94 protein-coding genes and 5 pseudogenes (2 of these 99 running past the window's edge) are annotated in these 115,343 nt (G+C 69.9%); 23 read left to right on the forward strand and 76 right to left on the reverse strand.

Going from position 1 to position 115,343, the window contains the following annotated elements; all coding sequences use genetic code 11:
* The 14 genes from OG972_RS10805 to OG972_RS10870 all read right to left on the reverse strand — a co-directional run.
* Positions 1-5,377: the 5' portion of a non-ribosomal peptide synthetase gene (locus tag OG972_RS10805; protein ID WP_266980502.1), read on the reverse strand. Its footprint begins 5,354 nt before the window's first position; the window shows 5,377 of its 10,731 coding nt (coding positions 1-5,377); its start codon is at positions 5,375-5,377; its stop codon lies off the left edge, out of view.
* Positions 5,374-10,428, reverse strand: coding sequence for a non-ribosomal peptide synthetase (locus OG972_RS10810; protein ID WP_266980504.1), 5,055 nt, complete (start codon positions 10,426-10,428; stop codon positions 5,374-5,376). Before OG972_RS10810 ends, OG972_RS10805 begins: the two co-directional genes overlap by 4 nt.
* A 113-nt stretch (positions 10,429-10,541) precedes the next feature.
* A complete protein-coding gene (locus tag OG972_RS10815; protein ID WP_266980505.1) occupies positions 10,542-10,763 on the reverse strand; it encodes an MbtH family NRPS accessory protein in 222 nt (73 codons plus the stop codon).
* Positions 10,764-10,795: 32 nt separating this feature from the next.
* Positions 10,796-11,836 (reverse strand): 2,3-diaminopropionate biosynthesis protein SbnB, encoded by a 1,041-nt coding sequence (sbnB, locus tag OG972_RS10820; RefSeq protein WP_266980506.1) that lies wholly within the window; start codon positions 11,834-11,836, stop codon positions 10,796-10,798.
* The gene (gene sbnA, locus OG972_RS10825; protein WP_266990398.1) at positions 11,830-12,810 is read right to left on the reverse strand and encodes a 2,3-diaminopropionate biosynthesis protein SbnA; all 981 of its coding nucleotides are present in this window, start codon (positions 12,808-12,810) and stop codon (positions 11,830-11,832) included. Before sbnA ends, sbnB begins: the two co-directional genes overlap by 7 nt.
* Positions 12,811-12,911: 101 nt before the next feature.
* Entirely contained in the window at positions 12,912-14,342 is a 1,431-nt protein-coding gene (locus OG972_RS10830; RefSeq protein ID WP_266980508.1) for a condensation domain-containing protein, read from the reverse strand.
* A 140-nt stretch (positions 14,343-14,482) separates the two neighbouring features.
* A complete protein-coding gene (locus OG972_RS10835) occupies positions 14,483-16,627 on the reverse strand; it encodes an MMPL family transporter (protein ID WP_266980510.1) in 2,145 nt (714 codons plus the stop codon).
* A 71-nt stretch (positions 16,628-16,698) separates the two neighbouring features.
* Positions 16,699-17,922: an FAD-dependent oxidoreductase gene (locus OG972_RS10840; RefSeq protein WP_266980512.1), complete on the reverse strand. Its 1,224-nt coding sequence runs from the start codon at positions 17,920-17,922 to the stop codon at positions 16,699-16,701.
* 17 nt (positions 17,923-17,939) lie between these two features.
* Positions 17,940-18,257 carry an acyl carrier protein gene (locus tag OG972_RS10845; protein WP_266980514.1) on the reverse strand — a complete coding sequence of 106 codons (318 nt, stop codon included), beginning with the start codon at positions 18,255-18,257 and terminating at the stop codon, positions 17,940-17,942.
* The gene (locus OG972_RS10850; protein WP_266980516.1) at positions 18,254-19,996 is read right to left on the reverse strand and encodes a fatty acyl-AMP ligase; all 1,743 of its coding nucleotides are present in this window, start codon (positions 19,994-19,996) and stop codon (positions 18,254-18,256) included. Before OG972_RS10850 ends, OG972_RS10845 begins: the two co-directional genes overlap by 4 nt.
* A 138-nt stretch (positions 19,997-20,134) precedes the next feature.
* Positions 20,135-20,779, reverse strand: coding sequence for a response regulator transcription factor (locus OG972_RS10855; protein ID WP_266980518.1), 645 nt, complete (start codon positions 20,777-20,779; stop codon positions 20,135-20,137).
* The gene (locus tag OG972_RS10860; protein ID WP_266980520.1) at positions 20,743-22,032 is read right to left on the reverse strand and encodes a sensor histidine kinase; all 1,290 of its coding nucleotides are present in this window, start codon (positions 22,030-22,032) and stop codon (positions 20,743-20,745) included. Before OG972_RS10860 ends, OG972_RS10855 begins: the two co-directional genes overlap by 37 nt.
* 172 nt (positions 22,033-22,204) lie before the next feature.
* Entirely contained in the window at positions 22,205-23,209 is a 1,005-nt protein-coding gene (locus tag OG972_RS10865; RefSeq protein ID WP_266980522.1) for a methyltransferase, read from the reverse strand.
* Positions 23,209-24,582, reverse strand: coding sequence for a hypothetical protein (locus tag OG972_RS10870; RefSeq protein ID WP_266980524.1), 1,374 nt, complete (start codon positions 24,580-24,582; stop codon positions 23,209-23,211). Before OG972_RS10870 ends, OG972_RS10865 begins: the two co-directional genes overlap by 1 nt.
* Positions 24,583-24,747: 165 nt before the next feature.
* Between OG972_RS10870 and OG972_RS10875 the strand changes: the two genes are divergently transcribed.
* Entirely contained in the window at positions 24,748-25,512 is a 765-nt protein-coding gene (locus tag OG972_RS10875) for a thioesterase II family protein (protein ID WP_266980526.1), read from the forward strand.
* A 75-nt stretch (positions 25,513-25,587) separates the two neighbouring features.
* A complete protein-coding gene (locus OG972_RS10880) occupies positions 25,588-25,782 on the forward strand; it encodes a hypothetical protein (protein ID WP_266980528.1) in 195 nt (64 codons plus the stop codon).
* A gap of 163 nt (positions 25,783-25,945) precedes the next feature.
* On the opposite strand, the gene OG972_RS10885 is transcribed toward OG972_RS10880, so the two are convergent.
* The 7 genes from OG972_RS10885 to OG972_RS10915 form a co-directional block, all read right to left on the reverse strand.
* Positions 25,946-28,915 (reverse strand): BTAD domain-containing putative transcriptional regulator, encoded by a 2,970-nt coding sequence (locus OG972_RS10885; RefSeq protein ID WP_266990400.1) that lies wholly within the window; start codon positions 28,913-28,915, stop codon positions 25,946-25,948.
* Positions 28,916-29,293: 378 nt separating this feature from the next.
* Positions 29,294-29,437 (reverse strand): hypothetical protein, encoded by a 144-nt coding sequence (locus tag OG972_RS10890; protein ID WP_266980530.1) that lies wholly within the window; start codon positions 29,435-29,437, stop codon positions 29,294-29,296.
* A gap of 160 nt (positions 29,438-29,597) precedes the next feature.
* Entirely contained in the window at positions 29,598-30,803 is a 1,206-nt protein-coding gene (locus OG972_RS10895) for a cytochrome P450 (protein WP_266980532.1), read from the reverse strand.
* A gap of 31 nt (positions 30,804-30,834) precedes the next feature.
* Positions 30,835-32,208, reverse strand: coding sequence for an NAD(P)/FAD-dependent oxidoreductase (locus tag OG972_RS10900; protein WP_266980534.1), 1,374 nt, complete (start codon positions 32,206-32,208; stop codon positions 30,835-30,837).
* Positions 32,198-32,407 (reverse strand): ferredoxin, encoded by a 210-nt coding sequence (locus tag OG972_RS10905; RefSeq protein ID WP_266980536.1) that lies wholly within the window; start codon positions 32,405-32,407, stop codon positions 32,198-32,200. The genes OG972_RS10900 and OG972_RS10905 overlap by 11 nt, the downstream gene beginning before the upstream one ends.
* A gap of 542 nt (positions 32,408-32,949) precedes the next feature.
* Positions 32,950-34,158 (reverse strand): HupE/UreJ family protein, encoded by a 1,209-nt coding sequence (locus tag OG972_RS10910; protein ID WP_266980537.1) that lies wholly within the window; start codon positions 34,156-34,158, stop codon positions 32,950-32,952.
* A 118-nt stretch (positions 34,159-34,276) separates the two neighbouring features.
* Entirely contained in the window at positions 34,277-38,254 is a 3,978-nt protein-coding gene (locus OG972_RS10915) for a metallophosphoesterase (RefSeq protein WP_266980539.1), read from the reverse strand.
* 587 nt (positions 38,255-38,841) lie between these two features.
* On the opposite strand from OG972_RS10915, the gene mptB reads away from it, so the two are divergent.
* The gene (gene mptB, locus OG972_RS10920; protein ID WP_266980541.1) at positions 38,842-40,308 is read left to right on the forward strand and encodes a polyprenol phosphomannose-dependent alpha 1,6 mannosyltransferase MptB; all 1,467 of its coding nucleotides are present in this window, start codon (positions 38,842-38,844) and stop codon (positions 40,306-40,308) included.
* Between the two features lie 94 nt (positions 40,309-40,402).
* The gene (locus OG972_RS10925) at positions 40,403-41,716 is read left to right on the forward strand and encodes a glycosyltransferase 87 family protein (protein ID WP_266980543.1); all 1,314 of its coding nucleotides are present in this window, start codon (positions 40,403-40,405) and stop codon (positions 41,714-41,716) included.
* Between the two features lie 32 nt (positions 41,717-41,748).
* Here the strand turns inward: OG972_RS10925 and OG972_RS10930 are convergent, their stop codons facing one another.
* The 3 genes from OG972_RS10930 to OG972_RS10940 all read right to left on the reverse strand — a co-directional run bounded on the left by OG972_RS10930 (position 41,749) and on the right by OG972_RS10940 (position 45,546).
* Positions 41,749-43,077: an enolase C-terminal domain-like protein gene (locus tag OG972_RS10930; RefSeq protein ID WP_266980544.1), complete on the reverse strand. Its 1,329-nt coding sequence runs from the start codon at positions 43,075-43,077 to the stop codon at positions 41,749-41,751.
* Positions 43,078-43,129: 52 nt separating this feature from the next.
* On the reverse strand, positions 43,130-44,467 hold the full coding sequence (locus OG972_RS10935) for a gluconate:H+ symporter (protein WP_266980546.1): 1,338 nt from the start codon (positions 44,465-44,467) through the stop codon (positions 43,130-43,132).
* Between the two features lie 116 nt (positions 44,468-44,583).
* Positions 44,584-45,546 (reverse strand): 5-dehydro-4-deoxyglucarate dehydratase, encoded by a 963-nt coding sequence (locus OG972_RS10940; RefSeq protein WP_266980548.1) that lies wholly within the window; start codon positions 45,544-45,546, stop codon positions 44,584-44,586.
* 106 nt (positions 45,547-45,652) lie between these two features.
* On the opposite strand from OG972_RS10940, the gene OG972_RS10945 reads away from it, so the two are divergent.
* Together OG972_RS10945 and OG972_RS10950 are read left to right on the forward strand one after the other, a co-directional pair.
* Positions 45,653-46,441, forward strand: coding sequence for an IclR family transcriptional regulator (locus OG972_RS10945; protein ID WP_266980550.1), 789 nt, complete (start codon positions 45,653-45,655; stop codon positions 46,439-46,441).
* Positions 46,442-47,000: 559 nt separating this feature from the next.
* Positions 47,001-47,807: a thioesterase family protein gene (locus OG972_RS10950; RefSeq protein ID WP_266980552.1), complete on the forward strand. Its 807-nt coding sequence runs from the start codon at positions 47,001-47,003 to the stop codon at positions 47,805-47,807.
* Between the two features lie 56 nt (positions 47,808-47,863).
* On the opposite strand, the gene OG972_RS10955 is transcribed toward OG972_RS10950, so the two are convergent.
* From OG972_RS10955 to OG972_RS10985, 7 genes are all read right to left on the reverse strand, one after another.
* Entirely contained in the window at positions 47,864-47,995 is a 132-nt protein-coding gene (locus OG972_RS10955; protein WP_266980554.1) for a hypothetical protein, read from the reverse strand.
* Positions 47,996-48,174: 179 nt separating this feature from the next.
* Entirely contained in the window at positions 48,175-49,911 is a 1,737-nt protein-coding gene (locus OG972_RS10960; protein ID WP_266980556.1) for a CocE/NonD family hydrolase, read from the reverse strand.
* Positions 49,908-50,903, reverse strand: coding sequence for an MBL fold metallo-hydrolase (locus OG972_RS10965; protein WP_266980558.1), 996 nt, complete (start codon positions 50,901-50,903; stop codon positions 49,908-49,910). The genes OG972_RS10960 and OG972_RS10965 overlap by 4 nt, the downstream gene beginning before the upstream one ends.
* A gap of 36 nt (positions 50,904-50,939) precedes the next feature.
* Positions 50,940-51,863, reverse strand: coding sequence for an alpha/beta hydrolase (locus OG972_RS10970; protein ID WP_266980560.1), 924 nt, complete (start codon positions 51,861-51,863; stop codon positions 50,940-50,942).
* Between the two features lie 4 nt (positions 51,864-51,867).
* Complete coding sequence (locus OG972_RS10975; RefSeq protein ID WP_266980562.1) at positions 51,868-52,983, reverse strand: NAD(P)/FAD-dependent oxidoreductase; 1,116 nt, start codon at positions 52,981-52,983, stop codon at positions 51,868-51,870.
* A gap of 11 nt (positions 52,984-52,994) precedes the next feature.
* A complete protein-coding gene (locus tag OG972_RS10980; RefSeq protein ID WP_266980564.1) occupies positions 52,995-53,948 on the reverse strand; it encodes a phosphotriesterase in 954 nt (317 codons plus the stop codon).
* A 50-nt stretch (positions 53,949-53,998) separates the two neighbouring features.
* Positions 53,999-54,973, reverse strand: a complete 975-nt coding sequence (locus OG972_RS10985; protein WP_266980566.1) for a phosphotriesterase — start codon at positions 54,971-54,973, stop codon at positions 53,999-54,001.
* A gap of 219 nt (positions 54,974-55,192) precedes the next feature.
* Here OG972_RS10985 and OG972_RS10990 point away from each other — a divergent pair, with 219 nt between their 5' ends.
* Genes OG972_RS10990 through OG972_RS11005 form a run of 4 tightly spaced genes read left to right on the forward strand, consistent with a single transcriptional unit; the run spans position 55,193 to position 58,626 of the window.
* Positions 55,193-56,365, forward strand: coding sequence for a cytochrome P450 (locus OG972_RS10990; protein ID WP_266980568.1), 1,173 nt, complete (start codon positions 55,193-55,195; stop codon positions 56,363-56,365).
* Positions 56,362-56,550, forward strand: coding sequence for a ferredoxin (locus OG972_RS10995; protein WP_266980570.1), 189 nt, complete (start codon positions 56,362-56,364; stop codon positions 56,548-56,550). The genes OG972_RS10990 and OG972_RS10995 overlap by 4 nt, the downstream gene beginning before the upstream one ends.
* A complete protein-coding gene (locus OG972_RS11000) occupies positions 56,547-57,689 on the forward strand; it encodes an NAD(P)/FAD-dependent oxidoreductase (RefSeq protein ID WP_266980572.1) in 1,143 nt (380 codons plus the stop codon). The genes OG972_RS10995 and OG972_RS11000 overlap by 4 nt, the downstream gene beginning before the upstream one ends.
* A 10-nt stretch (positions 57,690-57,699) precedes the next feature.
* A complete protein-coding gene (locus OG972_RS11005; protein ID WP_266980573.1) occupies positions 57,700-58,626 on the forward strand; it encodes a LysR family transcriptional regulator in 927 nt (308 codons plus the stop codon).
* 43 nt (positions 58,627-58,669) lie between these two features.
* Here the strand turns inward: OG972_RS11005 and OG972_RS11010 are convergent, their stop codons facing one another.
* The 8 genes and pseudogenes from OG972_RS11010 to OG972_RS11045 form a co-directional block, all read right to left on the reverse strand.
* Positions 58,670-59,278 (reverse strand): TetR/AcrR family transcriptional regulator, encoded by a 609-nt coding sequence (locus OG972_RS11010; protein WP_266980575.1) that lies wholly within the window; start codon positions 59,276-59,278, stop codon positions 58,670-58,672.
* A gap of 98 nt (positions 59,279-59,376) precedes the next feature.
* Positions 59,377-60,048 carry a 3-oxoacid CoA-transferase subunit B gene (locus tag OG972_RS11015; protein WP_266980577.1) on the reverse strand — a complete coding sequence of 224 codons (672 nt, stop codon included), beginning with the start codon at positions 60,046-60,048 and terminating at the stop codon, positions 59,377-59,379.
* The gene (locus OG972_RS11020; RefSeq protein WP_266980579.1) at positions 60,048-60,740 is read right to left on the reverse strand and encodes a 3-oxoacid CoA-transferase subunit A; all 693 of its coding nucleotides are present in this window, start codon (positions 60,738-60,740) and stop codon (positions 60,048-60,050) included. The genes OG972_RS11015 and OG972_RS11020 overlap by 1 nt, the downstream gene beginning before the upstream one ends.
* Positions 60,740-60,874 (reverse strand): annotated as a pseudogene (locus OG972_RS11025) (3-oxoadipyl-CoA thiolase); the annotation flags it as partial. The gene OG972_RS11020 and the pseudogene OG972_RS11025, both read right to left, overlap by 1 nt.
* A 38-nt stretch (positions 60,875-60,912) precedes the next feature.
* On the reverse strand, positions 60,913-62,193 hold the full coding sequence (locus OG972_RS11030; RefSeq protein WP_323135864.1) for an FAD-dependent oxidoreductase: 1,281 nt from the start codon (positions 62,191-62,193) through the stop codon (positions 60,913-60,915).
* Between the two features lie 16 nt (positions 62,194-62,209).
* Positions 62,210-62,842 (reverse strand): maleylpyruvate isomerase family mycothiol-dependent enzyme, encoded by a 633-nt coding sequence (locus tag OG972_RS11035; protein ID WP_266980581.1) that lies wholly within the window; start codon positions 62,840-62,842, stop codon positions 62,210-62,212.
* On the reverse strand, positions 62,839-63,666 hold the full coding sequence (locus tag OG972_RS11040; protein WP_266980583.1) for a fumarylacetoacetate hydrolase family protein: 828 nt from the start codon (positions 63,664-63,666) through the stop codon (positions 62,839-62,841). The genes OG972_RS11035 and OG972_RS11040 overlap by 4 nt, the downstream gene beginning before the upstream one ends.
* Positions 63,667-63,668: 2 nt before the next feature.
* Positions 63,669-64,829, reverse strand: coding sequence for a cupin domain-containing protein (locus OG972_RS11045; protein ID WP_266980585.1), 1,161 nt, complete (start codon positions 64,827-64,829; stop codon positions 63,669-63,671).
* 71 nt (positions 64,830-64,900) lie between these two features.
* On the opposite strand from OG972_RS11045, the gene OG972_RS11050 reads away from it, so the two are divergent.
* The 3 genes from OG972_RS11050 to OG972_RS11060 all read left to right on the forward strand — a co-directional run bounded on the left by OG972_RS11050 (position 64,901) and on the right by OG972_RS11060 (position 68,321).
* Entirely contained in the window at positions 64,901-65,677 is a 777-nt protein-coding gene (locus OG972_RS11050) for an IclR family transcriptional regulator (RefSeq protein ID WP_266980586.1), read from the forward strand.
* A 227-nt stretch (positions 65,678-65,904) separates the two neighbouring features.
* Positions 65,905-67,542 (forward strand): MFS transporter, encoded by a 1,638-nt coding sequence (locus OG972_RS11055; protein ID WP_266980587.1) that lies wholly within the window; start codon positions 65,905-65,907, stop codon positions 67,540-67,542.
* Positions 67,543-67,814: 272 nt separating this feature from the next.
* Positions 67,815-68,321, forward strand: a complete 507-nt coding sequence (locus tag OG972_RS11060) for a hypothetical protein (RefSeq protein WP_266980589.1) — start codon at positions 67,815-67,817, stop codon at positions 68,319-68,321.
* 342 nt (positions 68,322-68,663) lie between these two features.
* On the opposite strand, the gene paaE is transcribed toward OG972_RS11060, so the two are convergent.
* The 11 genes from paaE to paaN form a co-directional block, all read right to left on the reverse strand.
* The gene (gene paaE / locus OG972_RS11065) at positions 68,664-69,779 is read right to left on the reverse strand and encodes a 1,2-phenylacetyl-CoA epoxidase subunit PaaE (protein ID WP_266980591.1); all 1,116 of its coding nucleotides are present in this window, start codon (positions 69,777-69,779) and stop codon (positions 68,664-68,666) included.
* Entirely contained in the window at positions 69,779-70,285 is a 507-nt protein-coding gene (gene paaD / locus OG972_RS11070) for a 1,2-phenylacetyl-CoA epoxidase subunit PaaD (RefSeq protein WP_266980593.1), read from the reverse strand. The genes paaE and paaD overlap by 1 nt, the downstream gene beginning before the upstream one ends.
* Positions 70,279-71,109: a 1,2-phenylacetyl-CoA epoxidase subunit PaaC gene (paaC, locus tag OG972_RS11075; protein WP_266980595.1), complete on the reverse strand. Its 831-nt coding sequence runs from the start codon at positions 71,107-71,109 to the stop codon at positions 70,279-70,281. The genes paaD and paaC overlap by 7 nt, the downstream gene beginning before the upstream one ends.
* 9 nt (positions 71,110-71,118) lie before the next feature.
* Positions 71,119-71,412, reverse strand: a complete 294-nt coding sequence (paaB, locus tag OG972_RS11080) for a 1,2-phenylacetyl-CoA epoxidase subunit PaaB (RefSeq protein WP_266980597.1) — start codon at positions 71,410-71,412, stop codon at positions 71,119-71,121.
* Positions 71,409-72,395 (reverse strand): 1,2-phenylacetyl-CoA epoxidase subunit PaaA, encoded by a 987-nt coding sequence (paaA, locus tag OG972_RS11085; RefSeq protein WP_266980599.1) that lies wholly within the window; start codon positions 72,393-72,395, stop codon positions 71,409-71,411. Before paaA ends, paaB begins: the two co-directional genes overlap by 4 nt.
* A gap of 82 nt (positions 72,396-72,477) precedes the next feature.
* Positions 72,478-72,717: a hypothetical protein gene (locus OG972_RS11090; protein ID WP_266980601.1), complete on the reverse strand. Its 240-nt coding sequence runs from the start codon at positions 72,715-72,717 to the stop codon at positions 72,478-72,480.
* A 58-nt stretch (positions 72,718-72,775) separates the two neighbouring features.
* Entirely contained in the window at positions 72,776-72,940 is a 165-nt protein-coding gene (locus tag OG972_RS11095; RefSeq protein WP_266990404.1) for an enoyl-CoA hydratase-related protein, read from the reverse strand.
* Positions 72,941-73,007: 67 nt separating this feature from the next.
* Complete coding sequence (locus tag OG972_RS11100) at positions 73,008-73,865, reverse strand: 3-hydroxyacyl-CoA dehydrogenase family protein (protein WP_266980603.1); 858 nt, start codon at positions 73,863-73,865, stop codon at positions 73,008-73,010.
* Positions 73,862-74,602, reverse strand: a complete 741-nt coding sequence (locus tag OG972_RS11105; protein ID WP_266990406.1) for an enoyl-CoA hydratase/isomerase family protein — start codon at positions 74,600-74,602, stop codon at positions 73,862-73,864. Before OG972_RS11105 ends, OG972_RS11100 begins: the two co-directional genes overlap by 4 nt.
* A gap of 5 nt (positions 74,603-74,607) precedes the next feature.
* Positions 74,608-75,831: a thiolase family protein gene (locus tag OG972_RS11110; protein ID WP_266980605.1), complete on the reverse strand. Its 1,224-nt coding sequence runs from the start codon at positions 75,829-75,831 to the stop codon at positions 74,608-74,610.
* Positions 75,831-77,540, reverse strand: coding sequence for a phenylacetic acid degradation protein PaaN (gene paaN / locus OG972_RS11115; protein ID WP_266980606.1), 1,710 nt, complete (start codon positions 77,538-77,540; stop codon positions 75,831-75,833). Before paaN ends, OG972_RS11110 begins: the two co-directional genes overlap by 1 nt.
* Before the next feature lie 137 nt (positions 77,541-77,677).
* Between paaN and paaI the strand changes: the two genes are divergently transcribed.
* The 3 genes from paaI to OG972_RS11130 are packed head-to-tail and all read left to right on the forward strand — an operon-like array spanning position 77,678 to position 80,019.
* Positions 77,678-78,067, forward strand: coding sequence for a hydroxyphenylacetyl-CoA thioesterase PaaI (gene paaI / locus OG972_RS11120; RefSeq protein WP_266990408.1), 390 nt, complete (start codon positions 77,678-77,680; stop codon positions 78,065-78,067).
* A complete protein-coding gene (gene paaK, locus OG972_RS11125) occupies positions 78,064-79,410 on the forward strand; it encodes a phenylacetate--CoA ligase PaaK (protein WP_266980608.1) in 1,347 nt (448 codons plus the stop codon). The genes paaI and paaK overlap by 4 nt, the downstream gene beginning before the upstream one ends.
* A gap of 39 nt (positions 79,411-79,449) precedes the next feature.
* The gene (locus OG972_RS11130; protein WP_266990410.1) at positions 79,450-80,019 is read left to right on the forward strand and encodes a TetR/AcrR family transcriptional regulator; all 570 of its coding nucleotides are present in this window, start codon (positions 79,450-79,452) and stop codon (positions 80,017-80,019) included.
* On the opposite strand, the pseudogene OG972_RS49570 reads toward OG972_RS11130, so the two are convergent.
* Together OG972_RS49570 and OG972_RS11135 are read right to left on the reverse strand one after the other, a co-directional pair.
* A pseudogene (locus OG972_RS49570) lies at positions 79,992-80,543 on the reverse strand (MFS transporter); the annotation flags it as partial. The gene OG972_RS11130 and the pseudogene OG972_RS49570 overlap by 28 nt on opposite strands.
* Before the next feature lie 863 nt (positions 80,544-81,406).
* Complete coding sequence (locus tag OG972_RS11135) at positions 81,407-82,630, reverse strand: MFS transporter (RefSeq protein ID WP_266980610.1); 1,224 nt, start codon at positions 82,628-82,630, stop codon at positions 81,407-81,409.
* 1,519 nt (positions 82,631-84,149) lie between these two features.
* Here OG972_RS11135 and OG972_RS11140 point away from each other — a divergent pair.
* Positions 84,150-85,388 (forward strand): PP2C family protein-serine/threonine phosphatase, encoded by a 1,239-nt coding sequence (locus tag OG972_RS11140; RefSeq protein WP_266980612.1) that lies wholly within the window; start codon positions 84,150-84,152, stop codon positions 85,386-85,388.
* A gap of 77 nt (positions 85,389-85,465) precedes the next feature.
* Here OG972_RS11140 and OG972_RS11145 read toward each other — a convergent pair whose 3' ends face one another.
* The 3 genes from OG972_RS11145 to OG972_RS11155 form a co-directional block, all read right to left on the reverse strand.
* On the reverse strand, positions 85,466-85,630 hold the full coding sequence (locus OG972_RS11145; protein ID WP_266980614.1) for a hypothetical protein: 165 nt from the start codon (positions 85,628-85,630) through the stop codon (positions 85,466-85,468).
* Between the two features lie 38 nt (positions 85,631-85,668).
* On the reverse strand, positions 85,669-86,025 hold the full coding sequence (locus tag OG972_RS11150; protein WP_266980616.1) for a PRC-barrel domain-containing protein: 357 nt from the start codon (positions 86,023-86,025) through the stop codon (positions 85,669-85,671).
* 230 nt (positions 86,026-86,255) lie between these two features.
* A complete protein-coding gene (locus tag OG972_RS11155; protein WP_266980618.1) occupies positions 86,256-87,041 on the reverse strand; it encodes a hemolysin III family protein in 786 nt (261 codons plus the stop codon).
* Positions 87,042-87,321: 280 nt separating this feature from the next.
* Here OG972_RS11155 and OG972_RS11160 point away from each other — a divergent pair, with 280 nt between their 5' ends.
* Positions 87,322-87,882: a hypothetical protein gene (locus OG972_RS11160; protein WP_266980620.1), complete on the forward strand. Its 561-nt coding sequence runs from the start codon at positions 87,322-87,324 to the stop codon at positions 87,880-87,882.
* Between the two features lie 273 nt (positions 87,883-88,155).
* Here the strand turns inward: OG972_RS11160 and OG972_RS11165 are convergent, their stop codons facing one another.
* Both OG972_RS11165 and OG972_RS11170 read right to left on the reverse strand, forming a co-directional pair.
* Positions 88,156-88,359 carry a cold-shock protein gene (locus tag OG972_RS11165; RefSeq protein WP_019072426.1) on the reverse strand — a complete coding sequence of 68 codons (204 nt, stop codon included), beginning with the start codon at positions 88,357-88,359 and terminating at the stop codon, positions 88,156-88,158.
* Positions 88,360-88,603: 244 nt separating this feature from the next.
* Positions 88,604-88,942 carry a MerR family transcriptional regulator gene (locus OG972_RS11170; RefSeq protein WP_266980622.1) on the reverse strand — a complete coding sequence of 113 codons (339 nt, stop codon included), beginning with the start codon at positions 88,940-88,942 and terminating at the stop codon, positions 88,604-88,606.
* 1,377 nt (positions 88,943-90,319) lie between these two features.
* Here OG972_RS11170 and OG972_RS11175 point away from each other — a divergent pair.
* Positions 90,320-90,734, forward strand: a pseudogene (locus OG972_RS11175) (ATP-binding protein).
* A 46-nt stretch (positions 90,735-90,780) separates the two neighbouring features.
* Positions 90,781-91,140, forward strand: a complete 360-nt coding sequence (locus OG972_RS11180) for a hypothetical protein (protein ID WP_266980624.1) — start codon at positions 90,781-90,783, stop codon at positions 91,138-91,140.
* Positions 91,141-91,242: 102 nt separating this feature from the next.
* On the opposite strand, the gene OG972_RS11185 is transcribed toward OG972_RS11180, so the two are convergent.
* The 6 genes and pseudogenes from OG972_RS11185 to OG972_RS11210 all read right to left on the reverse strand — a co-directional run bounded on the left by OG972_RS11185 (position 91,243) and on the right by OG972_RS11210 (position 95,330).
* Positions 91,243-91,551 (reverse strand): SCO5918 family protein, encoded by a 309-nt coding sequence (locus tag OG972_RS11185; protein WP_030980872.1) that lies wholly within the window; start codon positions 91,549-91,551, stop codon positions 91,243-91,245.
* Between the two features lie 50 nt (positions 91,552-91,601).
* The gene (locus OG972_RS11190) at positions 91,602-92,006 is read right to left on the reverse strand and encodes a CBS domain-containing protein (RefSeq protein WP_266980627.1); all 405 of its coding nucleotides are present in this window, start codon (positions 92,004-92,006) and stop codon (positions 91,602-91,604) included.
* Between the two features lie 46 nt (positions 92,007-92,052).
* Entirely contained in the window at positions 92,053-93,573 is a 1,521-nt protein-coding gene (locus tag OG972_RS11195) for a DEAD/DEAH box helicase (RefSeq protein WP_266980629.1), read from the reverse strand.
* Between the two features lie 326 nt (positions 93,574-93,899).
* Complete coding sequence (locus OG972_RS11200; RefSeq protein ID WP_030980875.1) at positions 93,900-94,103, reverse strand: cold-shock protein; 204 nt, start codon at positions 94,101-94,103, stop codon at positions 93,900-93,902.
* A 465-nt stretch (positions 94,104-94,568) separates the two neighbouring features.
* A pseudogene (locus OG972_RS11205) lies at positions 94,569-94,752 on the reverse strand (cold-shock protein); the annotation flags it as partial.
* A 239-nt stretch (positions 94,753-94,991) separates the two neighbouring features.
* The gene (locus tag OG972_RS11210) at positions 94,992-95,330 is read right to left on the reverse strand and encodes a MerR family transcriptional regulator (protein ID WP_266980630.1); all 339 of its coding nucleotides are present in this window, start codon (positions 95,328-95,330) and stop codon (positions 94,992-94,994) included.
* A gap of 814 nt (positions 95,331-96,144) precedes the next feature.
* Here OG972_RS11210 and OG972_RS11215 point away from each other — a divergent pair.
* Positions 96,145-96,372 (forward strand): annotated as a pseudogene (locus OG972_RS11215) (ATP-binding protein); the annotation flags it as partial.
* Between the two features lie 920 nt (positions 96,373-97,292).
* On the opposite strand, the gene OG972_RS11220 reads toward OG972_RS11215, so the two are convergent.
* The 5 genes from OG972_RS11220 to OG972_RS11240 all read right to left on the reverse strand — a co-directional run bounded on the left by OG972_RS11220 (position 97,293) and on the right by OG972_RS11240 (position 104,022).
* Positions 97,293-97,466: a hypothetical protein gene (locus OG972_RS11220; protein ID WP_266980632.1), complete on the reverse strand. Its 174-nt coding sequence runs from the start codon at positions 97,464-97,466 to the stop codon at positions 97,293-97,295.
* A 1,124-nt stretch (positions 97,467-98,590) separates the two neighbouring features.
* The gene (locus tag OG972_RS11225) at positions 98,591-99,949 is read right to left on the reverse strand and encodes a class I SAM-dependent RNA methyltransferase (RefSeq protein ID WP_266980634.1); all 1,359 of its coding nucleotides are present in this window, start codon (positions 99,947-99,949) and stop codon (positions 98,591-98,593) included.
* Positions 99,950-100,050: 101 nt separating this feature from the next.
* Positions 100,051-102,096, reverse strand: a complete 2,046-nt coding sequence (locus OG972_RS11230; protein WP_266980636.1) for an APC family permease — start codon at positions 102,094-102,096, stop codon at positions 100,051-100,053.
* A 120-nt stretch (positions 102,097-102,216) separates the two neighbouring features.
* On the reverse strand, positions 102,217-103,257 hold the full coding sequence (locus OG972_RS11235; RefSeq protein ID WP_266980638.1) for a 1-aminocyclopropane-1-carboxylate deaminase: 1,041 nt from the start codon (positions 103,255-103,257) through the stop codon (positions 102,217-102,219).
* Positions 103,258-103,329: 72 nt separating this feature from the next.
* Positions 103,330-104,022 (reverse strand): GntR family transcriptional regulator, encoded by a 693-nt coding sequence (locus tag OG972_RS11240; RefSeq protein WP_266980640.1) that lies wholly within the window; start codon positions 104,020-104,022, stop codon positions 103,330-103,332.
* Between the two features lie 315 nt (positions 104,023-104,337).
* On the opposite strand from OG972_RS11240, the gene OG972_RS11245 reads away from it, so the two are divergent.
* The gene (locus tag OG972_RS11245) at positions 104,338-105,006 is read left to right on the forward strand and encodes a TrkA family potassium uptake protein (RefSeq protein WP_026242838.1); all 669 of its coding nucleotides are present in this window, start codon (positions 104,338-104,340) and stop codon (positions 105,004-105,006) included.
* Positions 105,006-105,683 carry a TrkA family potassium uptake protein gene (locus OG972_RS11250; RefSeq protein ID WP_037701202.1) on the forward strand — a complete coding sequence of 226 codons (678 nt, stop codon included), beginning with the start codon at positions 105,006-105,008 and terminating at the stop codon, positions 105,681-105,683. The genes OG972_RS11245 and OG972_RS11250 overlap by 1 nt, the downstream gene beginning before the upstream one ends.
* An 85-nt stretch (positions 105,684-105,768) precedes the next feature.
* On the opposite strand, the gene OG972_RS11255 is transcribed toward OG972_RS11250, so the two are convergent.
* The 8 genes from OG972_RS11255 to kdpA all read right to left on the reverse strand — a co-directional run.
* Positions 105,769-106,530: a DUF3159 domain-containing protein gene (locus OG972_RS11255; RefSeq protein WP_266980643.1), complete on the reverse strand. Its 762-nt coding sequence runs from the start codon at positions 106,528-106,530 to the stop codon at positions 105,769-105,771.
* A 3-nt stretch (positions 106,531-106,533) separates the two neighbouring features.
* Entirely contained in the window at positions 106,534-106,941 is a 408-nt protein-coding gene (locus tag OG972_RS11260) for an OB-fold nucleic acid binding domain-containing protein (protein ID WP_266980645.1), read from the reverse strand.
* Positions 106,942-107,080: 139 nt separating this feature from the next.
* A complete protein-coding gene (locus OG972_RS11265) occupies positions 107,081-107,773 on the reverse strand; it encodes a response regulator (RefSeq protein ID WP_037701205.1) in 693 nt (230 codons plus the stop codon).
* 52 nt (positions 107,774-107,825) lie between these two features.
* Complete coding sequence (locus OG972_RS11270) at positions 107,826-110,369, reverse strand: sensor histidine kinase KdpD (protein WP_266980648.1); 2,544 nt, start codon at positions 110,367-110,369, stop codon at positions 107,826-107,828.
* A gap of 207 nt (positions 110,370-110,576) precedes the next feature.
* Positions 110,577-111,326, reverse strand: a complete 750-nt coding sequence (locus OG972_RS11275) for an ABC transporter ATP-binding protein (RefSeq protein WP_266980650.1) — start codon at positions 111,324-111,326, stop codon at positions 110,577-110,579.
* A gap of 155 nt (positions 111,327-111,481) precedes the next feature.
* Entirely contained in the window at positions 111,482-112,150 is a 669-nt protein-coding gene (locus tag OG972_RS11280) for a potassium-transporting ATPase subunit C (RefSeq protein ID WP_266990412.1), read from the reverse strand.
* Between the two features lie 16 nt (positions 112,151-112,166).
* Positions 112,167-114,263: a potassium-transporting ATPase subunit KdpB gene (kdpB, locus tag OG972_RS11285; protein ID WP_266990414.1), complete on the reverse strand. Its 2,097-nt coding sequence runs from the start codon at positions 114,261-114,263 to the stop codon at positions 112,167-112,169.
* A 44-nt stretch (positions 114,264-114,307) separates the two neighbouring features.
* Positions 114,308-115,343 carry the 3' portion of a potassium-transporting ATPase subunit KdpA gene (gene kdpA / locus OG972_RS11290; RefSeq protein ID WP_266980652.1) on the reverse strand. Its footprint extends 629 nt past the window's final position, so only the last 1,036 of its 1,665 coding nucleotides appear in the window; its start codon lies beyond the right edge, outside the window; the stop codon is at positions 114,308-114,310.

The raw sequence follows: 115,343 nt of genomic DNA on the forward strand, positions 1-115,343 counted from the left end.
CGACCGGGAAGTCCTGCGCCAGGATGTGCACCCGGCGGCCGGTGACCAGGGGCGCCCAGAGGTTGGGCACGACCAGGTCGAAGGCGACGGAGGAGAAGAGAGCGGCGCCTCCGGTGCCGCGTGCCGCCAGCGTGTCGGCGGCCCAGCCGATGTGGTTCGAAAGCCCCCGGTGGGTGATCTGCACGCCCTTGGGGACACCGGTGGAGCCCGAGGTGTAGATGACGTAGGCCAGCCGGTCGAGGTCTGCGGAGACCTCCGGCCGGGTGGCGGGGCGGCGGTCGATGGAGGCCGACGTCTCGGGCCGGTCCAGGACGACCTGGTGGCCCACGTAGGCATCGGCGAGCCCGTCGCCGTGGGCCGTCGCGGTCACCAGGAGGCGGGCACCCGCGGCGCCCAGCATCCTGGCGGTGCGGGCCGCGGGCTGGCCCGGGTCCAGCGGCAGATAGGCGGCGCCCGCCTTCCATACGGCGAGCAGGGAGACGATCAGCTCCGGGCCGCGGTCGAGGAGGACTCCGATCACGGACTCGGGGCCGGCTCCGAGCGCGCGCAGCTCATGGGCGAGCCGGTTGGCCCTGGCGTCGGTCTCGGCGTAGGTCAGCCGGTCCTCCCCGTAGGTGACGGCAGTCTCCTCGGGGGTGCGGACCGCCCAGGACTCGAAGAGCTCGGGGACCGTCGCGGCAGCGGTCACCGGGGCCGCGGTGGCGCTCCATTCCTCGACGAGCAGCTCCCGTTCGCCCTCGGGAAGGAAGGTGGCGCGTGCGTCCCCGTCGGTGTCGGCGACCATCGCTTCGAGCACCGCCCGGTACATCCCGGCGAGGCGGTCGGCATGCGCCCGCGTCATGACGTGGGTGTGCGACATCAGCACCACATGGCCGCCCACCGCCAGGGTGGCGAGGGCGAATTCGGTGAGTGAGTCGTCGATGCTCGCCCCGAAGTCCACGAGTTCGGTGTCCACCTGGTGGAAGTCCAGGTAGCTGAAGCGGACATCGAGCAGCCGGGCGCCGTCGCCCTTCTCGCGCTGGATGGCGGGCATCGGGAACCGCCGGTGCGGCCAGAGCTCGACCTCGCGGTCGAAGGTGCGGCGCACCAGGTCGCGCCAGGTGGTGGTGGCGGTGCGGTCGTAGCCGAACGGCAGGCTGTTGAGGTACATGCCGTAGACCCGGTCGGCGCCCTCCGCCTCGGGCCTGGCGTTGCAGACCAGGCCGGTGAAGAAGGTGGGCTCGTCGGTGAGCATGCTCATCACCTTGAGATGGGCGGCGTGCAGCACGCTCTTCAGTGAGACACCGACCTCGGCGGCCAGCGCGCGCAGACCGGCGTCGAGGTCCTGGTAGGGAATGCGCACCCGGTAGTTGTCCCGCGGTTTGTCCTGGTCACCGGCCCAGGCGGCCGGGAGGGAGAACGTCGCATGGCGATCGACGACATCGTGCCAGTAGGCGCGGTCGTCCGCGGAGGCGAGCGAGCGCTGCTCGGCGGCGATGAAGTCGGCGTACCGGACGGCGGGGGGCTCGACGGGCGCCGGCAGGTCGCCGTCGCGCAGGGTGCGGTAGGCCGCCAGCACCTCCATGAGCAGGGAGTGGAAGCTCCAGCCCTCCAGAATGGAGTGGCATTCGGTGAGTCCGAACCACCAGCTGCCGTCGTCGATCACATGGGCCGAGATCCGGATCATGGGGGCCTGCGTGGTGTCGAACACGGCGGCGCGCTCGCTCGCGGTGTACGCCTCCAGCTCCGCCTGCTGCCGTTCGGTGTCCAGGTTCCGCAGATCCCGTACCTCGACGGGGACATCGGCATGCTCGTGGACGAGCTGCATCGGTACGGAGTAACCGGAGACGGCGAAGGAGGTGCGCAGCATCTCGTGCCGGCTCGTGACCAGCGCCGCCGCCTCACGGAGAGCGTCGGCGTCGAAGGGCTGCTCGTCGCGGATCCGGAACAGCGTGATGTTGTGATAGCTGTGCTGCTCCTCGTCGGCCAGCATCTCCACCAGCATCCCGAGCTGCACCTGCGACATCGGATACGCATCCGACACCCCGACAGGCACCCGCTCCCGGTCCGCGGCCGACAACAGCGCGAACCGCTCCACCGGCCGCTCCCGCTCCACCACCCCACGACCACCCACCGACGCCGCCAGCTCGGCAACCGTACGGAACTCGAACACATCCCGCACCGACACATCCACACCCGCCGACCGCAGCGCACCCACCAGCACCACCGCACGGATCGAGTCCCCGCCGAGCTCGAAGAAGTTGTCGTGGACACCGATCCGGTCGCCGTCGAGGACCTGCGACCAGGCCGTGGCGATCTGCTCCTCGAGGGGGTTGCGGGGCGCGAGGTACTGCCCGCCGGTGTGGAGGCTGTGCTGCTCGGGTGCGGGCAGGGCGCGCCGGTCCAGCTTGCCGTTCGCGGTCAGCGGCAGGGCGTCCAGTACGACGAACGCGGCGGGGACCATGTAGGAGGGCAGGCGTTCCCCCAGGGCGGCCCTGAGCGCGCCGCCGTCGGGGGCGCGTCCGGCCTCCGGTACGACGTACGCGATCAGCCGTCGGCCCACGGCGTCGTCGTCGCGCACCACCACGGCGGCGTCGCGGACGCCGGGCTGGGCGGCCAGGGCGGCCTGGATCTCGCCGAGTTCGATGCGATAGCCGCGGATCTTCACCTGGTCGTCGATACGCCCCAGGAAGTCCAGGGTGCCGTCCGGGTTGCGCCGGGCGAGGTCGCCGCTGCGGTAGAGCCGCGCGCCGACCGGGCCGAACGGGTCGGGGACGAAACGCTCAGCAGTGAGCGCGGGGCGGCCGAGATAGCCCCGGGTGACGCCGGGACCTCCGACATGGATCTCGCCCGGCACTCCGGCCGGCACGACCTGCCCGTGACGGTCCAGGAGGTAGATGGTCAGGTCCTCCAGCGGGCGCCCGACCGGATTGCCGCCCGACGTCAGGTCGTGCTCGGTGATGCGGTGGTACGTGGAGTGGACCGTGGTCTCGGTGATGCCGTACATGTTGAGCAGCTGCGGTCGGTCGAGACCCAGCCGCTCCACCCACGGGACCAGCTCGGCGAACTCCAGCCGCTCCCCCGCGAAAACCACCGCCCTCAGGGCCAGTTGACCGATCCGCGGGTCGCCCGACCCTGCGGCGCCGACGAGCGACCGGAAGGCCGAAGGCGTCTGGTTGAGCACCGTGACCCGGTGCCGGACCAGCAGATCGAGGAAGTCGTCCGGCGACCGGGCGACGTCGAACGGCACCACCACCAGCCGCCCACCGTGAGCCAGCGCACCCCACAGCTCCCACACCGACACATCGAAGGCACAGGAGTGGAACAGCGGCCACACATCGTCCGCGCCGAACGCGTAGTGCCTGCGGGCGATGGCGTGCAGCCGCCACACCTGAGTGTGGCTCACGCACACACCCTTCGGGCGCCCGGTGGAGCCCGAGGTGTAGATGACGTAGGCCAGCGCGTCCGGGCCTGCCGCGCTGGGGGCGGGGTTCGCCTCGGACTCGGCCGCGATCGCGACCGCGCCGCGGTCGAGGACGACGATCCGCCCTGCGTACACGCTCGCAAGCCGCTCGGCGTACTCCGAGGTGGTGACGACGACCGGCGCCCCGGTGTCGCCGAGGACGAACCCCCACCGGTCGACCGGGTGCGAGGGGTCCAACGGCACGTAGGCAGCACCGGACTTCAGCACGCCGAGCAGGGCGGGGACGAGGTGGCTGCCGCGTCCGAGGCAGACGCCGACCAGATCCTCGGTGCCCACGCCGAGCGCCTTGAGGTGGTGGGCGAGCCGGTTGGCGCGGGCGTTGAGTTCCCCGTACGACAGTGCCTCGTCATCGGCGACGACGGCGACCGCGGCAGGGTTCTCGGCCGCCCGATCCTGGAAGACCTCGTGCATCGGCCGCGCGTCACCGGCCGGCCGCACCGCGGGCGGCGCCACGACGGCGCTCTCCCGCTCGCCGTGGAGCGACAGCCGGGTGACGGGGCTGTCCGGGGAGGCGACCAGGCCGTCGAGCAGGCGCAGGAAGGATGCGGCGAAGCCGTCCATCCACGGCTGGTCGAAGAGCGCGGTGGCGTACTCCAGCTGGCCGCGCAGGCTGCCGCCCGCTGTCTCCTCGATCTGCAGCGCGAGGTCGAACTTCGCGGTGAGCCAGGGGAGTTCGACGACCGAGGTCGCGATTCCGGGCAGGTCGAGCGCGCCGTCCGCCGCCTCGTGCAGGGTGAAGGCGATCTGGAACAGCGGGGTGCGGGAGGTGTCGCGGGCCGGGGCCAGCTCGTCGACCAGGCGCGCGAAGGGCACCTCCTGGTGGTCGAAGGCGCCGAGTACCGTGCTCCGCGCGGCGGCGATCAGCTCGGTGAACGCCGGTTCGCCCTGCCAGGTTCCGCGCATCACCAGGGAGTTGATCCCGTAGCCGATGACGTTCTGGAGTTCGGGGCGGGTGCGCTCGGAGACGACGGTGCCGACCGCGATGTCGTCGCGTCCGGTGTAGCGGGACAGCAGCGCCTGGAACGCGGCGAGCAGCGTCGTGTAGAGGGTGACGCCGTGCTCCTTGGACAGGGCGCGCAGCCCGGCAGCCAGCGGTTCCGGCAGCTCCAGCGGTACGGCAGCGCCCCGCCAGTCCCGCACCGGCGGCCTGGGGCGGGCAGTGGGGAGCTCGGCCGGCGTGCTGTCGGCGAGGAGACCGCGCCAGTAGCCGAGCCGGCGGTCGAGCTCGGGACCGGCGATACGGCTCCGCTGCCATGCGGCGAAGTCGGCGTACTGCACGGGCAGTGCGGGCAGCGGGGACGGGCGGCCGGCGGCGAACGCGCCGTAGAACGCCCCCAGTTCACGCTCGAACACCTGGATGGACCAGGCGTCGCAGGCGATGTGGTGGAACACCACGGCCAGCAGGTGATCGTCCTCTGCGAGCCGGATCAGCCGGGCGCGGACCGGCCACTGGCCCGCCAGATCGAAGGGCGCGGCGGCGGCTTCGGCCGCCAGGTCGGCGGCCTTCTGCTCGCGTGCGGCTGCGGGCAGCGCGCCGAGGTCCGTGACCGGGAGGTCCGGGGTGCCCGACGGGTCGACGACCTGGACGGGTTCGCCGTTCTCCAGGCGGTAGCGGGTGCGCAGGATCTCGTGCCGGGCGACGATCTCGGTGTACGCGGCGTGGAGGGCGCCGAGGTCGAGCGGTCCGCGCAGGCGGCGCAGGACCGGCACCAGGTACTCGGGGCTCTCCGGGTCGAGGCTGCTCAGGAACCAGAGCTGCTGCTGCCCGAAGGAGAGCGGCAGGGTGCCTTCGCGGTCGGCGCGCGGAATACCCGCGCGGGGAGCCGAGCGGCGCCCGGCGAGCCGCTGCCGTAGCAATTCCTCGCGGGCCGCCTCCACGGCGGTGGTGGACTTCTCGGTCTCTCCGGCGCTCATATCTCTCGTTCCTCCGCCAGCATCGGGTCCGTCAGCAGTGCGGCGTCGTCGAGCCGCGCGATGTCCGCTCTGAGCTGTGTCTCAACCTCGGCGGCCAGCTGGGCCACCGAGGGCATGTCGAAGACCTTGCGCACCGGCAGGTCGATGTCGAACTGCTCCTGGACCGCGGCCACCAGCCGCAGCGCGAGCAGGGAATTCCCGCCGAGCTCGAAGAAGTTGTCGTGGACCCCGATCCGCTCGGTGTGCAGGATCTGGGCCCAGATGTCGGTGACGGCCTCTTCGGCCTGGCTGCGGGGGGCCACAAAGTCCCCGCCCGTGTGGAGGCTCTGCTGCTCCGGTGCGGGCAGGGCGCGCCGGTCCAGCTTGCCGTTCGCGGTCAGCGGCAGGGCGTCCAGCACGACGAAGGCCGCGGGCACCATGTACGACGGCAACCTTTCGGCCAGGGCCGCCCGCAGCTCACCGCCGTCGGCGCAGGCGTCGGGTGCCATGACCACGTAGGCGACCAGCCGGCGGTCGCCCGGCCGGTCCTCCCGTACCACCACCGCCGCGTCGCGGACGGCCGGCCGATCGGCCAGGGCGGCCTGGATCTCGCCGAGTTCGATGCGATAGCCGCGGATCTTCACCTGGTCGTCGATACGCCCCAGGAAGTCCAGAGTGCCGTCCGGGTTGCGCCGGGCGAGGTCGCCGCTGCGGTAGAAGCGCGCGCCGGGCGGACCGAACGGGTCGGGCAGGAAACGCTCCGCGGTGAGTCCCGGCCGCCCCAGGTAGCCACGGGCGACGCCGGGTCCGCCGACATGGATCTCGCCGGTGACGCCGACGGGCACGGTCTGCCCGTGGCGGTCGAGCAGATGGATCCGCAGATCGGCGAGCGGGCGCCCGACCGGGTTGCCGCCCGCCGTCAGGTCGTCGTGGGTGATGCGGTGGTACGTCGAGTGGACCGTGGTCTCGGTGATGCCGTACATGTTGAGCAGCTGCGGTCGGTCGAGACCCAGCCGCTCCACCCACGGGACCAGCTCGGCGAACTCCAGCCGCTCCCCCGCGAAAACCACCGCCCTCAGGGCCAGTTGACCGATCCGCGGGTCGCCCGACCCTGCGGCGCCGACGAGCGACCGGAAGGCCGAAGGTGTCTGGTTGAGCACCGTGACCCGGTGCCGGACCAGCAGATCGAGGAAGTCGTCCGGCGACCGGGCGACGTCGAACGGCACCACCACCAGCCGCCCACCGTGAGCCAGCGCACCCCACAGCTCCCACACCGACACATCGAAGGCATAGGAGTGGAACAGCGGCCACACATCGTCCGCGCCGAACGCGTAGTGCCTGCGGGCGATGGCGTGCAGCCGCCACACCTGGGTGTGGCTCACGCACACACCCTTCGGGCGCCCGGTGGAGCCCGAGGTGTAGATGACGTACGCCGTCGAGTCCGGGCCGGCCGGCAGTGGCGCCGGGTTCGGCGGCTCCGCGTCCGCCTCACCCCGTTCCTGCGGCGCGTCCTCGTCGAGGACGATCAGGGTCCCGGAGTGGATCCGCCCCAGCCGTTCGGCGAACTCCGAGGTGGTGACCACGAGAGAGGCCGCCGTGTCACCGAGGATGAACTCCCAGCGATCCAGGGGATGCGCCGGGTCCAGCGGAACGTACGCGGCGCCCGACTTCAGTACGCCGAGCAGGGCGGGCACCAGCTCGGGGCCGCGCTCCAGGCACACGCCGACCAGGGCCTCGGGTCCGGCGCCCAGCGCCCTCAGGCGGTGGGCCAGCCGGTTCGCCCGCGCGTTCAGCTCGCCGTACGACAGCTCGGTGTCACCCGCGACGACGGCCACCGCGCCGGGGGTCGCCGCGGCCTGCTCCTCGAAGACCTCGTGCATCGTCCTGGCCTGCCCGGCGTCGTCCACGGCGGCGGGTGCGACGAGGGCGTGCTCGGCGGCGCCGAGCAGCGGAGCCTGCGCGATACGGCCGGACGGGGCGCTCGCCAGGGCGTCGAGAAGCCGTACGAAGCCGGCCGCGAGATTCTCCACCCAGCCCCGCTCGAAGAGCGCCGTGGCGTACTCGATCTGGCAGCGCGCCCCGCCGCCCGGCTCCAGGTGGACGAAGAGCGTGAGGTCCGTCTTGGCGGTCCGCCAGCTGTCGCCGAGGAGAGCCAGGTCGCTGTCGCTGAGAGCGGATCCGGTCTGGCCTTCGTCGAGCAGGTCGAAGGCGGCCTGGTAGAGCGGGGTGCGTGAGCGGTCACGGTCGCCGAAGGCGTCCACGAGGCGTTCGAAGGGGAGGTCCTGGTGGGCGAAGGCGGTCAGGACCGTGTCCCGTATCCGCTCCAGCGCCGCCGTGAACGTCGGGTCGCCGCCGAGATCGCAGCGGATCACGAGGTTGTTGAGGAAGCAGCCCGCGACCCCGGCGCTCTCGGGCCTGGTGCGGCCCGAGACCGGTGTGCCGACCGCGATGTCCTCGCTGCCCGTGTACCGGGAGAGGAGGGCGGAGAAGGCGGTGAGCAGGGTCATGAAGGGGGTGGCCCCGTGGTGCTGGCCGAGGGCGAGTGCCTGCTTCGTCACGCCGTGCGGGACATGGAAGCCGACCACCGAGCCGCTGATGTCGCGTTCGGCCGGCCGGGGGTGAGCCGTGGGGAGATCGAGGGGGGCGAGTCCGTCGAGGGCCTCGCGCCAGTGGGCGAGCTGTCGTGCGCTCTCCTCGTCGCCGGACTGCTCCCGCTGCCTCACGGCGAAATCCACGTACTGCAGGGGCAGTTCCGGAAGGTTCTCCGTCTCTGGCGTGAGGCAGAGCGCGCGGAGGTCGTTCTCCAGCAGGACCGACGACCAACCGTCCGAGGCGATGTGATGGATGGTCAGGACCAGCAGGTGCTCCTCTCCGGGAGTGCGGATCAGCCGGGCCCGCCAGACCGGTCCCTGCTCCAGGTCGAAGCCCTGGGCGAGCTGCGCCGTCAGGTGAGGGGCCGGGCCCTCGGGGCCCGCGTCCAGCACCTGGAAGTCCACTGCGCTGTGGACGTCGGCCAGTTGGCGGGGTTCACCGTGCTCGGTGACGTACCGCGTACGGAGGATCTCGTGCCGGTCCGCCAGGGCGCGCAGCGCCGAGCGGACGGCCTCCGGGGTGGTGGCGGCGGGCAGGCGCAGGAGGACGGGGGTGACCCATTCGGCGCTCGCCGGGTTCATCCGGTCCAGGAACCAGATGCGTTCCTGCGCGAAAGAGAGCGGGAGCGGCGCGTCCCGGCCGGCCGCCGTGACCGTGGCCGCGTCGTCGGTCGGGGCGCCGCGGTCGAGCAGCTGGGCCTGTTCGGCGACGGTGGTGGCAGTGAAGAGGTCGCGGAGTTCGATGCGGCGGCCGGTGGCAGCGGTGAGACGGCCGAGCAGCCGGGTCATGTGGAGCGAGGTGCCGCCGAGGCGGAAGAAGTCGTCGTGTGCGCCGACGGTGTCCGTGCCGGTGCCGAGCAGTTCGGCCCAGACGCGGGCGACGAGCCGCTCGTCGTCGGTGCGGGGCCCGACCGCCGCCGGCCCGTCGTCGACCGTGCCGGGGTCGGGCAGGGCGCTTCGGTCGACCTTTCCGCTGGCGTTGAGCGGGAAGGCGTCGACCGTCACGTAGACGGAGGGGATGAGGGCCTCGGTGAGGCTGCCCCGGAGGAAGGCCCGGAGTTCGGCGGCGGGCACGGGTTCGGCACGGGGGACGACGTGCGCGGCCAGGCGCGCGGTGCCGTCGGGGGCCTTGAACGGGGTGACGACCGCACCGCTGAGACCGGGGTGCGCGGCGAGCGCCGCTTCGGCCTCGCCGGGTTCGACACGGGTGCCGTTGATCTTGACCTGGTGGTCCACCCTGCCGACGTACTCCAGCACTCCGTCCGAGCGCCAGCGGGCCCGGTCGCCCGTGCGGTACAGCCGTTCGCCCGCCGCGCCGTAGGGGTCGGGGACGAAGCTCGCGGCGGTCGCCCCCGGGCGCCCCAGGTAGCCGCGGGCCACCCCGGGGCCCCCCGCGTACAGTTCGCCCGGCACTCCGACGGGCACCGGTGTCCCGGCCGTGTCGAGCACCAGGACGCGCATGGAGTCGATGGGGCGGCCGATGGGTACGGGGCCCTGCTCCCTGTCCGGGTGGACGGGGTGGGCAGTGACGTCGATGGAGCACTCGGTGGGGCCGTAGGTGTTCCAGATTCCGGTGCGGATGCGGTCGGGCAGCCGTCGGCAGAGGTCCGCGTGCAGGGGCTCTCCCGCGCAGAACAGCAGCCGCAGTTCCGTGCAGTGGGCCCAGCCGTCCTCGTCGGCGAGCAGCCGCAGCACGGAGGGCACCACCTGGAGGACGGTGATGCGCTGTTCGGCCACCGCCCGCAGCAGCAGCGCAGGGTCGCGTTCGGCGCCCTCGGGGGCCATGACGACGGTGCCGCCCGCCGTGAGCGGGGCGAAGATCTCCCAGCCCGCGGCGTCGAAGCTCATCGTGGTCTTCTGGAGGATCCGGTCGTCCGGGCCGATGCCGTGTCTGCGGACGGTCCAGCCGACGCGGTTCGCGATGCCCGCATGGTCGACGAGGACGCCCTTGGGGCGGCCGGTGGATCCCGAGGTGTAGATGACATACGCGGCTGCCGCCGGGGACACGGGTCCCGGCAGGGCGGTCGCGGGCTGCGCGGCGATGCGGTCCCGCTCCTCGTCCAGGCACAGGGCGGCGACGGGCAGGTCGCGGAGGGCGCCCCGGGCGGTGGTCCCGTCGGTGATGACGACACGCGCTGCCGTGTCGTCCAGGACCCATTCCAGGCGGGCGCGCGGATGCCCGGGATCCAGCGGTACGTACGCCGCGCCGGCCTTCCAGACGGCGAGGAGCGCCACCACGAGGCCGATGCCGCGCGGCAGGCAGACGGCGACGAGGTCCTCGGGGCCGATACCGCGGTCGCGCAGGGCATGTGCGAGACGGTTGGACCTCCGGTCGAGCTCGGCGTAACCGAGCCGGTCCCGACCGGAGAGCACGGCGAGGGCGTCGGGGGTCCTGGCCGCCTGCAGTTCGAATCGCGCGGGCAACAGCTCCGTACCGGAACGGTCGGTCTCTGACGTCCGCGGCCACATCTGGGATTCCACCCCTGCTCCTCTTCACCTCTGGGCCGGCGCAGCGGGCGAGGGGCCGCCGCATACCTGCCGCGGCCCCTCGCCGTCGCTCCCGTTCCCGCTCCTGCTGCCTGCCTGCGCCGGTGTCAGACGGCGCTGTGCTGCTCTTCCATGCGCCGGCGCAGGCTCAGCGGGCGCATGTCGGTCCAGACCTCCTCGATCCGGGCGAGGCACTCGGCACGGGTGCCGCGGGTCCCCTCCTGGTGCCAGCCGGCGGGGAGTTCCCGGTCGGCGAGCCAGATCGAGTACTGGAGTTCGTCGTTGTGGACGACGAGGTAGGTCCGGTCGTCGCTCTGCTCTTCGGCCATCGGTGGCCTCCTTCTCGTCTGCGGAATCGGGGTCAGCGGCCCGAGGCCTCGGGTACGGCTGCGGGTGCGGCTTCTGCTGCCGTGAGGAAGTCGTCGACGGCGACGCCGAGCTGCTGCTTCTGCGCCTCCTCGTACACCAGCTGGGCGACGGCGAGGTCGAGCACACCGAGGCCGAACGGCGAGACGATGACCGTGCGTTCGGGGTCGCGGCGGAACGACGTGGCGCCGCCGACCAGTTCCCCGATCGACGCGTCGATGAAGTCGCGGTTCCCGGAGAGCTGTTGGGCCAGATCCGGGGAGGTCCGCTCGCGGCAGACATGGTCGGCGTCGTCGACGACGTTCTGCGCGTCGAGGAGCGTTTCCGGACGGATGTCCCGCAGCGAGACGTTGAGGACCGTCGAGCCCGGGCGGAAGGCGTCCACCGGCAGATACGGTTCTGCGGAGGTGGTGGCCAGCGAGACGAGCGAGTGCGCGGCCAGCGCCTGCGCCTGCTCGCGGGCCACGGTCACGGTGATGCCCGGGGCCTTCTCCTCGGCCGTGCGGACGAAGGCGGCGGCCCGTACCGGGTCCTGGTCGTACACGGTCGCCTCGGTCAGCGAGGGCAGCCGGGTGCTGAGGAAGTGCAGGATCTCCGCGTTGATGACCCCACAGCCGATGAGCGTGACGCCGGTGGTGCCCGCGCCCTCGTCGGGCAGCAGCAGTCCGGCGGCGAGCGCCGCGCCGGCCGCGGTGCGCTTCGCCGAGATCAGCGAGGCCTCGATCACCGCCTGCGGGTGGCCGTTGAGCAGCGAGCTGAGCACGATCACCGCGCTGGCGCGGTCGACGCCCGTCCGGATGTTCCCGGGAAAGGACGCGATCCATTTCATTCCGGCGGAAGGGCTGTCGCCGCCGATGAATGCGGGCAGTCCGATGATGCGGTTGGCCGGTGCATCGGGAAAGCGGAGAAAGGTGGAGTGCGGTAGTGAGGTGCGTCCCTCGTCATGGAGCCGGTACGCGTTCGCCACCAGGTCGATCAGTTCGGCGGAGCGGCTTTCGAGAATGCCGCTCACCTCGCTCTTGCGGACAATCAGCATTCCTGTGCCACCTGGCCTTCCTTGTCCTTCCAGAGATGGGTGACGTCACCGAAGTTCTCGCGCACCCAGTTGTCGGAGTAGATCGTGTCGAGATAGCGGTCGCCGCCGTCGGGGAAGATCAGCACACAGGTGGCACCGTCCTCGATGGATGGGCTGAGCTTCTCCAGCGCGGCGACGGTCGCCCCGGAGGAGCCGCCGGCCAGGATCGATTCGCGCCGGGACAGCCGTCGGCAACCGGTCACGCACTCCAGGTCCGTGATGTGGACGATCTCGTCCGGAGTGCTGGTGTCCAGCAGGGCGGGACGCACGGAAGCGCCGTGGCCCGGGATCAGCCGGCGCTCGGTGGTGGTCGGCGGACCGAACAGCACACTGCCGACCGCGTCGACCGCGACGACCTTGGTGCCGAGGCCGTGCTCGCGGATGTACTCCCCGCAGCCTCGCAGCGTCCCGGTGGTGCTCGCCGCGCAGAACAGGTAGTCGACCCGGCCGTCGAGCGCCTGCGCGATCTCGCGCATCGTCGAGCGGTGGGCACGGGGGTTGAGCGGGTTGGCGTACTGGTTGGGCCAGAAGGAGTGCGGCAGCGCGGCCACGAGTTCCCGTACCCGGCGCAGCCGCATCGGCAGGAACTCGCCGGTGACCGGGTCGGCCTCGGTGACCACCTCGACCTCGGCGTGCAGCGCCTTCAGCACGGCGAGGTTCTGGTCGGTGGTCTTGGCGTCCACGACACAGACGAAGCGGAGGCCGAAGTAGCCGCAGACCTGGGCCAGCCCGATGGCCAGATTCCCGGAGCTGGACTCGACCACGACCGAACGGCCGGGCTGGAGCCCGCCGTTGCGGATCTCCTCCAGGAGCATGCTGATCGCCGAGCGGTCCTTGATGCTGCCGCCCGGGTTGAACCGCTCCATTTTGGCGAATACCCTGCCGCCGAATCCGGGGACGAGCCTTTCCAGTTCCACCAGCGGCGTATTACCTATCGTCGAGAGTATTCCCTTGAGATGTTCTTCTGCCACGATTTACCCTTCGCCACCGCGGATCGTCCGGCAGACAAATGATGAAGGCGTGCTCTATAGCCGCTCTATACAGTTCCTGACCCCATGGCCAGTAGCTCCGCGAGGTCGGCACGGTCCACCAGCGCGATGGCTTCTATTTCCGCTCCGGGATCGTCCGTGGCCCGATCGAGCAGCCGCGCGTAACGCTGGGCGAACCGCTCGACGGTGCCGGCGTCGAAGAGGTCGGTGTCATAGCTGAAGACCGCGTCGAGCGTGTCTCCGCTCTGCTCGATCCGCAGCATGAGGTCGAACTGCCCCTCCTGCTGCGGGACTCCGATCCGGGCGACGGTCAGCCCTTCGTACGGCCGGGCGTCCCCTTCGCCGTCGGCGCGTACGGGGCCGAGCCGCGGCTCCGTGCGGTCCGTGGCGATCAGGGTGACGGCGGTACGGAACGGCGGGGTGCGCCGGCCCGGCGCGGCGGCCAGCAGGGCGCCCGGATGTCCGGCGTGCGCCAGGCCCTGGACGAGCTGCCGCTGGGCGGCCAGGACCGCGTCGCGCATGCGGTCGCCGGGCCGGAAACTCCCGCGTACCGGCACGGTGTTGACGAAATACCCCACTGCGGCCTCGGTCCGGCGACCCGCTCCGAGGGCGCCGCGGGTGGACATCGGGCAGCCGACCAGGGCGTCCGGCTGTCCCGAGTGGCGGAACAGCGCGGCCTGGAAGACGCCGAGGAGAAAGGCGAACGGTGTGACGTCCAGTGAGCGTGCGGCCTTCGTCAGCCGCTCGACCGTGCTCGCGGGCAACGGGAGTTCATGAGTGGCCCCGCGGAACCCCTGGGTGGCGGGGCGCGGCCGGTCGGTCGGCAGCTCGGCGGGGAGCGCGCCGACGCGCACCTGGCGCCAGTACGCCGCTCCCCGGGCGCCCCGAGCCGAGGAGAGGAGCCGTCGTTCGGCCGCCACCTGCTCGGCATGGATGTCCGGGCCGGCGCCCCTCGATACGGGGTCCGGGGTGGAGCCGTCGGCGAACTCCCGGTGCAGGGTGAGGAGCTCACGCAGGATCAGGTGGTGCGAGGCGTAGTCGCTGACGATGTGGTGGGCGGCGATGACCAGCACCGCGTCCTGCGCGTCCCGCCGCAGCAGCGTGACGCGGAACGGCGGCTCCACGTCGATCCGGAAGGCCTCCTGGGCGCACTCCCGGACCAGCGCACGCAGGTGCGCGTCCGTGGCGCCCGGCAGCTCCCGGACGGTGAGGACGTCCTGGCCCGGGCTGTCGAGCACGGTGCGGTAGGGCTCCCCGCCCGCACCCTCGCCGTCCCCTTCCGCGAATACCGAACGCAGCAGGGGATGCCTGGCCGCGACGGTGCGAACGGCCGCGGAGAGCGCGTCGCGGTCCAGCGGCCCCCGCAGCCGTACCGGCAGCACGATGGTGTAGGCGGCGCTCTCGGGCGCCAGCCGGTGGGCCAGCCACAGCGCCTGCTGGCTCGCCGAGAGGGGCAGGGTCCGATCGGTCGGTGGCATGCTGCGGCTCCCGGTGGGTAGGGCGGCCGCCGCGCCGGTCGGACCGGAGAGCGCGAAGGGCCGGAAGGCTGAGCGGAACTGCCCGCCGGAGTCGTCCGGCTGAACAGGCCCCCACCTTCCGGCCCTTGGCTATATCCGGGCTATACGCCACCGCCTCGGCTGCCCGCGGGTACCGCGGCCGGCGTGGGCTGTTCGCCCGCCGCGGGCGGTACGGTGTCCGTGCCGACGGGGCGGCCCGGCCACCAGAAGGTACGGCCGACGTCCAGGGCCAGGGCCGGGACGAGGACGGACCGCACGAGGAAGGTGTCGATCAGGACACCGATGGCCACGACGATGCCGATCTCGATGAACGCCACCTGCGGGGCCGTGGTGAGAGCGGCGAACGTCGCCGCCAGCACCGCGCCCGCGCTGGTGATGACGCCGCCGGTGGAGGTGAGTCCGCTCAGTACGCCGGCACGGTGGCCGCGGTGACCGACCTCCTCGCGGATCCGGTGGATGAGGAAGATGTTGTAGTCGACGCCGAGTGCCACCAGGAACAGGAAGCCGATCAGCATGACCTGGATGTCCACCGCCGGGAATCCCAGGACGTGCTGGAACAGCTGCCAGCTGATGCCGAGGGCGGCGAAGTAGGACAGCACCACGGTCGCCATCAGCAGCAGGGGCGCGACCAGGGCCCGGAGCAGGACGACCAGGATGAGGAAGACCACAGCGAGCACCAGCGGGATCACCACCTTGCGGTCGTGGGCCTGCGCCTCGGTCTTCTCCTGTGCCATCGCGGTGGGGCCGCCGACCTGGGCGTCGGCGCCGGGGACGGCGTGCACGGCGGTGCGGATGCGGTCGACCGTACGGGCCGCCGCCGCACTGTCCGGGCTGTCCTTCAGTACGGCCCGGGTGCTGGCGAGAGTGCCGTCCGTGGACTTCTCCGGTACGGCAACCTCGGCAACCCCGTCGATGCCCTTCAGCGCGGCGGCGACCGCGGGTGCGGCCCCGGCCTTGCTGATCACCTCGGCGGGCCTGCTCTGGCCAGCCGGGTAGTGGTCGGCGAGGAGTTCCTGGCCGGCGATCGAGCCGGGCTTGCCGACGATGAGGTGCTCGTCGTCGAGACCGGTCTTCAGGCCGAGCGAGCCGAGGGCCAGCACGGTGAGGACCAGGGCGGAGCCGATCCACACCAGGCGCGGACGGCGGGAGATCCTGCCGCCGACACGGTCCCACAGGCGGTGGTTGGCGTTCTTCACGGCCACTCCGGCGCGCGGCACATTGGGCCAGAAAACCCAACGTCCGAGGATCACCAGAACCGCCGGGAAGAGCGTGGTCATCGCGGCGAGACCGCAGATGATGGCGATGGCCCCGGCAGGGCCGAGCGTGTAGTTGAATCCGACGTCCGCCTGCGTCAGGCAGAGCAGCCCGATGCTGACGGTCGCCGCGGACGCGGCGATCGCGGGGACGGCCCTGCGGACCGCGGTCTGCATGGCCTCGTGCCGGTCCTCGTGGACCCGCAGTTCCTCGCGGTAACGGGCCAGCAGCAGCATCGCGTAGTCGGTGCCGACACCGAACAGCAGTGCTGTCACGACGATCTCGTTGCCGCCGCCGACCGTGAGCCCGAAGCCCTTGGCGAGGAGGTACGAGACGGCCTGCGTGGTGAGGAACGCGACGCCGACGGTGAGCAGGGGCAGCAACCACAGGATGGCGCTGCGGTACGTGATCAGGAGCAGGGCGGCGACGACGAGGACCGTGATGAGGGTCAGCGCGCGGCCGGTCGACTCCCGTGCGTCGGCGGCGTCCAGCGAGTTGCCCGCCGGGCCGGTGAGTTTGGCTTCGAGGCCGTCCGGCCGGTCGGCGGTGGCCCGGTCCCGTACCTTCTCCGCGTTGTCCGCGAGTGCGGTGCTGTCCTCCTTGTCGAGGGGCACGAACGCGGTCAGCGCCTTGCCGTCGTCGGACGGCCTGGCCGGCCCGACCTCGCCGGCCGCGAAGCTCGCGAACTCCTTGATGTCGGAGGCGACCTTGGCCTTGTCCTCGGCGGTCAGCCCGCTGTCCCGTACGTAGACGACGATGCCGAGGGAGATCTTGCCGTCGGCGAACCGGTCGGCGAGCCCGGCGACATCGGTGGACTCGGCCCCTCGGGGCAGCTCGATGGTCAGCTCGTCCTTCTCGATGTCCGAGAGCTGTCCGGCGAGGGGCACGGACGCGACAACGATGATCAGCCAGGTGATCAGCGTCAGCCACTTGCCCTTCCTTCCTCCCGGTAATTTCAGGAGCCGGTCGGCCCAGCGGTGCGGTCGTGACATGGGGACTCCTCGTCCAGGGTGTGGGATGTGCGGGGCACGGGCGCGTGGTGCGTGGTGCGTAGGGGAGCGGTTCAGGCGGCGGACTGTTCGGCGAGCGCCGCCTCCGCGTCGTGGCGTTGGATCCAGGAGGTGTCGGCGACGAGCGCCTTCATCTCCTGGCCGGACTGTTTGCGGGCCTGCAGACCGGCCGGGCCGCCGCCCAGGCGCTGCGAGCCGCTGTCGCGGCTGCCCAGCTGGACCTGTGCGGTGTGGGCCAGGCGGACCGTCTCGTACCGCCGCAGTGCCGCGGCGATGTCCTGCGGACTCGGGGTCTCCCCCGCATCGGCGACGCAGGCCGCCAGGACGACGGCGTCCTCGATGGCCTGGCTGGCGCCCTGTCCGTGATGCGGAAGCATCGGGTGGGCCGCGTCACCGAGGAGCGTGGTGCGCGCGGTGCTCCAGCGGGTCAGCGGCTCGCGGTCGCACAGCGTCCAGTGGCCGGCCTCGTCCGCGGCGTCGACCAGTTCCTGCACGGTGGGGTCCCAGCCCTGGAACGCCTTGGCGACCAGGTCCAGCTCGGCCGGCCGGCTCCAGGACTCGCGCCGCTGCTCCTCGTCGCTCTCGGGGATCACGGCGACGAAGGACAGCTGCTGCCCCGCGCTCACCGGGGCGGTGAGCATGCGACCGCCGGGACCGGCCCACACGTACATGTCCTGGGCGTTGAGCCGGGGCAGCCGGTCCATGGGGACGAGCCCGCGCACCGCGCAGGTCCCGGTCGGCACCAGGAGGTCCTGTCCGCCGGAAACCGCCGCACGCATGAGGGAGTTGACGCCGTCGGCGCCGATCGCGAGATCCGCCCGTGCGGTGGATCCGTCGGCGAAGTGGAGTTCCACGCCGTCGAGGTCCTCGGCGTAGCCGGTGCACCGGCTGTCCAGGCGCAGGGAGTCCGCCGGGAGCCGGGCGGCGAGCAGGGCGTGCAGATCGGCGCGGTGCACGGTGTAGTGCGGGCCGCCGAACTCGGTCTCCCAGGCGTCACCCATCGGGCGTCGGGTGAGGACCTCTCCGTCGCTCCATCGCCGGACCTCGAGCGCCTCGGGGCGTACGGCCACCTGGTGAAGGGCGTCCGCGAGACCGAAGCGGTGGAGGATCCGACTGCCGTTGGGGGCCAGGTGGAGTCCGACACCCACCTCACGGAGGTCGGGGGCCTGTTCGTAAACAGTCACCCGGAATCCTCGGCGGGTCAGGGCCAGCGCGGCGGTCAGTCCGCCGATACCGGCGCCGACGATCGCGATCCTGGGGGCGATGTGCCGTGTCATCGAATCTCTCTGCTCTCTCAGGTACGACCGTTGGTGTCCGCGGTGGCCAGCTGGGCCCGGACGTGGCTGACAAGGGCGTCGACCGTGGGGTGCTCCCACACCAGGGCCGCGTCGAGCTCCAGACCGAAACGGTCCTCCAGATCGCCGCAGAGGGCGACGGCGTAGACGGAGTCGAGGCCCATCGAGATCAGTGAGGCGCCGGGCGGGATGACCGCCGGTGGCCTTTCGAGGTAGTCGGCGACGAGTTCGATGAGCCAGTCACGTGTCGCTTCGGCGTCGAAGTCCGCAGCGTTCACGTCGGCTTCGAAGTCCACCGGGTTCGGGTCGGTCGTCATGCCTGCCTCTCGGTGGCGTACAGCGGGGTGAGCTGGTCGGACAGGTACAGCTCCCGCATCAGTGAGCGCTGGATCTTTCCGCTGGTGGTGCGGCGGACCTGTCCGGGCCTGACCAGCACGACGTGCGGGGCCTTCACGCCGAGGCTGCGGCCCATGGTGTCCTTGACGTGCGCCGCGAGGCCGCTGAGCCGGCCGGGGTCGGTCTGCCCGGCCCGTATCTCCTGGACGACGACGATCTCCTCGCCCTGACCCGCCGGGCCCGGGATGGAGAAGGCGCTGCCGGTCCTGCCCTCGAAGGCCGGGTCGAGTGCGCCGACCTCGCGTTCGATGTCGTGCGGGTAGAGGTTGCGGCCCCGGATGATGAGCATTTCCTTGATCCGGCCGGTGATGAAGAGTTCCCCGTCGAGGAGCGCGCCGAGGTCCCCGGTGCGCAGAAAACCGCCCTCGTCATCGTTGGTGGTGGCGCGGAAGAGGCGTGCGGTGGCCTCGGGGCGCTGCCAGTAGCCCTGGGTGATGGAGGGGCCCCGCACCCACACCTCGCCGATGTAGCCGTCGGTGAGCTCGTCCAGCGAGCCGGGGTCCACGATCCGTACGTCCATGCCGGCGACCTGCCCGGACCCGGCCAGGGTCACGGAGTCCTCCTCCTCCCCGACCGGCACCATGCGGTGCTTCTCCAGGGCGGCCGGGTCGACCTGGCGCAGCACGGGTGCGCGGCCGGTCGGTGTTCCGGAGACCAGGAGGGTGGTCTCCGCCAGTCCGTAGGCGGGAGCGAAGGACTCGTAGCGGAATCCGGCGGGGGCGAAGCGGCGGGCGAAGCGCTCCATGGTGGCGGCGTCGACGGGCTCGGCGCCGTTGGCCGCGCACACCCAGCGGGAGAGGTCGAGTCCGGCGATCTGCTCGTCGGTCAGCCGCCGGACGCACAGGTCGTAGGCGAAGTTGGGGGCACAGCTGATCTGGACGTCGTACCGGTCGATCAACTGGAGCCACATCGAGGGCCGTTTGAGGAAGGAGGTGGCGGTCATCAGGACCGTGGTGGTGCCGAGGTAGAGCGGGGAGAGCACGGTCAGGATCAGGCCCATGTCGTGGAACATGGGGACCCAGCCGCAGAAGCGCATGTCCGCGTCCCAGCCGAGCGCGTCGGTGAGTTCCCCGATGTTGTGCGCGATGTTGGCGTGGCTGACGATCACTCCGCGCGGATCACTTGTCGATCCGGAGGTGTATTGCAGGAATGCCACGTCGTCGGGACCGACGCCCGGATCGGTCCAGTTCCCGGCCGGAGCGAGGTCGCCCTCGTCCGTCACGGCGTATTCCAGTGCGGGAGTTCCGGGCAGGTCCAGCCAGGCCTGGACGTCGGGCAGGCTGACGCTGTCGGTCAGCACCACGGATGCCGCGCAGTCGACGGCGATCCGAGCGGTCCGCTCGGCCTGGTGGGCGTGGCCGCCCGGCACCGGGACGACGACCGGGGCGAGCCCCGCGTACAGACAGGCGACGAAGGACTTCACCAGGTCGAGGCCCTGCGGGTGCAGCAGCAGGACGCGGTCGCCGGGGCGGCAACGGGACTGGAGCCAGGCCGCGGTGGAGCGGGCGGCACGGTCCAGGCCGGCGTAGTCCAGCCGCTCGGGCGCGTGGTCCTGGGCAGCCCCGCGGAAGAACAGCACGGCGTCCCGGTCGGGAAGCTCGTCGGCGTGGCGCCGCAGCCTGCCGACCATTCCTTCGAATTCTGGCGATCCGGCTCGCATGATTCTGACACTCCCTGTCGGACCGACCGGCCCATTCATTTGGTTTCTCTGATTTCTCTGATTTCCCCGAATGAGGTCATGACTCATCGGGCGCAGCATGCCCGCGGGGGCTATACGGCGCCTATACAGCGAGAGTTGTCAGGAATTCAGATAGGCGAGGACGGCGAGAACGCGGCGATTGTCGTCGTCGGACGGTACGAGGTCGAGTTTCGTGAAGACATTCGATGTGTGCTTGGTGACGACCTTCTCGCTGACACCGAGCCGCCCGGCGATGGCGGCGTTGGAGCGGCCCTCCGCCACCAGTCCGAGAACTTCCCGTTCCCGTGCGGTGAGCCGGCCCAGGGGGGCGTCGGAGGCGTTGCCCGCCAGGAGCTTCACCACCACATCGGGGTCCATCGCGCTGCCGCCCGCGGCCACCCGGCGTACGCAGTCGATGAACTGGCGGCTGTCGAAGACGCGGTCCTTGAGCAGATAGCCGACCCCGCCCGAACCGTCCGCCAGCAGCTCACGGGCGTAGAGCTGTTCCACGTACTGCGAGAGCACGAGCACCGGGAGGCCCGGGATCCGGCTGCGCGCCTCGATGGCGGCGCGCAGCCCCTCGTCGGTGAAGGTGGGCGGGAGCCGTACGTCGACGAGCGCGATGTCCGGCCGGTGTTCGATCAGGGCGTCCAGGAGGGCGGGTCCGGTGTCCACGGCGGCGGCGATCTCGAATCCATGGGCGGTCAGGAGGCGCACGAGCCCTTCCCTCAGGAGGAAGAGGTCTTCGGCGAGAACAATGCGCACGGGATCTCCATCGTCGCCATCGTCGGTCCGCCCTGAGGGCTGTTCACGGCAAGTATGCCGTCGAATGCGGCAATGCGGCTCTCAATTCCGCGCAGCCCCGTTCCCGCGGATGCCGCGGCGCCACCCACCCCGTCGTCGGTCATGCTGATGCGCAGGGCGTCCCGGTCGTGCCTGATGTCGATCCATACCCTTCCGGCCTTCGCGTGTTTCGCCACATTCGTGAGCAGTTCACTGACGGCGAAGTACGCGGCGGACTCGACGGGGGCGTCCAGCCGGCCGGGCAGGTCGACCACCACATCGACAGGGAGCGGACTGTCCAGAGCCAGGGCCCGCACGGCGTCTCCCAGACCCCGGTCGGAGAGGACCGGTGGATGGATTCCCCGTACGAGGTCGCGGAGTTCGCTCAGCGCCTTGGAGGACGAGTCCCTGGTCTCCATCAACAGGGCTCGCGCCGCCTCGGGGTTGGAGTCCAGGAGCTGTTCGACGGCATCGAGGTTCATGCCCATCGCGACGAGCCTGGCCTGCGCCCCGTCGTGGAGGTCGCGCTCGATCCTGCGGAGCTCCGCCGCCTGGCTGTCGACGACGGCACCCCGGGTGCGGGTCAAATGACCGACTCGTGCGGCAAGTTCGGCGCTCGAGCGGGGACCGAGGAGGGTGCGGGTGAAGCGGCCGTGGGCCGTGACCAGCTTGGGTCCTGCCCACAGTCCCAGCCCGATGAACACCATGCCGACGAGGGGCATCAGCCAGGTGCGCAGACCGGTCTCGCCGTGCACATGGATCAGTCCTGCGTAGTGGTCGTCGTATCCGGCGGACACGAGGTCGTCCCAGACGAACGGGAAGACCAGGCCCTCCAGTCCGTAGACGAGCAGCGCCGCCGGCATGAGGGCGAGGACGGTGCCGACGACGGGGTCGGCGATCGTCCACAGCATGTCCCGCCAGGTGGCGGGGTCGGAGAGGAGTTGCCTGCAGCGTCGCCACCGGCCGAAGAAGCCGGGCTCCCGCGGCGGCAGTTCACGGTACGGCTGCGCGATCCGGACCCCCGACCAGACGTGGGCCAGCCTCCGGGACCGGTTCGCCAGCTTCCTCACGGCGGCCACGACCAGCGGCAGGAGCAGGACGCCCACGCCGAGGCCGAGATAGACCAGGGAGATCACCATCAGGACGAACAGGGCGAGCTGAGGCACCTTCTGTGCCGCCAGGGCCAGTCCCCGCAGTGGCGGCTGCCAGAGCTTGGGCGGTGCGGGTGTCGTCATCCGGGCCTCCTCGGTTCGGAACCTCTTGGTCCCTGCAGGCATCAGTCTGTCCTGCGACCGCTCCGGGAACATTGGGCCTGTCCCCCCTCTTCCAGGGGGGACCTAGGTCCCCCCTGGATGAATGCCTGGTCAAAGGCCCTGCTCGAGGACCGGGCCGGGGGTGAGCCAGGCGTCAGCGAGGGACGGCTTCGATGAGCGCGGCCCTGGCTCCCCGGTGGATGTCGGCGGTGTCGAAACCGCCCCGGTCCAGCAGGGCACGCCACTCCGACTCGGTACGCTCCCGCCCGCCGAGCAGTACCAGCATGTGCAGGTCGAGCAGCGCGGCCGGATGCCGGGAGCCGTCGTCGGGCACGACCTGTTCCAGGATGAGGAGCCGGCCCTGTCCGCCCATGGCCCGGCGGCAGGACTCCAGGATCCGTATCGCGCTCTCGTCGTCCCAGTCGTGCAGGATCTGGGCCAGGACATAGACGTCGCCGCCTGCGGGTACCTCGTCGAAGAAGCTGCCGCCGACGCAGTCCGCGCGGCCGTCGAGTCCGGCGTCGGCCAGGGCCTGCCGTGCCTCGTCGAGGACGTGCGGGAGGTCGAAGACGACGCCCTTCAGCCGGTCGTTGCCGTGCAGCAGGTCGGTGAGCAGGGTGCCGTTGCCGCCGCCGACGTCGACGACGCTGCCGACCGCGCTCCAGTCCCATTCCAGGAGCGGCAGGAGGCGCAGGGTCACCAGCCCCGCCTGTCCCTCGTTGAAGGTGCGGGCGGCCTCGGGATGGGCGGCGAGCCACTCGAAGTACGGACTGCCGTAGACCTCGTCGAAGCCGGGCCGTCCGGTGCGCAGCGCGTGGGTCGCGGCTCCCCAGGCCTCGTACGCCTCGCCGGCCATCAGGCTGGAGAGATGGGAGAGGGAGCCGGGGGTGTCGGTACGGAGGAGGGCGCCCATGGGTGTCAGCCCGAAGGTGCCGGGCTGCTCCTCGTTCAGGATGCCCTCGGCCGCGAGGACGCGGAGGAACCGGTGCAGGGCGTCGGGGTCGGCGCCGGTCCCGGCGGCGAGTTCGGCGATGCGCTGCGGGCGGTCAACGAGCAGGTCGGGTATGCCGAGTTCGCAGACGGCGTGGATGGCCCGGGAGACGATGTACCCCATGATCTTCTGGCGCAGCTCATGGTTGTGGCGCTGTGCGTCGTCCATCAGTTGACTCCTTCTTCGGACGTGGTGTCCTCGGGGGCATCGGTTCCGGCCTCGTCGCGCAGGCGCGGGAAGAGCGGTACCTGCGCGGCGGTCTTCAGATAGGAGGCACCGCTCGTGCCACCCGTGCCGGGCACATCGCCGATGATTTTCAGCGTGAGCCCCCAGTGGTTGCGCTTCATCGCCCCCCACGCCTTGTCCAGCCGCTCCATGGCCTCGGCCACCTGTGCCGCGCGGTCGGCCGGCAGATTCGCGGCGCGCGAGGCGAACGTGGCGTCCAGGCCTGGTCCTTCGACGACCACGGCCGGGATCTTCTTGCCCGTCGGCATCGGCTGCCCGGGTACGCAGAAGGCCTCCACCTGTCGGTACCAGCGTGACTGGATGGCGCTCCTGCCGTCCGTGTAGGCGCGGATGATGGCGAACGAGTCGATCGGCATACCGGTCAGGACGCGGTACAGGATGGGCGTGGCCTCGATCCGGGCGGCCCCGTCGGCGAGCAGTTCGAGGACGGCCGGCACGTTCCCGAGCTCCAGCGCCGCTGCCGCCGCCTCCACGTCGCGGGCGACCTGCTGGTAGATGCCCTCGAAGATCTGGATGCTGCGGATGAACATCAGCTCGTCGTGCAGCCGGGTGGTGGGAATCAGCGTGAGCTCCACCGCCTTCCGGTAGAGCACGGGGAAGCTTTCGGCCGTCGACTGGGCGGCCTTGCTCGCGACGGCGGCCAGGGTGTCGGCGGCGCTCTGTCCGGTCAGCGCCGTACGCAGCTGCGCCAGGTCCTCCGACTCGGCCGCCGCGCGCGGAAGATAGTCCGCGATCCGGGTGAGCGTGCGGGCGGCGGCCCGGGTACGGGCATAGGCGCGCACGTCGTCGGGCGCGGTCGCCAGCGCCTCCGCCTCGATGGCCACGAGGTCGGCGACGGCCACCGCGGTGAAGCCGTCGATGGCCTCGGCCCGGCGTCCGGGACCGGCCTGCTCGACGAGCGAGTCGAAGACAGCGGTCCCGATGTACGAGTCGTAGTCGCCGTCCGTCCGGTCGTACGTCATCGGCAGCCAGTCCGCGAGCAGCCGCTCCTCCCCGTACGCCGGGGCGCTCGCGGTGAGCTTCTCACCGACGGTACGCAGCTCGGCGAGCAGGTCGTCGTCGGCGTGATTGCGCCCTACGGCCCGGTAGTGGGCGAGCACTTCGGCGTACGGAAACGCCTGCGTCGGAGCCTTCGACCACCGTGCGAGTGCATGGCGAGCGGCCTCCGCCGAGCGTTCGGCCGGCCTGGCCCGCTCGACGGCCAGGCTCACCCCGCCGACGCCGCTGTGTCCCGGCCAGACGGTCTCCCCGGGGGCTGTCTGACCACCGCTGCGATCTTCTGTTGTGGATCCCACGGATTACCCCATATTCCCTGGATGCGGACGGGCCGCCCGCAGCTGCTCATCAGTCGGGTCTCGGGGCGAAGCATTCCGGGCGTGGCTATATTTCTTCGATATGCAGGGGGTGACGGCCCGCGGCTCGAGGATTTCACTATGATTCGGCGCCGGAGGGGATTTCTAATGGGTATTACCGCGGAAAGAAGTGATGGCCTCTGGTTCCGGCGGCTGCGGGGCACGGCCGAACCGGCCCTGCGGCTGGCGTGCTTCCCGCACGCCGGGGGCACCGCGAGCATGTTCCGGGGCTGGCGGCGGCTGCTGCCACCGGACGTCGAGCTGCTCGCCGCCCGCTACCCGGGCCGGCAGGACCGGATCGCGGAACCGGTCATCGAGTCGATGGACGAACTCGCGGACCGGATCACCGGGGCGCTGCTCGGCCTCCTCGACCGTCCGCTCGCACTCTTCGGGCACAGCATGGGATCCGCGGTGGCGTACGCCGTCGCGGCCAAGCTGTCGGCGGAGCACGGGGTGAATCCCGCGCTCCTCATCGTCTCGGGCCGGCCGGCGCCGCACCGCGTGGAACCGACGACCGTGCACCATGAGGGGGACGAGGCGATCATCGAATCGCTCCGGCGGCTGGGCAGTACGCAACTGGACGTCTTCGACGACCCGGACCTCAGGGAGCTCCTGATGCCGGCCCTGAGAGCGGACTACCGGGTCCTGGAGACGGGCAGGCCGCACCACCCGGTGGCGCTCGGCACCCCGATCGTGGCCTGCGCGGGCATCAGCGATCCGCGATGCGGCCTCGACGGACTGAGATCCTGGGAGGAACTCACCACCTCGTCGTTCACCCATCGCGTTTTCCCTGGCGATCATTTCTATCTGGAACCGTACGAGGCGGACCTCGTCGACTATTTTTCCAAGCATTTGAGGGCGCTTCGAAATTGAACCGATATCGCTTCAAAAATAGGAGCCCCTAGCGTTACTCCTGTCGCACCCGCAAAGCCTGACGAGGAGTTGGAAATGCTCGCCACCAAGACGGTTCCCGCCACCATCGGAGCCCTGTGCACCGCCGCGCTCCTGCTGGCCGGCATGGCAGCCGCCGTGACCACGGGCCCGGCCGCACCGGACGGCTTCCGGTTCGCCGCCGAGCAGCCGTGGAGCGCCCCCGGCGAGGGAGGCGGCGCCACGACGCAGGACGAGCAGCCCTGGTCGTAACCGCTCGCACAAGCCCGCCGGCCCGGCCCGCGCCCCCGTCGCGGACCGGGCCGGCGTTCGTCCGCGCGCGGGCAGGCGGGTCCACACCCGCCCACACGGGCAGCACGGGCAGACGGGGCACAGGGGGCTCACATGCCGGGTTCCCTGTCCCGCGCCCTCCCCGTCAGTTGTCGAGCAGCCGGGCGAGTTCGGCGACCGGTACGGGGCTGCCGGGGCCCACGGTCCGTGCCGCGTCGCCGAGGCGGCCGACGCGGCGCTGCCAGGCGTCGGCGCCGAGGTCCGTGAAGACCGCCCGCGCCCGGCCGAGCATCCCCACGCCCTCCCCGTCCCCCCGCGCGACGAGGATGACGCCGAGATCCACCCTGATCCTGGCCTGCAGGAATCGGTCGGCCAGATCCTCGGCCACGCGCAGCGCGTCCTGGAGGCAGCTCTGCGCGTCGTCGAGCAGCTCCTGCCGCCACAGCGCCTCCCCGAGCCCCCGCAGCGCGAACACTTCGCCGACGGTGTCGCCTTCGACGCGGGACAGCCCCAGTGCGGTCCGGCAGTGCTCCGCCGCTCTGGCGGGTTCGCCGTTACGCATCTGGGCCTCGGCCAACCGGTAGGTGTTCTGCGCCTCACCCCTGAGGAATCCGGCCGCACGGCTCATCGAGACGGCCTCGGCGCTCAGGATGATGCCCTCACTCACCCGCCCAGACTCCAGTTCGATCTGCGCCATCAGGCCGAGGACGTAGCTCTCGGACATCAGATCACCGACCTTCTTGAAGCCGCGCAGCGCCTCCTCGGCATGGCGCAGGGCCGTCCCCAACTCGCCCCGGAACCGCCCGCACAGAGCCAGATTCCGTCGTACGAGCGCGAGCCCGTGCTCCTCGCCCTGTTCGTCGAAGAGCTTCTGCGCGGGGTTCAGCCAGGCCTCCGCCGCCGCGTACCTGCTCTGGTAGATCTCCAGGGAGCCGAGGGACTGGAGCATCGCCGCCTCACCGATGCGGTCGCCGGTGCGGCGGGCGGCCTCCAGGGCGTGCCTGGCGCAGGTGCGCCAGTCCTCCAGGTAGTTGTGGGTGGAGAACAGGGTGCTGCTGCTCATCGTCAGGTCCCAGGCCTGCGCGGAGCGGTCGGTGCGCGCCGCCTGCTCGACGACCGCGACGATCGCGGCACGCTCCGACTCGAACCAGGCCATCGGGTCGGCAAGCAGGTCGTCCACCATCTCCTCGGGCAGGGACAGGCGCGGCGCGGGCCCGTGGATGATGGTGTAGTCACCGCCGTGCGCCCGCCGGTGTGCGGCATCGGCAAGAGACAGCCAGGCACCGAAGGCCCGGTCGAGGGCGGCGTCGCGTTCCTCCTCGGTCTCCTCGGCCTGCGCGCACTCCCAGCCGAACAGCCGCAGCAGATCCTGGAAGCGGTAGCGGATGGCACCGTCCGTGTCCCCGGTGACGACCTCCAGCAGCTGGGCGTCGACGAGTTGCTCGATGAGTGTCTCGGCGGTCGCCTGATCGGTGTCGAGGACGGCGGCGCCCACCCATGAGGTGAAGTCGGGTACGGCGAGCAGGCCGAGGCGCCGGTACATCCGGGCGGCGGCCGGCGGCAGTGCTCGGTAGCTGAGCCGGAATCCGGCGCGTACCCCCTGGTCGCCCTGGCTGAGTTCATCCAGCCGCAGCCGCTGGTCGGAGAGCCGGTTGACGAGGGTCCGCACCGACCAGTGCGGCTTGGCGGCCAGCCGGGCGCCGGCGATGCGCAGGGCGAGCGGCAGCCGGTCGCAGAGCTGACTGAGGAGTTCGGCGCCTGCCGGGTCGGCGGCGATCCGCTCCTCGCCCGCGACCTTCCGGAGCAGCCGGATGGCCTCGTCCTGGTTCATGACGTTGAGCCCGATGCGGCGTACGGCGTAGTCGCCGGTCAGCCCGTCGAGCGCGTCCCGCCCGGTGATCAGCACACAGCATCGGCCGTTTCCCGGCATCAGCAGGCGGACCTGCTGATACGAGGCGGCGTTGTCGAGCACGATCAGGACCCGTCTGCTGCCCAGGACGCTGCGGTACAGGGCGGCGCGTTCGTTCGGGTCGGTCGGGACCTGCGGGCCGGGCACCCCGAGCGCCCGCAGAAAGCGGTCGAGGACGGCGCTGGCCGCCGTGGGGTCGTCATGCTCGTCGTACCCCCGCAGATCCGCGAAGAGCTGGCCGTCGGGGAACTGCTCGGCGACCTGGTGGGCCCAGTGCACGGCGAGTGCCGTCTTACCCACCCCGCTCACCCCGGAGATGGCACCCACGGCGAGGGGCGCGTGGCCCCGCCGCTCGTCGAGCAGCCCGTCGAGCAGGGCGAGCTGAGCCGCCCGCCCGGTGAAGGCCGCTCCCCCGGCGGGAAGCTGCGCAGGTAAGGAGACGGTCGGCGCGGCAATATGGCGCACGGTCAGCTCCGGTGCGTCCCGCAGCACTTGGTCGTGCAGCTCCTGGAGTGCGGGGCCCGGCTCGATCCCCAGCTCCTCGACGAGCAGCTGGCGTGCCTCGCGGAACACTTCGAGCGCTTCGGCCCGGCGCCCCGACCGGTAGTGGGCGAGGATCAGGTGGGCGCGCGCCTGCTCGCGCAGCGGGTGCTCCTTGACCAGCCCGGCGAGCTCCCCGATGAGCGAGCGGTGCTGGCCCAGTTGCAGACGTAGCCCGGCCAGCTCCTCGTACGCGTCGAGGCGGAGCTCATCGAGCGTCGCCGCACCCTCCTCGGCACCGTTGATGCCGTCGAGCGCGGGGCCGCGCCACAGGTTCAACGCACTCTCCAGCACGGCCCCGGCCTCCGCGGCCTGCCCACGCCGGATCAACTCCCGCCCCCGCCGCACCTCTTCCTCGAACTCCAGCGAGTCGACGACATGGTCGCCGGTCGCCAGGATGTAGCCGGGATGTGCCGTGACGATGAGATCGTCCACATTCGCCTCGGACTCGAACGTCTTGCGCAGCCCCGAGACACAGATCGCGATCTGGTTCCTCGACGTCGACGGTGGACTCCCCTGCCAGACCGCCTTGATGAGACTGTCCACCGAGACGACGCGGTCGGGCGACAGCAAGAGCATGGCCAGTACGGTCCGCTGCCGTGCTCCCCCCACCGAGATTGTGCGTTCGCCTGCGTTGACGACCAGTTGCCCCAGGATTCTGAACACCAACTGCTGCGACAAAAAACTCCCCCGTCCCCCGTCCCCACGGATCAGTCTGACTGCATGCAATCAGACTGGCCACAAAAGAAGACCAAAAAGATCACAGAATCGTCGCGACCATGGAGGTTGCGTGGGCAATCATGTCAACCGGGAAGGGGTCTGGCGATGCGAGAAGGGAACGGATCCGGACAGTTTTCATCGACCCGGGAGTAACTTCATCCGGCGGGCAACACCACGGCAAAGAGGCCGAAATCTGGAGCCGAAGATTCCGTTACGTCCGTACGCAGTTCCGGCCGCCGGACGTTTCCCGGGCGCCGGTCAGCTCCCGTACCGAGCTCGTCGCACCCGCGGCAAGCACCGCGTCGACCGGGCGCACATCGCGCGTCACGAGGCCACCGCCGTGGCCGCGTCGGACCGGGGCCGTCCGTGCTCGCGCATGCGGTCCTGGACGTAGATCTTGGAACGCTGGTCGCGGGCGAACACGGTGTCGAGCCGGGTGAGGGTGCCATCGCCGACGAAGGCGGTCAACCCACTGGTCCGTAGCTGTGAGAAGCGCGTGGATCGCGAGTCTGCAGCCACGTCACCGGTCCCTCCACCGCGGCATGGAACACGCCCTGCTGGTCCGACCAGCGGGATACGGGGCAGACCGCCACTCCTGCCTGCTGTCGTGTGCCGCCACGCAGCCGAGTCATAGGTGGACGGGCAGGTGGCGGGGTCCGCGGAGCATGGCGTTCTGCCGGTAGGGGGGCGGGTCCTGGGCCAGGCTTGCCGTGCTCAGGTGGGGGATCAACGCGCCGAGCGCGGCCTCGGCCTCAAGGCGGGCGAGGGGTGCGCCGTAGCACAGGTGGATGCCGCTGCCGAAGCCGAAGTGCTGGTTGTCCGGCCGGGTGGGATCGAACCGATCGGGGTCGTGGAACCGCCTCGGGTCGCGGTTGCCTGAGGCCAGCGCCAGTACGACGGAAGTTCCTTGGGAAATCGTGGTGCCGGCGATGTCGATGTCGGCGTGGGGGATCCTCTCGCGCATGTGGACCGGGGGCTCGTATCGCAGTAGTTCCTCCACCGCCCGCGGCAGCAGGCCGGGTTCGCGACGAAGGTGGTCCAGTTGCTCGGGTTGGCGCAGCAGTGTGAGGACTCCGTTGGTGATCAGATTGACCGTGGTCTCGTGCCCCGCGATGAACAACAGCACGGTGGTTTCCGCGAGTTCCTCCTGGCTGAGCCGCAGGGCCGGATCCGGCTCGTTGACGAAGGCGGAGAGCATGTCGTCGGTGGGCCGGTCGCGGCGCTGTTCAGCGAGGTTGACCAGGTACAGCCCCATCTCCTGCCGGGCCTGGCGGCCCGTCTGGTCCCGTTCCGTGGTGTCTTCCTCGGGCCCGATGTCGGCGGTCGCGACGATGGAGTCGGTCCATGCCTGGAACAGTGACTCGTCCTCGCGCGGGACGCCGAGCAGTCGGCAGATGACTGTGATGGGCAGGGGGTAGGCGAAGTCGTCGACGATGTCGATCTGCTTGCGGTCCCGGAGTTCCTCGATCAGTTCCCCGGTGATGCGGGTGATCTCGCCGCGCATGGCGTCGACCCGGCCAGGGCTGTGCGGTGGGCCGAACGGGCGCATGGCCAGGGTGCGCAGCCTGTGGTGCTCGGGGTCGTCGAGCCGCAGGAACGGCGGCTTCACCGTCTCACCGGACGGGTACGGGGACGGAGCGGTGCGGATGCGTGGATCGGCACTGATCCGAGGGTCGTGGAGCAGAGCGGCGATCTCGTGGTAGGTGCCGATCAGATAGCTGCCGTCGGCCTGCCGCACCACGGGACCGGCCTCGCGGAGTTCCGCGTACAGCGGGTAGGGGTTGGGGCGGTTCGCGTAGTCGGTGATCCGTGCCAGCAAGGTCTCGGAGTCCATGGTGGCTCCTCGTGGTTGGGCGGGACGTGGGTCAGCGGGGCGGCTGTACCACCGTCAGCCGGCGATCGGGCAGGTGACCGGTGAGCGCCACAGTGGGGCCGTGGGACAGCCCGCTCGGGTCCGGCACGTCGGACGGAATCGTGATGTCGGCCGCGATCGCACGGTCCGCCGAGCCGGGCGGGGGCGGGAACGGAGCAGCCGTCTCGATCAGGTGCTTGTAGTAGTCGAGCGACTTGGCCATGTCGACGGTGACGGCGGCGGTGACCCGTCCTTGGAAGCCGTAGACCACGGCCAGGCGGCGCGCCTCCAGAGAGCCTTGGGCGATGACCACGTGGTCGGAGTAGGTGGGCACGCCCACCGACTTGATGTTGAGCCCGAACTGGGTCGACCAGAACGTCGGTACGGCGAGGTGCGGGCGCCGCAGGGGCCCTGGACTGACCATGTTGTGGGCCGCCACCTCGGCCTGTGCGACCGCGTTGCCCCAGTGTTCCAGGGAGAGCATCTGGTACCCGAACAGCGGGTGCGGGAACCGGGAGACGTCGCCGGCCACGAAGACGTCGTCGGTGACGATCCCGTACATGTCGAAGGCCCGGCACCCGGCGTCGCAGGCGACTCCGCGCGGACCCGCTGCCAGCCCCGACTCCGCCAGCCACTCGACGTTGCGGACCGCCCCCAACGCCACGACGCACACATCCGCGTCGACACGGCTGCCGTCGGACAGGTCCGCACCGGTGAACCGGCCGTTCCCGTCCCCGCGCAGCGTAGTGACCGTCACGCCGCAGCGCAGGTCCACGCCGTGGTTGCGATGCATGACGGCCGCAAGTTTCGACAGAGTGCCGCCGAGCGCGCCCACCAAGGGTGCGGGGCCGCGTTCTGCGACCGTGACCTCGATCCCCCGCTCCCGGCAGGCCGAGGCGATCTCCGAACCGGTGAAGCCGGCGCCGATCACCAGCACCCGTTTCGGCCCGGCGGCCAGTCGCTCGGCCAGCCCCCCGGCCTCGTCGCGGGTGCGCAGGGTGAACACCCCGTCCAGGGATGCCTCCTCCGGGTTGGGCCAGGGCCGTGCCCGGGTCCCGGTGGCGATCAGCAGCCGGTCGAACGGCAGCGACTCGCCGTCGGCCAGCATCACCCGCTTCCCGAGAGGGTCCAGGCCGGTGGCACGTACTCCCAGCCGCCAGTCGGCGTCCGGATCCCGGCGCATCGGCAGCCCCGTGGTGTCCGCCGGCACCTTGCCCAGCAGCACCTGCTTGGACAGCGGTGGCCGGTCGTAGGGCGGACAGGACTCATCCCCCACCACGGTCAGTGAGCCGATGAAGCCCTCCTCGCGCAGCGTTTCCGCGGCCCTCAACCCGGCCAGCGACGCGCCGACGATGACGATGCGGCCGTCCCGCAGATCACCGGGCACCGGCGCTCACCTCCTCGCCGACGAGGATGGCCTGGACCGGGCACGCCGCCGCGGCCTGGCGCACGCGCTCGGCCTGGTCGTCCGGGGCGGCCGGGGCGTACAGCAACCCCTCGTCACCGTGCAGCTCGAACACCTCCGGCGCGAGGAAGACGCATTGCGCATAGCCCTGGCAGCGCGTGAGGTCCACAACGATCTGCATGGCTGGTCACTCCCTGAGTCGTACCGGCGTCCCCTTCCCTTTCTACGCCGGTATCGCACCGGACGCTCTTCACGACCGGACCGCCTACGCGGAAGTGGTCCGCACCACCGCCCCCGAGGGCGCCGCCACGTGGATGACGGTGCGGTCCGACCTCGATCGAGTCGATCAACGCCCGGCTGTCCGTCGATGTGGAGACCGGCGAGCGCGTGGACGTGCTGCCCGGCCGCATCGCGGAGACGCTCATGGCCTGGCTGCGCGATCATCCCGTAAGGGGATCGCCTGCCGGCTGGTCGAGCAGCCGCTCGACCCGTTGGGCCAGTGGCGTGACGTGGGCGACCCTCATCGATGAGGGCGCGTTGCTGAGGAGCTGTTCGGGTGATTCGCCGAGGAGGCCGTCGGCCAGTCCGTGACCGCGCTCATGCGTGAGGTCGCCGCCGACGACGAATGGCGGCGAGAAGGTCCTCGGAGACGGCCGGGGCGCCGCATCTGCTCCGTCTCGTACTTCCGCTTGGAGGCGCGTCGCGCGCTTCCCGCCCACTCGGTCACACCGCGTCTGCCACCCGGCCCCAGAACCAGTACAGACTCACGATCACGATGGGCGCGGCCATCGCGGGCAGGGCCCAGCGGTGTGCGGGAGTCCGGCGAAGGAGGACCAGCAGCGGGAACACCACGGCGATGATGCCCAATTGCACCGCCTCGATACCGGCGTTGAAGCTCAGCAGCGACAGCAGCAGTTCCCAGGACGGGTTCTCGTCGATGCCGAGCGCGCCGGCGAAGCCCAGACCGTGGACGAGTCCGAACAGGAACACGACCGGCAGCCGCCAGCGCCCGGCCCCCTCACGTTCGCGCAGGGCGACGTTGGCCAGGGCCACGACGGCGATGGAGGCGGCGATGACGGGCTCCACGACCGATCCCGGCACGTTCACGACGCCCGTGGCCGCCAGGAGGAACGTGACGCTGTGCGCGACCGTGAAGGCGGTCGCCGCGAGAACGATGTCGCGCAGGCCGCGGGCGCCGATGAGCAGCGACAGCAGGAAGAGGATGTGGTCCAGGCCGAACAGCAGGTGCTCGGTGCCGAGCAGGAAGAACTCCACGATCTGGTGCGACTCGTGGTGTCCGCCGGTCTCCAGGGTCGGTTCGGCGGCGGACAGGACCTGGGAGCCCCTCTGCCCGTCCATGTCGTAGTGGACGATCGTCTCGGCGCTGTGGACGAAACTCTCGGTGTCGGGGAACAGGGCGCTGGAGATCGTGTAGGTGCCGTCGGGGCCGCCCGCGCAGGCGTAGGCCAGGGTGAGGACGGCGAACGGCCGGTTGCCGCGGGTGCGGATGTCCGCGTCGCCGGCACGGCGGGGTGTGCAGACCTTGCCGTCGTGGGTGACGGCGAAGCGTCCCGTGACGTACTCGGTCACCGCGCCGGCATGGGTGTGGAGCTGGTGCAGCTGCTCTGCGCGGTCCTTCGCCTCGTATGCCTCGGCGTAGAGCCAGGCCGACTTCATGAGCAGGTCGTATTCGAGGTCCAGGGTCGCCTCGACACGGGCTCCGGTGCCCTCCACCTCGACGTACGCGGTTGAGGTCACGTCGTGCGCGGCGGCAGGGGACGGATGGGCGAGGCCGACGGCGAGCACGGCCACCAGGGCCGCGACGGTGGTGAGGAGCGCGGCGGACAGCCGGCGCGGCGGGAGCCGGGGCAGCCAGGAGGAGGACGGGAGCGTTGGCAGTGGTGTTGGCGTGGGCACGGGGGCGGGACGCATGGAGGTCTCGGTTCTCGCTGTCGAGGGGGCGAACGGCGGCGAGCCCGCCGTCCCGGACCGGTCGGGTCCGGGACGGCGGGCGTGGGTGCCGGACAGGCGCTACCGGCGGGTCAACCGGTCATCGCCGGTCGGTGGACGACGTGAACCAGGGGTACGCGGGCGTGTCCGCGCCCCAGACGCCGGGCCGGCCGTGGGCGTCCTTGGTCACGAACGCACTCGGCTCGGAGGCGGTCACGCCGCCGCCGGTGGAGCGCGCCGTGACGAACCACGCGTGGGTCGTGCCGGGCTTGAGTCCCTTCCAGGTCACCGAGGCGATCCCACCCGAGTCGACCTTGGTCTTCCCGATGACGCTCACGGGGTCGTAGAGCGCCAGCGAGTCGGTCTTGAAGGTCGTCTTGCGGCTGCTGAGGTCGATCGGCAGCACCATGTTGTCCTCGGTGCCGTCGTAGCGGTGGTTCGTGTCGTACTCGGTGGCGCCGAACTCGTCGAGCAGCGGCGAGTAGGTGTCCACGGTCAGTTCGGAGCGGTCGACGTCGAACTGGAGCATCCGGAAGAAGCTCGCGCCGAACTGGAGCTTGTCGTCGGGCTTGTAGCCGCCGATCTCGGTGAGCCCGAGCCGGTCCGCGGACACCGTGTAGAACTGGTAGTCCGCGAGCAGCTCGACGACGTCGTGTGTGACCTCGCCGACCTTGGGCTTCACGTTGGTGCCGACGCCGTGCTCGTGACCGGCGAGGATCAGGAACACGTTCGGGTTGTCCTGGACCACCTTCTTGTACAGCATCGAGCCGTCGGGCGCGGAGAACGGGGCGCCGCGTCCGTTCGGGCTGCCGCTCGGCGCGAGGTAGTCGTGCGAGAGCAGGATGCCGTTGCGGTCGGGGAAGCGCTTGAAGACCGAGTCGGCCCATTCGGCCTCCTCGCGCGTCACGCCGTAGGAGAGACCGACCACGACGAAGTCGAGGCCGCCGGCGGAGAACAGGTCGTAGTGGTTCTGGTTGTCGCCCTCACGCCACGGGCCGCCGTACTCGGCGTGCTTCCAGCCCTTGGAGAGCGCCTGGTAGCGCTCGGGCCCGTAGTACTGGTTGTAGATCGCGTCCGGACCGTTCTCGGTGCCCGACTGGTTGTCGTGGTTGCCCGCGATCACACCGTTGGGCACACCCGCGTCGTCCAGGATCTTCTGCTGCTTCGAGGACAGCTCCAGCTCGCCGGTGATCTGGCGCTGCATGGCCTCGTCGGCGGGCTTGCGGATGTTGTTCTCGATGATGTCGCCGGTGTGGGCGACGTAGGCGATCTTGCGCTTGTCCTTGTTGTCGGCGATCCAGCGCGACACGTCGCCGTACGCCTTCTCCCAGACCGCGCGCTCCTCGGGCGTCTCCTGCTCCACCGCCCCCTCGGAAAGGTACTGCGTGTCGGTGTAGTGGACGATCGAGAAGTCGTACGAATCGGGGTCGGCGAACCGGTTCGGGTCACCGGCGTCGATGTCGTCGGCGAACGGATCCTCGCCGGTCACCATGGTGTGGACCTGCTGCCCATCGACGTACTTCCGGTCGACGACGGCGGTCAGGACGGTGTCGCCCTCGGCGACGCCGCGGGCGCTGGTCAGGACGTCCCACTTCGACGTCGCGGTGTTCCACACACGCAGCGCGGCGAGCCGCTCGGGGTCGATGACACCCTCCCAGCGCAGCACAGGCGCGTCGACGTGACCCTTCACCTGGACGTCGAACCGCTGGAACGTGACGTCCTCGGCGGCCGGCGCCTCGAGCGTCCTGCCGTCGGCGGGGGCGAGGCCTTCGGCCTTCACCTTCTTCTCGCCCTTGACCTCGAGCGTGGTGGGAACGGACGCGGCCGTGCCCTGGTACACCTGGTTCGGGGTGAGGATCTCGGCCTCGGAGAACGTGGCGCTCACCTCGCCGCCGTCGGGCTCGGCCACCTTCGCCGACAGCTTGACGCTGCTGCCCGCGTCGGTCGTGCCGGACTTCGGGGTGAGGTCGGCGGGGACGTCCGGGATGCCGGCGGAGGTGAACTTCACCTTGCGGGTTCCGCTGTTGCCGATGCCGTCGGTGCCGGACACCGTCAGGGTGTGCTCGCCGGCGGACAGGCCCGGCCCCACCGGGGCACCGAGCTGGACCGGCTTGCCGTCCAGCTTGACGTCCGGGCCGTTCACCACGCCGGAGAGGTCCTCGAGCCGGACATCGAGGACGACCGAGGCGGTGATCTTCTGACCGGCGGCGGGGACGCTGGCGGCCACCCGCGGCGCGGAGTTGTCGGTGACCAGGACCCGGGTCGCGGTCCTGCCGGTCTTCGACGTCGCGGCCAGGGTGTGCTTGCCGTCGTCGAGCTTCGTCGTGTCGAGGTCTGCGCGCAGGCCCTGGGCCGGGCCCTCGACGAAGAACTCGAGGTCGATCTCGGTCAGCGGGTTGACGTTGTCGCCGCAGTTGCCGTCACCGAGGCTGTACGAGCCCTTGAGCATCCGGCCTGCGGCGGTGCCGTTCGCCGGTGTGAGGGTGATGCCGGAGACGGCGAAGTCGTCGTGGTTGTCGCCGCATGACGTCGGATAGGTGCCGGCGACGAAGTCGATCGTGTTCCAGCCGGGGACGAGCCACTCGTTCGGGAAGGCCAGGTCGACGTGCCGACTGACGAAGTCGCCGTCGAGCACGTGCTTCTGACCGTTCACCAGAATGTGGTTCTGGTAGCGGGCCTCGATCGAGTTGCTGCCCACGGTGAAGCCGAGGGTCGCGTTGCCGGAGCCGAGGGTGTCGGAGACGTGCACGGCCGGGGCGTCGATCGCGTAGTGCAGTTCCACCTCGCGCAGGCGGGTGTCGCTGTTGCCGCAGGTGCCGTCGCCCATGGCGTAGGAGTCCGCGATGTCGCGGCCGGTGACGGTGCCGCCGTCGAAGGCGAACGCGAGACGCGAGATGTCGAAGTCGTCGCGGTTGTTGCCGCAGCTCTCCCTGTACGGGCTGGTGACCACCGTGACGGTGTTGTCACCGGGCACCAGGAATCGCGCCGGGATCGCGATGTCGACCCGCTGGCTCACCCAGGTGCCGCCCATGTCGATGCGCTTGCCATTGACGAGCAGGTAGTTGTCGTACCGGTCGTCGATCGAGTCCGACCCGACGTCGAAGGAGAAGGTCGCCGCGCGGTTGCCGAGGTGCGCATCGGTGACGGGCGCGTCGCCGTCCACGGTCAGCGACTCGGCGGCGCCCTCGGCGCCCGCCGGGAAGTTCGTGAACACCGACTGCCGTCCGGCCACCAGCGTGCCGTCCTTGGGCAGCAACCCGGGGGCGCCCGCCGGGGCGTTGTTCACCGTCACGGTGTTCTTGACGGTCCTGCCCGCGGCGGTCGTCGCGGTGAGCGTGTGCACGCCGTTGGCAAGCTTCGTGGTGTCCAGGTCGGCTGTGAGGCCGGTGGTGCCCTGCGGGTCGCCCAAGACGAAGAAGCTGAGTACGGCCTTCGTCAGCAGCGAGGTGTTGGAACCGCAACTGCCGTCGCCGAAGGAGTACGTGTACTCGTTCTCCTCACCGTCCGCGACCTCGCCGAGCAGGTCCAGGCTGATGTCGGAGAGCACGAAATCGTCGTAGTTGGTGCCGCACGAGCTGTCGACCGTGCCGGCGAAGAACTCGATCTTGTTCTCGCCCTTGACGAGGTGCTGGTTCGGGATCTCGATCGTGCCCCGCTCGTTGACGAGGTCGCCGATGTCTGCCCGGTACTCACCGTTGACCAGCACGTAGTTGTGGTAGCGGGCCTCGGTCGAGTTCGACCCGACGTCGAAACCGAGCCGGGACACCCCGACCGTCCGCTCGCCGTCGATGGCCTTCCCGTCGACCGCGAGCCGCGTCACGGAGTCACCGGCCAGCGTCGGCGTGCCCGCGGCCTTCTGCGTGCCTTCCAGATATGCACCGTCGCCGGGGGTGAGGGTCGGCAGGCTCGTGGCCTCCGCCGTCCCGCTCTGCCCTGGTGTGCGCTGCTCCGAACCGGTTTCGGCGTACGCCGCCGTCAGATTGCCGCCCGCGAGGAGCAGCGCGGTGAGAGCCGCCCCCGCGAGCCGTCGTCCACCTGATCTGCCAGTCGGCCGTACTCGCCGCTCTGTGGGCCGCATCAGCAGCCGTCCTTCCTGTTCGCCACAAGGTGAAGGGCACGCCGTGACGATGTACGACATGCCCGTGGCGAATCCTGGGCAGCGCGGGTGAATGGAGTTACATCACCCGTAAACAACCAGTGGAAGGATTGTCGGTGGCCTGGGTTCTGAGTCGCTTTCAGTGTCAGTGCCAGAGCCATGGAGGGTCACCGCAGCCGAGATCGCGAAGAGCTGCCGCGACAGACGCCAACGACTCCGCCCTGACCGTGACGGTCTGCCAAACGGGCTCTGTCGCACTTTCTGCGGCGCCGGTGCGGGATGTCGTGCCGAAAGGATCCGATGGCGCCGGTGCGGGAAACGGGCTCGACGTCGGCCGTCCAGGAGGCGAGATCGCTGCCGCGGCGCTCGGCCATGAGCTGGACGGAAGCTCGCACGAGCCGGGCCGGTGCGGTCGTCCCGGCGCAGACCGCGCGCATCCGAGCTCACGCGTGGGATCCGACTGCCCCCGTCACGGACCTGACCGTGGACAACAGGCCGACATCCTGAGTTCGCCCTCTATTTCGCCGGTGCTGGTTCGGCGATCCCGGGAGGGACCTAGGTTCGGCCCAATGAGAGCGGTAGGGAGCGCGGTCCGGGAATGGACGCGACGGGGCATGTGGGGTTCCGTGCTGCTCTCGGCGGGTGCGTGGGGCGCCGGCGCGTTGCCGCAAGGCGTGCGGGACGGGGTGTGGGGAGCACCGGGCCCGCTCGTCACAGCGGTGGGCGCGACGGCAGCATATGCCGGACTCGGGCTGCTGGTGTGGGCCTGGTGGCAGTTGGGCACGCTTTTGCGGGCCGGTGCGGCGATGAGCCGGAGGCAGCAGTGGAGCACACTGGGATGCTGGGCGTTGCCTCTGCTGCCCGCGCCGTTGCTGTTCAGCGCTGACGTCTACAGCTACATGGCCCAGGGTGCGCTGGCCCTGCGCGGCTGGAACGTCTACGAGGTCGGCCCGACGGCACTGGGCGGCCCGCTCGCCGCCAATGTCCCGGAGATGTGGCGGGACGCACCGGCCCCGTACGGGCCGGTGTCCGTGCTGACGAGCCAAGCCGTGGTATCGGTGACCGGGGAGCATCATGTGGTCGCCGCGGTCGTGGGGCTTCGGCTGGTGGCGCTCGCTGGGCTGGCCCTGCTGGCGTGGTCGGTGCAGCGGCTGGCGGTGCGGACGGGTGCCGGCGGTGGAGGGGCCTGGTGGGCGGCGCCGCTCAATCCGTTGATGTTGGCGCATGTGGTGGGCGGGGCGCACAACGAGGCACTGATGGTCGGCCTGATGATGGCCGGTTTCGTGGCCTTCCGCTCCGGACGATGGGGTCTGGGCGCGGCAGTGCTGATGGCGGCCGTGCTGGTGAAGGCCCCGGCTGCGGTGGCATTGGGGTGTGCCGCGATGGTGGCGGTGGCCGCGCAGTCGGGCTGGCGGCGGCGCTGCGGTCGTGCTCTGGGGATCGCCCTGGTGGCCGGCGGGACGCTGTGGCTGAGTGTGACCCTGTGCGGGCAGGGGTGGGGGTGGCTGCGGACCATGCGTACGCCGACCGAGGTGTACACGCTGCTGTCGGTGAGCACGGACGTGGGCAGAGTGCTGGAGTGGATCGCGGCCGCGGTGGGATGGAACGCCGCGCCGGGGGCGGTGACCGCGGCACGTACGGTCGGGACGCTGGCGGGGCTGGGCGCGGTGGTGTTCTGCCTATGGCGTGCTCCCCGCTACGGGGCGGAACGCGCTGCGGCAATGGGGCTGCTGGCCCTGGTGATGTGCGCTCCCACGGTGCAGGTGTGGTACCTGCTGTGGGGCGGGGTGCCGCTTGCTGTGGTGGCGTGGCGCACTCTGGCGGATGCCCGGGTGAAGGGGGCCGTGGTCGCTCTGCTCCTGCTGGTGCTGCCCGCGGGCCGGGGGCCCACCTGGACCTATGCGGTCGCCGCCGTCATCGGGGGGTCATTGACCATGGTGGTGCTGGCATGGACGGCTCAGCGGAGTCGGGAGCAGGCAGCCCTCGCCATGACCGGAGCCGCCGAGACAGGCCGGTTCCCGGCGCCTTCACCCTGATGGTGGCGTGAACACGGCCCCTGCCGGCAGAGGTCCTCCGGCCGGGATTTCCTGGGCATTCGCCCGCGACCGAACGACGTTGGAGGGCACAACCATGACAACCGCCGTGGACGACAACGCCGTTCCGCCGCGTGGCCGGGAACCGCAGGGCCCACAGCTTCGGTGGCCACCACTTCCGGCGGTGCGGACCGCGCTGGCCCGCCGAGCGACCTGGGTGCTGGCCGTGAGTTCCCTGGTGATGCTGCTGCTGGTGTGGATCCCCGCCTGCACCCGTTCCGGCATGGTGGATCTGCGCGTCTACCGCACCGGTTCCACCCATCTGTTCTCCGGCGACCTGTACGCCTTCCGGCTCCACCTGCCCGGCCCCGACATCTTCCCTCTGCCCTTCACCTACCCCCCGTTCGCCGCTGCCCTCTTCCTTCCCCTCTCCGCGCTCCCGTTCCCGCCGGCGGCGGCCGCCTGGACCGCGGCCTCGCTCCTGGCTCTGGTCGCCTTCGTTCACGGCAGTCTGCGCCTGGCCGCCCCGGACACACCACCCGAGCAGCACCGGCAGCGGGTACTGCTGTGGAGCGCCGCCCTGATGTGGACCGAACCGGTCACCACCACACTCGCCTTCGGACAGATCAACCTGCTGCTCGCGGCCCTGATCGTCCTCGCTGTCCAGCAGCGCGCGGCAGCCGCGGCGGGATTCGGTGTCGGAATCGCCGCCGCGATCAAGCTGACCCCGGCGGTCACCGGTCTCTACTTCCTCATCCGCAGGCGCTGGACAGCTGCCGCGTGGTCGGCCGTGGCGTTCTTCGCCGCGGCGGCGACCGGCTGGTGGCTGGCTCCAGGGCCCTCCCGCGACTTCTGGCTCCATGCCGTGGGCGATGCCGCACGCGTCGGCCCCGTCGGGTCCGGACTCAACCAGTCGTTGCGCGGGGCGCTTTCGCGCTCACTCGGCCACGATGTCGGCATGTCCGCCCCGTGGTGGACGGCGACCGCCCTGGTGGGCGTGCTGGCACTCCTCGCCGGAGTGCGCAGCGCACAGCGGTCCGACCGACTCGGGTGCCTCCTCGCGGTGCAGGTCTTCGGCCTCCTGGCCAGCCCCATCTCGTGGTCCCACCACTGGGTCTGGGCCCTCCCCGCCCTGTTCTGGCTCCTCCACACCCCGCACCGCACCCGTTGGCGCGCAGCCGCTCAGGCCGCCTGGGCGACGACGCTGCCCTGCCATCTCGCTTTCTGGCTGGTACAACTCCATCCCCGGATCGCCTCGTTCGACTACTCATGGCCCCTCGCTGTGCTTGGCTGGGCCTACCCCGTGTGCGCGCTGCTCACCCTCGTGGCTCTGACCGCTGCAGCCACTCCTCCCCCGGCTCCCCTGCACGCCGGGGAAGCCGGCAGTCCGCTGTCAGGGCAATACACCTAGTGCCCCTCCCGGCAAGCTTGCCGGTCACGGCACTAGCGCACCAGGCAGGGGCGCTTGGCGTCGAACGTCCAGCCGGGCACGAGGTACTTCATGCCCGCGGCGTCGTCCCGCGCCCCCAGCGCCTCTTTCCGGTAAAGCTCGTGGGCCGCGAGGAGGCGGTCCATGTCGAGTTCGATACCCAGGCCGGGGGCGTCGGGGACGGCGATCTCGCCGTCGACGATCCGTGGCGGGGTGACGGTGAGCCGCTCCAGGCCCTCCTGCCAGATCCAGTGCGTGTCCAGGGCGTTGTACTCGCCCGGGGCCGCGGCGCCGCAGTGCGTGATCATGGCGAGCGAGATGTCGAAGTGGTTGTTGGAGTGACAGCCCCAGGTCAGGCCCATCGCGTTGCACAGCTGCGCCACGCGCACGGAGCCCTGCATCGTCCAGAAGTGCGGGTCGGCCAGCGGGATGGAGACCGACTGCAGGGACAGCGCGTGGGCCAGCTGTCGCCAGTCGGTGGCGATCATGTTGGTCGCCGTCGGGAGGCCCGTCGCGCGGCGGAACTCGGCGAGGATCTCGCGTCCGGAGTAGCCACCCTCCGCCCCGCAGGGATCCTCGGCGTAGGCGAGCGTGCCCACCAGTGGCGAACACAGCTCGACCGCTTCGCGCAGCGACCACGCGCCGTTCGGGTCCAGGGTGATCCGTGCCCCGGGGAAGCGGTCCTTGAGCGCGCGTACGGCCTTGACCTCCTCGGCGCCCGCCAGAACTCCGCCCTTGAGCTTGAAGTCCCGGAAGCCGTACAGGTCGTAGGCCGCCTCGGCCTGACGGACGATCGCCTCGGGCGTGAGGGCCTCCTCGTGCCGGAGGCGGTACCAGTCGACGTCCGAGTCGGGCTCGCGGACGTAATCCAGGTCGGTGCGGTCGGGGTCGCCGACGTAGAAGAGATAGCCCAGCACCCGTACGGAGTCCCGCTGCCGGCCGTCGCCGAGCAGGGCCGCGACCGGCACGTCGAGGTGCTGGCCGAGCAGGTCGAGCAGCGCCGATTCGACGGCCGTGACGGCGTGCACGGTGGTCCGCAGGTCGAAGGTCTGGGCACCTCGTCCGCCCGAGTCGCGGTCCGCAAAGCGGTTCCCGATCTCGCGCAGGACGCGTTTGTAGTCGCCCACCTTCGCACCGACGACCAGGGACTCGGCGTCCCGCAGCGTCTGGGTGATCTTCTCGCCGCCGGGCACCTCCCCCAGTCCCGTACGGCCGTCGGAATCCCTGAGGACGACGACGTTGCGGGTGAAGTAGGGGCCGTGGGCGCCGGAGAGGTTCAGCTCCATGCAGTCGCGGCCGGCGACGGGGTAGACGGCAAAGTGGGTGACGGTCGGCTGGCTCATGCTTGTCGGGTCCTTGGGTAGGAGGGCGAGGCGGGGACTGTGATCAGGGGCTTCAGAGGCTGAGGAAGTCGAGGGCCCACTCGCCCGCCAGGACGCCGCCCAGGCCGAGGACCGCGAGCACCGTCGTATAGCTGGTACGGACCTTGATCGCCTCGATGACCGAGAGGTTGAAGTACTCCTTGAACAACCAGAATCCCGGGTCGTTGACGTGGGAGAAGGCGATCGACCCGCACGAGACGGCGAGCACCATCATCTCGGGGTGGGCCCCGCTGCCCGCCAGAAGCGGCAGCACCACGCCGGAGGCCGTGACGACGGCGACCGTCGCCGAACCGAGCGCGACGCGGAGGATGACCGCGATGAGCCACGCCAGGATGATCGGCGAGATCGACCAGTTCTCCGTGGCGTCCTTGATGTAGTCGGAGATCCCGCCTTCGACGAGGACGTTCTTGAAGGCGCCGCCCGCGCCGATCACCAGGAGGATCATCGCCATCGCCTGGGCCGCCGAGGAGCAGGAGGCGCTGACGTCCGCCAGACTGCGGCCGATCCGCGGTCCGAACGCCCAGACCGCCAGGAGGAAGGTCAGAAGGAGCGCGATCGGCGCCGAGCCGATGAAGGCAATCACGTGCAGGAACGAGTTCTCACCGGACGTGACCATGTCGGTCACGGCCGCGCCGGCGATCAGCACCACCGGGAAGAGAGCCACGAAGAGCGACCATCCCATGCCGGGCATCTCCTCGTCGGTGAACTCGCGCTCACTGACCAGGCCCTTGGGTATGGAGGGGTTCATCGCCTTGACGAACGGCAGGCGCGGCCACACGAGCGCGACGAGCGCACCGGCCGGTACGGCGATGAAGAGGCCGTAGAAGAGGGTGTGGCCGACGGAGGCGTGGAAGGTCGCGGCCACGGCGGTGGGGCCGGGGTGCGGCGGCAGGAAGCTGTGCATCGTGGACAGAGCGATCGACATCGGCAGGCCCACCCACAGCAGGTTCGCCCCGGTGACCCTGACCAGTGTGAACGCGATGGGCACGATGATGATGAAGGCGACCTCGTAGAACATGGTCACGCCGATGAGCATGGACGTGACCACCATGGCCACCTGGACCCAGCGGGGGCCGAAGGCATCGAGGAGCTTGCCGGCTATGCGCTGTGCGGCGCCGGAGTCCCCCATGATGCGGCCGACCATGGCGCCGAGCCCAATGGTGAGCATCGTGTCGCCGACCTGACCCCCGATGCCCTCCGAGAGGACGTCCGGGATGTCGGCCACCGGAATTCCCCGGACCAGCGCGACGCCGACCGCGACGAGCAGGAGCGCGGCGAAGCCGTTGAGTTTCAGTCGGGTCATGAGGAGCAGCAGAACCAGAACGCTGATCCCGACTACAAGGAGTGGCATGTCAGTTCCCCTTTGAACTGTCTAACTGTCGAACCGCCGACCTGCTGGTGACTCCTCGTCGGAGCCGGTGGCAATGGCGGTGGGTGAAGGGGGGTGCAGCAGGTGGCGGGGCCGCGTCAGACGGCGCGTCGGCGCACGGCTCCGACCAGGTTCAGCCCGTCGTCGAGGAGCTTCTCCAGATCGGCGAGGTCAGCCGGGCCGGGGTCGGTGAGCGGGGCGCGTACGGGGCCGACCGGCAGGCCGCGCAGCCGGGCCGCGGCCTTGAGCAGAGACACGGCGTAACCCGGCACCCGGTCGCGCAGCTCGACCAGCGGGACGTAGAAGTCGCGCAGCAGTGTGTTCACCCCCGCGTCGTCGCCGCCTCGCAGGGCGGTGAAGCAGGCGTCGGCGATCTCCGGCGCGAACGCGTGGACGGCCGACGAGTAGGCCGGGACGCCGACGGTGGCGTACGCGCGGGCCTGGATCTCGGCGGTGGCGGCGCCGTTGAAGAAGAGGAAGCCGTCGGGTGCGGCGAGGGTGAGGCGCTGGAGCCGATCGAGGTCGCTGTGCCCGTCCTTCAGGCCGATGACCGTGGGGATCTCGGCGATCCGGCGCACGCTTTCGGCGGTGAAGGCGACCTGGCCGCGCTGGTATGCGATGAGCGGCAGCCGGGTGCCGGTCGCGATCCGGCGCAGCTGCTCGACCAGACCGTCCTGCGGGGCTCCGACCAGGTAGTGCGGCAGCACCAGCAGGGCGTCGGCGCCGGCCTCCTCCGCGATGCGGGCGAACCGCAGTGCCTGTGCCCAGCCGTAGCCGATCCCCGCCACCACGGGCAGCCGGCCGTCGGCGACCTCGACCGTGGCCTCGACAACCGCGCGGTACTCGTCCTCGTCCAGCGCGCTGAACTCCCCGGTTCCGCAAGCCGGGAACACCGCGCCAGGTGCGGTGAACAGCTGGGCCGTCAGATACGCCCTGTACGACTCCAGGTCGAGGCTGCCGTCGTCCCGGAAGCTCGTGAGAGGGAAGGACAGCACTCCGCCCGCCATGCCCTCGCGCAGCCGCTGAGCGACGCCTTCGATCTCCGCACTGAACCGTTCCATGAATCCCATCCCCATATGCAGATGACGTACATGTATGAGAACGGAGGTTAGGTGGGTGACCAGGACGCGGTCAATGGGTGCGCCGACGCGGATTTAAGATGAGGCCATGCCGGAAAGCAGCGGGGTCCGTGGGGTGAAGTCGGCGGCCCGGACGGTCGCACTGCTCGAACTGCTCGCCGCACGGGGCGACCGGCCCGCACGCCTGGACGAACTCGCCAAGGAACTGGACGTCCCGCGCAGCAGCATGTACCAGCTGCTGCAGACCCTCGTCGACTGCGACTGGGTGCGCTCCGACACGACCGGCTCCCTCTACGGCATCGGCATCCGCGCCCTGCACACGGGCACGAGCTACCTGGACAGCGACCCACACGTGCGCACGGCCCGCCCCTATCTCGACGAGGCATCGGACACGCTGGGCGAGACGATTCATCTGGCCCGGCTCGACGGACCGAACGTCATCTACCTCGCTACGCGCGAATCCCACGAGTACCTGCGCACCATCAGCCGGGTCGGCCGCCGGATCCCGGCCCACGCCGGAGCCCTCGGCAAGGCTCTGCTCGCCGAGCGCCCCGACGACCAACTCCCGCTCGTTGAAGGCCCTTTGGCAGCCCTCACGGAGAAAACCCACACCGAATACGCCGCGCTGCTCGCCGACCTCGCCGAAGTGCGGAAGCGCGGCTACTCCGTCGAACACGAGGAGACAGTGCCCGGCATCGCGGGCTTCGGCTTCGCCCTGAGGTACGACACGCCGGCCACCGACGCCATCAGCTGCTCGGTGCCGGTGGCGCGACTCAGCGAGGAGCACGGGGCCCGGATCGTCGCGGTCATGCGGGAGATACGGACGAAGATCGAGAGTGTCCTCACACCCGCTTCAGGCGCTCCTGACTGGCGCTGACCCCCGCGGCGCTCTTCGTTCCAAGCGGACCTCTTCTTCCAAGGGGTCGGAACGCAGCGGTAGTTCGCCGACCACGTCGAACCCGCCCTCGGGGCGTGACACTTCCGCGAGGCGGCCGCCGACGCACGGGGCGCTCGCACTTGCCGTCGAGCCCGAAGCCGCTGCATGTGGCGGCCTGCGGCCCCTGCGCGATCCGCCCACCGCCGAGACCGACGAGGAGGGATGAGCCCGCAGGTGTGTTCAGCCGGCGGCGGCATCGCCGTACGCGAACGCCTTCGACGCCTCAGAGCCTGTCGGGTGACCTCTGGCCGTCGACGTCTACGAACGCACGCCGACGCTTCTGGAGAACCGCGGCGGCGGGATCGTGCTCCAGCCCACCACCATGTCTACGTCGCCCTGCTCAACGCATGCGCCTGACCGGCCCACCCACACAGTGATTGCACTGTGCACTTTCTCACAGAGCGAGACGAGACCCATGTCGGTAGCGTCCCGACCAGCCGACGTGACGACAGCTCCGGCTGCCCCCTGGAAGTCCGTTACACCTGAGGAGAAACAACCGTTGTCCATCTCGACCACGCCCCGGGCCAGTTACTTCGAAGCCATCGACGGCCACCGCTACAAGCCGACGACGCACGCGGGCGGGGCCTGGGACCCCGACGAGCAGCACTTCAGCCCGCTGGGCGGGCTCGTCGTCCACGCCCTCGACCGCCACCGGGCAGCCGGCCCGGACGACGGCCTGGTGCTCTCCCGGATCAGCTACGACATCCTCGGCCGCCTCGCCCTCGACGAGTGCGAGATCGAGGTGGAGACCATCCGCCCCGGCCGGACCATCGAGCTCCTCGAAGCGGTCGTACGGATCGCCGGCCGCCCGGTCGTCCGGGCCCGCGCCTGGTTCCTGGCAAGCCTCGACACCACCGCGGTCGCGGGCGGGCCCGACGACCGCCTCACCTCGCCGGAGTCACTCACCACGTGGCCGATGTCCGAGGTGTGGCCCGGCGGCTACATCGCGTCCCTGGACGTCCGCCCGGTCGCGCCGCCCCGGCCGGGCCGCACGACCGCCTGGGTCTCCACGCCACTCGATCTGGTCGCCGGCGCTCCCGTCAGCCCGCTCGCGTCGTATCTCGCCCTGGTCGACACCGCCAACGGCATCGCCGTCCGGCAGCCGCCCACCGCGTGGATGTTCCCCAATGTCGACCTGACCGTCCACCTCCACCGCCAACCACGAGGCACATGGACGGGACTGGACACCACGGTCACCTTCGGCCCCTCCGGACAGGGCCTCACCAGCACGGTCCTGCACGACGTCGACGGCCCGGTCGGGCACGCCCAGCAGATCCTCACGGTCCGTCCCCTGTCCGGGGCATAAGGAGGGTGCGGGCCTCGATGGCCTCGAGGACCGAGGCGGACAACGCCTGCCGGACATCACAGGGCCGGGTCGGCGGCGGCAGCCGTCGTAGGAGCGGGGTCATTGAGGCCGAGCCGCTGTCCAAGGCCGACGCCGTGCCGGTAGAGGGCGGTTCCCTCGACAAGGCAGTCCTTCTCCCATGCGGCCAAGGCCGCCTCCACGGACGGGAGTTGCTCATGCACCTGCTGAGCAATCCGACAGGGGAGGGGTCGTTGCAGATGGCGGACGAGGTACGTGGCGGTTCTCACCCTGCCGCCGCACGCCCCATCACCTCACCGCGGTTCCATCCCGGCATCAACAACCTCACGACCCGCAACAGCGGGTTCGGCTACTCCTCCTCCGCCGCCTTGCGCGTAGTGAACGGCAGCACGAGCCGGGAGGGGTGCGCGGCGTCGCGGTAGATCTTGTGGCTGACGGGGCGGCCGACCGGCAGGTGGAAGGCGTCCGGCGGCAGCAGCGCGTTGTGCTCGTCGGCCAGCGGCTCGTCGTTGGAGAGCTCCACGACCAGCTTGTGGCCCGGCAGGAACGTCGCCGCGAACGGGTAGACGCGCAGCACGTACTCCTCGATCTTCCCCGGCTCGACCGGCACCGCGCGGGTGTGCGGGTGGTAGGGGTTGCCCTCCGTGGTGCGCTCCTCGTCGAGCTCGCGGTGCGAGGCCTTGAGATAGGCAGTCGTGATGAGCTGTCGCTTGCCATTCGGGGCCTCGTCCCACATGCGCAGGATGAAGTTCGTGTCGGGCTGGTCGATCTCCGCGAAGATGTGCGCCGCGCCCTGACCGATCATCTCGGTGGGCTCGGTGAACGGAGCGGTGCTCCAGCTGAGGATCTCCACCCTGTCGGTCACCGTCAGCGGCGCCTGGTAGAAGCCGTCGGGGGCGGCGTGCTCGGCGCCCATGAGCTCGGGCTCGAAGGAGAGCTTGCGGCGCGGGCGGAGGTAGAGCGACTTGTGCTCCACGTTCTTCGGCGGCCACTGCGCGCCGGTGACGTTTTCACGCGAGCCCTCGACGAAGACAGTGACTGCGGGCTCGTCCATGATCCCGTTGTCGATGCCCTTGATCCAGTAGTCGTACCAGCGGAACATCTTGTCGTGCTCCTCGATGAAGGGGCGCGACTGCATCGGCGGGTAGGGGCCGATGTCGAGCTTCTTCGGGCCCTTCAGCGAGTTGTAGAGCTCGATGGTGCCGTCCATCGTCCAGCCACGGCCCTGGTCGATCTGGAGCCAGACCGGTATGTCGATGTGGGGCGCGAGCGTGACCGGGTTGCGCTCCTCGTACCACTCGCCGTCGACCTCGTTCATCACGATGTCGAACCAGGCCTCGTGGTTCTTCGGGTAGTTCAGCACGTGGACCAGGTTCGGCCAGGCGGCCACGTCCGGGTCCTGGAGCCGCTTGGCGACGCGCTCCTTGATCTCCTCGGGGGAGTAGGTCTCGAGCATGCGGGACTTGACACGATCGGTGAAGGCCCAGCCGGAGTCGCCACCGCGGCCCTCGCGGGCGGCGCGCGGCATGAACCACATGACGCCGCCGTGGTAGGTGGTCTCGTAGAAGTCGTAGTGGCCGCCGCTGACGAAGATCGCCTTGAGGCTCGGCGGTCGCTCGGCCGCTGCCAGCACCTGCATCGAGCCGAAGTAGGAGATGCCGATCATGCCGACGTTGCCGTCGCACCACGGCTGGGCCGCGACCCACTCGATGAAGTCGTATGCGTCTTGGCCGAGCGAGACACCACCGGCGTTGTAGTTACCGATGTGCTCGCCCTCGGAGGCGCCGGAGCCGCGCAGGTCGCCGATGACGTGGACGTAGCCCTCCTTGACGACGCGCGCGATGTCGCCCGCTTCGATGCAGCCGTCCCACATCGGGCTGGGGCGCCGCTGCGGCGGCGTCGTGAGCGCAAGGGCCTGCAGCTCCTTGCCGTACGGGCTGAGCGCCACGAGCGCCGGACGCGGCTTGTCGTCCTGGCCGTGGTACGCGTCCACGGCGAGTTCGACGCCGTCCCGCATCGGCACCCGGAGGTCCTTGCGGACCGCGACGGTCTGCTCCCCCGCCCGGATCGTCTGGAAGTCGGTCATGAGTGCGAAGCTCCTCTGGGGGTCTGGGGGTCATCCCCCGGGACAGTGCGGTACGAGTTCTGTTCGAGGTGCGTGCGGTAGCCGTGCATCGAGGTGAAGAACGGCGATGGCTCGAGCGTGGGGTCGCCGGTGTAACCGAGCTCCTCGGCGACTCGGGCGAAGGGGGAGTACGACGAATCCGTCTCCTGCAGGCCGGCTTGCAGGCAGCCGCAGGCGGCCGCGGTCACACGGCTCTCGATCGCGAGACTGTGGGCGATGGCCTCCTGGGCCTGTGCGGCGTCGAGCTCGACGCCGTACGGCGTGCCGTCGGCGCGGCGGTACGGGTGTCCGAGGTACAGGTGCTGCGGACGGATCTCGTCGCGCAGGTACTCCAGGCTGGTGCGGTAGGCGACCGGGTCCAGGTAGCCGGGGAAGCCGTTGGCCGCCCCGTGGACCTGAACGGCGTCGCCGACGAACACCGAGCGCCGGCCCTCGACGACGTACGCGACCGATCCGGGCGTGTGACCCGGAATCGAGTGCACCGAGACGGTGACGTCGCCGCCGAGGGAGATGGTCTCGCCGCCCTTGACGAGCATGGAGGGCTCCATCTCACCTGAGATGACGGCATGTGCCGCGGCCGTCACCTTCGCCTCTCCCTCGGGGTCACCCAGGTACTGGCCCCGTCCCGCGAGGTACTCCTCCACGTGGGCCCGCCGCGAGCGGAGCATCGGTGCGTCGGCCTCGTGGATCACCACCTGTGCGCGCCGGCCGGTGAGCTCCCACAGTGCGTGCGCCCCGCCGACGTGGTCGATGTGACCGTGGGTCAGCAGGATCCAGCGCACGTCCTGGATGCGGCGCCCGATCGCCTCGAGCGCGGGAAGCATCCCTTCGGCAGGCGAGGAGGCGATCCCGGTGTCGACGATGGCCGGCTCGGGTGCGTCGATGAAGAAGCTGTAGAGACCGAACCGGCCCCACGGCGAGACCAGGGGATGGACGTTGGCTGCGTGCGTCATGGCTTTCCTTCTGAACTCGTACGTGGGTCGGCCAGGTCAGCGCCGGCTGAGGAAGTCGCGCGTCTGTGCGAAGACCCTGTGGTACTTCGGGATCCAGGAGAAGTGCTGGACGAATCCATGGCCCGCGCCCTCGTACCGGCTCACCGTCGCCTCCACGCCGGCCTCCCGCAGCCGCCGGCCGTAGAGCTCGCCCTCGTCGCGCAGCGGGTCGTGCTGCGCGGTGACGATGAGGGCCGGCGGCAGCCCGGTGAGGTCCGCCCGCTTGACCGGCGAGACGAGAGGGTCCGCCGGATCGGCGCCGCTGTCGATGTAGAACGCGTTGAAGGGTTTCAGCCCTGCCGTCTCCAGGCCGAAGCCCACGGCGTTCTCCCGCAGCGAGGCATAGCGGTCGACGTCGAAGTCGAGGTCGAGCGAGGGGTAGTAGAGGACCTGGTGCGTGATCCGGTCGAAGCCGTCGTCGTGCGCCCTGGCCGCGACCGCCGCGACGAAGGTGCCGCCGGAACTGTCGCCGGCGATGGCGAGGGTCGTGCCGTCCCAGGCGAGGCTCGCACCTTCCTCGACAGCCCAGCGCACCACCGCGTAGCAGTCGTCGAGACCGGCCGGAAAGGCGGCCTCGGGCGCCAGGCGGTAGCCGACGGAGACGACCTTGAGACCGGTCTCCTTTGCCAGCGAGCGCGCGACATGGTCGTGCGTCTCCAGGCTGCCGAGGAAGAACGCGCCACCGTGGAAGTAGACCAGGACGCCGTAGCTGTCGGCCTCGACCGGCGTGTAGATACGCACTGGCACCTCGCCCGACGCCGTCCGCGCGGTCACGTCCTCGACCGCGCGGAGCGGCAGGCGCTCCTCGAGGGGAGCGATGTGCGCCTCGTCCGCGGCGCGCATGGCGACCGGGTCGAGGGGACCCTCGGGCGGGGCAGGCAGGCCGGCGAGAACCTTGGCGATCTCAGGATGCAGCGACATGACATCACTCCTGCGGGGCAGCGGTTACGGGCTTCTGACCGGGGAAGACGTCATCGATCTCTTCCTCGGTCCACCCCTGACGCGAGATGCGCTGCAGCTCGTCGGTCGCCGGCTTGCGGGTGGCCTGGTACAGGGCCAGCGCCTCCTTCAGGGAGTCCGCCTGCCGCAGGGCGTCGGCGAGCGCTCCGGCGTCCTCGATGGCCGAGTTCGCGCCCTGGCCCTGGTGGTGCAGCATCGAGTGGGCCGCGTCGCCCACGAGGACGACGGAGTCCGAGTGCCACGTGTCGACCGGGTCGATGTCGTAGACCGCGCGGATGCTCACGGTGCCCATGTCGAGGTCGCGCGTGATGTTCACGAGACGCTCGTCGAAGCCTTCCACCGTCGCCAGGAGGTCGTCCTTGGTGACCTGCGGTGCCCAGGTGCTGTCCGGGCACAGGGCGGTGATGTCGAACGACACCTGGCCCCGGTGGCGCAGCGGAAGCAGGTAGATCTTCGTGCCCCGGCCGATGTACATCCGGAGGTTGTCGTCGACGACCATCCCGTGGGCGTCGTCGACGGGGATCACCGTGCGGTAGGCGTGCTCACCCGAGAACACCGGCCCCTTGTCGCTGAACAGCTGCCGGCGCACCACCGACTTGATGCCGTCGGCACCGACGACCAGGTCGGCCTCGACGGTTTCGCCGCCCGCGAAGGTGAGGACGGAGCGGTCGCCCCTGTCCTGGATGGTCTCCAGCTTGTGGCCGAGGTGCACCATGCCCTCGGGAAGCACACCGAGGAGGGCGTCGATGAAGTCACCGCGGTGGATCAGGTGGGTGTAGGTCTGCTCGCCGGCGGCCGGCCACGCCTCTTTCATGATCGGCTCAGCGGTGGCCGTGAGGATCTCGAAGTACTCGCTGGGCGAGCTCACCTTCGCGATCGCGTCGAAGATTCCCCACTCGCGGAAGCGGTTGATGGTGGCCGGACGCAGACCGATGCCGGCACCGACCTCCCGGATCTGGTTCGCCTGCTCGTAGACGTCGACGGTGGCGCCGAGCAGGCTCAGGGCCTTGGCCGCAGCCGCGCCGCCGTATCCCGCGCCGACGACGGCGATCTTCAGGTTCTTCAGGTCTGAGGACTGCATGGTGGCTCTCTCTACTTCTTGATGGTGAGGAAGTCGGCGGGGTTGTCAACGAAGATCGTCTTGATCGCGGCCTCGTCGAGGCCGGCGGCGCGGAGGTCCGGGATGAGGTCGTCGAAGATGTAGTTGACGGTGTGTCCCTTCACGCCCGGCCAGCCCAGCGGGCTGCAGTTGGCGTCGGCGGAGGCGAGGACCTGCTGCAGCCGGCCGTCGCCGATGAACCGGAGGAAGTGGTCCAGCCGCTCCTTGCGGGGGCGCGCCCAGAACGGCGGGTCCGACAGCTCGGTCTCGTAGCCGAAGGTGTCGAAGCCGATGCGGCCGCCCTGCTCCGCGATCCAGACGTCGCGCGTCTTGTCGGCGTTCACGCCGTCGTCGACGTGCCCGAACAGGACGCGGTCCAGGGGGAGGCCCTCTTCGTTGAAGATCGCGATCGCGTTCTCGGCGTCGATCGCGAGGTGGGTCAGGATCGGCACGCCCGTGGTGAGCGAGGCGCGGGCCGCGGCGCGGTAGATGCGCTTGTCCAGGTCGGTCATACGGCCGCCGCGGCTCACCCCGACCTTGATGACACCGGCGAGGCTGCCGGTGTTGCCGATGCCGACGGTGATCTCGTGGACGAACTGCTGGGTCAGATAGTCCACGCCGGCCCGGGCGAAGTGCGGCAGGGCGGTGTCGCCGCCGACGAAGCCGGTGCAGGCGACGATGTGGACGCCGGTCTTCGCGGACAGCGACTTGTAGTGGTCGACGTCACGGCCGTTGCAGATCCCGGTCGCGTCGACGAAGGTGCCGCCGCCGTGCTCGTGGAACGTGCGCAGCTTCGGGACGGTCTCCTCGTACCGCTGCTCGGGGGTCTTCCACCACCTCGTGTCCAGCTCGGAGCCGGGCATGCCGTAGCCGATGTGCTCGTGGACGGCCACGAGACCCAGTTCCTCGGTCGGGACCGGCCCCAGGACGGTATTTACTCGCGACACAGAACTCACCTTCGAGAAAAGGGACTTGATGGGCGTTCGCGTCGGCGCGCTCAACGCACCGACAGCAGGTCGCGCGGGTTCTCCACGAGAATCCGCTGCGCGTCCTCGTCGCTGAGACCCTGTGCCTTCAGGAGCGGGACGAAGGTGGTCAGGACGTAGCTGTACGGCAGGTCGTTGCCGGGGTGGCCCTTCGCCACCCCGGTCGCGTTGCTCGAGAGCAGGATCCGGTTGCCGAAGCCGGCCTGCACGAGGTCGGCGACCAGGGCGGCGCGCTCGGCATCGGTGATGTGTGCCTCGTCCTCCACGCCGACGTGGTCGAGTGCGACATAGGCGCCGCGGCGGGCGATCTCGAGGGGCGCACCGGCGGCGACGGCGTCCTTGCGGTCGAGTCCGCCGACGACGACGCGGTCGGCCGGCAGCTCCTCTTCCAGGACGATGCCGAGGTCGTGGACGGCGTCGCTCCCGTAGCGGATGGAGACCGCGACGCCGGTGCTCAGGGCGGTCCGGGCCGCACCGCGGAACAGGCTCTCGTCGGTCGCGGTCATGCCCTCGAGGGTCGCGGCGGTGGCCACCAGGCCGGCGGCGCCTCGTCGCTCCACGCGGGGGACCACCATGCCCTCGGTGATCTCCTCGGTGAAGAGGTCGGCGAACTTCTCGGTCGGCCACGGCGTCGGCGGGTTGGTCTGCGGCGTGAGGAAGTAGCCGCCGAGCAACTCCTCCGGGCCCTGGCCCGTCGAGGCGACGATGTGCACGCCGGTCGTGCGGGAGAGGGTCTCGTACAGCCGGACGTCCCGGCCGTGGAACATGCCGGTGCTGTCGACGATCGTGCCGCCGCCATGGGCGCGGAAGTCCTTCAGCTTCACGGCGAGCGCCTCGAAGACCTCGGCGCGGTCGATGGTGACGTCGAAGGCGTACTCCGCACCCGGAACCACCGACAGCAGCGCCTCGTGGACCGAGACGACGCCCAGTTCTTCAGCAGGCACTGGGCCCAGGACGGTGTTCACGGTATTGCTCTTGCCGCTCATGCCTGCCTCACGTGTCCGGGGTGGGGTGCACTGCACCCCATGGCTTGCAGTCACGGTATCCATTCGGTTTACATGACGTCAATGAAATGAACACCAAGAAAAAACAATACACGTGGGGTAGGGCGGACAGATCCTCCGAGCAGACATGAACGTCATGCATGCAGCGGCATGTAAAACATTCACTTGCTGAATGTGATGGCGGCCACTTCACTGGCGGGCATGACCAACCCACCCACCTCCGACATCGACCTCTTCGCCGACGAGGTCGTGCTCGACCCGTACCCCGTGTATGCCGAACTGCGGGAAGACGGCCCCGTCGTCCACCTCCGGCGGAACGACGTGTACGCGCTGACGCGGTACGACGTCATACGCGGCGCACTCGCGGACTGGGAGTCGTACTCCTCGACCTCGATCGCGTTCAACCCGATGGCCAACGACGCCCTCACCGGCACCTCGCTCGCGTCCGACCCGCCGGTGCACACTCGGCTGCGCGCCACGCTCACCGAGAACCTCTCGCCGCGCGCGCTGCGCGGTCTGCAGGGGCGGATCGAGGCCAAGGCGGACGCGCTCGTCGCCGAGCTCGTCGACAAGGGCTCCTTCGAGGCGATCGACGCCCTCGCCCGTGCCTTTCCCCTGGAGGTCGTCGCTGACCTGATCGGCTTCAGGGGCCACGTGCGGGAGAACATGCTGCGCTGGGGTCAGGCCGCCATGCAGGTCCTCGGCCCGATGAACCAGCGCACGGCCGAGAACTTCCCGATCGCCGGCGAGCTCTACGGATGGTGCTCCGAGGTCACGGCGGACGACCTGGAGGAAGGGTCCGTGGGCCGCGGCATCTTCGACGCCGAGGCACAGGGCGCCATCCCGCCGAACACGGCCGGCCACATCATCCACCAGTACCTGGGCGCCGGCGTCGACACCACCGTGGCGGCGATCGGCAACGTCGTCGCCCTCTTCGGCTCGCACCCCGACCAGCTCGACCTGGTCCGCAGTGATCCGTCGCTGGTGCCGGGAGCGTTCAACGAGGTGCTGCGCTTCTGGGCTCCCGTCCACGCCTGGGGCCGACGCGCCGTCAGGGACGTCGAGATCGACGGGGCCGTCGTCCCCGCGGGTGCGCAGATCGCGATCCTGTTCGGCGCAGGCAACCGCGACCCCCGGCACTACGAGAACGCGGACACCTTCCTCGTCGAGCGCGGTCCGGCCGACCATCTCTCGTTCGGCTACGGCCCACACGGCTGCGCGGGCCAAGGACTCGCCCGCCTGGAGGCCCACGCCGTGATCGAAGCGCTCTCCCGGCGCGTCAAGCGCCTCGTCGTCGGCCCCGAGGTCCGTGTCCCCAGCAACATCACCCGGAGCATCGAAGAGCTCCCCGTCCTGGAGGTGATCCCCGCATGAAGATCGTTCTCGACCGCCCCCGATGTGAGGGCCACGGCCTGTGCGAGGAGGCCGCCCCGCAGCTCATGCATCTCGACGACGAGGGCGAGCTGGTGCTCGACCGCGAGGATGTCGACGGAGCCGACGCCGCCCTGGCGAAGGCTGCGGCCCGCGTGTGTCCGGTCGCGGCGCTGAGGGTCGCATGAGCGGCGGCACGCTGAACCGCGTGGTCGTCGTCGGCAACGGGATCGCCGGGCTCACCGCGGCCGACACGCTCCGTGAGGCCGGCTTCGACGGCGAGCTGACCATCGTCGGCGACGAACCGCACCCTGCGTACAGCCGCCCGGCCCTGTCGAAGGCGCTCCTGCTCGACGGCGACGACATGTCGTCGCACGAGCTTCCACCGGCCGGGCACGGGGCGACGGAGCTGCTGGGTGTGCGTGCGACCGGGCTCGACCCCGAGCGCCGGATCGTCACCCTCGACGACGGCTCGGCGCTGCCGTACGACCGCCTCGTCCTCGCCACCGGCTCCCGCGCGCGACGGCTGTCCGAGCTGCCCGAGGAGTTCACCCTGCGCGGGCTCGACGACGCCCTCCGGCTGCGGGGCCGGCTGGCGGACCGGCCGTCGGTCGTCGTGGTGGGCGGAGGCGCGCTCGGCATGGAGATCGCCTCCGGATGTCTGGCCGTCGGCTGCCGGGTCACCCTGGTCTCCCAAGGGGTTCCCCTGATCACCCAGCTCGGTCCGTATCTCGCCGACGTGTTCGTCAAGGCCGCGCTGGACCTGGGGCTCACCCTCGTCGAGACCGGTTCGGCACGGCTCGAACAGCGCGCGGGGGAGGCCCGAGTGGTGCTCGACGACGGCGCCGTCCTCGAGGCGGACATCCTCCTGACCGCCGTCGGCGACGTGCCCAACACGGAGTGGCTCGCGGACACGGGGCTCACGGCGAAGGGCGTCGTCCCGGTCGACTCGCGAGGACTGGTCCGCCCCGACGTCGCCGCCGTGGGTGACCTCGCGGCCTTCCCCACTCCGCACGGGCTGCGCCGCGTCCCCCTCTGGAGCAGCGCGATCGAGCAGGCAAAGGTCGCCGCTGGGGCACTCGTACACGGCGACGACGCACCGCCGCTGCGGTTCCAGACGTACTTCTGGACCGAGCAGTTCGGGCTGAGCCTGAAGGTGGTGGGCGATCTGCCGCTGGACGGGGAACCGACGTACGTCGACGGCGGGCCTGGTGGCGGGCCGGCGTTGATGCGCTGGTCGCACGGCGACGGCACCGGTGTGGCCGCGGCGCTCAACTACCGGATCCCCATCCCCCGGCTGCGTCGTACTGCCCAGGCGGCCGCGTAGGGTTTGTTCCATGGGCGACCAGGGAGAGGGCACCACGGGCTCGGGGCTGGACCGACTGGCGTCGGTCAACCTCAACCTGCTGGTGCCCCTCCTCGCGCTCCTCGAGGAACGTTCGGTGACCAAGGCGGCGGAACGGGTCGGTCTGTCCCAGCCGGCGATGAGTCACGCCCTCACGAGGATGCGGCGGCTGCTGGGCGACGACCTCGTCGTCCGTCAGGGTTCGGGAGTCACGCTGACCCCCCGGGCACTGGAGCTGATCGCACCGCTGCGCGGCGCCCTGCAGCAGACCGCGCAGATCGTGGACTTCCCCGTCTTCGACCCCGCCAAGGACCAGCGCGTTGTCACCGTCGCCATGACGAACAGCACGGCCTTCGTCGTCGGCCCCCGGCTGATGCGGCTCGTCGCCGAGCGCGCTCCGCATGTCACGTTGCGGGTGCGTACGATCACGGTGCCGAACGAGGCCACCTTCACCGACAAGGGAGTCGACGTCGCGCTGATCTCCGAGGGACACTTCTCGCCCTACCCGCGCGAGCGCCTGTACAACGACCGCTGTGTGGTGGTGGCCTCGCCGGACGCACCGCCGGAAGCGAGCGCGCTCGATCTCCTGACCACCCAGCCGCACATCGTCGTGGACACCGATCGGCGCGTCTTCCCGTATCCGGTGCTGGAGGAGCAGGGGATCCCCTATCGCGTCGGCCTGTGGATCTCCGACTTCCTGCTGGTGCCGTTCCTGGTCGCACGCGCGAACGGCGTCGCCCTCCTGCGCCGCCAGGTCGCCGCCACCATGCGGACGCTTGCCGATCTGCGGATCGAGGAGTTCCCGTTCCCGCTTCCCGGGCTGGGGATCGACATGGTCTGGAACCCCCGACTGTCCGATCACCACTTCATCGAGTGGCTCCGGGCGCTGCTGTTCGACGCGGCGCCGAAACAGGGCTGACGCCCACCGCCCGGACCGTGTCGGTCAGGTCCGCAGAGCCACGTCAGGTCAGCAGATCCACCCAGCTGGCACTGAGCTCGTCCAGCATCTGCTCATGGGTGATCTTCCAGTCGGCGCGGTGCCAGTTCTGGGCGACGAAGTCGAGCTGCGCCATCGCGAGAACGCCCCGGAAGTGACGCTGATGAGGCTCGAATCGCCCGGCCGCCGTCAGTCCGTCCTCGATGTCGCTGATGGCCTCCTCCAGCCATCGCTCGACCAGGTCGGCCAGTTCCGGCTCGATCACCGCGGCATCGCGGCCGATGCGGATGATCGGCCGGATGGCCGGCCAGTTGTCGGCGGTTCGCCGCAGCCACGCCTTGATCGCTTCCGGTGTTCCGTCGACGACGGTGGCGACGAGGTCCTGCGCCGTCGAGCCGTGCTCGTGGGAGCGGACGCGCTGCAGCGCCTCGTTGAGCTGCTCGTCGATGAGTGCCTTCATCAGGTCGCCGCGGGAGGGGAAGTACGCGTAGAACGTGACGCGTGTGGTGCCCGCCGCGGTCGCGATGTCGTCGACCGTGGTGGCGGCATACCCCTTCGTCTTGAACAGCTCAAGTCCTGACTCCAGCAGCAGACGGCGCGTCATCTGCTTCTGCGCCTCACGAAGGTTCGCCATGACCGGATCCTAACGCGCCACTGCACGGCGAGCGTACACACCGGCTCCACGCTATACGCGTCGTAACGATGTTTAACGTGCCGTAAACCTAAGCTCTCTCAGGGGAGCAGGTCGACGGAGAGCCGTTCCCGCAACTCCGCGACCGTGGTGCCGTACGTCTCCAGGACGCGGACACCGTCCGGGCCGGTGGCGAAGACGCCGTGGTCGGTGTAGACGCGGCCGACGCAGGCGGTACCGGTGAGCGGGTACGTGCACGCGGGGACGAGCTTGGGGGCGCCGTCCCGGGTGAACAGCTTCATCATCACCAGCACCTGCCGCGCTCCGACGGCGAGATCCATCGCGCCGCCCACGGCGGGGATGGCGTCGGGGTCGCCGGTGTGCCAGTTGGCCAGGTCACCGGCTTGCGAGACCTGGAACGCGCCGAGGACGCACACGTCGAGGTGGCCACCGCGCATCATCGCGAAGGAGTCGGCGTGGTGGAAGTACGCCGCCCCGGGCAGCTCGGTGACCGGTACCTTTCCGGCGTTCGTGAGGTCGGGGTCCACCTCGTCGCCGGTCGCGGCCGGCCCCATGCCCAGCATGCCGTTCTCCGTGTGCAGCACGATCCCCGCGTCCGCCGACAGGTGCTCGGCGACCCCGGTCGGCTGCCCGATGCCGAGGTTGACGTAGGAACCGGGCGGGATGTCACGGGCGATGCGGGCCGCGAGCTCGTCGGTGCTCAGCGGGCCCCGGTCCGTGTGCTCCACGGACTGTGTGGTCGTTGCCGTCATCAGCGGGCTCCTTGCACGGTGAGCCGGCGGGCCTCGGCCCGCACGAGGCGGTCGACGTAGATGCCCGGGGTGATCACGTTCTCCGGATCGATCTCCCCGGCGGGCACCACGTCGGTGACCTGGGCGACGACCGTCGTGGCCGCCGTGGCCATGACGGGGCCGAAGTTCCGGGCGGTCTTGCGGTAGACGAGGTTGCCCATGGTGTCCGCGCGATGCGCCGAGATCAGGGCCACATCCCCCTTGATCGGGTACTCCAGGACGTGAGCACGTCCGTCGATCTCCCGGATCTCCTTGCCCTCCGCCAACGGGGTGCCGACGCCGACGGGGCAGTAGAAGGCCCCGATGCCCGCCCCGGCGGCCCGCATCCGTTCGGCGAGGGTGCCCTGCGGCACCACCTCCAGCTCCACCCGCCCGGCCCGGTACAGCTCGTCGAACACATAGGAGTCGCTCTGCCGGGGGAAGGAGCAGACGACCTTGCGCACCCGGCCCGCCTTGAGCAGTGCGGCCAGGCCCACGTCCCCGTTGCCGGCGTTGTTGGACACGACGGTCAGGCCACCGGCGCCCTGCCGGATCAGCGCGTCGATGAGGTCGAACGGCATGCCCGCCAGACCGAATCCGCCCACCAGGACCGTCGCACCGTCCTCGACGCCCGCCACGGCCTCGTCGGCCGTCGCCGCGATGGTCACGCCCATCAGCCGCTCACCTCGTCGGTGACGTTCTCCAGGACCACGGCGAGGGTCTGGCCCACGCCGATGCAGATGGCCGCGACGCCCCAGCGTTCGCGCCGCTCGCGCAGCACCTTCGCCGGGGTGCCGTTGAACCGGCCGAAGGGGGTGCGGGCAGCCGCGTAGAGATAGGCGTCGCTCACTGGGAGTGTCCTCCCACCAGGGCGGGGGACTCAGGCTCGTCGACACGGGCCGAGGACAGCGGGATCGGCGTGAACATGGGGGGCTCCTCGTCCGGCGTCAGCGCAGTCGGGCCGTACAGCCAGTCCACGAAGGCGTAGTCGTAGGTGTCGCGGGCACGCAGCAGCACATTGCGCTGCTCGCGGGCGACACCGTCGAGGTGCCACAGCTCGCCCCACTTGCGGGACGTGGTCAGCACGCGGCGGCAGTGCTCCGGGCGGACGGCCTCGTAGGCGGCGAGCGCGGCACTCCAGTCGACCGTGCCGTCCTCGGCGCGGTTGCGGGCGACGTGCTCGCCCAGCACCCAGCCGTCCTCGATGGCCATGATCGCGCCCTGCGCGATGTACTGCAGCGGCGGGTGCGCGGAGTCGCCGAGCAGCGCGATCCGGCCGTGGACCCAGTTCATGACCGGCTCGCGGTCGAACATCCGCCACCACTTTTCCCGCCACATGAACGGCAGGCCGTCCTGGACGAAGCCGCAGGTCTCGGCGAAGGCGTTGTCGAGCTCGTCCGGGGTGCCCCAGTCCTCCTGGCCGGCGAGGGCCTTGGGGGACTCGAAGACGGCGACCTGGTTGAGGAGTTCGCCGCCGCGCAGGCCGTAGTGGACGAAGTGGCAGCGCGGGCCGACGTAGACCACGACCTCGCTGAGGTCGATGCCATGGACACGGGGCGTCCCGGCGGGCACGGTGCCCCGGTAGGCGACGTACGCGGAGGAGACGGGCTGGTCGTCGACGAGGAGCTTGCGTGCGACGGAGTGCAGACCGTCGGCGGCGATGACCAGGCCGGCCTCGTGGACCTCGCCGGCGGCGAGGGTGACGCGGGCGCCGCCGTCGGCGTTCTCGTACGAGGTGACCCGGGAGTCGGTGACCAGCTCGACGCCGGCCCGCTCGCAGGCGCGCAGCAGCAGGCCGTGCAGGTCGCTGCGGTGGATCACCATGTACGGGTAGCCGTACCGCTTCTCCAGGTCGCGCAGGTCCAGGCGGGACAGTTCGCCGCCGTCGACCGCGTCGCGCATGACCATGGAGTCCGGAACGACGCCGAGGCTCTTGGCCTCCTCCAGGAGGCCGTAGTCGTCGAGGATGCGGGTGCAGTTGGGGGCGAGCTGGATGCCGGCGCCGACCTCGCCGAAGGCGGGGGCGCTCTCCAGCAGACGCACGTTCAGGCCCTGGCGGGTCAGCGAGAACGCCGCGCCCAGGCCGCCGATGCCGCCGCCGACGACGATCACATCAGGGTTCGTCATGGAACTTCCTCAACTCTCAGAGCCACGGGCCGAGCTCGGGAGCGTCGGCAAGCGTGTGGGGCCGCCCGGCCAGCCAGGCGGCGACCTCGGGGAGAGGGCCGTCGGGCAGCTCGGTGAGCCCGCGTTTGGTGCTGATCTCGTCGACCAGGGCGGACAGGAAGCCCGCCGGGAGGTCGGCGAAGGTGACGCCGGTGCCGAAGTCGACCGCGTGGACGCAGGTCTCGCGGGACCGCATCCAGGGCAACTCGGTGGCGGGGACGGTACGGCCCTGAGCGGTGACGACCTTGTTCTGCCACTGCTCGTCGGTCAGTTCGTCCAGGTCCGTGCCGAGCCGGCGGGCCGAGTCGGCCAGCCAGGCGCGCAGTTCGCCGACGGAGAGGGCCGGGCCCTTGGCGATGCCGGCGGCACGCTCCTCGGGGGAGGCGTACATCGGCGTCTCCTCGCCGGTTGCCGCCCAGTGCACGAGGTTGCACAGGGCGTCGGCGTTGGCGGCGACGTGCGCGGCCAGGTGCTTGCGGGTCCAGCCCGGCAGCAGACTGTCGGCGGCGAAGCCGGCCTCGTCGAGATCCTCGACGGCGGCCAGTACCAGCTCGGTGCCGGTACGGGCCCACTCGCGCGCGTCGGTGAACGTCCGCGGGGCGTCGGTCATTCCGCGACCACCTTGTTGGTGCAGGCGCCCAGGCCCGCGATCTCGGTGACCACGGTCTGGCCCGGGAGTAGGAAGACCTTGGGGTCGCGGGCGTTGCCGACGCCGGCCGGGGTGCCGGTGGCGATGATGTCGCCCGGGCGCAGGGTGATGACGGTGGAGATGTACTGCACCAGGAAGACCGGGTCGAACAGCAGCGTGCCGGTGTCGTCCTGCTGCATGACCTGCCCGTCGACGACGGTCTTGACCTCGAGCGCGGGGCGGACGCCGCCGGCCTCGTCGGGGGTGACGACGTAGGGGCCGACCGGGGTGGAGGCCTCCCAGATCTTGCCCTGGGTCCACTCGATGGTGCGGAACTGCCAGTCGCGCACCGAGATGTCGTTCATGACGGTGAAGCCGGCGATGGCGTCGGCGGCCTGCTGCTCGTCGGCGCGGCGGACCTGCTTGCCGATCACGACGGCCAGTTCGACCTCCCAGTCGAACGCGTCGGTCTCGGCCGGCTTGACGATGTCGTCGTTCGCGCCGATGAGGGTGTCGGCGAACTTCGGGAAGAGGGTCGGGTAGTTGGGGAGGTCCCGCCCCATCTCCTTGATGTGGTTGGTGTAGTTGTGGCCGACGCAGACGACCTTGGACGGGTTCGGGACGACCGGCGCGAAGTCCGCGCCCTCGACCGGGTAGGTGGTGCCGGAGGCGGCGGCGGCCTCGGCCTGCCAGTCGGCCTCGGCGAACAGTTCACCCAGGTCGGTGTAACCGAGGTCGACGTGGATGTCGCCGTCGAGGCGGACCGCCCGGGTGCCGTCGGCGGTGCGGATGGTGGCGAGCTTCATGGTCAGGCGTCCTTCTGGGTGCGGTTGAGCTGAAGCGCCTCGAAGACGGGCGCGTCGGAGAAGCGGAAGAGGTCGAGGCCGCCCTCGTCGGAGTCGGTCCCGCCGGCCTCGGACCTGGCGGAGAACGGTTCCCAGGACGGGACGACGAACAGGTCGCCGCGGCTGACCGTCCAGGACTTCTCCCCGACGGTCACGACACCGGAGCCGTCGAAGACCTGGTAGACCGACGAGCCGGTCTCGCGGACCGGCGCGGTCTCGGCGCCGCGGGCGATGCGGTGGAACTCGGCGCGGATGGTCGGCAGCACGTCGGAGCCGTCGTGCGGGTTGGAGTAGCGCACCGCGGCGTGGCCGGGCTCGACGGTGCCGCCGAAGCCCTCCTTCTCCAGCAGCAGCTGGTCGCGCAGGGCGGCGTCGGTGTACTCCCACTTGTAGGAGAGCAGCGGGCTGCCCGGGGTGGCCGGGGCGGCCGACAGCGGGCGCAGGCCCGGGTGGCCCCACAGGCGCTCGGAGCGCGACCGCTCCGGGGTGATCCGCTCGGCGTCGCTGATCTCGTCGCGGCCGAACTCGAAGAACTGCGCCTCGGTGGCGTACTGGAAGGGGATGTCCAGTCCGTCGATCCAGGCCATGGGCTCGGCGGTGGCGTTGTGGTGGGCGTGCCAGTTCCAGCCCGCCTGCGGGAGGAAGTCGCCGCGGTTCATCGGCACCGGGTCGCCGCCGACGACCGTCCACACGCCCGAGCCCTCGACGACGAACCGGAAGGCGTGCTGGGTGTGGCGGTGCTCGGGGGCGTCCTCGCCCGGCATGAGGTACTGGATGGCCGCCCACAGCGTCGGGGTGGCGAAGGGCCGTCCGCCGAGGGACGGGTTGGCCAGCGCGATGGCCCGGCGCTCACCGCCACGGCCGACCGGGACGATGTCGCCGGCCTGGGCTGCCAGGTCCCGCAGCCGCTGCCAGCGCCACATGTGCGGCACGGCGCGCGAGCGCGGGTGGGCCGGCATCAGGTCGCCGATCTCGGTCCACAGTGGGACGAGGAGTTCCTGTTCGAAGCCCCGGTACAGCTCTTCGAGCGCCGGGGTGACCTCGGGCTGCCCCTCCGCGGAGACGGCCTGCAGCCGGACCGGGGAACCCGAGGCGATGTCGTGGGCGATGGAGGACTGAGTCACAGGCCCAGCGTGCACTGTGTCTTCCAGGAGAACATGAAGATTCTGGAGAGCAGAATCCGAAGGGGCATGCCATGGACAAACCGCTCAAGACACCGCCGCCGTACCCGATCGCCAGCGTGGACCACGCGCTGCGAGCGGCGACCATCCTGCAGATGGAGGGCGGCGCGACCGTGTCGCAGATCGCCGAGCGGCTGGGCGTCGCCAGGTCGACAGCCCACCGGGTCCTGGCGATGCTCGTCTACCGGGACTTCGCCGTGCAGGACGAGGGCCGCATCTACCGTGCGGGGCCGGTGCTGGAACTCGCCGCGCACTCGCAGTCCCTCGTGTCGCGGCTGCGCGCGGCGGCTCTGCCCCATCTGCACCGGGTCGTCGATCTTCTGGACGAGACCACGAACCTGATCGTGCGCACCGGGGACACGGCCCGGTTCATCGCCAGCGTCGAGTGCCGGCAGGCGCTGCGGGTCGGTTCCCGGGAGGGCATGGTGTTCTCGGCCCACCGCACCACGGCGGGACTGCTGCTGCTCGCCGACCTCACCGACGAGGAACTGGAGGAGGTCTACGCCCCCGAGCGTTACCGCGACCGTCCCGCCGATCGGCCGGATCTCGCCCGGCTGCGGACGGAGCTCAGGCGTCTGCGCCGCAACGGGTTCGCCGTCAACAAGGAGCGATCCGAACGCGGTCTCGTCGCCGTCGGCGTACCGGTGCGCGACCAGGACGGCACCGCGCTGGCCGGTCTGTCGGTGTCGATGCCCAGCGTGCGCTACGACCCGCACCGCCTCCAGTCCCTGGTGGCCGCTCTGAACGCCACGGCGCACTCCCTGGAGAAGGACCTGACCGAGCAGCACTGAGCCCCTGGCGACACGACAGAGCGGTCGCCCGCCTTACAGCAAGATCGCTTCTCTGGGATAGTGCACACATCATTGACGTGGCGTAAAGCGAATGTCATTCTCCACGACATCGCGCCCGACTCGCGTCGTGCCCCTCTCCCCCACCGCGCACGCAGAGCCGAGCCCTTCCACGCTCTCAGGGCTCCCGCTTCCGGGACGCCCACCTTTCCCAGCCAGGGAGAACAGCAATGACGCTCAACAACGGGATGCCGACGTCCCCGGGCCCAACCGCGGGGGCCGCCCGGACACCGGGCTACGCGGGAACACTGGCTGCCGCCTGCTGCGCGGTCTTCGTGGCCCAGGTCGCGAACGCGCTACCGGCCTCGCTCCTCGGACTCTTCCAGCAGGACCTGAACACGCACGGTTCCCAGCTGACCTGGATCACGGCCGCGTTCATGATCGCCGTGGTCTGCTTCGAGTTCACCTTCGGTGTGCTCGGCGACCTCTTCGGACGACGAAGGCTGATCGTGGTCGGCACGGGCATGGTCGCCGTGGGCAGTGTCGTGGCCGCGCTCGCACCCACCGTCCAGGTTCTGTGGATCGGCGCCGCCCTGAACGGACTGGGCGCCGGCGCCATGTTCCCCGCCTCGCTCACCGCGATCACCGCCGTCACCCGCACCATGCGGGAACGGGCGCACGCGGTGGCAGTCTGGAGCGGCTTCCTGTCCGCCGGCGCCGCCGTCTCACCTCTGCTCGGCGGCATGTTCGCCAAGGTCGGATCGTGGCGCGGTTCCTTCTGGGTGCTCGTCGGACTCGCTCTGGTCAGCATGGTGCTCACCCTGGTGCTGGCCACGGAGTCGAAGTCGCCCGAGGGCCGCAAGCTCGACGTACCCGGTCAGATCACCTTCGCCCTCGGTCTCATCCTGGTGCTGTACGGCGCCGTCGAGGGGCCCGAGTCGGGCTGGACCACCCTTCCCGTCATCCTCGCCTTCGCCCTCGGCGCATGCTTCCTCGCCGGGTTCGTCGTGGTGGAGCTGGGGGCCGAATCCCCGATCTTCGACCTGAGGCTGTTCCGCAACCGGGCCTTCACCGTGTCGTCCGTCGTCGCCGTCATCGGCATGCTCGCCTTCCTCGGCGCCTGCTTCGCGATGAGCATGTGGATGGGACCGGTGCAGCATCAAAACCCGATCCGCGTCGCCATCCTCTTCCTGCTCCTCCAGGGGCCCGCCTTCCTGCTCATCCCGGTCGTCTCGCGGCTCCTCCACCGGGTCGCCGCGTCCTGGCTGCTGACCTCGGGATTCGTCCTGATGGCGATCGGCTGCCTGCTGTTCACCCGGCTGGACGTCACCGACCCGGGACTCGGCGCGTTCGTCGCGCCCGCCCTGCTGGTCGGCATCGGTTTCGCCCTGACCGTCAGCTCGGTGACGGCCGTGGCGCTGAACAGTGTGCCCCTGAACCTGGCCGGCATGGCCAGCGCCACCACCAACATGCTGCGCGACCTCGGCTTCGCGCTCGGCCCTGTCGTCGTCGGCGCGGTCGCCCTCAGCAACGCGGGGTCGTCGTTCGTGGCGAACGTGTCCGGCGCGGACCTGCCGGCCGGTCAGGTGGCAGCGGCACGCGGGATCGCCGAGGCCGGAGGGCCCATCGCCGTGAACAGCCTGCCGCCCGGCGCCCCGGGATCCGCAGCGCACGGTCTGGCCCTGGACGCCCTGGGCAGCGGCTTCAGCACCGCGTTCCTGGTGTGCGGCGTGGCGGCCGCCGTCGCCGCGGTGCTGACCTCCGTCGGCATGATCGGGGTCCACGCCCAACGTTCCACCGAGAACGAGGAGTCCGTACCCCTGCCGCACGGACGCGACGGCAGACCGGAATCGGCCCTCACCACGTAGGCGGACCGGCCGCAGGACTCCCCGAGCGGAGCTGCGCACGCGAAAGGGCACCGGCCATGACGGCCGGTGCCCTCCGCGCTCCCGGCCCCGGCCCCGGCCCCGGCCCCGGCAGGTCCCTCCCCGCTCCGGCAGACGTACCGGTGTTCACCGCTCTCGTCCCCGGCCGTACAGGTGCTCGCCCCGGCACCAGCCAGCTCCGAACGAAGCCGGACGGTAACGTGAGCGACGTCGTCTTCCGCCTCCGTCGGCCCCAGCCAAGGAACCAACGCCCCGTGGTACGTCGAAGCCAGACCAGCAACCCCCGCTCGGCCGTCGTGCTGACCTCGGGCGCCGACTGGGGTACCCGTGCCGCCGGGCAGCGCCGTGGAAGCGGGGCCGAGTTCCCGCTGCCCCGGCGCCAGGCCGCGAAGATCAAGGCACTGCAGCAAACCATCGAGGTGATACGCATGGCGATCAACGCCAAGCGCCGGCCTCAGGCGCGCTACATGCTCAGCCGGGCCCGAGCCCTCGTCAACGCTCTTCCCGCCGACCAGACCACGCAGGAACGCGAGCAGCTCTCACTGCTGCGGAAGAAGTTCGAGGCACGTGGCACGACGGCCGCCAAGAGCACCAAGAAGCCGAAGTCGATACCCGCCGCGCGGGCGGGCGGCAAGAAGGCGGCCGCGAAGAAGTCCACAGCGAAGGCCACGCAGAAGCCGGCACCCGCGCCGATTCCCGACCTCGGCAACCGTTACATCAACCGTGCCGCCCTCGGCTACACCGCCGCTGACGAGGCATGAGGCAGCACCGCTACCGCGCGCGGTGTGCCGCCCGCCTCCCCGGCACCTGCTCGCATCGACCCGCGCCCGGCCGTCAGGCCGGCGCCATGAACCAACCCGTTCCCCAACTCGCCACCCCTCCCTCGCGGCCCAGGCGTGCGCCTCGGCGTACACCTCGGCGGCGGGAGACGACACGGTCCATGAGACGGCGATGCGGTAGTCCGCACACAACGCCGACTCGCTGCCGCCGCCCAGGGCGTACCCGGTGACGACCGCGACCACCAGCTCGGGGATGCGCGGCGGTCCGGACGGAGCGTGCCCACACCCTGAGCGACTTCGGGACGAGGGTTCGACATCTGCTCCTCAGCTGTCGAAATCGACGGTCAGGCTGTCGGAGACAGGGAAGGTCTGGCAGGTCAGCACATACCCGGCGTCGACCTCGGCAGGTTCCAGCGCGTAGTTGCGCCGCATGTCCGACTCGCCCTCGGTGACCCGAGCGCGGCAGGTACCGCAGACGCCGCCCTTGCAGGCGAATGGCAGGTCGGGACGTACGCGGGAGGCCGAGTCGAGAAGGGTGGCCTCGCGGGAGAGTGCGGAGGTGGTGGAGCGGCCGTCCAGGACGACGGTGACCTGGCTGACCGGTCCGTCGGCCCAGGGCTCCTCGTGGCGTACGGCGGCGGGCTCCTCGCCTGCGAAGAAGAGTTCCTGGTGGACCCGGTCACTGGGCGCTCCCAGCTCGGCAAGCACCTTCTGGGCGTCCAGGACCATGCCGTGGGGGCCGCACAGCCACCAGTGGTCGGCTTCGGAAACGTCGACCAGGCCGTCGATGAGCGCGGCCAGCCGGTCGGCGTCGAGACGGCCGGTCAGCAGTTCGGCCTCGCGCGGTTCGCGGGACAGTACGTGCGCGAGCTGGAACCGGGCAGGGTAGAGATCCTTCAGGTCGGCCAGTTCGTCGGCGAACATCACCGAGTCGGTGCGCCGGTTGCCGTAGAAGAGGGTGACGCGGGACCGGTCGTCCGCGGCAAGGACGGACTCGGCGATGGAGACCATCGGGGTGATGCCCGAGCCGGCCGCGATGAGCACGTGCTGTCCGGGCGTGGACAGATCAGGGGTGAAGGCGCCGGTCGCACCCATCACCTCGATGGTGTCGCCCTGCCTCACCTCGTTCACCAACCAGGACGAGAACAGTCCACCGGGCACCACCCGCACCCCGATGCGGGGCCGGGCACCCACCGGGGAGCAGATCGAGTAGGAGCGCCGCTCGTCCCGCCCGTCGACTTCGCGCCGCAGCGTGAGCGACTGGCCGGGTGCGAAGGCGAACTCCTCGGCCAGCTCACCGGGGATGTCGAAGCTCAGCGCGACAGCGTCGTCGCACAGCCGCTGCACTGCCGCCACTTTCAAGGCGTGGAAGGCGGGGCGGCGGCGCGCCCGCCGCACCGGGGAGAGGGCGGCGGCTTCGGGAGCCAACAGGTCCTCCATCAGATCTCCTTGACGTACTCGAACGGTTCCTGGCAGGCCCGGCAGCGCCACAGCGCCTTGCAGGAGGTGGCGCCGAAGCGGGACGTCTCCTCCGTGTCGGTGGCGCCGCAGCGAGGGCACGACACGGCTCGGTGGGTGGCGGACAGGCTCAGCGGCACGGGCCCCGGCGACGGGCGCGGTGCGGGTCCGGGGGGTGCGATGCCGTGTTCGGCGAGCTTGCGGCGCCCCTCCGGGGTGATCCAGTCGGTGGTCCACGGGGGGTCGAGGACCGTGCGGACCTCCACACGCTCATAGCCGGCGTCCTTCAGCCGCGCCGCCACACCGGCCCGCATCTCGGGCATGGCCGGGCAGCCGGAATAGGTCGGCGTGAGTGCGGCGACGACCGTGCCGTCGGCGGCCACCGTCACGTCCCGCAACACTCCGAGGTCGGCCAGGGTGAGCATGGGCAGTTCGGGGTCGGGCACCTGCTCGGCGATGCGCCGGGCGTCCGTGAGCACGGTCACCATGTCGCCTCCGGGTGGGCGCGGGCCACGCTCTGCAGCTCGGTCAGCAGCGGGGCAAGGTGTTCGGTGTGGTTGCCTTCGCGGCCGGAGCCGGCCGTCTGCGGCGGTACGTCCGGCAGGGGCAGCCCTGCCGCTGTCGTGACCTGTCGCAGCACGGCGAGGACCTCGGTCCGCGCGTCGTGGGCCTCGAACAACTCCCCCAGGTGAGCGGCCACGTCGTCGAGGCCGGCGCGCATCCTGCGGTGGGACTCCGCGGTGCCGTCACCGAGTCGGACGACCCACTCGGCCGCGTACTGCCGGTGATAGGTCAGTTCTTTCACGCCCTTGGCCGCGATGGCGGCGAGTACCGGGTCGGCCGAGGCGGTGAGCCGCTCGAAGTGGGCCAGGCGCCAGCTGGCGAATACCAGCAGCCGTGCGATGGTGAACGCGAAGTCGCCGTTGGGCAGTTCTGCCAGGCGCACGTTGCGGAAGTCGTCCGCGTCACGGAAATAGGCGTAGGCGTCCTCGCCGCGTTCCGTGCCGTCGACCTGACCGCAGCGGGCGTAGAGGAGGCGGGCCTGGCCGAGCAGGTCGAGCCCGATGTTGGCCAGTGCCACCTCCTCCTCCAGCTCGGGTGCGCGGGTGGTCCACTCGGCCAGGCGCTGGGCACCGACCAGGGCGTCGTCGGCCAACACCAAGCACAGCGCGGCCAGTTCGGCGCGGTCGACCCCGTCCGGCACAGCGGAGCTCACCCCGTGCAGCGGATCCTCGAAACCGGTGCCGTAGGCCCAGCGGGCGTCGTCCTCGTGCCCCTCGGCGAGCGTCATGTAGACGTGGTCGTCACTCATGCCCTGCTCCTAGATGTGGGGGACGTCGTCGGGGATGTCGTAGAAGGTCGGGTGCCGATAAACCTTGTCGGCGCTGGGCGCGAAGAACGGATCCTTCTCGTCGCGCGTAGAGGCCGCGATGTGCTCGCTGCGCACCGCCCAGATGCTGACGCCCTCGTTGCGGCGGGTGTACAGGTCGCGCGCGTGCGTGAGCGCCATCGCGTCGTCGGCAGCGTGCAGCGAGCCGACATGAACATGGTTGAGTCCGCGCTTGCCGCGCACGAACACTTCGTACAGAGGCCAACCGTGCTTGTCGGAGGTCATGCCGCCGCTCCCTTCTTCGCGCTCGCTGCCTGCTTGGCCGCGTGTGCGGTCGCTGCTTCGCGCACCCAGGCGCCTTCTTCGTGAGCCGTCCGGCGGCGCTCCATCCGCTGGGTGTTGCACAGCCCGTCGCCCGTGATGACGCGCTTCAGCTCGTCCCAGTCCGGGGTGCCGAAGTCGTGATGGCCGCGCTCCTCGTTCCAGCGCAGCTGTGGGTCGGGCAGATTCACGCCGAGCTTCTCGGCCTGCGGGACGGTCATGTCGACGAACCGCTGGCGCAGCTGGTCGTTGCTGTGCCGCTTGATCTTCCAGGCCATCGACTGCGCGGAGTTCGGCGAGTCTTCGTCGGGTGGGCCGAACATCATCAGCGACGGCCACCACCAGCGGTTCACCGCGTCCTGCACCATCTCCCGCTGGGCTTCGGTGCCGCGCATCATTGTCAGCAACAGCTCGTAGCCCTGCCGCTGATGGAACGACTCCTCCTTGCAGATCCGCACCATCGCCCGCGCGTACGGCCCGTACGAGGAGCGGCACAGCGGCACCTGATTACAGATCGCCGCGCCGTCCACGAACCAGCCGATCACCCCGACGTCGGCAAAGCTCAGCGTCGGGTAGTTGAAGATCGACGAGTACTTCTGGCGCCCTTCGAGCAGTCGCTCGGTGAGGTCCGCGCGGTCGGCGCCGAGCGTCTCGGCCGCCGAGTACAGGTACAGGCCGTGCCCGGCCTCGTCCTGCACCTTGGCGAACAGGATCGCCTTGCGGCGCAGTGACGGCGCACGCGTGATCCACTCACCCTCCGGCTGCATGCCGATGATTTCTGAGTGCGCGTGCTGCGCCACCTGCCGGATCAGCGTCTTCCGGTAGCCGTCGGGCATCCAGTCACGCGGCTCGATCCGCTGGTCCCGCGCGATCGTCGACTCGAAGTGCTCCTGCAGCGCGGGAGGAGCGTCAAGTGCGGCCGACGAGCCGGCCTGCTGTGCAGTCATCCGTACCACCAATCCCTACCGACCGTTCGTTCGGTCGATGATATGACGAGGTTCCTGGGTTCTGGCAAGTGCCGAAGTGCGGTCAGTTCCCGGTGAAGGAGGGTGGCCGGCCATCGAGGAAGGCGCAGACGGCGGCACGGTGGTCCTCCGTCCGCCCGAGCCGCTCCTGCACCATGGCCTCCGCCTCCAGCAGTGCGGGCAGGTCGCCGCCGGCCGCAGCCCGGAGCAGCGTCTTGACCTCGGCATACGCGGCGCTGAGGCCGGTGGCCAGGCGCCGGGCCACACCGAGGCCCTGCTCGGTCGCGGCGCCGTCCGGCACCATGCGGTGGACGAGACCCGCCGCTCGGCCGCCTCGGCGTCGAAGCGGTCACCGAGCAGCATCAGGGCGGCTGCCCGCGAGCGCCGCTCAGCCCGCTGTCGGCGGCCAGGCCGATCCCGGTGAACGAGGTGGAGAATCGGGCGCCCTGGGCGGCCACCCGGAGGCCGGCGCAGAGCGCGAGGCCGAGACCGGCGCCGACGCAGGCGCCCTCGACGGCCGACGCTATTCGATGACGGCGACGCCGTCCCGCAGGGTGTACTCGACGGTGCGTTCGTCGGCCTGCGCCGTTTCGCTCACCGCCATGCGTAGAACCCCTGTCCGGTCTTGCGGCCGAGTTCGCCCCGGGCGACCTTCTCGCGCAGCAGCTGCGGCGGGGCGAATCGTTCGCCCAGCGTGGCGTGCAGGTGTTCCGCGATAGCCAGGCGCACGTCCAGGCCGACCAGGTCGGTCAGGCGGAGGGGACCCATGGGGTGCTTGTAGCCGAGTTGCATCGCGTCGTCGATGGCCTCGGGTTCCGCCACGCCCTCCTCGACCATGCGGATGGCCTCCAGTCCGAGGGTGACGCCGAGGCGGCTGCTGGCGAAGCCGGGCGAGTCCTTGACGACGACGTCCTTCTTGCCCAGGCAGCGCGTCCACTGCAAGGTCGCCTCGACCGTGGCGGCGTCCGTGCCCGGCGCCACCACGATCTCGACCAGGTCCGAGGCGGGCACCGGGTTGAAGAAGTGCATGCCCAGGAAGCGGCCGGGCCGGGTGAGGACGGCGGCCAGCTCGGTGACGGACAGAGAACTGGTGTTACTGGCCAGGACCGTCGTAGTGCTCACCGCCTGTTCGGCGGCGGCGAGGACGCGGGCCTTGAGCGCGGAGTCCTCCGGGACGGCCTCCACGACCAGGTCGGCTTCGGCGGGCAACGCGTCCACCGACTCCACGGTGGACACCCGGGCGAGAATCTCGTCCGCGGGTTCGGTGAGCAGGTCGCGTTCGGCGGCCCGCTTCAGTCCCGTGGCCACCCGGTCCAGGGCCGCGGCTGCGGCCTCGGCGCCGCTCTCGACCACGGTGACCGCGGAGCCGGCGGTCGCGTAGGACTGCGCAATGCCGGCGCCCATGCGGCCGCCGCCGATCACACCGACGACGGCCGGTGCGGTGGTTGTCATGCTCGGCTCCTCCTCTCCAGGAAGCGGGTCATGCGGTCCTTCTTGTCCTCGCCCTCGAACAACAAGGCCTGGGCCAGGTCGTCGGCGACCGGATGGGCGCCCGGCGAGTCGACGACGAGCTTGGTCAGGCGCAGGGCCGTGGCCGAGGACCTGGCCATGCGGTCCAGCAGCGCGTGCGCCTCGTCGAGCAGCTTCTCGACCGGCACGACGTCGATGACGAGCCCGGCCGCCAGGGCCGCCTGCGCGTCGAGATTCCGCCCGGCGAGCAGCACCTGCTTGGCGACCGACTCGCCGACCAGCTCGGGCAGCCGCCAGCATGCCCCGGCAGCGGCGAGGATGCCGAGCCCCGGCTCGGGGTTACCGAACACGGCGTCGGGCCCGGCGATGCGCAGGTCGCACGCGTAGGCCAGTTCCGCACCGCCGCCCAGGGCCCAGCCGTCGACTGCGGCGACGGTCGGCATCGGCAGGCGCCGTACCCGCTCGAACAGGCGGCTGTTGATGCCCTGCAGGGCCTCGTCCCGGCCGCGCTCGAGCAGTTCTGCGATGTCGGCGCCGCCCGCGAAAACGCGGCCGTGCCCGGTGAGCAACAGCAGCTTCGGCCGACGTTCCAGCTCGTCGCAGACGTCGTGCAGCTCGGCGATCATCCGGCCGCTGATGGCGTTGCGGGCGTCGGGCCGGTGCAGCGTGACGATCACTCGGTCGTCGCGCTCCTCGACCAGGAGGGTCTCGTAGGTCATGGCGTTCACACCCGCTCCACCAGCATCGCGACGCCCTGGCCGACGCCGACGCACAGCGTCGCGAGCCCCCTGCGGGCGTCCTCCCGCTCCAGGCGGCCCAGCAGGGTGAGCAGGATACGGGCGCCCGAGCAGCCGAGCGGATGGCCCAGCGCGATGGCGCCGCCGTCGGCGTTGACCTTGTCCTCGTCGAGTTTCAGCCGGCGCATCACCGCCAGGGCCTGAGCGGCGAACGCCTCGTTCAGCTCCACCGCGTCGAGGTCCCCCGCCTGCCATCCGGCCCGGGCCAGGGCCTTCTCGGTGGCGGGCACCGGGCCGAGACCCATGATGTGGGGCTGGACGCCGGCCGAGGCCGAGGTGACGATCCGCGCCCGCGGGGTGAGCCCGTACCGGTCCACGGCCGCCGCGCTCGCCACGATGAGGGCGGCGGCGCCGTCGGACAGCGGCGAGGAGGAGCCGGCGGTGACGATGCCGTCCTTGCGGAAGATGGTGCGGAGGGTGCCGAGCTTCTCCAGCGTGGTGGAGGGGCGGGGCCCTTCGTCCCGTATGACCTCGCCGTCCTTGACCGGGACGGGCACGATCTCGCGGTCGAAGCGGCCCGCCTCCTGGGCGGCAACGGCTCGCTGGTGGCTGCGCAGAGCGAAGGCGTCGGACTCGGCACGGGTGATGCCGTCCAGGGCAGCGACCTCCTCCGCGGTCTCCCCCATCGACAGGGTGACCATCGCTGTCTCAGGTCCGGCACCTGCGGGGACGGCACGGTCGGCGGCCGTGAAGCGGGGGTTGGTGAACCGCCAGCCCAGCGACGTGTCGTGCACCTGGCCCGGCTTGGCCCAGGGGGTTCCCGGCTTCTCCATGACCCACGGGGCACGGGTCATGGACTCCGCGCCGCCGGCCACGACCAGGTCGGCCTCGCCGGCGCGGATCGCCTGGGCTGCCGAGGCGACGGCTGTCAGGCCCGAGGCGCACAGCCGGTTGACGGTGTAACCGGGCACCGTGTGCGGCAGCCCGGCCAGCAGGACTGCCATACGGGCCACGTCCCGGTTGTCCTCACCGGCCTGGTTGGCCGCGCCGAGGATCACCTCGTCCACGGCCTCGGACGGGATGCCGGAGCGGCGTACGGCCTCGCCGACGACGAGGGCAGCCAGGTCGTCGGGACGGACGGAGGCCAGTGCGCCACCGTAACGGCCCTGCGGGGTGCGGGCTCCGTCGATCAGGTAGACCTCTTCGGGCATCAGACGGACTCCTCGGCGGTGACGACGGGACGACGGGACTGCAGAACGGCGAAGCGGCCGGCGACGAAGGCCGCGTCGGACAGGGTGGCGCTGGCTGCGGGGTTGGCGGCGCTGCCGTGGAAGTCGCTGAAGGCGGCGGACTGATTGACGAAGATCTGCCCGGTGAAGTTCTCGGACAGATGGACACCAGCGTCGAGGGCGGCCTCCTCGGCGGAGGCCAGCACATCCTCGTCGGTGGAGTGGACGGCGGCGGTCAGCGCCCCGTGCGCGCGCACCATCGCACGGAACAGCTCCAGGCTGTGCCGGGTGGAGTCGGTGCCGATCACGAACGACACCGGCCCGAACCACTCCCTGCTGTACACCTCCCGGTCGGCCTCCGCGTCCAGCCGTGCCACGAGCGGCGTCCGCACGTCCGCCTCGGCGTACTCCGGGTGTTCGACGGACGCCGACGCCCGCACCGTACGACCGACGCCGGCCGCGTCCTTCAGCCGATCACGCACTCCGTCGTTGACGATCGCGCCCAGCGTGCCGGCGGCACGCGCGGGGTCGCCGAGCAGCCGGTCCAGGGCTGCGGCCAGGTCGGTGGCGAACTCGTCGGCCGTCCGTCGGCCCTGGTCGGTGGCGATGCCCTCGCGCGGGAGCAGCAGGTTCTGCGGGGTCGTGCACATCTGTCCGCTGTACAGCGACAGCGAGAAGGCGAGATTGCCCAGCAGACCGCGGTAGTCGTCGGTCGAGTCCAGCACGACCGTGTTCAGGCCGGCCTTCTCCGTGTACACGACTGCCTGGCGGGCGTGGGTCTCGAGCCAGTCGCCGAACTCGGTGGAACCGGTGAAGTCGACGATCCGCACGTCCGGGTCCAGGGCGAGCGTGGCGGCATCCCGGCCGCCGGGCGCCTCGGCGACCAGAAGGACGAGGTCAGGGCTGAAGCCCGCCTCGGCCAGCACTTCGCGGGCGATGCGCACGGTGATCGCCAGGGGCAGCACGGCACCTGGGTGCGGCTTGACCACGACCGGGTTGCCGGTGACGAGCGAGGCGAACAGACCCGGATAGCCGTTCCAAGTCGGGAAGGTGTTGCAGGCGACGAGGAGTGAGACACCACGGCCGACGGGGCTGAACTTCTTGTCCAGCACCAGGGCGTCGCCCTTGCGCTGCGGCTTGCTCCAGCGGGCGGCTGCCGGGTGCTTCTTCTGCGCCGCCCACGCGTAGGCGACGGCTTCAAGGCCCCGGTCCTGGGCGTGCGGGCCGCCCGCCTGGAAGGCCATGACGAACGCCTGGCCGGTGGTGTGCTGCACCGCGTGGGCGATCTCGAAGCTCGCCGCGTTCAGCCGGGCGAGGATCTCCGCAGCGACGCCGGCGCGCGTGTCCGGGCCGGCCGCACGCCAGGCTGCCGTGGCGTCCTTGGCGGCGGCCACGGCCGCGGTCGGGGAGAGCCGGGGGTAGCTGATGCCCAGCGGGAAGCCGTACGGGGAGCGCTCCTCGGGCGCCACGCGTCCCTCCCCCGGATGTCCGGGCAGGTCGAACGGCCTGCCGATCTGTTCCCGGAAGGCCGCCTCACCCAGCCCGGCGGCGTCCTCGCCGTACACCGACTTGCTGGGCGACTCGGGATAGGGCGTCCAGTGCTCCCGGCTTTCCGTCGCAGCCACCGCCTGCTCCAGCAGGGTGCGATGACGTGCGAAGAAGTCGGGCACCTCAGTGGCTGCGTGTTGCATATGACTCACCTCTTGACAGGCCCTGGCATGGCTTGATTACTTGGCCATGCCGACGCTAACCGAATGTTCGGTCGGGACACAAGGTGGTGTAAACCGTGACGGAAACAACGCCCACGATTTCGGAGTCGACAGCGCGCATGTTCGCCGCGGACCAGGCTTCACGCCTTCTCGGCATCGAACTGCTGGAGCACGGCGAGGGAACCGCAGTACTGCGCATGACCGTGACGGCATCCATGGTCAACGGGCACGGGACCGCCCACGGCGGATACCTGTTCCTCTTCGCCGACACCGCCTTCGCCTGCGCCTGCAACAGCCACGGACCCATCACCGTCGCATCCGGGGCGGACGTCACCTTCGTGGCGCCCGCCCACGAGGGAGACGTCCTGACGGCCACCGCTCGCGAGATCACCCGCTTCGGTCGCAGCGGCATCTATGACGTCAGCGTCATCCGCGGCGAGACGGTGATCGCGGAGTTCCGCGGCCGCAGCCGCAGCATCCGAAGCACGGAATCGAAGGAGCCGCAATGATCAGCGAACCGAACGCACAGATGGACGTCCGCCCCCGCCGCGGTGAGCCTCTGCCGGCGGAACTGCAGGACGATGCAGAGCGGATGTCGCGGGAGGAGATGGAGGACCTCCAGCTGCGCCGCCTCCGCCGGACGCTTCGGCACGCCTACGACAACGTCGAGCTGTACCACAGGAAATTCGACCAGGCCGGCGTGACTCCCGACGACTGCCACACACTCAAGGATCTGGCCCGGTTCCCCTTCACCACCAAGGCCGACCTGCGCGACACCTATCCGTTCGGCATGTTCGCCGTACCCATGGACCAGGTCCGCCGTGTTCACGCCTCCAGCGGCACCACGGGCCGCCCCACCGTCGTCGGCTACACCGAGAACGACCTGTCGACGTGGGCGGACGTGGTCGCCCGTTCGATCCGCGCCGCCGGCGGCCGTCCGGGGCACAAGGTGCACATCTCCTACGGCTACGGCCTGTTCACCGGCGGCCTGGGCGCGCACTACGGCGCCGAACGGGCCGGGTGCACCGTCATCCCCGCCTCCGGGGGCATGACCGCACGCCAGGTGCAGATCATCCAGGACTTCAAGCCCGAGATCATCATGGTCACCCCGTCCTACATGCTCACCCTGCTCGACGAGTTCGAGCGCCAGGGCGTGGACCCGCGCTCCACCTCCCTCAAGGTGGGCATCTTCGGCGCCGAACCGTGGACGGAGGAGATGCGCCGCGAGATCGAGGAGCGCATGGACATCCACGCCGTCGACATCTACGGCCTCTCCGAGGTGATGGGCCCCGGCGTGGCACAGGAGTGCGTGGAGACCAAGGACGGCCTGCACGTCTGGGAGGACCACTTCCTCCCCGAGATCGTCGACCCGTTCACGGATGACGTCCTCGCCGACGGTGAGAGCGGTGAACTCGTCTTCACCTCGCTCACCAAGGAGGCGCTCCCGATCATCCGCTACCGCACCCGCGACCTGACCCGGCTCCTGCCCGGCACCGCCCGGCCCGCCTTCCGCCGTATCGAGAAGATCACCGGCCGCTGCGACGACATGATCATCCTGCGTGGGGTGAACGTCTTCCCGACCCAGATCGAGGAGGTGGTGCTGCGCGCCCCCGGCGTCGCCCCGCACTTCCAGATCCAGCTGAGTACAAGGGGACGAATGGATCACATGACCGTCCGTGTGGAGGCCGAGCCCGGCGCGGAGCCCGAGCAGCGCGAAGCGGCCGCCCGCGCGATCGCCAAGGGAGTCAAGGACGGCGTCGGCGTGAGCGTGGAAGTGGAGATCGTGGAGCCGGAGAGCCTGGAGCGCTCCCTCGGCAAACTCCGCAGGATCAAGGACCAGCGCACGGCGTGATCCGTCACCTTGCGACAATGGCCGGGGGGCAAGACGCCCATCGGACATCCCGCACGGCACGGGGAGCGGCCCGCCTACGACCGTGACTCCCTCCTGGAAGTCGCGGTCGCGGTCTTCAACGAGCGCGGCTACGACGGCACCGGCATGGAGGAGCTGGCCCGGCGCCTCGGCCTGAGCAAGTCCAGCATCTACCACCACGTCGCCGGCAAGGAAGAGCTGCTCTCACTCGCCGTCACCCGTGCTCTGGACGCGCTGTTCGCCGTGCTGGACGAGGGCCCAGCACCGTACACGTCGGCAACCGCCCTGCTGCGGCACGTCGTACGACGCAGCGTCGAGGTGCTCGCCTCGGAGCTGCCCTACGTCACCCTGCTGCTGCGGGTGCACGGCAACAGCGACACCGAGCGGCGGGCGCTCGCGCGGCGCCGGGAGTTCGACCATCGGGTCGCCGACCTGGTCGTACGCGCCGCTGCCGAGGGCGGCGTACGCGACGACATGATCGTGACCACCGCGATCCCGTGGCGGGCTGCCCCACCCCAGTGGATGGTGAGGCCGCTGACGAGGAACGCGATCGCTGTGCCCACCCCAACAGACCCCGTGACGACGCCGTAGAGCATGTTCAGTTCTGACTCGTTGCGGCTGCGCGTCCTCAGGATGGCAATCAGTAGCGGAATCGTCGGGCTCAGACCCACCACTGCCCGCCCGGCGACGAAAACATGTGATCCCGGGGCGAACACACAGAGCGCATTGCCGATCACGACTGCAAGCAGCGCGAGCAGGAAGACCTTACGAAGCCCAATGATGTCGCCGATCCGGCAGATCGCGGATCCTGTCGCTGCCCCCACGATGGCCACGATCCCCAGAGAGAACGCGACCTGTTCGGCCGTCATGTTGTACTCGGCGCTGATCGCGCCGAAGAGCGGAATGAACGACAGCGATTCCGCATCGAAGGAGATCACGACCACCGCACTGAGGATCGCCAAGACCATGCGTTCCCCGATCGGGAGTCGAGCGATGCGGCGATCCACCGCCGAGGCTGATGCGGGGACAGAAGATGATTTAGCTGCTGACATGGATGCTCCAATTTTGACTGGGGCAGATATCGACCCACGGGTGAACACGTGTCGGCCGGGCATGCGCAATACGACGGTGCGTAAGCCCTTTCTGTCGTCAGTGCTGACGTTGACGCTGGCGCCCCTTTGCGTTGGCCGCCAGAGAGGCGCATCGGCGAGGAAAATACGACCCGCATCACAAGCGCGCCAGGCACTTTTTCCACATCACGGAACCGAAGTTGAAAGCCTGCTTCCTGTTCGCCTGCAGCTGACGGATCGCCATCGATCGGCGCTGGTCGTGCGCTTGGGGTGCATCGGAGTGCTCGGGCTGGATGCCTGCAGCCCCAGAAAGCCGCCCAACTGCCGATTTGAGGAAAAGGCAGCGCATATGGGCAGCCCTGGAGTTCTGCATACTCTTTTGGCCCCTCGGAGGGGTGGGCCCGTGAACCACATCCATCGGAAATGCCGTACCACGCGATCGACCTGACCCGCCGGCGGCGCGGATCCAGAAGGAACTGAGAATCAGATCCTCAACAACTCGGGCCCGACGCCGACACATCACCGCCTGGTTGAATCCTTGACCGCGGGACTCGGCCTCTTCGGGGCCGGATACGCATGAATGAAGATGATCACGTCCTCTCTCCCGAGGTAGCCGCAGCGATGGCGCTCCGACTCGCACAGATGATGGAGTCGTGCCTGAGCGACCGACGGTGTCTCCCCGCGGTCTGCGGACGTGTCCGCAGACCGATGCCCGGCAAAGTGACAGGATCGGAGGCTGTCCGTTGGCCCCCGGGCCGGGCGGCCACGCTCCGGCACGTCCGCTCTCCGATCCGAGGCCACTCGCCGGCCGTTCAGGCCGGAAGACCCGCAGGATCGTCCGCAGCCTGGCGTCTCATCGGAGAAGGCGCCCGGCGGGCCAGCAGAACCACCGCAAAGCCGGTGAGCACTCAGAGCCCCGCCACCACCAGGAAAGTGTCGCGGAAGCCGCTCTCGCCCCCGCCGAAGGCGTTGATGAGTCCCACGCCCAGGACACTGCCGACGGTCATTCCCAGGTTACGAAGAAGGAGATTGAAGGCGAGGGCACTGCTTGTCTCGGACGTGGGGACATGAGGGACCATCAGTGCAGGCAGTGACGAGATCGTGAACCCGCTCCCGACGCCCCCGACCGCCAGCCAGAGCAGCCCCTGCCACAGATGGTCGTGTGCCAGAGCCATCCCGACGGATGCGACCAGGTAAGTTCCGCAGCCGATTGGCAACAGGAGCGGTGTGCCCATCCGTCTGGACGTCGCACGTGCGGCTCGATTCCCCAGCACACTCATCAGCGAGTACGGGACGAGGGACAGACCGGTCACCATGGCCGACTCGCCGAGGCCGAAACCACTGGCCTCCTCCGTCGTGCCGACCAGGAGGACGCCAAGGGTCAACAGCGCGTACATGCCGATGCCGGCGAGGAGACCGACCAGATTGGGCCCGTCGAGCCCCGGGCGCACTGCCAGCCTGAGATCGACCAGTGGCTCGGTGGGCTTCAGCGACCGTCCCACCCAGGCGGTGAAAAGCAGGATTCCAGCCGCACCCAGACCCAGAGTTGGCAGTGAGGTCCAGCCCCACGTTTGGCTCTGCGACAGAGGGAGCAAAAGAGCTGTCACGCCTGCTGAGAGCAGTAGGGCCCCCGTCCAGTCGAGCCGGGCCGTGGCTCCGCCCTCGGAGCGGGGCACGAAGCGCCAGGCCAGGACAGAGGTGACTATCGTGAGAGCCAGGCCCAGACCGTACGCCGTACGCAATCCGCAGAGATCGGCCACCAAGGCAGTGAGGGGATAGCCGAGCCCCAGCCCTGCAACAGTCGTCACGGACAGCAGCGCAATAGCGCTGCTCTGACGCTCAGCCGGCATCTGGTCGCGAGCCACCGCCATGACCAGCGGGGTCAGAGCCATCCCGACGCCTTGCAGCGCCCGCCCGGTGAGGAAGAGCCCGAAGTTCGGGGCGCACGTCGCCAGGACGAGACCGAGCGTTACAGCGCCGAGTCCGCAGAGCAGCGTCGGCCGTCGTCGCCGTCCGCTTCCGAGGCGACCGATGAGGGGTGTGGCGACGGCGGAAACCAGCATGGTAGAGGTCAGCGACCACTGGGCGGGGCCCAGGGAAACATCGAACTCCGTAGCTATGGACGGAATCAACTGAGTTCCCAGGCTGCCGACGACCGAGCCCAGCGTCGTGACCGTCGCGAGGACGAACAGCAGCAGCCGGCCTTGGAGGGCCGGCGGATCAGGGCCGGACCTCCCTCAGCAGGATTCTTCTGCCTCTGCCCGAGACGGTTACTGAGCTACCTGGCGTGGTCTGCGATACCGAAATCGCCTCGTGCTCGCCTCGGCGACCAGAGCCATGCGGCTGGTCCAGAGCCCCGAAGCAAGCGTCATCCGAGCGTCAAGAACCTTCGGACGAGGCCTCGAAATCGTCACTGCTGCGGTCGTTGCCACCACGAAACCGCAGGTCAAGCCACCTCCAGGCATCGGTCTGTCCGTTCGACCCGCTGCACCGAAGGAAACAGGTCGAGCGTCCACCCGCGCCGCAAAACCGCAGGTCAGGAACCCTTGGCAGCAGGCTCCAGAATCGCCACGCACTCCACATGATGCGTCATCGAAACCATGTCGCAAGATGCGAGACCTTACATAGTCCCAGGTCAGCACCGGTTTTCGCCTACCCGGAGGGGCCTTGCGGACACTCGGAGCGTCAAATGAGCGTCATCTCCGGCCGGCGCGGCACTCCCTCGCGCCCATGCAGACAAGAGTGCTACCTCAGGAGCGTCCCGCTCAGCCTTTCACACCACCCGTGTTACCCGGCCGGGCTAGGTCTGCCAAGTCGTGCAGGGACGCCGGCCACCGACTCCTGCACCACAGCAGTGCCGTGCCCGGTCATTGCACGGACCAGCTCGGGCTCCAGGACGTTCGTCAGTCAACTGCGGATCCCGGTGCCGTTCTTGAACACGACCCCCAGGAGTTGCTACAACCGACCTCGGGTCTGCGCGGGCATCAACTCCGCCTCGATGGGCCCTGGCTGCGGTTGGCCGCCGCCCGGTGCCGAGCTCCGCCGCCCTCAGCTCCTCGAGCGGAGCGAGGTCGCCGAGTCCGGTACACACACCACGTCGCCCCCGTTCAGCGCGGCGAGCGAGGCATCGATCACCTGGGGCACCCATTCCGCCCTCGTCGCGGACCGACGGTTCACACCCCCGCCGCAGGACCCTCATTTTGTCGCCGCTGGCGACGGAGCGTGCCCGCTGCGTGGGCTGTGACCACTTTTCTCCACTGGCGTCACAGTCGCTCGGCATGAGCCGGCCCGCATCGCCCCTGCGACGTCCGGGCGTCAACGAGCATCCTGGAGCGCAACACCAGCAAGCACCATGGGTCGCTGCCTGTGCCGGTGTGACACGAACTCTGGTGAGCCGGGCGACTGCGGCGCCCGGGCGTTCGACACGCCGGTGCCGGGCCGTTCGACGGGCGGTTGGCCGACGGGTGCATCCGTTCAGGGGCTCTGTGGTGCAATGACATCTGACCGGCACCGGGGCTTGGCCGGCCCCTCGCCCACGCGGGACGGAGCCCTGAGCGCCAGCGAGGAGTGACCGTGACCGTATGCGGGCCTGACGGGGACGGTGGGCCGACCACTCGTCTTCCCGAGAACGGGGGTGGCCCGGGCAGGGCGATGACCTTGGCGGGGACATTGGCGGCGGCGGAGACCGCGGCGCCCGTGGAGTCGCTCGACGTGGTCGCGCGCATGCTCAAGGAGCACCTCGGGGCCGCGTCGGTGTCGTTCCTGATCACCGACTTCACCGGCGGCTCGGTCGTACGGCTGGGGGCGGCGGGCAGCGTCGAGACCGATGAGCCCGCCCGGCGCATCACGCTGCGGGGCACCCTGTACGACGACGTGATCCGCACCCAGCGGCCGAGCGTGGAGGATAGGGGCGAGGGCGCGCTGGTGCGGATCGTCGCCCCGGTGACCAACCGCGGGGACGCCATTGGGCTTCTGGAACTGTTCTTGCCCTCGGCGCCGGACGCGGAGCTGATGAGGGAGGTCGGCGAGACCGCGCACGCCCTGGCGTACATCGTCATCGCGAACCGGTCCTTCACCGACGTGTACCAGTGGGGCCGCCGTACCGTCCCGCTGAGCCTGGCCGCGGAGATCCAGCACCGGTTGCTCCCCGCGTCGCTGGCGTGTGAGGCGGCGCAGTTCGCGGTGGCCGGGGCGCTGGAGCCGGCCGACCATGTGGGGGGTGACACCTTCGATTACGTGATCGACCGGGACTCGGTCCAGCTCTCAGTCACCGATGCCATGGGTCACGATGTCGACGCCGCGCTGCTGGCCACTCTCCTGGTGGGCGCTCTGCGCCGGGCACGGCGGGCCGGTGCCGACCTCGCCGAACAGGGCCGCCAGGCCGACCAGGCCATGCGCGAGCACGGCCGCCAGGGCTACGTCACCGGCCAGCTCCTGCGTATCAGCCTGATCGACGGCAAGACCGAGTTCGTCAACGCCGGGCACCCCTGGCCGCTGCGGATGCGGGACGGACAGGTGCGGGAGATCGCTCCGAAGGTCGATATGCCGTTCGGCTTCCATGGCCCTCACAGCTACCGGGTCCAGTCGCTGGACCTGCGGCCGGGCGACCGGCTGGTGATGCTGACCGACGGCATGCTGGAGCGCAACGCCCACAGCCTCGATTTGTCGGACTTGATCGTCCGCACCCGCGCACTGCATCCCCGTGAGGCCGCCCGCACCCTCATCGCGGCGGTCGTTGAGGCCAACGACGGTCACCTGCAGGACGACGCAACCGTCATATGCCTGGACTGGGGCGGCGTCGGTCGCTCCCAGCGGGACGCCGACACCGGCGCAGACCTCGCCGACGCGTCCGCCCCGTCACGGACGGGGCGGACCGCTCCTGGGCGATGACTCAAAATCTGCTCCGATACCCCGCTTCGGCCGGCCCTGGGCGGGCGAATCGGGGTGCTCTGCCCCAGGTGACCGCGTCACCGGGGCAGGCGCCTGCGGCGGCCCAGGCGCAGGCCGAGGAGGACGAAGTCTGCGAGCAAAACCACCACACCGATGACCAACAGGTAGAGCAGGCACTTCGCCACCACTCCGATGATGCCGAGCACGACGGCCACAACGACCAGCAGGAGGAAGAGAGCCATCCGTGTCACCTCCATGGTGGGGGAAGTCGGTGGGGGCATCAGCGGCGGGCGAGGCGACGTTCGCCGCCCGCACCCGTTCGGTAGGCGAGCTCGTAGTGCGCGAAGACCGTCTTCTCGTCCTCCGCGTGCAGTTCGCCGTCCGTGCCGATCGAGGGCGCTTCCTTGACCTGCTTCTTGTCGTAGGCGACCTTCAGATAACCGGGACCGACCGTCGCGTCGCCCAGGGGGACGAAGACCAGCCGGTGCCGGGTCGGCAGACCGACCTTGACCGTCGCGAACGCGGGCTGGTCCGTGGCCGTGTCGACGTAGAGCGCCTCCAGGACGCCGATCTTGTGCCGCTCGTGGTCGACCACGTCGTGGCCTCGCCATTCCCTGATGTCTTCCGCCTCGAACACGGGACCCCCCTCTGTCGCAGGTCAGCTGAAGTCCGCTGTCTCGTCTTTCTCTCGTTCCTCCCTCCGTACCTGCCTACGGGGCGTCACACGCTGGAGAGCAGCCAACTTGCAGGCCGGAGCGGCGGACGGAGTTCGCGCGCGGCGCGATGTCTAGGCGGCCGCCGGGCCCGTCGCGGCCCAGCGCGTGGCAACGTGGGTGACGAGCGACGCGAGCCGGAACGCTGTCGCGGTCAGTAGGTGGCCAGGGAGATGGCGGTGTAGTGCGCGGTGAAGGCTGCCACGGTCAGCGCGTGGAAGACCTCGTGGAAGCCGAACCAGCGGGGTGAGGGGTCGGGTCGCTGGAGGGCGTAGACGACCGCGCCCGCGCTGTAGAGGAGACCGCCGGCCACGATCAGGGTGAGTACGGCTGCTCCGCCGGTGTGCAGGAAGTCGGGCAGGTAGCGCACCGGTGCCCACCCCAGGGCCAGGTAGCACGGGGTGTACAGCCAGCGCGGGGCTCCGACCCACAGGACCCGGAACGCGATGCCGGCCAACGCGCCTGCCCACACGATCCACAGCAGCACGGACCGCTGTTCCGGCGGGAGGAGGAGCACGGCCAGGGGGGTGCAGGTGCCGGCGATGATCAGGAAGATGTTGGCGTGGTCGAGACGTCGCAGAAGAGCTTCGCCGAGCGGCCCCCAGGTGCCGCGGTGGTAGATGGCGCTCGTTGCGAACAGCAGCCAGGCGGTGACCGAGTACACGGCGCAGGCCCGGACCGCCTGGGGAGTACGGGCCAGGCAGATGAGCACGATGCCTGCGATCAGTGCGGTGGGGACCATTCCGGCATGCAGCCAGCCACGCAACCTCGGCTTGATCGGTTCGGCCAGGTCGGCCGCCCGCTCCACCAGAGCGGCAACCGAGTAAGCGTTCCCCCCTGCATCGTCACCTTGTGATCCGCAGGGCAGCCCGTCTTCACGGCATTCTCCACGCGCTGAGGCGACGTGAATGTATTCGGCTTCAGCAGCGTCGCGAGACACAGCCTCTCGTCCTCCCTCGGACTCCTGGGCATCACCGGCAATCATGCGGTCATGCTAGGAGACCTCACCCGGACAGCATTCTGGGAGGTCGGTCTCGAACCCCAGGCCCACATCGCCGGGCATGGGCTGCTTCGCCGCCGTGTGAACCCCAGCCCCCCGTTGATCCTGCCGCCAATTGAGTCTGCCGAAGCCGAGTAGATCGGCTGGTCATGGGAACGATCAGGGCTCCCGAACGGCTCCCGAACGGGCATCTCCGCTCGCCTACGCACAAGGATCGCCGATGCTTCCTGAGGTCCGCCCCCACGTATCCAGCGCCCTCGCAGACCAGTTGGAACACCAATTGGGCCTGGCTCCGCATCTCGAAGCCAGCCACCTCAAGGTGGAGGGCGTCGCCGGCATCGCAGTCGTCGCAGCTGCCCACTCCGACGGCTATGCGGCCACCGGCCATCTTCTCGGCCTGCTGGCCGCGCTACCTGCCCCCATCACGGCAGGAGAACGGTTCTGGTCGGACCTGTGGAGGTCCTCGGGCACCGCGTACCTGCTACCCGTCAACATCAAGGCTCTGGTGCTGCGTTCCCTGGCAGGAGAGGGAACCGCCCTGGCCCGACAGATCCTCTCGGCTGTCGATGAGATGACCCCGCCCCAGCGCATCGCAGCCGGGGAGGTGATCGGTCAAGCCCTTGTCAAGTCCGACCATTTTCCCGACCTCAAGACACAGGTCATCGGAGAACTGTGGCTCCGAGATCTCGAGCTCACCGCCTGGCGCGTCCTGCATGCGGACCGCAGATGGGACGATCCGGCTGGACGGAAAGCTTTCGTCGACGCCTGGACGAGCGTCTGAACGTCTGCTCCTCCAAGCTGCACGACAGCCGTGCAGGGCATGCGGCGCCCGAGCCCGACGACGCTTGAAGCGACTGAGGTCAGGAAGTTCCGGGCCGAGGTCGCACCGGCCCCGCGCCTCAACCGATCAGGGCCGCACAGCAATGGCTGCGCGGCCCTGATCCTGTGCACGCCCGGCGCGAGAGCAGGCGCCTTCGTCCGGGTGAGCGGCACGGCCCACACGGGCGGCGGTCACCGGACGCGTGTGCGTGACCCCTCGTGCAAGGTTGAGAGGTCAGGCCGGGTTGATGTTCTCGGCCTGCGGGCCCTTCTGGCCCTGGGTGACGTCGAACGTCACGGCCTGGCCCTCCTGGAGCTCACGGAAGCCCGAGGAGTTGATCGCGGAGTAGTGCGCGAAGACATCCGGGCCGCCGCCGTCCTGCGCGATGAAACCGAAGCCCTTCTCCGCGTTGAACCACTTCACAGTTCCCGTTGCCATGTCTTATGCCTTCCAGTCGATGAACGCCTCCCACTCCATGTGGAAGGCAGAGGTGATCGCCCTGGTTCCTGCGGCACAGCACAGCAAAGCGCCCACACCAAAGGCGTGGGCAAGGGAGAATTCCGAACCACGACAGCTGACGCAGACGCTACACGCCCACACACCGCGTCACCATAGGAAACGATCACGCCTCACACCGAGATCGTGCGTGCGGTGCCCGCCGACGCTGACGGGCACGCTCATCTCATGCAGCTGCCGTTGGGTTTGGTGATTCGGCGGTGCGGCGGTGTTCGGCGTTGATGCGCTGGGCTTCTTCGAGCTGGTCTTCGAGGATGACGATGCGGCAGGCCGCCTCGATGGGGGTCCCGTGGTCGACGAGTTCCCGGGCGCGCGCGGCGATCCGCAGCTGGTAGCGAGAGTAGCGGCGGTGGCCGCCCGCGGATCGGAGCGGGGTGATGAGACGGGCTTCGCCGATGGCGCGGAGGAAGCTCTGGGTGGTGCCGAGCATTTCGGCGGCCCGGCCCATGGTGTAGGCGGGGTAGTCGTCGTCGTCGAGACGGCCGTACGAGTCGTCTGCTGTCATTGCACCTCTCTGTGGAACGTGTGGAGGGGCCCTGGTGCCGTACTGGCACCAGGGCCCCGAAGGAACTGCTACACCATCTGCCGACCCTGATACTGCGCCGGCTTTCTGTTTCCGCAGACCCGACCGAGATGCTGTCGGGGTTGCGGGGATCGCGGTTGCTTGACCGGAGACCACCTCACTATCGATGTCCTGCGGTACCCGGGTCCAAGACTTCCGCCCGGGCGATCCTGATGGTGCCTGGCTCCTCCGTTCTTCCCTCTGAGATCAATCACTTACCAAGCGGGGTACTGCGTACTGCTGGTGATGCGAACTACCCAGTGGCCTGCGATAGCGCCACTCTTCGGCAGCCAGCCCCGTCGCCCGTCCTGCATCTGCTTTGGCTTAGAACCCCACTGCCGAACCTCCCGGTGCGCGCGTCCGCAGCCGACGCCTTCACCGAGGAACCAATGACAACCACGCTGCTGGTACTAGGAACTGCACTTACACAACTGCTACTGCACTACTGCTCACGGCGGCCCCTGATCACTGCGGGCCACCCGGTCCGGCCGTCAGCCCCGTCACCAACAGCCCTGGCTTCGGAACTCCACCACCGCACCGTCCTGCGCACTGCAACTGCGTGTACTACTGCCCGCCAGTTCGTCTCTGCCGGGCCTTGCTGATCTCGGCTACGAGAGAAACCATAGCCACACCACCACCCAATGTCTACTCCAGCGGGCATAGATTTCCGCGCACTCGAAGATGAGGTAATCCGCGTCGACCGGTCTATGGATGGTTCAAGCGGCTCCGAAGCTCAGTCCGGCCCCCGGAGTGACCCACAGCCGCGCAGCACGTCGGGCTGAGCGTGACGTCGCCGACTGCGCCGCGGCTACCGTCGGCGGGCACCGGCCAACACTGGGCAGTGACTGACACACCGACCGGGGACGGACGTTTCCGGCCGTATCACCCCACGGGTCTGCCGTTGACGGGCGTGGCACAAGGACCTGCGCCGCCCTCGACGATCCCGGCCCGATGATCGAGCAGCTCGTGGAAGCGTGCGTGCAGGCGCCGCGATCCGCAGCCTGGCGCTCCTGCTGCCGCGTCAGTGCCTTGTCGAGGATCTGTTTACTCGTCCCGCGGTCACTCTCGTGCTCGCCCGGCCGGTGGCATCGCCGTGGATGGGCCGCCTGCTCGAATCGGCGCGAGCCCACGACTCGGGCAGGCCGTGGGCCGGCATCGTGACACGGGCGCACGTCAGCGTGCGGCCACGCGTCGACTGTGGTCCTCAGTCCCCTTCGGCAAGCACTGTGGCTCTGCCGGGTTGGCGGGTGGAGGGGCGGGGCACAAGGGTCGGGTAAGCGAAGGCCGGGCATGGACGATCCACAGACCAGGGTGACCCTGATGAACATGATGACCGTCAATGCCACAACCGCCCGTTCCACGGGAGCCGTTGCCGACGCGCGTGATGCGGCTCGGGCCTTCCTCGAGGGCTTGCGGCAGCCGGCCGTGGCCCCTGACGCCGCGGACACCGTGGTCCTGGTCGTGTCCGAGCTCGTCACCAACGCCCTGCGCCACGGCGGGGGCACCTGCACATTGGAGCGGGGGCACCTGCACATTGGAACTGACTGCGCACCCCGACACCATCGAGGTGGCCGTCCACGACCCCAGCCGGCATGCGCCGCGCATGCGCACCCCTGACCTGAACGGCGGCACCGGGGGCTTCGGCTGGCCCATGGTCAACCGACTCGCCCGCGCCACCGCGGTCACCCGCCGGGCCTCCGGCGGCAAAACCGTGAGCGCGCATCTTGCCTGGTAGCGCCACCGGTCAAGCAGCCGGATGGCCGGTGAATATAATCTGCCTCATGTCGAAGCCTGACGAGCTGCTCATTGACGTCGCTGCCCTGGTGGAGTCCGGGCAGAGCAATCAGATGTCCCTGACCGTAGTCACCGGTGGTGCTGTCATCACCGGTCGGCTGGCTCCCGAAGCCGTGTGGAGGCTGAGGGTGTCGGAGGTGCTGACGGACTCCGACCGCCTGGGAGAGTTCTCCTCCATCTTCGACGCCCCCACGAAGAAGGACGGGCCGCCCACGCATCTGCACTTCCATGTCGCCCGGATCCTGCAGGGCACGGTGGGCATCCCGGAGACGGGCGGGATGTACCGGGTCGCGATCGAGGACGTCAGCGCCTGGACCGTGGGCGACTTCAGCTATTCCGACCACTGAGCAACCAGTGCGGCGGGAACCCGTCGCACGCAGTGTGGGCCCGACCGGCGCGCCGGTCGGGCCCACTGCCGTTCAGGTGTCGACTCGTGCCTGTTCCGTCGGTCAGACGGATACGGGAGTGCCGAGCATCGCGGAAGCTCGCTGGAGCGAGCTGAGGATGCGCACGGGTGCGGCCTCGGGGAGGGTGCGGCAGGTGAAGCCGAGCTGAGTCATGGCCCGGAGGACCTCGGCGGCGCTGAAGTCACGGCGGTCCTGGCGGGTGACGACCTGGCCGACCTGCTTGACGGGGTAGCGGCGGCGGCCGATGGTCACGGATTCGCCGGTGCCCGGTTCGGGCTTGATGCCCTTCATCGATTCCAGCACGCCGCTCTTGGTGAGCTCGAAGGGGAAGCGGGCGATGACGCAGCGCATGTGGCCTCACAGGGAGAAGGGGGAAAACGGTCCGACCAGGGTGAGGCGCTTCAGCGAGAGAGGGCGAGGATGCCCAGGGCGCTGCCTTGCTCCTCGACCACCGGCAGGGCACCGAGCCGGAGGCAGTGCATCGCGTGCTCGGCTTCGGCCGCAGTGGTCACGGGTGAGGTGAACGCGCCGTGGTCGCCGAGGATGTCGCGCAGGCGGACACGATCCGTGTAAGCGGAGCTGTCACAAACGGCAGCCAGTTCGGTCTGGGTGACCAGGCCGGTGCACTGGCCGTCCTGGTCGCAGACGACCAGTCGACCCGTGCGGGCGGCGGCCATGACGGACAGCGCCACCTCGACGCTCATGTCGTCACAGACCTGCGGTCCGGCCGCGTCCATGGTGTCGGCCACCGTCCTGTGCACGGGAGTGGCGCCCGCCGGGCGGGCTTGCATCTGAACCAGCGTCAAAATGTGCCTCCTGCAGAAGTGGGTCAGTTCCCTGATCATGAACGTTCTAGGCCGCCGCGTCGAAGGAGGACTGCCGTACGGTCACGCGCCGGGCGGCCGAAGCGTGGCTGCGTCGGCCTCGGGAGGCCGCGCTGCGGCTGCGCGGACGCCGCTCGGCCACCGGCGCGGTGATCGTCACGGGAATGCCGGAGGGGGGCTGGGCGCCGGTAATACGGCTGAGTGCCTCTTCCCCGGAGCGGACCTGGGTGGTCTGGGGCACGATGCCGGCGGCTGCCATGAGGCGGGTCATGTCGCGGCGCTGGTTGGGGGTGACCAGGGTGACGACGCTGCCGGACTCGCCGGCCCGCGCGGTGCGGCCGCCGCGGTGCAGGTAGTCCTTGTGGTCGGTCGGCGGGTCGACGTTGACGACGAGGTCGAGGTTGTCGACGTGGATACCGCGAGCCGCGACGTTCGTCGCGACGAGCACGGTGACGTGCCCGGTCTTGAACTGGGACAGGGTCCGGGTCCGCTGCGGCTGCGACTTCCCGCCGTGCAGCGCGGCGGCCCGCACCCCGCTGTTCAGCAGGTCCTGCGTCAGCCGGTCGACGGCGTGCTTGGTGTCCAGGAACATGATCACCCGGCCTTCGCGCGCCGCGATCTCCGTCGTCGTCCGGTGCTTGTCGGCGCCGTGGACGTGCAGGACGTGGTGCTCCATCGTGGTGACCGCGCCTGCGGACGGGTCGACGGAGTGGACCACCGGGTCGGTGAGGTAGCGGCGGACCAGGAGGTCGACGTTGCGGTCGAGGGTGGCGGAGAACAACATGCGCTGGCCCTCGGGGCGGACCTGGTCCAGGAGTGCGGTGACCTGGGGCATGAAGCCCATGTCGGCCATCTGGTCGGCCTCGTCGAGGACGGTGATCGCGACCTGGTTCAGCCGGCAGTCACCCCGGTCGATGAGGTCCTTCAGGCGGCCCGGCGTCGCGACGACGACTTCGGCGCCACCGCGCAGTGCGTTGACCTGCCTGCCGATCGGCATTCCGCCGACGACGGTGGCCAGGCGCAGCCTCACCGAGCGGGCGTAGGGGGTGAGGGCGTCGGTCACCTGTTGTGCCAGCTCACGCGTCGGTACGAGGATCAGGGCCAGCGGCTGGCAGGGCTCGGCGCGCTGTCCGGCGGTGCGGGCCAGCAGGGCCAGGCCGAAGGCGAGGGTCTTGCCTGAGCCGGTGCGCCCGCGACCGAGGACGTCGCGGCCCGCGAGGGTGTTGGGCAGGGTCGCGCCCTGGATCGGGAACGGGATGCGCATGCCTTGTGCGGTGAGCGAGGCCAGCAGCCGCTCGGGCATGTCGAGGTCGGCGAACGCCTCGACGGCGGGCAGCGCTGGAGTGATCGTCTCGGGCAGGGCGAACTCGCCCTGGGCCGCCGCGGGCCGCCGACCCTGGCCGCCCATGCGGCTCGGCCCTCCGGAACGGCGCGGGGCGGGCGAGCCGAAGCGGCTGCCCCGGGGCGAACCGGCGCCGGAGCCAACAGCGGGACCGCCGGTCCGGCTGCGGGTGCGGGAGGAGCGGTTGTTCGTACGTGAGGGGTTCATTCAGAACCTTCCTTGATACGGCACGTATCAAGGAATTCTCGCAGCAGAGGAACAGCGCGGGGAATCACAAGAACGGGCCGAACGAAATGCGAAAGCAGATCTGGCCTGCGGTGACTCCGGCGCAAATGCAGGCAATGAAACGGGTAACGTCATGCGGACGTTAAATCCCGGACGGCTACGGGCGCATCTTTAAAGAGGCCCGCGTTCTTGGAAAAAGGTCCGTAGGCGTCGTTGCGGCACAGGGGAAGCCCCAGGGAATGACCGTAGGTGGGGCCCGGCCCGCACCCCGAGGGATGCGGGCCCCAGCTACGGAGTGCGCGTCAGCGTCAGGCGGGAACGATGTTCTCGGCCGTCGGGCCCTTCTGGCCCGGCGCGATGTCGAAGGTGACCTTCTGACCTTCGAGCAGCTCACGGAAGCCCTCAGCCGCGATGTTCGAGAAGTGGGCGAACACGTCAGCGCCGCCACCGTCCTGCTCGATGAAGCCGAAACCCTTGGCCGCGTTGAACCACTTCACTGTGCCAGACGCCATGTCATATCTCCTTGTGGGGCAGTACGCCGAGACCCGCAATCCACGGATACCGGGTCGCCGCGATGATGCCCCGCCCGGAAAATGACCGGAAATACAAAACGCTTCCCGCGGCCGAAAAGCCCGGCGGAAGCGTTGAAGTTTTTGGGAACCACGACTGCAACTAGGAGCGACAGTAGCATGCGGTAGTGACCTGTGTACGGTTAATAATTCCGCTCTGTTCGTTGCAGCAAACACACTGTCCGCGCGGCGCATAAAACTCTCGTCTCGCGGTCATAGATATTGGCCCACCCAAAATGCAGCTTTCCAGAAAGGGCGGTCGCTGTTTACGGCTCGGAAGGCACAATTATTGCGGGTGGCACCGCCCTGCAACATCACCCCCATCAGCCCGTACGCCGGTCCCGACGCAGATCAGCGCCGCGCAGCGCTCTCACCAGTGCCCCAGATCCCACCACCGTCGACTGAGACTGAAGGGGGCGATGTCTCGGCCCGGGGCCTCTTCTGGCCCTGGGTGACGTCGAACGTCACGGCCTGGCCTTCCTGGAACTCACGTAAGCCCGCGGGCTGATCGCCCTACGGTGGGCGAACACGTCCGAGCCGCCGCTGTCCGGGCGATGAAGCCGCAGCCCCTCTGCGCGTTAAACCACTTCACAGTTCCCGCGGCCCTTGCCTCACGCCCTCCTGTCGATGAATGCGTCCTACGACATGCGGCAGACGAAGGCGGCCACCCTGGCCCCTCCGCCACAGCAGAACGCCCACGACGAAGGTGTGAGCGAAGGGAACTTCCTGTCAAGGCAGTTGGCACAGAAGCCACGCGTCCGCACGGCCTGTCACAACATGACGCGCCACACTCCCGACAGGCGTGTGCGGTACCGGCGGACACGCACCACCTCAGCCCTCGGTCGTCGGGTTCTCAGATTCGGCGGCGTGGCGGTATTCGGCGTTGATGCGCTGGGCTTCTTCGAGCTGGTCTTCCAGGATCACGATGCGACAGGCGGCCTCGATGGGGGTGCCCTGGTCGACGAGCTCCCGGGCGCGGGCAGCGATGCGCAGCTGGTAACGGGAGTAGCGGCGATGGCCGCCCGCGGAACGCAGCGGGGTGATGAGGCGGGCTTCACCGATGGCGCGGAGGAAGCTCTGGGTGGTGCCGAGCATTTCGGCGGCCCGGCCCATGGTGTAGGCGGGGTAGTCGTCGTCGTCGAGACGGCCGAACGAGTCGTCTGCTGTCATTTGCACCTCTCTGTCGAACGCGTGGAGGGGCCCGGATGCCGTATGGCACCCGGGCCCCGAAGGAATTGCTACACCATCTGCCGACCCTGATACTGCGCCGGCCTTCTGTGTCCGCTGACCCGACCTGGAAGTTGTCGGGAGTGCGGGGATCGCGGTTGCTTGACCGGAGACCACCTCACTATCGATGTCCTGCGGTACCCGGGCTCAAGACTTCCACCCGGGCGATCCTGATGGCGCTCGACTCCTCCGTTTCTTCCCTCTGGGATCAATCACTTACCTACCGCTGGTACTGCTCTCCTGCGTACTGCTCTGTGGCCTGTGACAGCGCCACTCTTCGGCAGCCAGCCCCGTCGCCCGTCCTGCGTCTGCTCTGGCTTAGAACCCCACTGCCGAACCTCCCGGTGCGCGCGTCCGCAGCCGACGCCTTCACCGAGGTGCTGCTCACTGACTTCACTGCCGGGTACTGCGAACTGCGCTTACGGGTACTGCTACTGCGTGAACTGGTACTGCTCACGGCGGCCCCTGATCACTGCGGGCCACCCGGTCCGATCGTCAGTCCCGTCGCCATCCTGCAACAACCCTGGCTTCGAAACTCCACCACCGCACCGTCCTGCAAACTGCAACTGCGTGTACTACTGCCCGCCAGTTCGTCTCTGCCGGGCCTTGCTGATCTCGGCTACGAGAGAAACCATAGCCACACCACCACCCAATGTCTACTCCAGCCGACATAGATTTTCGTGCGCTAGTCAGAGAGATAGTCGACCTCGACCACTGATGGGGCACGCGGCGGCCCCGCTCCAGCCGGGACACCCACAACGCCCTGCACCACGGCGGCGGCACCTGCACCCTGGACCTGACCGCGCACCCGGACAGCATCGAGGTGTCCGTGACCGCAGCCCGCAGGCCCCGCGCATGCGCACCCCCGACCTGAACGGCGGCACTGGAGGCTTCGGTTGGCCCATGATCAACCGCCTCGCCCGCGCTACCGGTGACCCGCCGGACGGCCGGCGGCAAGACCGTAAGCGCCCCTCTCGCCGTGTAGCACCAAGGCGCCGCTGCCCACCCGCGACGGGTGACCTCCCCAAGACTTGGCTGCTGCCCCGATGTAGCCCAAGGCCGGAATCAGCGAACCCGCGCCCGGGGCGCCTCCCGACCGCCTGTCTGTCTGGGCGGGACAGTGAGGCCCTGTCGGTCTTGCGGGCATGATCGAAGAGGATGAGGGTGTGCGTCCCGTCGCCCCAGGTGTCCAGGAATGGAACGCCTCGCCCCGCAGACCTCAGCGCTGCGGCTGGGAAGCGACCTACGACGCAGAACTGACCGCCCTCATGATCTGCGCGCACATCTGCGCCTACGGTCATGTCGGGCGGAACGGTCCAGGTGACGCGCCGCAGGCAGACACTCGACCTGTCGGACCTGGTCGTCCGCACCCCCTCGTTGCATCCCTGCGGGCCGCCCGCACCCTCATCACGGCGGTCGTCGACGCCAACCACGGTCGCCTGGAGGACGACGCGACCGTCATGTGCCTGGACTGGCACGGTGTCGGCCACTGGCGGCGGGACGCCGACACCGGCGCAGACCTCGCCGACGCCTCCGCCCCGTCACGGACGGGGCGGCCACTCCTGGGCGATGACTCGAGAGCTGCTTCGGCACCCCGCTTCGGATCGGCCCTTGGCCGGGGCGGCGAAGCGGGGTGCTCTGCCCCTGGTCACCGCATCACCGGGACACGCGCCTGCCGCGGCGGCCCGGGCGCAGGCCGAGAAGGCAAAGTCGGCGAGTGCCTGAGGAGATCAGCGCCGGGGCACGAGCGGCAGAGGCCGCCGCCGCACGCGTGCGTGCCGGAGCGGGCCGGTGCGACGAGATGTGTGCTGGGGCAAGCCGTTGCAGCGCCAAGCCCAACTGCGCACCACCGGACGCACGAACCCGCTTGGGCCTCGCACCGGCTCCGCCCACGACGTGGCGTGGTCAGCGCCTGAAACTGTCCTTCGACCTCTCCTTGATGTCCCGGGCCTTGCCCCGGGCCTCCAGTGCGGCCCCCTTGGCTGCGGTGGTCTCGTTGCCCACCGCGTGGGCCACCTTCCTCACGGCCTTCCCGACAACCTGCTCGGCCTTGGCCTTGGCCTTCTCTCCGGCACTCATGTCGGTCCTTTCATAGGCACTCACTCACCCGCCTGCCCCTGGCCCCGGAGCGGAAACAACGGGTACCGCAGCACCGCCTCCTCCGACGGCCGTGCTCTCCCGCAGCTCGCCGCAGCGATGCCCACACACTTCATTGTGTTCCCGGCAGAAGTGTGTCGTGGCGCTCGATTTTCGGTTTCTAGGGCGCAGGTGCCTTGATTTCCCTGTTTCGGTCGGGTCGGCTGAGCTGGGTTGGCTGTGGAAGTTCGTGGCCGTATGGCAGGTGGGAATGGCTGCAGCCCGGCACTCAAGTCGTGCGCTCCGGGTTCCTCGGGTCGTGGGTTGGCAGAGGCAGCGCCGCTGGTCAGGTGGCCGGCCTCGGCAGGGCGGAGACGGCCCTCCTCCGCGGGTGCGAGGACCAGACCGTCGCGGCACATGCCCGCGCGCACCTCCGAGCCGGCCGCACCGGCCTCGTCGACGTCGGCGTCACGCCGCGTCACGCCGACATCTGCACTGAGCACCTGTCCGTCCACGTCAACGCGCCCCGCCCCCCGCATGCTGATATTCGACGCGGTCGACTTCGCCGCCCCTCAGCCAGGCCGGCGCGCGATGGTCTCCTGCCACACCCACCAACAACGCCTGCAACTCCTGCGGGAGGCCGGCGTTTCAGAGTTGCCGCGCCCACACAATCATCGCCTACACCCATCAGCGCCCAAATACGCCGCTGACCCGGAGCACCGGGCTCATCCATCGACAAAAGACACCAGCGTGAGAGCGAACCGCTCAGATGGATCGCCGTCGACGGACGACATGGATGGGACAACCCGGCGAGGCGTCTTCCAGCAGGCGAGGGAGAGAGGGAACTATGCCGACGTCGCCCGGTTAGGTACAGGTACGACCTGACGCACCGCCACAGACTGCCTCAGCTTCAGGCGCTACCCGCACTCCTGGAGCATCGGCCGCACCGATGCTGGAGCGTCACTTGAGCGTCAAGAATGCTCGCCGATGCCCGGCTGTCACCGACGCCGTTCTTGCTTTGCGGTGAACTCGCAGGTCAGACCGCCTCCGCAGCTACGCCGACCGCTCAACCCGTTGCTTGTCCGGAAACAGGTCGGGCAGGCCGACAACATACGAAGAACCGCAGGTCAGAGGCTCTTCTGAGCCGGCTCAAGAATCGCCACACACTCCACGTGCGAGGTCATCGGAAACAGGTCGAACGCCCGCAGCGTCCGCACCTTGTAGCCGCCCTCCCGGAAGTACGCCAGGTCGCGGGCCAGTGCCGCCGGGTCGCAGGCGACGTACGCGATGCGGCGGGCGCCGAGGCCGGTCAGGTGCTTCACCGTCTGCTTGCCCGCGCCCGCGCGCGGCGGGTCGAGGACGATCAGGTCGCACTCGGTGATGCCGGTGCGGGGCAGGATCTGCTCGACCTTGCCGTGCTCGATGCGGACCCGGTCGAGGTCCTGGAGGTTGTGGCGGGCGTCCTCGACGGCGCGCTTGCCGGACTCGATGCCGAGCACCGCGCCCTTCTCGCCGATGCGCTGGCCGAGAGCACCGGCGAACAGGCCGACGCCGCAGTAGAGGTCGAGGGCGCTGTCGCCCTTGCGGGGCAGCAGGCCCTGCATGACCGCGCGGACGAGGGTGTTGGCGGCCTGCGGGTGGACCTGCCAGAAGCCGCCGGAGCCGACGCGGTACGTGCGGTCGTCGGCGCGTTCGCGGACGAAGCCGCGGCCGTGGACCCGGTGGACGCCGCCGTCGCGTTCATCGACGCGCAGGACCGAGACCGGCTTGTCGAGCTCGACGAGCGGCAGCCGGGCCCCGGGCTTCGGGGTGAGGATGACCTGGCGGTCGTTGGAGCCGGTGGCGGTGATGGCTTCCACCGAGGCCATGCCGGTCCAGTCGCGCTTCTCGATGCCGAGTTCGGAGACTCCGGGCGCCGCGATCATGCAGTGCTCGATCGGCTCGACGTCGTGCGAGCGGTGCTTGCGCAGGCCGGCCCGGCCGTTCTCGTCGATGGCGTACTGGACGCGGGTGCGCCACGCGGGCACCTCGCCCTTGGGGAGCTTGTCGCCCTCGGCGGGCATGACGGTGCCGTCCCAGCCCGCCTCCTCGGGGGTGAGGCCGGCGAGGCGCTGGAGCTGTTCGGCGATGACCTCGCCCTTGAGCCGCCGCTGGGCGCCCGGCTTGGCGTGCTGCCAGTCGCAGCCGCCGCACTTGCCGGGGCCGGCGTACGGGCAGGGGGCCTCGACGCGGTCCTTGGACGGTTCGATGATCGTGACGGCGTCGGCCCGCAGGAAGCGGGAGTCCTTCGCGCCGTCGGTGACCCGTGCGACGACCTTCTCGCCGGGGAGGGTGTGCCGCACGAAGAGGACCTGGCCCTCCGAGGTACGGGCGATGCAGTGGCCGCCGTGGGCGACGGGGCCCACCTCGACCTCGTACTCCGTGCCGATCAGTGAGTCCCCGGTCTGCGAGTCCTCGGCCGGCGACGAGGTGGTTTCGTTCTGCATGAGGGGGTGGCTCCAGAGATCAAAGGAAAAACGGCCGGACAACAACCCACAAGTCTACGTGGGTGGTGTCCGGCCGCTTACCAAACGGCGGGCACGGAGAGTCAGCTCTTGCTGGTCTCCTTGGTCCTTCGTTCCACGGGGCCCCGGCGCACCGAACCCGGAGCGTTCCAGTCCGCGCGCCTCCTGGCGCGCTTCTTCGCCGCCTCGGAGGATTCCAGCTGGTACGGGACGGACGTCACCATGACACCGGGGGTGAACAGCAGCCGCCCCTTGAGGCGCAGGGCGCTCTGGTTGTGCAGCACATGCTCGTACCAGTGGCCGACCACGTACTCCGGGATGTAGACGCTGACCACATCGCGCGGGCTCTCCCTGCGGAGGCTCTTCACGTAGTCGATGACCGGGCGGGTCACCTCGCGGTACGGGGAGTCGAGGATCTTCAGCGGAATGTTGATGCCGCGCCGCTCCCAGTCCTCCTTGAGCGCCTTCGTCTCGGCCGGGTCGACGCTGATGGAGAGCGCCTCCAGATGGTCGGAGCGGATCAGCTTGGCGTACGCGAGCGCGCGCAGCGTGGGCCGGTGCAGCTTGGAGACCAGGACGATGGAGTGGACCCGGGAGGGCTTCATGCTGTCGTCGGACGGGGCCTCGTCGGCGGAGATCTCCTCGGCGACGCGGTCGTAGTGCCTGCGGATCGCGGTCATCGTCCCGTAGAAGATCACCATGCCGAGCAGCGCCACCCAGGCGCCGTGGGTGAACTTCGTGGCGAGGACGACGACGAGTACCAGGCCGGTGAAGAAGGCGCCGAAGGTGTTGATCGCCCGGGAGCGGATCATGTGGCGGCGCTTGGCCGGGTCCTTCTCGGTCCTCAGATGGCGGTTCCAGTGCCGCACCATGCCGGTCTGGCTGAGGGTGAAGGAGACGAACACACCGACGATGTAGAGCTGGATCAGCCGGGTGGAGTCGGCTCCGTAGATCCAGGTGAGCAGGATGGCCGCGCCGGCCAGCAGCACGATGCCGTTGGAGAAGGCGAGCCGGTCGCCGCGGGTGTGGAGCTGGCGCGGCAGGTAGCGGTCCTGGGCGAGGATCGAGCCGAGGAGCGGGAAGCCGTTGTACGCGGTGTTGGCGGCCAGGAAGAGCACGAGCGCGGTGGCCGCGGCGAGGATGATGAAGAGGAACGATCCGTCGCCGAAGACGGCGGCCGCCACCTGGGAGATCACCGGGTCCTGGACGAAGCTCGAACCGACGGCGACGCCGTTGTGGATCAGGTCCGTCGCCGGGTTCTCCGCCATCTTCACATCGGTGGCCATGGCCAGGGCGATGATGCCGCAGAACATGGTGACGGCCAGCAGCCCCATCATGGCGAGGGTGGTCGCGGCGTTCTTGCTCTTCGGCTTGCGGAAAGCGGGGACGCCGTTGCTGATCGCCTCGACACCGGTCAGCGCCGCACAGCCGGAGGAGAACGCCCGCAGCAGCAGGAAGACGAGGGCGAAGCCGGCCAGGCCCTGGTGCTCGGGCCTGATCTCGTAGTCCGAGGTCGGGGCGTGCATGGTCTCGCCGAGGGCAAGACCGCGGAACGCACCCCAGGCGATCATGACGAAGACGCCCGCCACGAAGAGATAGGTGGGGATGGCGAAGAGCTTGCCGGACTCCTTGACGCCCCGCAGGTTCATCAGCGTCAGCAGCACGATGGCCCCGATCGCGCAGAGCGTCTTGTGCTCGACGACGAACGGGATCGCGGAGCCGAGGTTCTCCACACCGGAGGCGATCGACACGGCGACGGTCAGGACGTAGTCGACCAGCAGGGCGCTGGCGACGGTCAGACCGGCCTTGGGGCCGAGGTTGGTGGTGGCGACCTCGTAGTCGCCGCCACCGCTCGGGTAGGCGTGCACGTTCTGCCGGTACGAGGCGACGACCGTGAACATCAGGACCACGACAGCGGCCGCGATCCACGGGCTGAAGCGGTACGCCGACACGCCCGCGATGGACAGCACCAGGAGAACTTCGCCTGGTGCGTACGCCACCGAGGACAGCGGGTCGGATGCGAAGACGGGGAGGGCGATGCGCTTAGGGAGGAGCGTTTCCCCCAGCTTGTCGCTGCGCAGCGCCCGGCCGATCAGGATCCGTTTGGGCACGTCGGTCAGTTTGGACACGCAGAGGATCGTAAGCGTTCCGTATGGAGGCCGCCGACGCACCACCCCCATGGCCCCGCAATCTCCTGCACATAGCCGAGAACGCCACGGAATCCTTAACGGAATCCTTGCACTCGCCGCCTACGCGAACAGCGCACTGTAACCGTTCAGTGCCGGTTGGCCACCGAGATGGGCGTAGAGGACGGTGGCGTTCCGGTCGATCTCGCCGCGCGCCACGAGGTCGACGGTGGCGGCCATCGACTTTCCCTCGTAGACGGGGTCGGTGATCATGCCCTCGGTGCGGGCGGCCAGCCGCATGGCGTCGAGGGTGGTGTCGTCGGGGATGCCGTACGTCCCCGCGTGGTACCGCTCGTCCAGTTCGATGTCGTCGACGGTGATGTCCCGCCGCACGCCGATGAGCTGCGCGGTGGCGGCGGCGATCCTGGCGATCTGGTCGCGGGTACGGGTGGGCTCGGCGGAGGCGTCGACGCCCAGGACGCGGCGGGGGCGGCCTCCCGCCTCCTCGACGGCAGCGAAGCCCGCGACCATGCCGGCCTGGGTGGAACCGGTCACCGAGCAGACGACGACGGTGTCGAAGAAGACGCCGAGCTCGCGTTCCTGCTCGGCCACCTCGTACGCCCAGCCCGCGAAGCCGAGTCCGCCGAGCGGATGGTCGGAGGCGCCGGCCGGGATGGCGTACGGACGTCCCCCGCCCTCCTCGACCTGGCGCAGCGCCTCTTCCCAGCTCTCCTTGACGCCGATGCCGAATCCGGCGCGCACCAGCCGGACATCGGCGCCCGCGAGGCGGCTGATCAGGATGTTGCCGACCTTGTCGTAGACGGCGTCGGGCCACTCCACCCAGCTCTCCTGGATGAGTACGCACTTCAGGCCCGCCCGGGCCGCGACCGCCGCCACCTGACGGGTGTGGTTGGACTGCACGCCGCCGATCGAAACGAGCGTGTCGCAGCCCTTCGCCAGGGCGTCGGCCACGAGGTATTCGAGCTTGCGGGTCTTGTTGCCGCCGTACGCGATGCCGGAGTTGCAGTCCTCGCGTTTGGCCCAGACCGCCGCGCCGCCGAGGTGAGCAGTGAGGCGGTCGAGGCGGTGCACGGGCGAGGGGCCGAAGAGGAGCGGATAACGGGCGTACGAGGAGAGGGAGGCGGAGGAGGCGGAGGTGGTCATGGGGCTCCTGACGTCATGGGGTGGCGGGTTCGGCGGGCTTCTGCGGTTCCGGTGGTTCCTGCGGTCAGCCGGTCAGGGCGCGTCGGCCGATGTCTCGTCGGCGGGTTCGTCGTCAGCGGGTTCGTCAGCCAGTTCTTCGAGGACACGCCAGATCTCCGCGGTGATCCGGGCGGCGGCATCCGCATCGCGCGCCGCGCACGCCTCGATCAGCCGGTCGTGCAGTCCGGCCGAGCCGTGCGCAGCGCTCTCCGTGCCGAACTGCCGCCATTCCAGGCGCCGGATCAGCGGCGTGTAACGCTCGACGGTGGCGGCGACGGCGCGATTGCCGCAGGCGGTGACGAGGACGTCGTGCAGCTCGTCGTCGGCGCGCAGCGCGCCCGCGACGTCACCGCCCCGGGTCGCGGCCCGGAAGCGGCCGTTCGCCGCGCGCATCGCCGTGATGTCCGCGTCGGTGAGCAGGGGTACGGCGGTGCGGGCGGCCAGTTCCTGCATGGCGCGTACGACGGCGGCGGCGTCGCGTACGTCGCGCGGGACGAGCTGTGTCACCCGCGTATAGCTCTGCGGTTTGCTCTCGACGAGGCCTTCGCCGGTGAGCCGGGACAGGGCGTCGCGGACCGGGGCACGGGAGAGTCCGAGCCGTTCGGCGAGGTCGGCGTCGCGCACGGACGCGCCGGGTGGGATTTCGCCACGGACGATGGCGTCGCGGATGGCCCCGTACGCGGTGTCCCGCAACAGAGTCCGTTGGACGGGCCGGAGAGTCTCCATGAACTGACATGTTAGATGTCTGTGAGCTCTCGACTCAAGAGTCCGGACCCCGGGCCCGATGTCATGTGCTGTGCACAACGGCCGGCGCCCGGCGACGGGCGCCGGCCCCCGGCGTTCCGCTTTGCCACCCCTTTGCAGGTACCGCCGCGGTGAAAGCACACTCGAATGAGGCGACGCGTCCGTGGCCGCATAAGCTCATCCCGGGCAACGCCGAAAAACGTTGCCCCGTTGTTTGCCCGGCAAGCTGAGGAAAGAGTGTGAGCAGGGTGTTTTCGCAGGTCAGCCGGACGACCAGGACTGCGAGGTAGGCGCAAGGTGCACATCGTCATCATGGGCTGCGGGCGAGTAGGAGCCGCTCTCGCGCAGACCCTGGAACAGCAGGGGCACACAGTCGCCGTGATCGACCAGGACCCCACGGCGTTCCGGCGCCTCGGGTCCGGATTCGGCGGACGGCGGGTCACCGGCGTCGGTTTCGACCAGGACACCCTCCGTGAGGCGGGGATCGAGGAAGCCGGTGCGTTCGCCGCGGTGAGCAGCGGCGACAACTCGAACATCATCGCCGCCCGGGTGGCCCGCGAGATGTTCGGCATCGAGAACGTCGCGGCGCGGATCTACGACCCGCGGCGTGCCGAGGTCTACCAGCGGCTCGGCATCCCCACGGTCGCCACCGTGCGCTGGACCGCGGACCAGATGCTGCGGCGGCTGCTGCCGTCGGGGGCCGAGCCCCTGTGGCGCGACCCGAGCGGTGGTGTTCAGCTCGCAGAGGTGCACACCACGCCGTCGTGGATCGGGCACAAGATCAGCACGCTGCAGGAGGAGACGGGCGTCCGCGTGGCGTTCCTCACCCGACTGGGCGAAGCCATACTGCCTTCGTCGCAGACGGTGCTGCAGGAGGGCGACCTCGTCCACGTGATGATGCGTACGGACGAGATCGCGAAGGTCGAGGCGGCCTTTGCCGAGGGTCCTGAGGAGGGCGGTCACTGATGCGTGTCGCGATTGCCGGGGCCGGCGCGGTGGGCCGTTCCATCGCGGGCGAGCTGCTGGAGAACGGCCACGAGGTGCTGCTCGTGGACAAGGCGCCGACCGCCATCTCGGTGGAGCGGGTGCCGATGGCCGAGTGGCTGCTCGCGGACGCCTGCGAGATCACCTCGCTGGACGAGGCGGCGCTCCAACGGTGCAATGTCGTGATCGCCGCGACCGGCGACGACAAGGTGAACCTGGTCGTCTCGCTGCTCGCCAAGACGGAGTACGGCGTGCCGCGGGTCGTCGCCCGGGTCAACAACCCGAAGAACGAGTGGTTGTTCAACGAGTCGTGGGGCGTCGATGTCGCGGTCTCCACGCCGCGTCTGATGTCCGCGCTGGTCGAGGAAGCGGTGAGCGTCGGCGATCTGGTCCGGCTGCTGCGCTTCAGCCACGGCGACGCCAACCTGGTCGAGCTGACGCTGCCCCCGGAGTCGGCACTCGCCGGTACCCAGGTCGGCGATGTGGCGTGGCCGGAGGACACCTCGCTGGTCACCATCATCCGCGGTACGCGGGTGCTGACGCCGAGCTCCGAGGAGACGCTGGAGGCCGGTGACGAGCTGCTGTTCGTGGCCGCCCAGGCGCGCGAGGAGCAGCTGGAGGACCTCCTCTCGGTGCGCCGCGAGATCAGCGGCGGCTGACGGCAGCCGTCCCGTATTCCTGTACGCCGAAGGGGCCCGGAACCGTGCGTAACGGTTCCGGGCCCCTTCGGCTGTCGCGGGCCGGTCAGACCTCGTGGTGGCGGACGGCCGCAGCGGCTTCCGCCTTGCGGGCCTTTTCGGCCTCCTCCTCCGCCTCCATCTCGGCGAAGACGTCGATCGGCGGCGGCGCCTTTGCGAGGAAGACCCAGGTCAGATACACCGCGAGCAGGAACGGCGGGATCTTCAGGGCGACCAGGACCCAGCCGAGCTGCGCGGTGTCGGCCCACCAGTAGAGCGGGAAGAGGATCGCGCACTTGGCGAGCAGGATCAGCCCCCAGGCCCAGCTGGCCTTGGCGTACGCCTTCTTGCGGCCGGGGTTCCTGGTACGCCAGGAGAGGTTCTCCTTGAAGACCGGGCCCAGTATCAGGCCGATCAGCGGCACCCCTGCGAGGGTCGTGACGAGGTACGCGAGGGCCAGACCCAGCGTGTAGAGCATGCCGGGCAGGTAGAAGTCCTTGGCGTTGCCCGTCATCATCGCGAAGACCACGCCGAAGGCGACGCCGAAGACCCCGCTGAAGGCGTGCTTGACGGTGTCCTTGCGGATCAGTCGTACGGCGACGAGGACCAGGGACACGACCAGCGCCGCGATGGCCGAGATGTGCAGGTCCTTGTTGACGGTGAAGATCGTGACGAAGAGCAGCCCGGGAAGGACTGTCTCCACCATGCCCCGGATGCCGCCGAATGCCTCGAAGAGGGCGGCTTCGGTGACCGCCTTGGCGTCGGCCTCCTGCTGGGCGGTCGGGTTGGTGCGGTCCGTGTCGGACGTCGGCTTGTCGAGAGACGTCACCGGCTACTCCTTGCCGAGCGGTCGGAGTTCGTATTTGGGGTTGAACAGCACCCGGCGCCCGTGACTCATGGCGATCCGGCCCGAGGCGATGAGCTTGCGGCCCGGCTCAATGCCCACGATGGAGCGCCGGCCCAGCCAGACCACGTCGAGCGGTGCGGTGCCGTCGAAGAGCTCCGCCTCCAGGGCGGGCACTCCGGCGCGCGGCCGCAGGGTGACGGTCCGCAACGTACCAGTCACCTTGACGATCTGGCGGTCGGTGCAGTCGGAGATCCGCGTGCAACCCGATGCCTGCGAGTCCTCCTGCAGCTCCTCCGACTCCAGGTCCTGCTGGGAGCTGGACAGCCGGTCGAGCATCCGGCGGAAGCGGCCGGCCGGCCTCTCCGCCTTCTCGGGACGTGGAACAGCACTCATACCCGAAGGGTACCGGGCCACGGCGGTCCGGGCGGATGTCCGTTCTCTCACTCGAACGGGCTGTCCGGTACGGCCCGTTCTTGACGTCCGTCCGGTACGCGCGGGGCGCCGACCGCCGTCGATCCGGTGCGCTCGGGCATCAGCCGCGTTCGAAGCGGTAGCCCATGCCCGGCTCGGTGACGAAGTGCCGGGGGTGCGAGGGATCCGCCTCCAGCTTGCGTCGGAGCTGTGCCATGTAGACCCGCAGATAGTTAGTCTCGGTGCCGTAGGAGGGCCCCCACACCTCCTGCAGCAGCTGCTTCTGGCTGACCAGACGGCCGCTGTTGCGGACCAGGACCTCCAGCAGATGCCACTCGGTCGGGGTGAGCCGCACGTCGCGTCCCTCGCGGTGGACCTTCTTCGCCGCCAGGTCGACGGTGAACCCCTCGGTCTCGACCATCACGACGTCGTCGGCGCCGTCCTGGCCGACCGGCTCGGCCCGCCGTACCGAGGCGCGCAGCCGGGCCAGCAGCTCGTCCATGCCGAACGGCTTGGTGACGTAGTCGTCGGCCCCGGCGTCCAGCGCCTCGACCTTCTCGTCGGAGGTGTGGCGGGCGGAGAGCACCAGGATCGGCACCCGGGTCCAGCCGCGCAGCCCCTTGATCACCTCGACGCCGTCCATGTCCGGCAGCCCGAGGTCGAGGACGACGACATCGGGGTGGCGCGCGGCGGCGAGCTGCAGGGCGGTCGCACCGTCGGGCGCGGCGTCCACCTCGTACTTGCGCGCCTTCAGGTTGATCACGAGGGCGCGTACGATCTGCGGCTCGTCGTCGACCACAAGCACCCGGGTCATCGCGGACCTGCCTTTCTGCTGTACGGAACTGCTGACTGAGGCGGTACGGACTTCATGAGGCGACCTGCGCCGGCAGGTCGGGGCCGACCGGAACGTATCCCGACACCGCCTTGAGCGTCAGGACCATGGTCATGCCACCGCCGGGGGTGTCCTCGGCTCCGAGGGTGCCGCCCATGGACTCCACGAAGCCGCGGGCGACGGCGAGTCCGAGACCGACCCCGGCGCCGCGCGGGGCGTCGCCGTAACGCTGGAACGGCTCGAAGATCCGCTCCTTGCCCTCGTCGGGGACGCCGGGCCCGCGGTCGGCCACCCGTAGCTCGACCCGGGAGCCCAGCGCGCTGGCGGCCACCGTGACGCGTTCCCCGTCGGGGCTGTACTTGACGGCGTTCTCGACGATGTTGGCGACGGCCCGCTCCAGCAGTCCCGGGTCGACGGCGACCATCGGCAGCGACTCCGGGATGTCCAGGTCGACGCTGTCCTCCGGTACGCCTCCGAGCGCCATCGGGACCACCTCGTCGAGGTCGATCTCGCGGATCAGCGGGGTGACGGTGCCGGTCTGCAGCCGGGACATGTCGAGGAGATTGCCGACCAGGTGGTCGAGGCGGTCGGCGCCGGCCTCGATGCCTTCCAGGAGCTCCGCCCGGTCCTCGTCGGACCAGGCGACATCGTCGGAGCGCAGTGAGCTGACGGCGGCCTTGATGGCGGCCAGCGGGGTCCGCAGGTCATGGCTGACTGCGGCCAGCAGCGCGGTCCGTATCCGGTTGCCCTCGGCAAGCCGGCGGGCCTCCTCCGCCTCCCCGATCAGTCGCTGCCGGTCGAGTACGACGGCGGCCTGAGCGGCGAACGCGCCGAGCACGCGACGGTCCTCGGCGGGCAGCACCCGGCCGGACAGCGCGAGCGCCATGTGGTCGCCCACGGGCATGTCCACATCGGCGTCCTCCGGACGGGCGACCGGCCCGGGGCCGACGCTGCCCGCACAGGTCCACGGGTCGACGTCGCTCTTCCGCTCCAGCAGCGCCACGGACTCCATCGCGAAGGTCTCGCGGACCCGCTCCAGCAGGGCGTCCAGCGTCGTCTCACCGCGCAGGACACTGCCCGCGAGGAACGAGAGGATCTCGGACTCGGCGCGCAGCCGGGCCGCCTGATGGGTACGGCGGGCCGCCAGATCGACGACGGAGGCCACCGCCACCGCGACCGCGAAGAAGATCACGATGGCGACGAAGTTCCTCGGATCCTGAACCGTCAGGGTGTGGGTCGGTGGGGTGAACCAGTAGTTCAGCAGCAGGGAGCCGACGGCCGCCGAGGCGAGGGCGGGCAGCAGCCCGCCGATCAGGGCTGCGGCAACGGTCATGAAGAGGAAGAGCAGGACGTCGTTGGCGAGCCCCGGGCCATCCTTCAGGCCGGTGAGCAGCACCGTGAGGAGGGCCGGGCCGCCGACCCCGACCAGCCAGCCCCAGACGATCCGGGCCCGGCCCAGCCGGGCGCCGCGGGCGATCGGCAGTCCGCGGCCCTTGGCGACCTCTTCGTGCGTGACGATGTGGACATCGAGGTCGGGGCCGGACTCGCGGGCGACGGTGGCTCCGACGCCGGGTCCGTAGATGTACTGCCAGGCCTTGCGGCGGCTGGAGCCGAGCACGATCTGGGTGGCGTTGACACCGCGGGCGAATTCGAGGAGCGCCGAGGGTATGTCGTCGCCGATGACGTGGTGGAACGTACCGCCGAGGTCCTCGACGAGGGTGCGCTGGACGGTGAGTTCCTTGGGCGACGCGGAGGTCAGTCCGTCGCTGCGGGCGATGTAGACGGCGAGGATCTCGCTGCCGGAGCCCTTGGCGGCCATGCGGGATGCGCGGCGGATCAGCGTACGACCCTCGGGGCCGCCGGTGAGTCCGACGACGATGCGTTCACGGGCCTGCCAGGTGGAGCGGATGTTGTGTTCGCCGCGGTACGCCTGGAGGTACTCGTCGACCCGGTCGGCGACCCAGAGGAGGGCGAGCTCGCGCAGGGCGGTGAGGTTGCCCGGGCGGAAGTAGTTGGACAGGGACGCGTCGATCCGGTCCGGCTTGTAGATGTTGCCGTGGGCCATCCGACGGCGCAGCGCCTGCGGCGACATGTCGACCAGTTCGAGCTGGTCGGCGCGGCGGACGACCTCGTCGGGGACGGTCTCGCGCTGCTGTACGCCCGTTATCGACTCGACGACGTCGCCCAGCGACTCCAGGTGCTGGATGTTGACGGTGGAGATGACGTCGATGCCGGCCTGGAGGAGTTCCTCGACGTCCTGCCAGCGCTTGGCGTTGCGCGAGCCCGGCACATTGGTGTGGGCCAGTTCGTCCACCAGGGCGACGGCCGGGGCGCGTTCCAGGACCGCGTCGACGTCCATCTCGGTGAAGACGGCGGACCGGTACTCGATCTCGCGGCGCCGGATCTGTTCCAGGCCGTGCAGCATGACCTCGGTGCGCGGCCGGTCGTGGTGCTCCACGAACGCCACGACGCAGTCGGTGCCCCGCTCCACCCTGCGATGGGCCTCGGAGAGCATCGCGTACGTCTTGCCGACGCCCGGTGCCGCACCCAGGTAGATCCGAAGCTTGCCGCGTGCCATGGCCCCATTGTCTTTCAGAACGGCTGCGGCCGGTGCGGCAGCCGAACTCGAAGCTACCCCGAGAATTTGCGACAAATGGGACGGAGAGTCGGACAGAAGGCCGAATTGACAGAATTCTGATGCGTCGAACCGGGCCGATTGCCCATATTTCGAAAATGAGCGACAAAAGGTGCCCGGGGCGAACCCGGGTACCCCTCTCCCCCGCCCCTACGCGTACTCGGCGATATGCCCGTCGCTGAGCTCCAGCACCCGGTCCGCCAGCCCCAGCAGCTGCGCATCGTGCGTCGCCACCAGCGCGGTCACCCCCTCGCTCCGTACCACCGCGCGCAACAGCTCCATCACGGCGAGCCCCGTCTCCGCGTCGAGCTGCCCCGTCGGTTCGTCCGCGATCAGCAGTGCGGGCCGGTTGGCGAGCGCGCGGGCGATGGCGACGCGCTGCTGCTGGCCGCCCGAGAGCTCGCCGGGCCGCTGCGCACTGTGGTCGCCGAGCCCGACCAGGGAGAGCAGCAGCGCCACCCGGTCCTCCCGCTCGCGCGGATCCGCCTTGCGCAGCCGCATCGGTACGCCGACGTTCTCCGCGGCGGTCAGGATCGGGATCAGGCCGAACGACTGGAAGATGAAGCCGATCCGGTCCCGGCGCAGCTCCAGCAGCCCGTTCTCGCCGAGCTCGGACAGGTCCGTGCCGTCGACGGTGATCCGGCCGCGGTCGGGGCTGTCGAGGCCGCCGACCAGGTTCAGCAGGGTCGTCTTGCCGGAGCCCGAACGCCCCTTGAGTGCGACGAGCTCGCCACGCGGCACGTCGAAGGAGACCCCGCGCAGCGCGTGGACGGCGCCCGCGCCGGTTCCGTACGAGCGGTGCAGGTCCTCGACGCGGACCATCGGCCCGCGGGCCGACTCCTCGGCGACGGCCGTGCCGCCCTGCCCGCCGGTGCTCTTTACGCCGGTGCTGTCGGTCATGCGCTCCCCCATGCGTGGTCGGTCCTCGTCGGCCGCCAGTATGTGCATGAGGCAGACGGCCGGGCAATGGCCGGGACCCCCCGCGCGGATGTGACGGGTCGCCGTGGTCCCTGCAGCAGGACCACGGCGACCCGTCACATCCGCCGGCGAAGGGATCAGCCTCCGTTCACCAACTCCTTGAGCGCGATGTTGAGCTGAAGGACGTTGACCCGCGGCTCGCCCACGAAGCCGAGGATCCGGCCATCGGTGTGCTGCTTCACGAGCTTCTCGACCTGGTCGACGCCGAGGTGGTTCCGCTCGGCGACGCGGCGCACCTGGAGCTGTGCGTAGGCCGGGGAGATGTCCGGGTCGAGGCCGGACCCGGAGGAGGTCACGGCGTCCGCCGGCACGTCCGAGGGGCTGACCGGGTGCCCGGGCACGGAGTTGTCCTTGACGACGGCGGCCTTGGCGTCCGTGACCCAGTCGATCAGGTCCTTGTTGTCGCCGGACCGGTTCGTCGCCCCGGACAGGATCAGCTTGTACTGGGTGTTGACGCTGTTGGTACCGAGCCCGTTGGACGGGCGCGGCTGGAACCACCTGAGGTCCGGGGCCGGGGTCTCCTGGCCCTTCTTCAGCGGCAGGTCGTAGCGCTGGCCGATCAGTTCGGAGCCGACGACCTTGCCGTTCGCCGTGATCTCGGAGCCGTTCGCCCTGCCCGGGAAGAGGCCCTGGGCGACGCCGGTGACGGCGAGCGGGTAGATCACGCCGCAGACGATCGTGAGGACGAGCAGGGCGCGCAGCCCGGCCCAGAGCAGCCGAACGGTGTTTCCCGCGGAGTTGTTCATGGAGGTCATGGCGCGATCAGCCGATTCCGGGAATGAGGGAGAGGATCAGGTCGATGATCTTGATGCCGATGAACGGGGCGACCAGGCCGCCCAGTCCGTAGATCCCGAGGTTCCGCCGGAGCATCGAGTCGGCGCTGCTCGGCCGATAGCGCACGCCCTTCAGGGCGAGCGGCACCAGAGCGATGATGATCAGCGCGTTGAAGACGACGGCGGACAGGATCGCGGACTCCGGCGAGGACAGCTGCATGATGTTCAGCTTGTCCAGGCCCGGGTAGACCACCGCGAACATCGCCGGGATGATCGCGAAGTACTTCGCGACGTCGTTGGCGATCGAGAAGGTGGTCAGGGCACCGCGGGTGATCAGCAACTGCTTGCCGATCTCGACGATCTCGATGAGCTTGGTCGGGTTGGAGTCCAGGTCCACCATGTTCCCGGCCTCCTTGGCGGCCGAGGTACCGGTGTTCATGGCCACGCCGACATCGGCCTGGGCGAGCGCCGGGGCGTCGTTCGTGCCGTCACCGGTCATCGCGACGAGCTTGCCGCCGGCCTGCTCACGCTTGATGAGGGCCATCTTGTCCTCGGGCGTGGCCTCGGCGAGGAAGTCGTCGACCCCCGCCTCCTCGGCGATCGCCTTCGCGGTCAGCGGATTGTCGCCGGTGATCATCACCGTACGGATACCCATCCGGCGCAGCTCGTCGAACCGCTCCCGCATGCCCTCCTTGACGACGTCCTTGAGGTGGATGACGCCGAGGATCCGGGCACCCCGCTCGTCGTCGACGGCGACCAGCAGCGGTGTACCGCCCACCTGGGAGATCCGGTCGGTGAGCGTGCGGGCGTCCGGCGAGACGGTGCCGCCCCGCTCCTCGACCCAGGCGACGACCGAGCCGGTCGCACCCTTGCGGATCCTGCGCCCCTCGACGTCCACGCCGGACATCCGGGTCTGTGCGGTGAAGCCGACCCACTCTGCCCCGACGAGCTGACCCTGGTGGCGCTCGCGCAGCCCGTACGTCTCCTTCGCCAGGACGACGACGGAGCGGCCCTCGGGCGTCTCGTCGGCCAGGGAGGAGAGCTGGGCGGCGTCCGCCAGTTCGGCCTCCGTCACGCCCGTGACCGGGACGAACTCGGCTGCCTGCCGGTTGCCGAGCGTGATGGTTCCGGTCTTGTCGAGGAGCAGGGTCGACACGTCGCCGGCGGCCTCGACGGCGCGTCCGGACATGGCGAGGACATTGCGCTGGACGAGGCGGTCCATGCCGGCGATGCCGATCGCGGAGAGCAGCGCGCCGATGGTGGTCGGGATGAGGCAGACCAGCAGGGCGGTCAGCACGATCATCGACTGCCGCTGTCCGGCGTAGATCGCGAACGGCTGCAGGGTGACGACGGCCAGCAGGAAGACGATGGTGAGGGACGCGAGCAGGATGTTGAGCGCGATCTCGTTGGGCGTCTTCTGCCGGGCGGCGCCCTCGACCAGGTTGATCATCCGGTCGATGAAGGTCTCACCGGGCTTGGTGGTGATCTTGATGACGATGCGGTCGGAGAGCACCTTCGTACCACCGGTGACGGCCGAGCGGTCGCCGCCCGACTCCCGGATGACCGGTGCGGACTCCCCTGTGATGGCGGACTCGTCGACGCTGGCGACGCCCTCGACGACGTCACCGTCGCCGGGGACGATGTCACCGGCCTCGCAGACCACCAGGTCACCGATGCGCAGATCGGTGCCGGGTACGCGATCCTCGTTCTTCCCGACGAGCCGGCGCGCGACCGTGTCGGTCTTGGCCTTGCGCAGCGTGTCGGCCTGCGCCTTGCCGCGGCCCTCGGCGACCGCCTCCGCCAGGTTGGCGAAGATCGTGGTGAGCCAGAGCCACGCGGCGATCGCCCAGCCGAACCAGTCGGTCGGGTCCAGGGCGGCAAGGACGGTGGTGAGCACCGAACCGGCCAGGACCACGAACATCACCGGCGACTTGACCATCACCCGCGGATCGAGCTTGCGGACCGCGTCGGGGAAGGACTTGAGCAGCTGCTTGGGGTCGAACAGCCCCGCGCCGACGCGTCCTTCGGTCCGGTGACCGGTGGCCGCGTCCTGGTGCGGTGCCAGGTCCTTGGTGACAGTGGACATCGCGTCCTCATGCATCGATTCGTCGTGTTGCGTACGTGTGGTGGTCATGACGCCAGCCCCTCGGCCAGCGGCCCCAACGCGAGGGCCGGGAAGTAGGTCAGCCCGGCGACGATCATGATCGTGCCGACCAGCAGTCCACTGAAGAGCGGCTTGTGGGTGCCGAGTGTGCCGACGGTCGCCGGTACGGGCCGCTGCTCGGCGAGCGAGCCGGCCAGAGCCAGGACGAAGACCATGGGCAGGAACCGGCCCAGCAGCATCGCGAGCCCGATCGTGGTGTTGAACCACTGGGTGTCCGCGTTGAGCCCGGCGAATGCCGAACCGTTGTTGTTGGCGCCGGAGGTGTAGGCGTACAGGATCTCGGAGAAGCCGTGCGCACCGGAGTTGGTCATCGAATGGACCGGGGTGGGCAGGGCCATCGCCGCCGCGGTGAAGCAGAGCACCAGTGCCGGGGTGATGAGGATGTAGCAGGCCGCGAGCTTGATCTCGCGGGTGCCGATCTTCTTGCCGAGGTACTCGGGGGTGCGGCCGACCATCAGGCCCGCGATGAACACCGCGATGATCGCCATGATCAGCATGCCGTAGAGGCCGGAGCCGGTACCACCGGGGGCGATCTCGCCGAGTTGCATGCCCAGCATGGCGATGCCTCCGCCGAGGCCGGTGAACGAGGAGTGGAAGGAATTCACCGCTCCGGTCGAGGTCAGCGTGGTGGCCACGGCGAAGATCGACGATCCGCCGACCCCGAAGCGGGTCTCCTTGCCCTCCATCGCCCCGCCCGCGATGTCGAACGCGGGTCCGTGGTGGGCAAACTCGGTCCACATCATCAGCGCCGTGAAGCCGAGCCAGATGATGCCCATCGCCGCGAGAATCGCGTAGCCCTGCTTCAGCGAGCCGACCATCCGCCCGAAGGTGCGGGTCAGCGAGAACGGGATGACCAGGATCAGGAAGATCTCAAGGAGGTTCGAGAGCCCGTTGGGGTTCTCGAAGGGGTGCGCCGAATTGGCGTTGAAGTAACCGCCGCCGTTGGTGCCCAGCTCCTTGATGGCCTCCTGCGAGGCGACCGCACCGCCGTTCCACTGCTGC

The sequence above is a fragment of the Streptomyces sp. NBC_01669 genome (assembly GCF_026339735.1).
Classification (GTDB): Bacteria; Actinomycetota; Actinomycetes; order Streptomycetales; family Streptomycetaceae; genus Streptomyces; species Streptomyces yanii.

Coding starts and splice junctions, on each gene's coding strand:
- OG972_RS10815 (WP_266980505.1), bottom strand. CDS start 10,763: ATGGCCGAAGAGCAGAGCGACGACCGGACCTACCTCGTCGTCCACAAC.
- sbnB (WP_266980506.1), bottom strand. CDS start 11,836: ATGCTGATTGTCCGCAAGAGCGAGGTGAGCGGCATTCTCGAAAGCCGC.
- OG972_RS10830 (WP_266980508.1), bottom strand. CDS start 14,342: ATGCCACCGACCGATCGGACCCTGCCCCTCTCGGCGAGCCAGCAGGCG.
- OG972_RS10835 (WP_266980510.1), bottom strand. CDS start 16,627: ATGTCACGACCGCACCGCTGGGCCGACCGGCTCCTGAAATTACCGGGA.
- OG972_RS10840 (WP_266980512.1), bottom strand. CDS start 17,922: ATGACACGGCACATCGCCCCCAGGATCGCGATCGTCGGCGCCGGTATC.
- OG972_RS10845 (WP_266980514.1), bottom strand. CDS start 18,257: ATGACGACCGACCCGAACCCGGTGGACTTCGAAGCCGACGTGAACGCT.
- OG972_RS10850 (WP_266980516.1), bottom strand. CDS start 19,996: ATGCGAGCCGGATCGCCAGAATTCGAAGGAATGGTCGGCAGGCTGCGG.
- OG972_RS10860 (WP_266980520.1), bottom strand. CDS start 22,032: ATGACGACACCCGCACCGCCCAAGCTCTGGCAGCCGCCACTGCGGGGA.
- OG972_RS10865 (WP_266980522.1), bottom strand. CDS start 23,209: ATGGACGACGCACAGCGCCACAACCATGAGCTGCGCCAGAAGATCATG.
- OG972_RS10875 (WP_266980526.1), top strand. CDS start 24,748: ATGGGTATTACCGCGGAAAGAAGTGATGGCCTCTGGTTCCGGCGGCTG.
- OG972_RS10880 (WP_266980528.1), top strand. CDS start 25,588: ATGCTCGCCACCAAGACGGTTCCCGCCACCATCGGAGCCCTGTGCACC.
- OG972_RS10895 (WP_266980532.1), bottom strand. CDS start 30,803: ATGGACTCCGAGACCTTGCTGGCACGGATCACCGACTACGCGAACCGC.
- OG972_RS10905 (WP_266980536.1), bottom strand. CDS start 32,407: ATGCAGATCGTTGTGGACCTCACGCGCTGCCAGGGCTATGCGCAATGC.
- OG972_RS10910 (WP_266980537.1), bottom strand. CDS start 34,158: ATGCGTCCCGCCCCCGTGCCCACGCCAACACCACTGCCAACGCTCCCG.
- OG972_RS10915 (WP_266980539.1), bottom strand. CDS start 38,254: ATGCGGCCCACAGAGCGGCGAGTACGGCCGACTGGCAGATCAGGTGGA.
- mptB (WP_266980541.1), top strand. CDS start 38,842: ATGAGAGCGGTAGGGAGCGCGGTCCGGGAATGGACGCGACGGGGCATG.
- OG972_RS10925 (WP_266980543.1), top strand. CDS start 40,403: ATGACAACCGCCGTGGACGACAACGCCGTTCCGCCGCGTGGCCGGGAA.
- OG972_RS10930 (WP_266980544.1), bottom strand. CDS start 43,077: ATGAGCCAGCCGACCGTCACCCACTTTGCCGTCTACCCCGTCGCCGGC.
- OG972_RS10935 (WP_266980546.1), bottom strand. CDS start 44,467: ATGCCACTCCTTGTAGTCGGGATCAGCGTTCTGGTTCTGCTGCTCCTC.
- OG972_RS10940 (WP_266980548.1), bottom strand. CDS start 45,546: ATGGAACGGTTCAGTGCGGAGATCGAAGGCGTCGCTCAGCGGCTGCGC.
- OG972_RS10945 (WP_266980550.1), top strand. CDS start 45,653: ATGCCGGAAAGCAGCGGGGTCCGTGGGGTGAAGTCGGCGGCCCGGACG.
- OG972_RS10960 (WP_266980556.1), bottom strand. CDS start 49,911: ATGACCGACTTCCAGACGATCCGGGCGGGGGAGCAGACCGTCGCGGTC.
- OG972_RS10965 (WP_266980558.1), bottom strand. CDS start 50,903: ATGACGCACGCAGCCAACGTCCATCCCCTGGTCTCGCCGTGGGGCCGG.
- OG972_RS10970 (WP_266980560.1), bottom strand. CDS start 51,863: ATGTCGCTGCATCCTGAGATCGCCAAGGTTCTCGCCGGCCTGCCTGCC.
- OG972_RS10975 (WP_266980562.1), bottom strand. CDS start 52,983: ATGCAGTCCTCAGACCTGAAGAACCTGAAGATCGCCGTCGTCGGCGCG.
- OG972_RS10985 (WP_266980566.1), bottom strand. CDS start 54,973: ATGAGCGGCAAGAGCAATACCGTGAACACCGTCCTGGGCCCAGTGCCT.
- OG972_RS10990 (WP_266980568.1), top strand. CDS start 55,193: ATGACCAACCCACCCACCTCCGACATCGACCTCTTCGCCGACGAGGTC.
- OG972_RS10995 (WP_266980570.1), top strand. CDS start 56,362: ATGAAGATCGTTCTCGACCGCCCCCGATGTGAGGGCCACGGCCTGTGC.
- OG972_RS11000 (WP_266980572.1), top strand. CDS start 56,547: ATGAGCGGCGGCACGCTGAACCGCGTGGTCGTCGTCGGCAACGGGATC.
- OG972_RS11005 (WP_266980573.1), top strand. CDS start 57,700: ATGGGCGACCAGGGAGAGGGCACCACGGGCTCGGGGCTGGACCGACTG.
- OG972_RS11010 (WP_266980575.1), bottom strand. CDS start 59,278: ATGGCGAACCTTCGTGAGGCGCAGAAGCAGATGACGCGCCGTCTGCTG.
- OG972_RS11015 (WP_266980577.1), bottom strand. CDS start 60,048: ATGACGGCAACGACCACACAGTCCGTGGAGCACACGGACCGGGGCCCG.
- OG972_RS11020 (WP_266980579.1), bottom strand. CDS start 60,740: ATGGGCGTGACCATCGCGGCGACGGCCGACGAGGCCGTGGCGGGCGTC.
- OG972_RS11030 (WP_323135864.1), bottom strand. CDS start 62,193: ATGACGAACCCTGATGTGATCGTCGTCGGCGGCGGCATCGGCGGCCTG.
- OG972_RS11035 (WP_266980581.1), bottom strand. CDS start 62,842: ATGACCGACGCCCCGCGGACGTTCACCGACGCGCGCGAGTGGGCCCGT.
- OG972_RS11040 (WP_266980583.1), bottom strand. CDS start 63,666: ATGAAGCTCGCCACCATCCGCACCGCCGACGGCACCCGGGCGGTCCGC.
- OG972_RS11050 (WP_266980586.1), top strand. CDS start 64,901: ATGGACAAACCGCTCAAGACACCGCCGCCGTACCCGATCGCCAGCGTG.
- OG972_RS11055 (WP_266980587.1), top strand. CDS start 65,905: ATGACGCTCAACAACGGGATGCCGACGTCCCCGGGCCCAACCGCGGGG.
- paaE (WP_266980591.1), bottom strand. CDS start 69,779: ATGGAGGACCTGTTGGCTCCCGAAGCCGCCGCCCTCTCCCCGGTGCGG.
- paaD (WP_266980593.1), bottom strand. CDS start 70,285: ATGGTGACCGTGCTCACGGACGCCCGGCGCATCGCCGAGCAGGTGCCC.
- paaC (WP_266980595.1), bottom strand. CDS start 71,109: ATGAGTGACGACCACGTCTACATGACGCTCGCCGAGGGGCACGAGGAC.
- paaB (WP_266980597.1), bottom strand. CDS start 71,412: ATGACCTCCGACAAGCACGGTTGGCCTCTGTACGAAGTGTTCGTGCGC.
- paaA (WP_266980599.1), bottom strand. CDS start 72,395: ATGACTGCACAGCAGGCCGGCTCGTCGGCCGCACTTGACGCTCCTCCC.
- OG972_RS11090 (WP_266980601.1), bottom strand. CDS start 72,717: ATGGTGCCGGACGGCGCCGCGACCGAGCAGGGCCTCGGTGTGGCCCGG.
- OG972_RS11100 (WP_266980603.1), bottom strand. CDS start 73,865: ATGACAACCACCGCACCGGCCGTCGTCGGTGTGATCGGCGGCGGCCGC.
- OG972_RS11105 (WP_266990406.1), bottom strand. CDS start 74,602: ATGACCTACGAGACCCTCCTGGTCGAGGAGCGCGACGACCGAGTGATC.
- OG972_RS11110 (WP_266980605.1), bottom strand. CDS start 75,831: ATGCCCGAAGAGGTCTACCTGATCGACGGAGCCCGCACCCCGCAGGGC.
- paaN (WP_266980606.1), bottom strand. CDS start 77,540: ATGCAACACGCAGCCACTGAGGTGCCCGACTTCTTCGCACGTCATCGC.
- paaI (WP_266990408.1), top strand. CDS start 77,678: ATGTTCGCCGCGGACCAGGCTTCACGCCTTCTCGGCATCGAACTGCTG.
- paaK (WP_266980608.1), top strand. CDS start 78,064: ATGATCAGCGAACCGAACGCACAGATGGACGTCCGCCCCCGCCGCGGT.
- OG972_RS11140 (WP_266980612.1), top strand. CDS start 84,150: ATGACCTTGGCGGGGACATTGGCGGCGGCGGAGACCGCGGCGCCCGTG.
- OG972_RS11145 (WP_266980614.1), bottom strand. CDS start 85,630: ATGGCTCTCTTCCTCCTGCTGGTCGTTGTGGCCGTCGTGCTCGGCATC.
- OG972_RS11160 (WP_266980620.1), top strand. CDS start 87,322: ATGCTTCCTGAGGTCCGCCCCCACGTATCCAGCGCCCTCGCAGACCAG.
- OG972_RS11165 (WP_019072426.1), bottom strand. CDS start 88,359: ATGGCAACGGGAACTGTGAAGTGGTTCAACGCGGAGAAGGGCTTCGGT.
- OG972_RS11170 (WP_266980622.1), bottom strand. CDS start 88,942: ATGACAGCAGACGACTCGTACGGCCGTCTCGACGACGACGACTACCCC.
- OG972_RS11180 (WP_266980624.1), top strand. CDS start 90,781: ATGTCGAAGCCTGACGAGCTGCTCATTGACGTCGCTGCCCTGGTGGAG.
- OG972_RS11185 (WP_030980872.1), bottom strand. CDS start 91,551: ATGCGCTGCGTCATCGCCCGCTTCCCCTTCGAGCTCACCAAGAGCGGC.
- OG972_RS11195 (WP_266980629.1), bottom strand. CDS start 93,573: ATGAACCCCTCACGTACGAACAACCGCTCCTCCCGCACCCGCAGCCGG.
- OG972_RS11200 (WP_030980875.1), bottom strand. CDS start 94,103: ATGGCGTCTGGCACAGTGAAGTGGTTCAACGCGGCCAAGGGTTTCGGC.
- OG972_RS11210 (WP_266980630.1), bottom strand. CDS start 95,330: ATGACAGCAGACGACTCGTTCGGCCGTCTCGACGACGACGACTACCCC.
- OG972_RS11220 (WP_266980632.1), bottom strand. CDS start 97,466: ATGAGTGCCGGAGAGAAGGCCAAGGCCAAGGCCGAGCAGGTTGTCGGG.
- OG972_RS11225 (WP_266980634.1), bottom strand. CDS start 99,949: ATGCAGAACGAAACCACCTCGTCGCCGGCCGAGGACTCGCAGACCGGG.
- OG972_RS11235 (WP_266980638.1), bottom strand. CDS start 103,257: ATGACCACCTCCGCCTCCTCCGCCTCCCTCTCCTCGTACGCCCGTTAT.
- OG972_RS11240 (WP_266980640.1), bottom strand. CDS start 104,022: ATGGAGACTCTCCGGCCCGTCCAACGGACTCTGTTGCGGGACACCGCG.
- OG972_RS11250 (WP_037701202.1), top strand. CDS start 105,006: ATGCGTGTCGCGATTGCCGGGGCCGGCGCGGTGGGCCGTTCCATCGCG.
- OG972_RS11260 (WP_266980645.1), bottom strand. CDS start 106,941: ATGAGTGCTGTTCCACGTCCCGAGAAGGCGGAGAGGCCGGCCGGCCGC.
- OG972_RS11265 (WP_037701205.1), bottom strand. CDS start 107,773: ATGACCCGGGTGCTTGTGGTCGACGACGAGCCGCAGATCGTACGCGCC.
- OG972_RS11270 (WP_266980648.1), bottom strand. CDS start 110,369: ATGGCACGCGGCAAGCTTCGGATCTACCTGGGTGCGGCACCGGGCGTC.
- OG972_RS11275 (WP_266980650.1), bottom strand. CDS start 111,326: ATGACCGACAGCACCGGCGTAAAGAGCACCGGCGGGCAGGGCGGCACG.
- OG972_RS11280 (WP_266990412.1), bottom strand. CDS start 112,150: ATGAACAACTCCGCGGGAAACACCGTTCGGCTGCTCTGGGCCGGGCTG.
- kdpB (WP_266990414.1), bottom strand. CDS start 114,263: ATGTCCACTGTCACCAAGGACCTGGCACCGCACCAGGACGCGGCCACC.